The sequence below is a fragment of the Bacillus sp. PAMC28571 genome (genome assembly GCF_014250435.1).
Taxonomy (GTDB): Bacteria; Bacillota; Bacilli; order Bacillales; family Bacillaceae; genus Bacillus; species Bacillus safensis.
The window spans coordinates 3,277,145-3,392,487 of record NZ_CP060191.1; the positions used below are offsets into that span (position 1 = coordinate 3,277,145).

General features: G+C 41.5%; 107 protein-coding genes, 2 pseudogenes and 3 riboswitches (2 of these 112 running past the window's edge). Of the genes and pseudogenes, 38 read left to right on the forward strand and 71 right to left on the reverse strand.

What is annotated here, in order from left to right; all coding sequences use genetic code 11:
* The 6 genes from H7F25_RS16620 to H7F25_RS16645 all read right to left on the reverse strand — a co-directional run.
* Positions 1-154, reverse strand: partial view of a polysaccharide deacetylase family protein gene (locus H7F25_RS16620; protein WP_103131790.1) — the 5' end (the start) only. It extends 695 nt beyond the left edge of the window; the window shows 154 of its 849 coding nt (coding positions 1-154); the start codon lies at positions 152-154; its stop codon lies off the left edge, out of view.
* A gap of 65 nt (positions 155-219) precedes the next feature.
* On the reverse strand, positions 220-549 hold the full coding sequence (locus H7F25_RS16625) for a PTS sugar transporter subunit IIA (protein WP_024423898.1): 330 nt from the start codon (positions 547-549) through the stop codon (positions 220-222).
* A gap of 19 nt (positions 550-568) precedes the next feature.
* A complete protein-coding gene (locus H7F25_RS16630; RefSeq protein ID WP_024427519.1) occupies positions 569-892 on the reverse strand; it encodes a PTS sugar transporter subunit IIB in 324 nt (107 codons plus the stop codon).
* Between the two features lie 12 nt (positions 893-904).
* The gene (locus H7F25_RS16635; RefSeq protein WP_125586890.1) at positions 905-2,338 is read right to left on the reverse strand and encodes a glycoside hydrolase family 1 protein; all 1,434 of its coding nucleotides are present in this window, start codon (positions 2,336-2,338) and stop codon (positions 905-907) included.
* Positions 2,339-2,369: 31 nt separating this feature from the next.
* Entirely contained in the window at positions 2,370-3,680 is a 1,311-nt protein-coding gene (locus tag H7F25_RS16640; protein WP_185853948.1) for a PTS sugar transporter subunit IIC, read from the reverse strand.
* Between the two features lie 89 nt (positions 3,681-3,769).
* Positions 3,770-5,728, reverse strand: a complete 1,959-nt coding sequence (locus tag H7F25_RS16645; protein WP_185853949.1) for a BglG family transcription antiterminator — start codon at positions 5,726-5,728, stop codon at positions 3,770-3,772.
* Between the two features lie 137 nt (positions 5,729-5,865).
* Here H7F25_RS16645 and H7F25_RS16650 point away from each other — a divergent pair, with 137 nt between their 5' ends.
* The gene (locus H7F25_RS16650) at positions 5,866-6,069 is read left to right on the forward strand and encodes a hypothetical protein (RefSeq protein ID WP_024427523.1); all 204 of its coding nucleotides are present in this window, start codon (positions 5,866-5,868) and stop codon (positions 6,067-6,069) included.
* A 47-nt stretch (positions 6,070-6,116) separates the two neighbouring features.
* On the opposite strand, the gene H7F25_RS16655 is transcribed toward H7F25_RS16650, so the two are convergent.
* The 6 genes from H7F25_RS16655 to H7F25_RS16680 all read right to left on the reverse strand — a co-directional run bounded on the left by H7F25_RS16655 (position 6,117) and on the right by H7F25_RS16680 (position 11,841).
* The gene (locus H7F25_RS16655; RefSeq protein WP_024423904.1) at positions 6,117-6,542 is read right to left on the reverse strand and encodes a YwqH-like family protein; all 426 of its coding nucleotides are present in this window, start codon (positions 6,540-6,542) and stop codon (positions 6,117-6,119) included.
* 287 nt (positions 6,543-6,829) lie between these two features.
* Positions 6,830-7,093, reverse strand: a complete 264-nt coding sequence (locus H7F25_RS16660; protein WP_024423905.1) for a YwqI/YxiC family protein — start codon at positions 7,091-7,093, stop codon at positions 6,830-6,832.
* A gap of 37 nt (positions 7,094-7,130) precedes the next feature.
* Positions 7,131-7,556, reverse strand: a complete 426-nt coding sequence (locus tag H7F25_RS16665) for a YwqH-like family protein (RefSeq protein WP_024423906.1) — start codon at positions 7,554-7,556, stop codon at positions 7,131-7,133.
* A 295-nt stretch (positions 7,557-7,851) separates the two neighbouring features.
* Entirely contained in the window at positions 7,852-9,258 is a 1,407-nt protein-coding gene (nhaC, locus tag H7F25_RS16670; protein WP_034281362.1) for a Na+/H+ antiporter NhaC, read from the reverse strand.
* A gap of 143 nt (positions 9,259-9,401) precedes the next feature.
* A complete protein-coding gene (gene aspA, locus H7F25_RS16675) occupies positions 9,402-10,823 on the reverse strand; it encodes an aspartate ammonia-lyase (RefSeq protein WP_024423908.1) in 1,422 nt (473 codons plus the stop codon).
* A 28-nt stretch (positions 10,824-10,851) separates the two neighbouring features.
* Positions 10,852-11,841, reverse strand: a complete 990-nt coding sequence (locus H7F25_RS16680) for an asparaginase (RefSeq protein WP_003215391.1) — start codon at positions 11,839-11,841, stop codon at positions 10,852-10,854.
* A 205-nt stretch (positions 11,842-12,046) separates the two neighbouring features.
* On the opposite strand from H7F25_RS16680, the gene H7F25_RS16685 reads away from it, so the two are divergent.
* On the forward strand, positions 12,047-12,394 hold the full coding sequence (locus tag H7F25_RS16685; protein ID WP_024427528.1) for a helix-turn-helix domain-containing protein: 348 nt from the start codon (positions 12,047-12,049) through the stop codon (positions 12,392-12,394).
* Positions 12,395-12,448: 54 nt separating this feature from the next.
* On the opposite strand, the gene H7F25_RS16690 is transcribed toward H7F25_RS16685, so the two are convergent.
* The 5 genes from H7F25_RS16690 to H7F25_RS16710 form a co-directional block, all read right to left on the reverse strand.
* Entirely contained in the window at positions 12,449-12,913 is a 465-nt protein-coding gene (locus tag H7F25_RS16690) for a helix-turn-helix domain-containing protein (RefSeq protein WP_024423909.1), read from the reverse strand.
* Positions 12,914-13,012: 99 nt separating this feature from the next.
* Entirely contained in the window at positions 13,013-13,540 is a 528-nt protein-coding gene (locus tag H7F25_RS16695; RefSeq protein WP_185853950.1) for a YfjD family protein, read from the reverse strand.
* A gap of 21 nt (positions 13,541-13,561) precedes the next feature.
* Positions 13,562-14,320 (reverse strand): hypothetical protein, encoded by a 759-nt coding sequence (locus H7F25_RS16700; RefSeq protein ID WP_024423911.1) that lies wholly within the window; start codon positions 14,318-14,320, stop codon positions 13,562-13,564.
* 12 nt (positions 14,321-14,332) lie between these two features.
* Positions 14,333-15,529, reverse strand: coding sequence for a DUF6861 domain-containing protein (locus H7F25_RS16705; RefSeq protein ID WP_185854554.1), 1,197 nt, complete (start codon positions 15,527-15,529; stop codon positions 14,333-14,335).
* Positions 15,530-15,533: 4 nt separating this feature from the next.
* Complete coding sequence (locus H7F25_RS16710) at positions 15,534-15,857, reverse strand: WXG100 family type VII secretion target (protein WP_024427532.1); 324 nt, start codon at positions 15,855-15,857, stop codon at positions 15,534-15,536.
* A 226-nt stretch (positions 15,858-16,083) separates the two neighbouring features.
* On the opposite strand from H7F25_RS16710, the gene pepT reads away from it, so the two are divergent.
* Positions 16,084-17,316 carry a peptidase T gene (pepT, locus tag H7F25_RS16715; protein WP_185853951.1) on the forward strand — a complete coding sequence of 411 codons (1,233 nt, stop codon included), beginning with the start codon at positions 16,084-16,086 and terminating at the stop codon, positions 17,314-17,316.
* A 289-nt stretch (positions 17,317-17,605) separates the two neighbouring features.
* Entirely contained in the window at positions 17,606-17,785 is a 180-nt protein-coding gene (locus tag H7F25_RS16720; RefSeq protein WP_008345664.1) for a hypothetical protein, read from the forward strand.
* An 83-nt stretch (positions 17,786-17,868) separates the two neighbouring features.
* Here the strand turns inward: H7F25_RS16720 and H7F25_RS16725 are convergent, their stop codons facing one another.
* Positions 17,869-18,546 carry a DUF3298 and DUF4163 domain-containing protein gene (locus H7F25_RS16725; protein WP_025093777.1) on the reverse strand — a complete coding sequence of 226 codons (678 nt, stop codon included), beginning with the start codon at positions 18,544-18,546 and terminating at the stop codon, positions 17,869-17,871.
* 161 nt (positions 18,547-18,707) lie between these two features.
* On the opposite strand from H7F25_RS16725, the gene H7F25_RS16730 reads away from it, so the two are divergent.
* The 6 genes from H7F25_RS16730 to H7F25_RS16755 all read left to right on the forward strand — a co-directional run bounded on the left by H7F25_RS16730 (position 18,708) and on the right by H7F25_RS16755 (position 26,911).
* A complete protein-coding gene (locus H7F25_RS16730) occupies positions 18,708-19,565 on the forward strand; it encodes a MurR/RpiR family transcriptional regulator (protein WP_024427535.1) in 858 nt (285 codons plus the stop codon).
* A 198-nt stretch (positions 19,566-19,763) separates the two neighbouring features.
* Positions 19,764-20,657 carry a 2-hydroxy-3-oxopropionate reductase gene (gene garR, locus H7F25_RS16735; RefSeq protein WP_185853952.1) on the forward strand — a complete coding sequence of 298 codons (894 nt, stop codon included), beginning with the start codon at positions 19,764-19,766 and terminating at the stop codon, positions 20,655-20,657.
* Positions 20,658-20,664: 7 nt separating this feature from the next.
* Positions 20,665-22,086: a four-carbon acid sugar kinase family protein gene (locus H7F25_RS16740; RefSeq protein ID WP_185853953.1), complete on the forward strand. Its 1,422-nt coding sequence runs from the start codon at positions 20,665-20,667 to the stop codon at positions 22,084-22,086.
* Positions 22,087-22,135: 49 nt separating this feature from the next.
* Complete coding sequence (locus tag H7F25_RS16745; RefSeq protein ID WP_185853954.1) at positions 22,136-23,455, forward strand: gluconate:H+ symporter; 1,320 nt, start codon at positions 22,136-22,138, stop codon at positions 23,453-23,455.
* A gap of 82 nt (positions 23,456-23,537) precedes the next feature.
* Positions 23,538-23,650: riboswitch (SAM riboswitch) on the forward strand.
* A gap of 88 nt (positions 23,651-23,738) precedes the next feature.
* Positions 23,739-24,860, forward strand: coding sequence for a 5-methyltetrahydropteroyltriglutamate--homocysteine S-methyltransferase (locus H7F25_RS16750; protein WP_024423919.1), 1,122 nt, complete (start codon positions 23,739-23,741; stop codon positions 24,858-24,860).
* Between the two features lie 1,061 nt (positions 24,861-25,921).
* Positions 25,922-26,911 (forward strand): GNAT family N-acetyltransferase, encoded by a 990-nt coding sequence (locus H7F25_RS16755; RefSeq protein ID WP_185853955.1) that lies wholly within the window; start codon positions 25,922-25,924, stop codon positions 26,909-26,911.
* A gap of 491 nt (positions 26,912-27,402) precedes the next feature.
* Here the strand turns inward: H7F25_RS16755 and H7F25_RS16760 are convergent, their stop codons facing one another.
* The 11 genes and pseudogenes from H7F25_RS16760 to H7F25_RS16810 all read right to left on the reverse strand — a co-directional run bounded on the left by H7F25_RS16760 (position 27,403) and on the right by H7F25_RS16810 (position 39,824).
* Positions 27,403-28,821: an aryl-phospho-beta-d-glucosidase gene (locus H7F25_RS16760; RefSeq protein WP_185853956.1), complete on the reverse strand. Its 1,419-nt coding sequence runs from the start codon at positions 28,819-28,821 to the stop codon at positions 27,403-27,405.
* Positions 28,793-30,700, reverse strand: a complete 1,908-nt coding sequence (locus tag H7F25_RS16765; RefSeq protein WP_185853957.1) for a beta-glucoside-specific PTS transporter subunit IIABC — start codon at positions 30,698-30,700, stop codon at positions 28,793-28,795. Before H7F25_RS16765 ends, H7F25_RS16760 begins: the two co-directional genes overlap by 29 nt.
* Positions 30,701-31,027: 327 nt before the next feature.
* Positions 31,028-31,861 (reverse strand): BglG family transcription antiterminator LicT, encoded by an 834-nt coding sequence (gene licT, locus H7F25_RS16770; RefSeq protein WP_025093772.1) that lies wholly within the window; start codon positions 31,859-31,861, stop codon positions 31,028-31,030.
* 235 nt (positions 31,862-32,096) lie between these two features.
* The gene (locus tag H7F25_RS16775; protein ID WP_185853958.1) at positions 32,097-32,912 is read right to left on the reverse strand and encodes a YwqG family protein; all 816 of its coding nucleotides are present in this window, start codon (positions 32,910-32,912) and stop codon (positions 32,097-32,099) included.
* Positions 32,913-33,082: 170 nt separating this feature from the next.
* Positions 33,083-33,433: pseudogene (locus H7F25_RS19575) on the reverse strand (methyl-accepting chemotaxis protein); the annotation flags it as partial.
* Between the two features lie 638 nt (positions 33,434-34,071).
* Positions 34,072-34,806, reverse strand: coding sequence for an energy-coupling factor transporter transmembrane component T family protein (locus H7F25_RS16785; RefSeq protein ID WP_185853959.1), 735 nt, complete (start codon positions 34,804-34,806; stop codon positions 34,072-34,074).
* Positions 34,796-36,394: an ABC transporter ATP-binding protein gene (locus H7F25_RS16790; RefSeq protein ID WP_185853960.1), complete on the reverse strand. Its 1,599-nt coding sequence runs from the start codon at positions 36,392-36,394 to the stop codon at positions 34,796-34,798. The genes H7F25_RS16785 and H7F25_RS16790 overlap by 11 nt, the downstream gene beginning before the upstream one ends.
* Complete coding sequence (locus H7F25_RS16795; RefSeq protein ID WP_185853961.1) at positions 36,369-36,968, reverse strand: ECF transporter S component; 600 nt, start codon at positions 36,966-36,968, stop codon at positions 36,369-36,371. Before H7F25_RS16795 ends, H7F25_RS16790 begins: the two co-directional genes overlap by 26 nt.
* Positions 36,965-37,651 (reverse strand): thiaminase II, encoded by a 687-nt coding sequence (gene tenA, locus H7F25_RS16800; RefSeq protein WP_185853962.1) that lies wholly within the window; start codon positions 37,649-37,651, stop codon positions 36,965-36,967. The genes H7F25_RS16795 and tenA overlap by 4 nt, the downstream gene beginning before the upstream one ends.
* An 87-nt stretch (positions 37,652-37,738) precedes the next feature.
* A riboswitch (TPP riboswitch) is annotated at positions 37,739-37,842 on the reverse strand.
* A gap of 56 nt (positions 37,843-37,898) precedes the next feature.
* Positions 37,899-39,026, reverse strand: a complete 1,128-nt coding sequence (locus H7F25_RS16805; protein WP_133744376.1) for a hypothetical protein — start codon at positions 39,024-39,026, stop codon at positions 37,899-37,901.
* A 141-nt stretch (positions 39,027-39,167) separates the two neighbouring features.
* Positions 39,168-39,824, reverse strand: a complete 657-nt coding sequence (locus H7F25_RS16810; protein ID WP_185853963.1) for a type 1 glutamine amidotransferase domain-containing protein — start codon at positions 39,822-39,824, stop codon at positions 39,168-39,170.
* 255 nt (positions 39,825-40,079) lie between these two features.
* Between H7F25_RS16810 and H7F25_RS16815 the strand changes: the two genes are divergently transcribed.
* A complete protein-coding gene (locus tag H7F25_RS16815) occupies positions 40,080-40,244 on the forward strand; it encodes a hypothetical protein (RefSeq protein ID WP_003214630.1) in 165 nt (54 codons plus the stop codon).
* 34 nt (positions 40,245-40,278) lie between these two features.
* Here H7F25_RS16815 and H7F25_RS16820 read toward each other — a convergent pair whose 3' ends face one another.
* The 11 genes and pseudogenes from H7F25_RS16820 to H7F25_RS16870 all read right to left on the reverse strand — a co-directional run bounded on the left by H7F25_RS16820 (position 40,279) and on the right by H7F25_RS16870 (position 50,606).
* Entirely contained in the window at positions 40,279-40,650 is a 372-nt protein-coding gene (locus H7F25_RS16820) for a DUF1304 domain-containing protein (protein WP_024423930.1), read from the reverse strand.
* A 5-nt stretch (positions 40,651-40,655) separates the two neighbouring features.
* Complete coding sequence (locus H7F25_RS16825) at positions 40,656-40,910, reverse strand: ORF6C domain-containing protein (protein WP_024427548.1); 255 nt, start codon at positions 40,908-40,910, stop codon at positions 40,656-40,658.
* Positions 40,911-41,116: 206 nt separating this feature from the next.
* Positions 41,117-43,498 carry an immune inhibitor A domain-containing protein gene (locus tag H7F25_RS16830; protein WP_185853964.1) on the reverse strand — a complete coding sequence of 794 codons (2,382 nt, stop codon included), beginning with the start codon at positions 43,496-43,498 and terminating at the stop codon, positions 41,117-41,119.
* 189 nt (positions 43,499-43,687) lie between these two features.
* Positions 43,688-43,981, reverse strand: coding sequence for a putative quinol monooxygenase (locus tag H7F25_RS16835; RefSeq protein ID WP_024423933.1), 294 nt, complete (start codon positions 43,979-43,981; stop codon positions 43,688-43,690).
* 25 nt (positions 43,982-44,006) lie between these two features.
* Positions 44,007-44,645, reverse strand: a complete 639-nt coding sequence (locus tag H7F25_RS16840; protein ID WP_185853965.1) for a nitroreductase family protein — start codon at positions 44,643-44,645, stop codon at positions 44,007-44,009.
* A 13-nt stretch (positions 44,646-44,658) separates the two neighbouring features.
* A pseudogene (locus H7F25_RS16845) lies at positions 44,659-45,143 on the reverse strand (MarR family winged helix-turn-helix transcriptional regulator).
* 151 nt (positions 45,144-45,294) lie between these two features.
* Complete coding sequence (locus tag H7F25_RS16850; RefSeq protein WP_024427551.1) at positions 45,295-46,596, reverse strand: pyrimidine-nucleoside phosphorylase; 1,302 nt, start codon at positions 46,594-46,596, stop codon at positions 45,295-45,297.
* A 25-nt stretch (positions 46,597-46,621) separates the two neighbouring features.
* Positions 46,622-47,803, reverse strand: coding sequence for a NupC/NupG family nucleoside CNT transporter (locus H7F25_RS16855; RefSeq protein WP_017368363.1), 1,182 nt, complete (start codon positions 47,801-47,803; stop codon positions 46,622-46,624).
* 166 nt (positions 47,804-47,969) lie between these two features.
* Positions 47,970-48,641, reverse strand: coding sequence for a deoxyribose-phosphate aldolase (deoC, locus tag H7F25_RS16860; RefSeq protein WP_024423938.1), 672 nt, complete (start codon positions 48,639-48,641; stop codon positions 47,970-47,972).
* Between the two features lie 84 nt (positions 48,642-48,725).
* A complete protein-coding gene (locus H7F25_RS16865) occupies positions 48,726-49,670 on the reverse strand; it encodes a DNA-binding transcriptional repressor DeoR (protein WP_024427553.1) in 945 nt (314 codons plus the stop codon).
* Positions 49,671-49,730: 60 nt separating this feature from the next.
* Positions 49,731-50,606 carry an aldose 1-epimerase family protein gene (locus tag H7F25_RS16870; protein ID WP_185853967.1) on the reverse strand — a complete coding sequence of 292 codons (876 nt, stop codon included), beginning with the start codon at positions 50,604-50,606 and terminating at the stop codon, positions 49,731-49,733.
* A 225-nt stretch (positions 50,607-50,831) separates the two neighbouring features.
* Between H7F25_RS16870 and H7F25_RS16875 the strand changes: the two genes are divergently transcribed.
* Positions 50,832-52,655, forward strand: a complete 1,824-nt coding sequence (locus tag H7F25_RS16875; protein ID WP_185853968.1) for an acyltransferase family protein — start codon at positions 50,832-50,834, stop codon at positions 52,653-52,655.
* A 152-nt stretch (positions 52,656-52,807) separates the two neighbouring features.
* Here H7F25_RS16875 and H7F25_RS16880 read toward each other — a convergent pair whose 3' ends face one another.
* Together H7F25_RS16880 and H7F25_RS16885 are read right to left on the reverse strand one after the other, a co-directional pair.
* On the reverse strand, positions 52,808-53,905 hold the full coding sequence (locus H7F25_RS16880) for a saccharopine dehydrogenase family protein (protein WP_185853969.1): 1,098 nt from the start codon (positions 53,903-53,905) through the stop codon (positions 52,808-52,810).
* Positions 53,902-54,609 carry a class I SAM-dependent methyltransferase gene (locus H7F25_RS16885; RefSeq protein WP_185853970.1) on the reverse strand — a complete coding sequence of 236 codons (708 nt, stop codon included), beginning with the start codon at positions 54,607-54,609 and terminating at the stop codon, positions 53,902-53,904. The genes H7F25_RS16880 and H7F25_RS16885 overlap by 4 nt, the downstream gene beginning before the upstream one ends.
* Positions 54,610-54,738: 129 nt before the next feature.
* Between H7F25_RS16885 and H7F25_RS16890 the strand changes: the two genes are divergently transcribed.
* A complete protein-coding gene (locus tag H7F25_RS16890) occupies positions 54,739-55,746 on the forward strand; it encodes a helix-turn-helix transcriptional regulator (protein ID WP_185853971.1) in 1,008 nt (335 codons plus the stop codon).
* A 37-nt stretch (positions 55,747-55,783) separates the two neighbouring features.
* Here the strand turns inward: H7F25_RS16890 and yidA are convergent, their stop codons facing one another.
* On the reverse strand, positions 55,784-56,596 hold the full coding sequence (yidA, locus tag H7F25_RS16895; RefSeq protein ID WP_185853972.1) for a sugar-phosphatase: 813 nt from the start codon (positions 56,594-56,596) through the stop codon (positions 55,784-55,786).
* Between the two features lie 301 nt (positions 56,597-56,897).
* Here yidA and H7F25_RS16900 point away from each other — a divergent pair, with 301 nt between their 5' ends.
* Both H7F25_RS16900 and H7F25_RS16905 read left to right on the forward strand, forming a co-directional pair.
* Complete coding sequence (locus H7F25_RS16900) at positions 56,898-57,257, forward strand: MerR family transcriptional regulator (RefSeq protein WP_024423948.1); 360 nt, start codon at positions 56,898-56,900, stop codon at positions 57,255-57,257.
* Between the two features lie 128 nt (positions 57,258-57,385).
* The gene (locus H7F25_RS16905) at positions 57,386-58,369 is read left to right on the forward strand and encodes a Gfo/Idh/MocA family protein (RefSeq protein WP_024423949.1); all 984 of its coding nucleotides are present in this window, start codon (positions 57,386-57,388) and stop codon (positions 58,367-58,369) included.
* A gap of 39 nt (positions 58,370-58,408) precedes the next feature.
* Here H7F25_RS16905 and H7F25_RS16910 read toward each other — a convergent pair whose 3' ends face one another.
* The gene (locus H7F25_RS16910; RefSeq protein WP_185853973.1) at positions 58,409-59,923 is read right to left on the reverse strand and encodes a methyl-accepting chemotaxis protein; all 1,515 of its coding nucleotides are present in this window, start codon (positions 59,921-59,923) and stop codon (positions 58,409-58,411) included.
* A gap of 315 nt (positions 59,924-60,238) precedes the next feature.
* Here H7F25_RS16910 and H7F25_RS16915 point away from each other — a divergent pair, with 315 nt between their 5' ends.
* A complete protein-coding gene (locus H7F25_RS16915; protein WP_044334970.1) occupies positions 60,239-61,576 on the forward strand; it encodes an amino acid permease in 1,338 nt (445 codons plus the stop codon).
* 31 nt (positions 61,577-61,607) lie between these two features.
* Here H7F25_RS16915 and H7F25_RS16920 read toward each other — a convergent pair whose 3' ends face one another.
* From H7F25_RS16920 to H7F25_RS16945, 6 genes are all read right to left on the reverse strand, one after another.
* Complete coding sequence (locus H7F25_RS16920) at positions 61,608-62,696, reverse strand: DNA alkylation repair protein (RefSeq protein ID WP_375850692.1); 1,089 nt, start codon at positions 62,694-62,696, stop codon at positions 61,608-61,610.
* Positions 62,697-62,806: 110 nt separating this feature from the next.
* On the reverse strand, positions 62,807-64,135 hold the full coding sequence (locus tag H7F25_RS16925) for a GntP family permease (RefSeq protein WP_024423953.1): 1,329 nt from the start codon (positions 64,133-64,135) through the stop codon (positions 62,807-62,809).
* A 24-nt stretch (positions 64,136-64,159) separates the two neighbouring features.
* Positions 64,160-65,704 carry a gluconokinase gene (gene gntK / locus H7F25_RS16930; protein ID WP_056765317.1) on the reverse strand — a complete coding sequence of 515 codons (1,545 nt, stop codon included), beginning with the start codon at positions 65,702-65,704 and terminating at the stop codon, positions 64,160-64,162.
* A gap of 185 nt (positions 65,705-65,889) precedes the next feature.
* A complete protein-coding gene (locus tag H7F25_RS16935) occupies positions 65,890-66,747 on the reverse strand; it encodes a MurR/RpiR family transcriptional regulator (protein WP_024423955.1) in 858 nt (285 codons plus the stop codon).
* 93 nt (positions 66,748-66,840) lie between these two features.
* A complete protein-coding gene (locus tag H7F25_RS16940) occupies positions 66,841-67,776 on the reverse strand; it encodes a nucleoside hydrolase (protein ID WP_185853974.1) in 936 nt (311 codons plus the stop codon).
* A 90-nt stretch (positions 67,777-67,866) separates the two neighbouring features.
* Positions 67,867-68,367: a DUF1433 domain-containing protein gene (locus H7F25_RS16945; protein ID WP_135031548.1), complete on the reverse strand. Its 501-nt coding sequence runs from the start codon at positions 68,365-68,367 to the stop codon at positions 67,867-67,869.
* A 127-nt stretch (positions 68,368-68,494) separates the two neighbouring features.
* On the opposite strand from H7F25_RS16945, the gene H7F25_RS16950 reads away from it, so the two are divergent.
* The 3 genes from H7F25_RS16950 (at position 68,495) to H7F25_RS16960 (ending at position 72,161) form a co-directional block, all read left to right on the forward strand.
* On the forward strand, positions 68,495-69,979 hold the full coding sequence (locus tag H7F25_RS16950; protein WP_135031550.1) for a lipase family protein: 1,485 nt from the start codon (positions 68,495-68,497) through the stop codon (positions 69,977-69,979).
* A 12-nt stretch (positions 69,980-69,991) separates the two neighbouring features.
* Positions 69,992-70,402: a hypothetical protein gene (locus H7F25_RS16955; RefSeq protein ID WP_025093748.1), complete on the forward strand. Its 411-nt coding sequence runs from the start codon at positions 69,992-69,994 to the stop codon at positions 70,400-70,402.
* 82 nt (positions 70,403-70,484) lie between these two features.
* Positions 70,485-72,161 (forward strand): hypothetical protein, encoded by a 1,677-nt coding sequence (locus tag H7F25_RS16960; protein WP_024423958.1) that lies wholly within the window; start codon positions 70,485-70,487, stop codon positions 72,159-72,161.
* A 15-nt stretch (positions 72,162-72,176) separates the two neighbouring features.
* Here H7F25_RS16960 and H7F25_RS16965 read toward each other — a convergent pair whose 3' ends face one another.
* On the reverse strand, positions 72,177-73,076 hold the full coding sequence (locus H7F25_RS16965; RefSeq protein WP_024427566.1) for a LysR family transcriptional regulator: 900 nt from the start codon (positions 73,074-73,076) through the stop codon (positions 72,177-72,179).
* Between the two features lie 172 nt (positions 73,077-73,248).
* On the opposite strand from H7F25_RS16965, the gene H7F25_RS16970 reads away from it, so the two are divergent.
* The 7 genes from H7F25_RS16970 to H7F25_RS17000 all read left to right on the forward strand — a co-directional run bounded on the left by H7F25_RS16970 (position 73,249) and on the right by H7F25_RS17000 (position 82,832).
* Positions 73,249-74,244, forward strand: coding sequence for a LacI family DNA-binding transcriptional regulator (locus H7F25_RS16970; RefSeq protein ID WP_024423959.1), 996 nt, complete (start codon positions 73,249-73,251; stop codon positions 74,242-74,244).
* A 172-nt stretch (positions 74,245-74,416) separates the two neighbouring features.
* Positions 74,417-75,682, forward strand: coding sequence for a galactooligosaccharide ABC transporter substrate-binding protein GanS (locus H7F25_RS16975; protein ID WP_024423960.1), 1,266 nt, complete (start codon positions 74,417-74,419; stop codon positions 75,680-75,682).
* A gap of 167 nt (positions 75,683-75,849) precedes the next feature.
* Positions 75,850-77,067, forward strand: a complete 1,218-nt coding sequence (locus H7F25_RS16980) for a carbohydrate ABC transporter permease (RefSeq protein ID WP_282102253.1) — start codon at positions 75,850-75,852, stop codon at positions 77,065-77,067.
* A 1-nt stretch (position 77,068) separates the two neighbouring features.
* On the forward strand, positions 77,069-77,911 hold the full coding sequence (locus H7F25_RS16985) for a sugar ABC transporter permease (RefSeq protein WP_024423962.1): 843 nt from the start codon (positions 77,069-77,071) through the stop codon (positions 77,909-77,911).
* 11 nt (positions 77,912-77,922) lie between these two features.
* Complete coding sequence (locus H7F25_RS16990; RefSeq protein WP_044334884.1) at positions 77,923-79,131, forward strand: glycoside hydrolase family 53 protein; 1,209 nt, start codon at positions 77,923-77,925, stop codon at positions 79,129-79,131.
* A gap of 23 nt (positions 79,132-79,154) precedes the next feature.
* On the forward strand, positions 79,155-81,224 hold the full coding sequence (locus tag H7F25_RS16995) for a beta-galactosidase (protein WP_120207992.1): 2,070 nt from the start codon (positions 79,155-79,157) through the stop codon (positions 81,222-81,224).
* A gap of 279 nt (positions 81,225-81,503) precedes the next feature.
* A complete protein-coding gene (locus tag H7F25_RS17000) occupies positions 81,504-82,832 on the forward strand; it encodes a CitMHS family transporter (RefSeq protein ID WP_185853975.1) in 1,329 nt (442 codons plus the stop codon).
* A 40-nt stretch (positions 82,833-82,872) separates the two neighbouring features.
* On the opposite strand, the gene H7F25_RS17005 is transcribed toward H7F25_RS17000, so the two are convergent.
* From H7F25_RS17005 to H7F25_RS17035, 7 genes are all read right to left on the reverse strand, one after another.
* Complete coding sequence (locus H7F25_RS17005; protein ID WP_024423966.1) at positions 82,873-83,301, reverse strand: DUF4064 domain-containing protein; 429 nt, start codon at positions 83,299-83,301, stop codon at positions 82,873-82,875.
* 24 nt (positions 83,302-83,325) lie between these two features.
* Entirely contained in the window at positions 83,326-84,276 is a 951-nt protein-coding gene (locus H7F25_RS17010; RefSeq protein ID WP_024423967.1) for an ABC transporter permease, read from the reverse strand.
* Positions 84,273-85,202 (reverse strand): ABC transporter ATP-binding protein, encoded by a 930-nt coding sequence (locus H7F25_RS17015; protein ID WP_024423968.1) that lies wholly within the window; start codon positions 85,200-85,202, stop codon positions 84,273-84,275. The genes H7F25_RS17010 and H7F25_RS17015 overlap by 4 nt, the downstream gene beginning before the upstream one ends.
* Before the next feature lie 321 nt (positions 85,203-85,523).
* Positions 85,524-85,862, reverse strand: a complete 339-nt coding sequence (locus tag H7F25_RS17020) for a zinc ribbon domain-containing protein YjdM (RefSeq protein WP_024423969.1) — start codon at positions 85,860-85,862, stop codon at positions 85,524-85,526.
* A 93-nt stretch (positions 85,863-85,955) separates the two neighbouring features.
* Entirely contained in the window at positions 85,956-87,095 is a 1,140-nt protein-coding gene (locus H7F25_RS17025; RefSeq protein ID WP_185853976.1) for a glycerate kinase, read from the reverse strand.
* Positions 87,096-87,124: 29 nt separating this feature from the next.
* Positions 87,125-88,396, reverse strand: coding sequence for a GntP family permease (locus tag H7F25_RS17030; protein ID WP_025093737.1), 1,272 nt, complete (start codon positions 88,394-88,396; stop codon positions 87,125-87,127).
* A gap of 118 nt (positions 88,397-88,514) precedes the next feature.
* Positions 88,515-89,627: a CdaR family transcriptional regulator gene (locus H7F25_RS17035; protein WP_185853977.1), complete on the reverse strand. Its 1,113-nt coding sequence runs from the start codon at positions 89,625-89,627 to the stop codon at positions 88,515-88,517.
* 161 nt (positions 89,628-89,788) lie between these two features.
* Here H7F25_RS17035 and H7F25_RS17040 point away from each other — a divergent pair, with 161 nt between their 5' ends.
* The 4 genes from H7F25_RS17040 to H7F25_RS17055 all read left to right on the forward strand — a co-directional run bounded on the left by H7F25_RS17040 (position 89,789) and on the right by H7F25_RS17055 (position 94,861).
* Positions 89,789-90,439 carry a TetR/AcrR family transcriptional regulator gene (locus H7F25_RS17040; RefSeq protein WP_044334868.1) on the forward strand — a complete coding sequence of 217 codons (651 nt, stop codon included), beginning with the start codon at positions 89,789-89,791 and terminating at the stop codon, positions 90,437-90,439.
* Between the two features lie 69 nt (positions 90,440-90,508).
* Positions 90,509-91,762 (forward strand): MFS transporter, encoded by a 1,254-nt coding sequence (locus H7F25_RS17045; protein WP_185853978.1) that lies wholly within the window; start codon positions 90,509-90,511, stop codon positions 91,760-91,762.
* Positions 91,759-94,086 carry an FtsX-like permease family protein gene (locus H7F25_RS17050; protein ID WP_025093733.1) on the forward strand — a complete coding sequence of 776 codons (2,328 nt, stop codon included), beginning with the start codon at positions 91,759-91,761 and terminating at the stop codon, positions 94,084-94,086. The genes H7F25_RS17045 and H7F25_RS17050 overlap by 4 nt, the downstream gene beginning before the upstream one ends.
* 13 nt (positions 94,087-94,099) lie before the next feature.
* On the forward strand, positions 94,100-94,861 hold the full coding sequence (locus H7F25_RS17055) for an ABC transporter ATP-binding protein (RefSeq protein WP_185853979.1): 762 nt from the start codon (positions 94,100-94,102) through the stop codon (positions 94,859-94,861).
* Positions 94,862-94,893: 32 nt separating this feature from the next.
* On the opposite strand, the gene H7F25_RS17060 is transcribed toward H7F25_RS17055, so the two are convergent.
* Positions 94,894-95,106: a hypothetical protein gene (locus H7F25_RS17060; RefSeq protein WP_185853980.1), complete on the reverse strand. Its 213-nt coding sequence runs from the start codon at positions 95,104-95,106 to the stop codon at positions 94,894-94,896.
* Between the two features lie 411 nt (positions 95,107-95,517).
* On the opposite strand from H7F25_RS17060, the gene H7F25_RS17065 reads away from it, so the two are divergent.
* Positions 95,518-96,696 (forward strand): Rap family tetratricopeptide repeat protein, encoded by a 1,179-nt coding sequence (locus tag H7F25_RS17065; protein WP_044334860.1) that lies wholly within the window; start codon positions 95,518-95,520, stop codon positions 96,694-96,696.
* 96 nt (positions 96,697-96,792) lie between these two features.
* Here the strand turns inward: H7F25_RS17065 and H7F25_RS17070 are convergent, their stop codons facing one another.
* The 4 genes from H7F25_RS17070 to H7F25_RS17085 all read right to left on the reverse strand — a co-directional run bounded on the left by H7F25_RS17070 (position 96,793) and on the right by H7F25_RS17085 (position 102,247).
* The gene (locus H7F25_RS17070) at positions 96,793-97,641 is read right to left on the reverse strand and encodes a PRD domain-containing protein (RefSeq protein ID WP_185853981.1); all 849 of its coding nucleotides are present in this window, start codon (positions 97,639-97,641) and stop codon (positions 96,793-96,795) included.
* A gap of 30 nt (positions 97,642-97,671) precedes the next feature.
* Positions 97,672-99,138 (reverse strand): glycoside hydrolase family 1 protein, encoded by a 1,467-nt coding sequence (locus H7F25_RS17075; protein ID WP_172881571.1) that lies wholly within the window; start codon positions 99,136-99,138, stop codon positions 97,672-97,674.
* A 4-nt stretch (positions 99,139-99,142) separates the two neighbouring features.
* The gene (locus H7F25_RS17080; protein ID WP_103131829.1) at positions 99,143-101,002 is read right to left on the reverse strand and encodes a beta-glucoside-specific PTS transporter subunit IIABC; all 1,860 of its coding nucleotides are present in this window, start codon (positions 101,000-101,002) and stop codon (positions 99,143-99,145) included.
* 351 nt (positions 101,003-101,353) lie between these two features.
* Complete coding sequence (locus H7F25_RS17085) at positions 101,354-102,247, reverse strand: hypothetical protein (RefSeq protein WP_056765255.1); 894 nt, start codon at positions 102,245-102,247, stop codon at positions 101,354-101,356.
* A gap of 180 nt (positions 102,248-102,427) precedes the next feature.
* Here H7F25_RS17085 and H7F25_RS17090 point away from each other — a divergent pair, with 180 nt between their 5' ends.
* Both H7F25_RS17090 and H7F25_RS17095 read left to right on the forward strand, forming a co-directional pair.
* On the forward strand, positions 102,428-102,979 hold the full coding sequence (locus H7F25_RS17090; protein WP_185853982.1) for a PadR family transcriptional regulator: 552 nt from the start codon (positions 102,428-102,430) through the stop codon (positions 102,977-102,979).
* A gap of 4 nt (positions 102,980-102,983) precedes the next feature.
* Positions 102,984-103,466, forward strand: coding sequence for a DUF4188 domain-containing protein (locus H7F25_RS17095; RefSeq protein WP_185853983.1), 483 nt, complete (start codon positions 102,984-102,986; stop codon positions 103,464-103,466).
* An 11-nt stretch (positions 103,467-103,477) separates the two neighbouring features.
* On the opposite strand, the gene H7F25_RS17100 is transcribed toward H7F25_RS17095, so the two are convergent.
* Positions 103,478-104,101, reverse strand: coding sequence for an NUDIX hydrolase (locus H7F25_RS17100; RefSeq protein ID WP_185853984.1), 624 nt, complete (start codon positions 104,099-104,101; stop codon positions 103,478-103,480).
* Positions 104,102-104,271: 170 nt separating this feature from the next.
* Here H7F25_RS17100 and H7F25_RS17105 point away from each other — a divergent pair, with 170 nt between their 5' ends.
* The gene (locus tag H7F25_RS17105; RefSeq protein WP_003215336.1) at positions 104,272-104,478 is read left to right on the forward strand and encodes a helix-turn-helix transcriptional regulator; all 207 of its coding nucleotides are present in this window, start codon (positions 104,272-104,274) and stop codon (positions 104,476-104,478) included.
* Positions 104,475-105,155: a DUF3169 family protein gene (locus H7F25_RS17110; protein ID WP_185853985.1), complete on the forward strand. Its 681-nt coding sequence runs from the start codon at positions 104,475-104,477 to the stop codon at positions 105,153-105,155. The genes H7F25_RS17105 and H7F25_RS17110 overlap by 4 nt, the downstream gene beginning before the upstream one ends.
* A gap of 47 nt (positions 105,156-105,202) precedes the next feature.
* Here the strand turns inward: H7F25_RS17110 and H7F25_RS17115 are convergent, their stop codons facing one another.
* Complete coding sequence (locus H7F25_RS17115; protein WP_185853986.1) at positions 105,203-106,549, reverse strand: amino acid permease; 1,347 nt, start codon at positions 106,547-106,549, stop codon at positions 105,203-105,205.
* Positions 106,550-106,713: 164 nt separating this feature from the next.
* Positions 106,714-106,793, reverse strand: a riboswitch (glycine riboswitch).
* Positions 106,794-107,057: 264 nt separating this feature from the next.
* Here H7F25_RS17115 and H7F25_RS17120 point away from each other — a divergent pair.
* The 3 genes from H7F25_RS17120 to H7F25_RS17130 all read left to right on the forward strand — a co-directional run bounded on the left by H7F25_RS17120 (position 107,058) and on the right by H7F25_RS17130 (position 110,625).
* Positions 107,058-108,077, forward strand: coding sequence for a LacI family DNA-binding transcriptional regulator (locus H7F25_RS17120; RefSeq protein WP_024423987.1), 1,020 nt, complete (start codon positions 107,058-107,060; stop codon positions 108,075-108,077).
* A 445-nt stretch (positions 108,078-108,522) separates the two neighbouring features.
* A complete protein-coding gene (locus tag H7F25_RS17125; protein ID WP_024423989.1) occupies positions 108,523-109,704 on the forward strand; it encodes an MFS transporter in 1,182 nt (393 codons plus the stop codon).
* 18 nt (positions 109,705-109,722) lie between these two features.
* Entirely contained in the window at positions 109,723-110,625 is a 903-nt protein-coding gene (locus tag H7F25_RS17130; RefSeq protein ID WP_024423990.1) for a shikimate dehydrogenase, read from the forward strand.
* A gap of 39 nt (positions 110,626-110,664) precedes the next feature.
* On the opposite strand, the gene H7F25_RS17135 is transcribed toward H7F25_RS17130, so the two are convergent.
* The 6 genes from H7F25_RS17135 to H7F25_RS17155 form a co-directional block, all read right to left on the reverse strand.
* On the reverse strand, positions 110,665-111,858 hold the full coding sequence (locus tag H7F25_RS17135; RefSeq protein ID WP_185853987.1) for an MFS transporter: 1,194 nt from the start codon (positions 111,856-111,858) through the stop codon (positions 110,665-110,667).
* Between the two features lie 703 nt (positions 111,859-112,561).
* Positions 112,562-113,227 (reverse strand): hypothetical protein, encoded by a 666-nt coding sequence (locus H7F25_RS17140; protein ID WP_024423992.1) that lies wholly within the window; start codon positions 113,225-113,227, stop codon positions 112,562-112,564.
* A gap of 21 nt (positions 113,228-113,248) precedes the next feature.
* Positions 113,249-113,491 carry a DUF2247 family protein gene (locus H7F25_RS19400; protein ID WP_234107964.1) on the reverse strand — a complete coding sequence of 81 codons (243 nt, stop codon included), beginning with the start codon at positions 113,489-113,491 and terminating at the stop codon, positions 113,249-113,251.
* Complete coding sequence (locus H7F25_RS19405; protein WP_253207498.1) at positions 113,488-113,787, reverse strand: DUF2247 family protein; 300 nt, start codon at positions 113,785-113,787, stop codon at positions 113,488-113,490. Before H7F25_RS19405 ends, H7F25_RS19400 begins: the two co-directional genes overlap by 4 nt.
* Positions 113,788-114,121: 334 nt before the next feature.
* Positions 114,122-114,451, reverse strand: a complete 330-nt coding sequence (locus H7F25_RS17150) for a hypothetical protein (protein WP_034624055.1) — start codon at positions 114,449-114,451, stop codon at positions 114,122-114,124.
* Between the two features lie 10 nt (positions 114,452-114,461).
* On the reverse strand, positions 114,462-115,343 hold the 3' portion of the coding sequence (locus H7F25_RS17155) for a T7SS effector LXG polymorphic toxin (RefSeq protein WP_185853988.1). Its footprint extends 798 nt past the window's final position; 882 of the gene's 1,680 nt are visible here — the last part of the coding sequence; its start codon lies off the right edge, out of view; it ends in the stop codon at positions 114,462-114,464.

The following is a 115,343-nucleotide window of genomic DNA, read 5'->3' on the forward strand; positions in this document are numbered from 1 at the left end:
TTTCTTTTTTCTGCTGAATCTCTTTTGTTTGTAATGGACCCTTTTCCTCTTTGACGACTTGCTGGCTTCCTTCCGCCTGCTCTTTCATTCCCATACAGCCCGAAATGAGCAGCAGCATAAGACCAATCGTCATCAGCCTACATGTTTTCTTCATTCACCAATCCTGCTTTCTCTTTATCTACCGAATGATTATAACAGAAATTGGTTATTCATTGACAACTATTTTGACAGGGTATTCATTTTTTTACACATTTCGATCATTTCGATGGCGAGCAGATGAATGGTCTCTGTTGTGAGCATTTGATCTTCTGCGTGTATGAGCAGTAAAGAAAACGGAAGCTGTTCACCTGCCGCTTCTTTTTGAATCAGCGACAAGTGCAGATTGTGGATGCTTCGAAAGGCTTCCTCCCCTTTTTCGATCAACTGCTGCGCTTTTTCAAAATCATCAGCTCTTGCTAGACGAATCGCTTCTACATAATGACTTCTTGCCTCGCCTGCATGGGCAATGATTTGAAAGGCTGCTCCCTGCATTTCCTCTAATACCGTCATCTGCTTCTCCTCCAATTATTCAAGATTCATTTGCTAGTGTCAGTGCATGCTCTAGAATTTTTTCTCCGTTTGCTGTTCCGTATAATCTCACATTGACGACATCGACAGGGATTTGATAAGGTGCCGCTGTTTTTTCTGCTGCTTTTTTCATAAAACTAACTTGCGGTCCAAGTAAAATCGCCTGTACATCCTCTCCATGCTCTTCTAGTTCATCCGCAATGGCTCCTTCAGGTATAGCATAAATATAGTAATCCAGCCCTTTAGCTTCTGCGGCAGCCTTCATTTTGGACACCACAATGGACGTTGACATTCCTGCTGCACAAGCGAGAATGATTCGTTTCATTTCTCATCACTCCTATTGATAAATGACTTCTGTTTCAACCTGCAGTTCCCTTGTTTTGATTAATGTCTGGTACCAATACGCAGATGCTTTCAGCTGACGATTTCGTTCATTCTCCAGCTGGATTTCGACTAATCCGTAGCGGTTTTTAAAGGCATTCATCGGTGAGACATTGTCTGTAAATGCCCAAAGCATATAGCCTGTGCAATTTGATCCTTCTGCTTTCGCTTGAAGTGCCCGCTTCAAATGCTGGCTGATAAATGAAATGCGATACTGATCATCAATGATACCGTCTTCTGTTTTAAACCGTTCTTCCTTTTCGACACCCATGCCATTTTCGGCCACAAACCACTCAATATTTCCGTATTCTTCTTTTATTCTCATCCCCATATCATAGACAATCTTCGGGTAGATTTCCCAGCCTCTGAAAGGATTCATTTTTCTCCCTGGAAGCTCAAACATATCGTAATAATAGGATGGATGAAAAGGTGTTCCTTCGTTCCAAGCCTTACTCGGTGCCTTGACACGATGCGGATAGTACAAGTTAAGCCCAACGACATCCACCGTATGATTCTTGATGATCTGAAGCTCTTCCTCTGTAGAATCGAAAAGAATATCATGCTTTTTCAACACATCGATCAGTTCCTCTGGATACTCCCCTTTGATGGAAGGATCTAAGAACATTCGATTAAAAAACAAGTCATACATACGTGCCGCTTCTTGGTCATGCGGGGCAGACGATCTTGCATACGTCACTTCTGGATTGAGAATCACGCCGATTTTGGCTCCTGCCGATTCCTTTAAACCCATCTCCTGAAACAGCTTCACTACTTTTGCTGTCGCTAGTGCTTTATGATAGTTCCACTGCATCCATTTCTTCGTATTTTGCTCAAACGGATATCGGATGGCATCTAGATAAACACGTGTCTGGACAACAATCGGTTCATTAAAACTAAACCAATGCTTGACCCGGTCTCCGTAGCGCTCAAACACCTTTTCTGCATAAAGTACAAACAGCTCGACAACATGCTTTGATGACCATCCGCCGTACTTCTCAAACAAAACGGCAGGAAGCTCATAGTGCTCTAAGCAAAACATTGGTTCTACACCTGCTGCGATTAATTCATTGATCAGATCATCAATGTAACGAGCATAGGCCTCATCCACTATCCCATTCTCGTAATCTATGAGAAACCTCGACCAATTGATCGATGTCCTGTAATGTGTCAGCCCAATCTCTTTCATTAAGGCTACATCTTCAGGGTAGCGCTCGTAAAAGTTTGTCGCACCAGCAGGACCATAGCCTTCGTGCCACACGTGATATCCTTCCTTATACCATAAGTCGATGTACGAGTCCTGATGCGCCCGCTTTCCCTTCCATCCCTCGGTCTGCCAAGCAGAAGCCGCAGCACCTAGGATAAAATCACTTGGAATCTCAATTCTGTTCATGTCGCCGCCTCCCTTTTCTTCGTCTGAATGTTTATTCTGAATCTGGTGCTGCTTCTGGCTTGCGGTTAGACAAGAGAACAAACGGTAAATAGATGAAAACAGCCACCACAATACAGATAAGCTGTGTAATGACAGCGCCCATACTGCCGGCGGTGGACAGCCATGCATTTACAAGCGGCGGTGTCGTCCATGGCACCATCACGACCGCTTTTCCAGCGAATCCTGTAGCCGTCGCAATATACCCAATCGTACCTGTCACAAGCGGCGTGACGATAAATGGAATGGCCATCACAGGGTTTAGCATGACAGGTAATCCAAAAATAACGGGTTCATTGATGTTGAACAGTCCGGGTCCAGATGAGAGCTTGGCAATACTTCGCATCTCTTCCCTTCTCCCAGCAATAAAAATCGCAACCAAAAGACCAATGGTCACACCTGAACCACCGATGCTCATATACACATCCCAAAACGGCATCGTGATGATATTCGGTATCTCTTTTCCCTCTTGAAATGCTGTCATATTCACTGCAATCGATCCTAATAAGAGCGGCTCCCGGATCGGCTTAATCATCTGGTTGCCATGGATGCCGATCACCCAGAAAAATTGCGCCACAAACATCAACGTTAAAATCCCAGGCAGCCCCTGTACAACACTTTCTAACGGACGCTGCACCACGTTATACACTGCTTCATGCAAATAAATGCCTGTCACACGATGAAATGCAAAGCCGAATGAACTAATGATTGTAATTGTAATGATCGATGGGAAAAGTGACGAAAATGATGTTGCCACATTCGACGGAACCGAATCCGGCATCTTGATTTGCAGCCATTTCACCTCGGTCAGCTTACAAAAAATCTCCACAGATACGATCGCAATGATCATCCCTAAAAATAAGCTTTTTGGATCAGAAAATTGTCTTGCCAACACGTCAACAACCTCACGCATCGATCCATCGACTTCAAGAAGAAGTGTCGTTGGAATAACAGATATAAATGAAATCAATGCCATCAATCCTGGGAACAGAGACTTGTGACCGTTGATTTTCCCAAGCTCAATCCCAATGAGGAAAACAGCCCCAATGGTTAAAAAGTTCAGCGTGGCATAATTGATTGCCTTCATAATAGGCTGAAGCTCTGCTAAAAACCTGAATATCTCAAAATGAGCAAGCCCTGTCTCCGGGCCCATGATCATATTCGCCACCAGTACAGCAAAAGCTCCTGTAATGATGATCGGCATCAGTGTGACAAATGCCTGTTTAATCGCCATAATATATTTCTGGTTGGTGATGCGATAAGCCACATGCCCCATGACATCTGCCGCTTTCTCCTTGAAGCTCATGATCCGTCTCCCCCTTTGCAAAAACTCGTGATCATCCTCCTTTTTGATGATATTTTAAAAGCGCTTTCATTAACATCTAATCTTTTTCCTCACAGATGCGGAAATGGGTGCCGCGTTTTTTCATTTGGATGCTCCAATACTTGAAGCGCAGCTGTCAGTTCTTCAAATGAAGCAGCTTTGATGAGTTGTTCCACCACTTCCTTCCGTTCTGTCAGCCGCACAAGAAATTGATAAAGCGACTGTAATTCTTTTTGATACGTCTTCTGGATGCTTAACAAGCATACAACTTGTACTCGATCTTCTCCCCACAGCACCGGTTTTTTCAACGTACAGATCGCACAAAACGTGTCATCTGTTGCCGGTTTAATTGGATGAGGAATCGCAACCAAATGACCGAAAGATGTGGGTGATACTTGCTCTCTTTCAAGCAATAATTGTTCAAACTCGTCTGGGATTCGATGCTGCTCCTTTAGCACGTTCACGAAAAATTGAAGAACCTCTTCCCTTGATTGAAGATCTTGCTGAAAAAATGTCAGCGCCGGACTCACATACCGCAAAACTCCTGTATCCTGTGAATTCTGCACAAAGCGTTTCAGCCGCACAATATCATCGTCACTTAGAATCGTATGTACATCAATGACTGGCACCGGCAATGTATTTTGAAGCGGAATGGTACTAATAATAAAATCAATGCTTCTTAAATCATACAAAGGAAGTTCCCCGACACTTGCAGTTCCAGCGATCTCCAGCCTTCCGTTAAAAGCTGCCGTGAGTTTATAAAGAAGAAGCTGGCTGCTGGCGACACCCGTCGCACACACAATAAGACATGTCTTTCTTACATGCTGTGATTTTGTCCGCTCGATTGCAGCCCCAATATGAAGCGCCAAATATCCGATTTCATCCTCAGGAATTTCAACACCCTCTTTTTCCTTCAGCCATCTGCCCATATAAACACCCGCCTCAAACGCAATGGGATAATGCCTTTTAATGTCTGGTAAATAAGGATTTCGGATGTTCATATCGTATCTAAAGCGATGAATAGCAGAACGCAAATGAAGACTTAAACCAACGATCAGCTCCTTATCAAACTGAATATCAAGTGACATGTGCTCTTCTACATAAGCAAGCAATTGGTGAGTGAAACGAAAATGGTCTTCGTCCAGCAGATGAAATAGCGTATGGCCAGCCTCTCCATATGCCATCATCTTTGCTCCCATTAAGTGAATCGCAATGTACGCCATTTCAGATAACGGAAAATCAATCGCTAATACGCGGCGAATATCTTCTGCCATTTGTTGAGCTACCTGAAAAACTGGCTGCACTTGAATTTCTTTCAATTCCGCTTCTGGCATCTTGACCAGCTTTTTTTCTTCAATTCGTTTGCATGCGATGGCAATGTGGGTCACTAAATTACTTAAACCGATTTCTGATAGATGAAGTCCGGTAGCTTTTGTACGTGAACGCACGATGTCCTGAATCAATTGATACGTTTCTTCAGGTAACAGTGCAGCATTCGCATGCTCCTGCTGAAACACATGCTCTGCCATACAATATCTTAATTTCATTTCATCGCCTGTCAGACGAAGGCCATATTTAGGCCGGTGCGATATAGAAAGTCCATGCAATGAAAACAAGTGCCTGACAGCTTTCAAATCATTTTTCACTGTAGATTCACTCACAAATAATTCCTCTGCCAATCCCTCTAATTTGATATAGTCTTCTGACAGAAGCAGCCTTTTTAATAGATAAGCCACACGGTCCTCAGGCTGATTGGGAATGGACGGTTCCTTTTTCTCATTCCTTTCTCTCAGTGAGGTTTTCAAAAATGTACGAAAGGCTCCATAATCTTCAACGCTCAATGTATACCCTGCCCCGCGTTTAATATGCAGTGCGGCACCATGTTCTTCTAAGATCACTTTAAGCGCTTTCATATCTGTGCGGATGGTTCGTGATGTGACTCCGATCACACGTGCAATTTCTTCACTTGTCAGTTCCTGCTCCGCTTGCATCAATCGTTTCAGAAGCTCCTCCTGACGTAGAGATAGCATGGGCTCTCCTCCCTTGGCATTTACTTTTGCCTATCATCATAAACGAAAATAGAACTCTTTGCCCAGTATTTCTTTCAAATCGGGAACCTAGATATGGCTCATTCGTATGAATATGAAACTAGAGGAGGGATGCTTTTATGTTTGTTGTCATTATCATATTAGCTTTTTTAGGAGCCATCATTGCCAGCTTGTTCGCATCAAATGATAAACGTGCATCTGCTAAGCGTTCTGCACATCATAGCTCAACGACGAGCACTTATACTGATTCGTATACCCATCACGCTTCTGAAGCCTCCTGTGGGAGTGATTCAGGTGACAGCGGCGGTGGTGGATGTGACTAAACAAAAAAACAGCCGCCTTTTAAGAGACGGCTGTTTCGTTTATGGTTTTAAAGAGCTTTCCAGCCCCGTTCAATCAAATGTTTAACATCCTTTGCAAAATCCTCGCCCTTTTCCATCACGTCCTGAGCTCTTCCTGCAAAGTTACTGGCAACAGCCAGCTCCATTTTTTTCAATTCAAAGTGTAAGATTTTTTGATCAATCTCTGTTATATATTTTTCATATTCATTGTTAACGACGTCGTGCATCACACTGTAAGCATCTTTCCGGTGGCGATGAAAGTCGGTTCCTCTCTCGCCTTTCCATGACGAATCTAGTGCAGGCTTCTTAATTTCTTTGATATCTGACTGGGCAAGATCTTGTTCTGTTCGAATATTACTTTTGGCTGTCTTTAACCGAGAGATCATTTCGTCAAATTCTGCACGTTTGTTCTCAATTCCCATATGCAGATGGTGCAGCATCTCGGATAAACTCATGTCATCCACCTCTATCTGACCTCATACGAAAGCACGGCGTGAGCGCCTTTGGAAACCATCGACTCACTTGATTTTTCCAATCCTGACATTTCTATCGTTCTGCTTTCATTAAGTATAGTATAAGGCGAAAAGCCTCAGGCTTAAATAGGGAAAAGGTGTCCTTTTAGCGACGCGTTTGGAAGAAAAACGGAATAATACAAGGTCTTACACCCCTGATTTTATATGAGTCTTTAAGACTAGAATCATATTATGTCAATGGTACCCATAAATAAAAGCGATTGTGCTGATTATTTTGCAGCAATCGCTTCGTCTTGTTCTTTTAATGTTTTCACGTTAGAGCGTGTATCCTGAACATTTTTAATTAAGGCTTCTTTAAAGCTTGAGACCATTTCGCTCACTTCTGCTTCACGTGCCGTCCACTTGGTTACAAATTCAAGGCTGTTTTCACCCGCTTTATCTGCTGCTTTTTTCATCGCTAAAGCTTCGACGGCTTGGGAGACTTCATCTAGTTTATCCATAACTGTTTGGTAGTTTAACTTAATTTGTCCCATTGTGATATCCTCCAGATTTGTTCAGCATGAAACTCGTTTACAAGCTGCTCCATGCTTTTGAGATCAAGCGTTTTGCGTCCTCTACTGCGTCTTCTCCTTTTTCAGCAAGACGTGCGGCGTCTCCAGCTAAGGAACTGGCAAAGGATAACGCAGCTTGTTCTGCTTCTAATGTACTGATTTTGAATTCGATACGGCTCACGTAGCGTGGGTATTGATCGTTCACGATCGTTTGCAGCGCATCATGTGCTTCATTTCGGTCTGTTTTGAAATCCTGGCTTCGCTCACCTTTCCAAGAGGTCCCAAGCTTTGGCTGCTTGATTTGCTTTAAATCTGTTTCTGCCGCATCTTGTTCACGTTCAACCTTGCTTTTCGCCTTTTTGAGCCGAGCGATTTTCTCTTCAATTTCTGCTTTTTTATTTGAAATGCCACCGTTAAGGGCAGACAGCATATCCGATAAGCTCATATGGGTTCCTCCTCCTGTCAAAAAATAAAAACGCTGCTTAGAGTCCCTCTAAACGAGCGTAAGGTGAATAGCGCTTTTTCCAATATTGTTATTATAAGGTTCAAAGACTCATGTTTGAATAGGGATTTGTGCCCTTTTTATGGGATAAATATGCTTTCATTCTGCTTCACACTACCCCTTTCGACCTCATTTATAGGAGGTCTAAACTCCTGTTCGTTTGCTATATGCCACATATAGTCTCACGGTCCTAGGACAAACAAAGCCGCCCCGTTCAGGAGCGGCTTTTGCAAACGGCTTATGAGGCCGATTCTTCTCTTTCTTGTTGATCTTTCACGTACCAAATGAATTTACCTGTATATCCGTAAATGATTGCAAGACCAATGGCAACAAAACTCAACCACATAAATGGTAAATAAGAGAATGTCGATACGCCGAGAATTCCTGCCATGTAAATACCGTTATCTGACCATGGAACCATACCAGACGTAAGCGTACCACCGACCTCAGAGTTTCTGGATAAAACTCGTCTGTCTAACTTTAATTTATCGTAGCTCTTTTCCATAATTTTTGGTGTAAGGATTAACGATACATACATCGCACAGCCAAAGATATTGGCGAAGAACGCAACAACGAGTGTAGACAGCGTTACATTCCCTGCATTATGTAATTTTTTCTCAAATGTCGCGACGATGACTTTTAATACGCCTAAATATTCTAGTACTCCACCGAAACCAAGTCCCAGGATAATCACCACTAGAGACCCTAACATATTAACGATACCACCGCGGTTTAACAATGTATTTAAGAATTCTACATCTGAATTAATAGAGAAACCATTATAAGCTGTACCAAGTGCATCGGCTGGATTCATTCCTTGGAATGCCATTGCCCAAACTGCACCAAGAAGCGCACCAATCGCAATAACAGGCATTGAAGGCTTTTTCAAGACAAGTAATAGCACAACAATAAGCGCCGGAATGATCATCCAAATATTAATCGTGAATGTATCTTGCAGTGCTTGTTTCAAAAACTCTACTTTTCCTTGATCAATATTTTTTCCGCCATACATAAACCCGGTAATTGTAAACATAATAGCAGTTATGACAAATGCAGGTATGGATAAGACCATCATTGCTCTAACATGTGCGAGCACGTCCACTTTTGAAAGTGAGGAAGCAAGCACAGTACTATCAGATAAAGGAGATAACTTATCGCCAAAATAAGCTCCAGATAAAACAGCACCAGCCACGATAGGTAATGGAATTCCCAAACCTTCACCAATCGCAATCATGGCAATACCTGCGGTTCCAACTGTCCCCCATGATGTTCCTGTAGCAACAGACATAATGGAACAGATAATCAGTGTAGCTAGTAAGAAAATATTAGGATGAATAAATTCCAGTCCATAATAAATTAATGTGGGTACCACTCCGCCGGCAATCCATGTTCCAACAAGTGCACCTACAGCAATTAAAATCAAAACAGCCTCTAAACCATTCGATATCCCTTTTGTAATGGCGTTTTGAAGATCTTTGTATGAATGCCCCAATCGAATACCTAAAGCAATAACCATAAACCATGAGATAAACAATGCTAACTGAATATCTAATTTGAAGTAAAGAGTAAATGATAAAACAATCGCTAAAAACAAGCCAAGTACAGCTACGACTTCTAAAATAGATGGTAGACGTGGTGATTTCATTGTGTTTCCTCCCTTTGTGCGTGCGTTAAGCGTTTTCAAAATATTGTGAAAAAAGTGTGTCAATTCGAAAGAAAGTGAATTGCCTGTTTTTCTCTTTTTCACAGGCAATTCCACATATTAATAAAATAAAATTTTTGATATTATTATCGCTCTAGGAGCTCTGCACCCGCAATGCCAGGCTTTGTCATCTCAAATGGATTTAAGATAATATCAAGTTCTTCTTCCGTTAAAACATCGTACTGCAAGCAAAGATCTCTGATCGATTGTCCTGTTAAAATGGCTTCTCTTGCAATTCTAGCGGCTGCTTCATAGCCTAAGTGAGGGTTCACGGCAGTGATCACGCCTGCACTTTTTTCTACATATTCTTTCAAACGTATTTCATTTGCTTCAATGTCCGCTAAGCAATGATCTGTGAATGAGCGGAATCCGTTATTCATTATACTAATAGATTGAAGCAAGTTAAAGACCAGAACAGGCTCCATCACATTTAACTCAAGCTGGCCTGCTTCAGAAGCAAGACAGATCGTGTGGTCGTTCCCAATGACTTGGAATGCGATTTGGTTAATGAGCTCTGCCATGACTGGATTGACTTTCCCAGGCATGATGGATGATCCAGGCTGACGGGCCGGCAATGCGATTTCAGCAAGACCTGCGCGCGGACCAGATGCCATTAAGCGAAGGTCATTGGCAATCTTAGACATGTTCATCATACATACTTTTAAAGCGGCGGATACTTCTGTGTAAGCATCTGTATTTTGCGTTGCATCCACGAGATGCTCTGCGCCTACAAGAGGAAGACCAGATATATCAGCGAGCTTCTTCACCACGATCTCAATATAACGAGGATCTGCGTTTAAGCCTGTCCCAACAGCTGTTGCACCCATATTGACTTCATATAAATGCTGTTTTGATTGGTTGATCCGCTTAATATCACGGCTCAGCACACGGCTGTAAGCTTCAAATTCCTGTCCCAAACGGATTGGAACAGCATCCTGAAGGTGCGTACGTCCCATTTTGATCACATGATCGAATTCTTTCGCTTTCTTTTGAAAGACGTCCTGCATGACTTGCATCGTTTCAAGCAGAATGTCTAACTGCTTGAGCACAGCAATGTGGATTGCCGTTGGGAATGAATCATTCGTTGATTGCGACATGTTCACATGTGTGTTTGGGCTTAAATGAATGTATTCTCCCTTTTGATGTCCCATGATTTCTAGTGCTCTGTTTCCAATCACTTCATTGGCATTCATATTCATGGACGTTCCTGCGCCGCCTTGAATTGGATCGACAATAAAGTACTCGTGCAGCTTGCCTTCAATGACTTCATCAGACGCTTGAACGATGGCATTTCCAATTCCCTCATATAAACGTCCAACTTCCATATTGGCTTGAGCTGCTGCTTTTTTCACGATGGCAAAGGCTCTAATTAGTTCCTCGTGCATCCGATATCCTGTAATCGGGAAATTCTCTTTTGCACGAAGGGTTTGAACCCCATAATACACGTCTGCTGGAATTTCTTTTTCACCAAGAAAATCCTTCTCATAGCGATAAGTTGCTTGAACCATCTCTTATGACCTGCTTTCTATAGAATAGTTAAATCACTAAATCTTCTGCGATTGGCGTTTCCATAATCTTTTTGACTTCTCTTGGATCTGTTGTTTTGCCTAGTGCCCACATCAGTTTCGGCACGATAGCTTCTGTATTCATATTTCTTGAACGTGCCACCAATTCTTGATTGATCTTGCGTCCTACCTCATACACACTCATGTCTTCTCCTTCTTCAAGACACTGAGTGGTGATGACAACAGAAATGCCTTCTTCGAGCAATTCGTTGATCTTTTCTAAAAGGTTTCTTCCTTCGAAAGGAATTCCGCCGCTGCCGTAGCTTTCGATGACGACTCCTTTGTATACACCTTTGATTGCATCTAAGAATTCAGGCTTTAGACCTGGATGCAATTTCAAAAGACAAACGTCGGTGTTTAAGGATGCATCTAATTTAAGCGGTTTCATTGACGATCTTTTTACTTTGCTATTGTATTCAATTTGATGGTTTTCAATCGATGCAATATATGGGTAGTTAATGCTTTCAAATGCATCGTAGCTTTTCGTTCTTAGTTTGATCGCACGTGTTCCTTGGATGACCCTGCCATCAAACACGACATACACGCCGCCAACACCGTCACATGCAAAGCGAATTGCATCTGTGATGTTTTTCTTCGCATCTGTTTTCTTAAAAGTAATCGGAATTTGTGAACCTGTAATCACGATCGGCTTATCAGGATTTTGCAGCATATAAGACAGCGCTGCTGATGTATAGGCCATTGTATCGGTTCCGTGAGTAACGACAAACCCGTCATACTGATCATAATTCTCATAAATGGCTGTTGCGATATCAACCCAGTATTCAGGCTGCATATTTGTACTATCTATACTCATTAGGGACTTTGTGTCCATTGTATATTCTGCATTAATTTCGTTTAAATAGCTCAAAAGATCCTCAGCTTTAACACCTGGAGCTAAACCATTTTCACTCTCTACAGATGCAATCGTCCCACCAGTCGTTAAAAGCAATAATTTCTTCAACAGGTCCACCTCTTTCGTAAAATTACTTCGTTTGTCACACATATTATAAGCTAGCTTGTGCTATTCTATAATATACGCTTTACGCGTACCTTCATTGCCATTATAGTCACATAACGCGAATTAATCAAGAAATTGTTACGCATAACGCGTACATTCTATGTCAAAATATGATATACTGTTGTTGTAAATAAAGGAGCGTTCATGTATGATACTCGATCGTTTAACCACCCTTAGAAAAAAGAAAAAATGGTCTCTCCAGCATACGGCAGATCGCCTAGGTATCGCCAAAAGCACCTATGCCGGTTACGAATCTGGGTACCGACGACCTTCGCTTGAAGCAGTGAAGCTGCTGGCTGATTTGTATGATACGTCCATTGATTTTTTACTTGGTAGAACGGACGAGCCAGAGATACAACGCAAAATCTCTGATATCAAAATTGAACTGACGGAAGCAAAAGAAGGAACCATTTATGTAGACGGCGTTCCCCTAAATGATGAAGAAATCAAACAGCTTGTTGCCTTTATTCGGGCGAAAAACACTCTAAAAGTATAAACACAGAAAAGAGAGGCACCTTATAAACAGGTGCCTCTCTTTCCTTTTCCAATCTCAATATGGAGAAGACAGCTGGCTTAATTCCTCTAGCCGCCGCTTCGCTTCTTCTTTATTAAACGAACTATAATAGCGATAATTCTCCTCATCTAAGATGCGGTAATGCTGACTAAGTACATTTTGCTGAAGGCGAAACGTGCCTTTTTTGACAGACGTCCTCCACCAAACCTTGCCGCCAATCGTACGCTCTACTGATAGATGTAATTCATCATGTGCCACAACTTCCAAAATCTCAAGCGGGTCATCCCCTAGTGTCCCTTTCAGAATGTCACTATCTCTGAATAATGCACATACGGCCGCGGATTGCGTCCAATTGAGACGCAGCCTGTTTTTTTCAACCTGCTGTAAATGCCGTTTCGATAGACCAAGTACCTCCGCCATACGATCCTGCGTATAATCCTTTTCTTTTCGAATCCGTGCCATTTGTTCTGTGACGAGGTCGATTACCATCTCTTTATCCATCTCTCATCGCCTCTTTCGAGTGTTCAGTCTTTACTGACATCATACACGATTTCTTCGAAAAAGTGGCGCCTCATCCTATAGAATTCTGACAAAAACAGCTTAGTCGGTCTTCTCTTCTCCTTGGCCATGCTGCTGTCTCCAATTTTCTTGGGCTGTCTGATGTAAATATGGATAGATCTCCTGTTTGACGGTCTGTTCAAATACTTCTTCATCTAAAATGCTGTACGCTGGAATTTTGATCAATTTCCCATCTACTTTCCGAATGAGCACATCCATGAAAAGAAATCCTTTTATACTGTAACGATGCCTGCGCATGTCAATTGATTGAATATCTTGAAAAGAGATCGTTCGCTCCCGGTGCAGCACAGCGCCATTCTCTCCGCGCTGAATGCGAAAAATCACATTTCCCCTCTTCGTAAAAGCAGGCAAAATCATCAAAAAGGAGATCCAGCCATAGATAATACCTAATAGTCCGCCTAAAAATAAAAACAATGTATAGTTCGATTCAAATGTAAGGGCTTCTGAAAATAACCAAATACCGATGATACCGAAGCCGCCCGTTGCTAAGAATGCCCATACTCTTAAAAAAGGTCTGCTCCTTACTTCTATTACTTCACTTGGATTCAAGCGTCATTCTCCTTTTCTCCATTAGAATATAGAACGTAACCCGTCTTGATGAGCCGTCTCAATGCGAAATTGATTTTCTTTTATTCCTGATACAAGCCACGATTGGTTCTCACCTGGAATCACAAATATCATCGACTCCACATCAGGCGTATTATTTTTGTCATAGACGACCTTCATGAGGGAGTCCATCTTTCCTTTTCTCGTCTGTACATCAGAAACAAATGCCTTCACGAGCTCTTGATTCTCCGCTTTATTCAGGAAGGATGGCCACTCACTTTTCGCTTCGCTTGCCTGTTCTAATAGCATTTCAAATTCCTCTGCCTGCAGGCTGATGACAGGTTCAGGGTGATCATTCATTTGTATATTGAAAAAGGCTGTCACTTGCTCCTCTGCCTGCTGATCGCCGTCCAGTTTGCGAATCTGATGTACTTGTTGATCATAAAGCGTATGATGCGCATATACACCCGCCTGTGTTGTGTGAAAAGAGGTGCTGACTTCTTCATCTGTGTCTCCAAATTTAGATGCCTTGATCGTGTGAGAGGCATCATTCATCGCCTGGATGAAATGACGGTATTCCGCTTTATAACGGTATTGTCTGTTTCGAAATTCCAGTACACCTTTTGCAAGCAAAGAGCGGCACGCAATTTCAAATAAAAACCCAAGGCGCTCGTCCTCTACTTCAGGATAATAGGCCTCCTTTAAGGACATGCCTTGTTCAAAATAGCCTTCACTGTAAAAACTAAAGATGAGTTCCTCAATACTTAGACTTAGCTGATCCAACTTGATCTCTCCTTATCCAAAAGAAAATGCACCCTTAAAGAAATCGCCTGCACCCTTTATGAGCGAATCTGCGGTTTCTTTTGTTTTTTCTATCCCTTTATGTATCGCCTGATTTGCCTGATCAATGGTATCATTCACTGCTTTCACACCTTGACCCGCCAGTTCGAATGCTTTTTTCCCTTTATCCACGACTGCATGAATCGGGTCCTTTAATTTCACTGCCATCTGTTCAGCAAAACCGGATGTCAGCTTGGCGACTTTTTCTCCAATAAATCCACCTACTGCTGAACCAATGGCGCCGCCAACAACGGTTCCAATCGGACCTGCAAAGCTGCCAAGAGCACCGCCGACAACGGCACCTGCGACAGAACCGCCAGCGATAAAGACCGTATTGTTCACTGCATTTCCAACAGCCTTTGCATTTTCACGCTTAAGAACTTCGGGTTGATCTCCGAATTCTGCATAGTTCTCGGCAATTTTCAATCCACAGCCAACCGTTTCTGTTGCACCAGTGACAACTGTTGCAATAATGGCATTTCCTTTCGCAAATCTTGCACCATTTTTCAGAACAGACTTAATCGCAGCCGTGTCCTTCCAATTAATACTTCCTTTTGTAAAATCACGAACACTGTTTGTGAACGAAACTGTATCGTCAGGATAAAATTTTGTGAATTTCTTATGGACCAAGTCAGCCATCGGCCAGTTCGATCGTTTTAATAATTCTTTTTTACTCAGCCAAATCCTTGCTAACCGGTCAAATCTCGTTCCTTCTACCCGGCTGGTCAGATCAAGCAGCAGCTTTGAATGCTGCGCTGCATATCGGCCATTCTCTTTAATGAAAGTCGTCATCCCAAGCCCGTAATATTTCGCCTGCATCATCACGATACCAGCTAAGTTCGTGAGTGTACCATATTGATCATAGATACTGTACAATTTCCGCAATATATCATCTGCTTCGACCATTTTATCGGTTGCATGACGAATGGCAATATCATCACTGCTCAATTTGCTGATTAATGCCTGTCCTGCTCCCCATGCATCCCCGACACCAGAAAAACAGCTTCTATACCGAGGATCGCAGCCTAAAATCAGCCCGTCCAGTTCACTATGTAAATCGCGGTGCTTCGTTTCAATGGCTGACAGCTCGCCTACAAAATCATTCGCCAGCCCTGTCAGCTGATCTGGATCAACCACAATGTCACGTGCCATCACATCATCTCCCTTCTCGGTTTCTTTCTCTCCGTTCTTCTCGTCTCTTTCGCTCAAGCTCTTCCATCCTGGCAATTTCAGCTTTACGCTCCTCAATTTTGACCGCTGCATCCCGCAGTTCCTGACTTGTTTCAAGCAAATCTTTTTCAAATTGATCGTAGCGTGCCGTTGTTTCTTCAAAGCTTTGATCAAATTTATCCCTTGCTTCTCCCTGCCAGCCTGATCCTACTGCCTTCAGCCGATTTTCCAGCAGCTGCTTGGACTGCCGAATCTCATCAGCCGCTTCCTGAAACTTTTGAGCGAGTGCCAGCGTTTGACTAGAATCCAACTTTCGCACCCCTTTCTCCCAATTTAACGTACAAATGGATGATTTTATATGTCCTCATTATAAATAAAAAGACACCCAAAAAAATCACCCTAAAGAACCATTCAGCACATTACCTAATGAAAGTAGGCCTTTTTCCTCTCTAATTGCCAGAGAAAGCCTTTCTTGTTATGAAGCGCATTCAAGACGTGATAAAATGGACGTATTCTACAAAAGGAGTGACGTATAGATGAAAGAGGAAATGATTCAGCGTTTCACAAGTTATGTGAAGGTAGATACGCAGTCAGATGCAGAAAAGGAAAGCTGCCCATCTACTGAAGGACAATTGAACCTGGCGAGACAGCTTGTTGAAGAGATGAAATCCATCGGGATTCAAGAAGTGACTATGGATGAAAACGGCTATGTCATGGGGACAATCCCATCTAACACAGACAAAGACGTGCCGACCATTGGCTTCCTGGCTCATATCGACACAGCCACTGACTTCACCGGCAAAAATGTAAAACCGCAGCTTCATGAGAACTATCAAGGCGGCGACATTACCTTAAATGAAGATCTACATATCGTTTTATCTCCACAACAGTTTCCAAATTTACAAAAGTACCAAGGACATACGCTGATTACAACAGATGGCACAACCCTGCTTGGTGCAGATAACAAAGCTGGTATCGCAGAAATTATGACAGCTATGCAGTACCTCATCGAACACCCAGAAATCAAGCATGGAAAAATCCGCGTCGCTTTTACGCCGGATGAAGAGATTGGCAGAGGGCCGCACAAGTTTGATGTTGATGCCTTTGGCGCTTCCTATGCGTACACAATTGACGGCGGACCGCTTGGCGAGCTGCAATATGAAAGCTTCAACGCAGCGGGCGCGAAAGTATCCATTAAAGGAAACAACGTCCACCCAGGAACAGCAAAGGACAAAATGGTCAGCGCTGCGAAAATTGGGATGCTCTTTCACAATAAACTTCCTTCTGACGAATCTCCAGAATATACAGAAGGCTACGAAGGCTTTTTCCACCTGACGAAATTTGTAGGGGAAGTAGAAGAGGCCGAGCTGCAATATATTATCCGTGATTTTGATAAAGAGAAATTCAACAATCGCAAGGCACTGTTTGAAAAAATAGCAAATGACTTAAAAGCCACGTACGGAGAAAACAGCATCACTCTCAGCATTCAGGATCAATATTATAATATGAGAGAAAAAATTGAGCCGGTGAAACATATTGTGGACATTGCTCATGAAGCCATGGAAAATCGCTCAGTAACACCGGTCATTGAACCAATTCGCGGCGGCACAGACGGCTCCCAGCTTTCATATAAAGGTCTCCCAACGCCAAACATCTTTACTGGCGGGGAAAACTTCCACGGTAAATATGAATTTATTTCCGTTGAAAACATGGTGAAAGCAACCGAAGTTATCGTTGAAATTGCCCGTTTATTTGAGGAAAAAGCATAAACATGTTTACAACCGTTCCTGTTCGGGAACGGTTTTTTAATAAAAGTTTACAATTTTCTGAAACTTTTATGACACTTATTCGTACTAATAGAGACAACCCCAGAAAAAATTCTTCTTGACGAGTGAAATAACTGGAAATATAATAGTTAAAAACAACCAGTATTTTAGACCTAAAATAGCAGATTGAATGAACCTTAAGAACTAAACCAAGTCTGCTGCTTATTTTCAGTTATAAACATCACTCACCCTGTCTACACTTAAAGAATAGGATGAATTGGAGGAATGTCATATGATGATTTTATTGATTATCGCTTCACTTTGCTGCTACTTACTATTCTCTTTCAAAAAAGATAACCGCACTCAAAAAAGAAAAAGCGCAGAGCTTTCGGAGTTTGAAATCTTTCGTATGCGCCGCCACTACAACGGAAAACGCCGTCACCCACTAAATGATGCACCTAAACAAGTATAGATCCAAATAAAAGAGCCTCATGAGGGGGCTCTTTTTGTTGAAAAACAGCAAAAAACGACCACTGAATCTGGTCGTTTTTCTTTTTATTTATATACCTTCGCAGGCACTTGAATCATAGGAATTCCAACATAGTAAGGTGAAATTTCATATGGCTGGAAGACAACAGCAATTCCCTTTTTCGTGAAGTAATACTGCGTGTTGTAGTTGATTTCAATGTCGCTTTTTTTCAGGTTCGCGTAGAATTTGCTTTTATGTTTCTTTGTGTAGTTATAAATATAATCTCTTACTTTCGTACGCTTTTTCTTTGTTTTCACAACGTCTGTCAAGAACAGCTGCTTTGTTTTTTTCTTTGTTAACACATAGTTCATGCTGGAAACCATTGTGTCTCCGTGCGCTCCACCGTTATACATGTAATCATAGTTTAAGATACTCAGTTTCTTACCATTGTTAAATTTCGTTTTATACGTTCTCTCATACGTGACCTTCCCGTAGCCTTCTTTTTTCGCTTCGTCCTTTAAGTACAAGTAAGTAGAATAAGAAAAAGCGATATCTTCTTTTAAATCACGATTGATGGTTTTCATATGCGTCTTGCTTAGATTTTTCACCTGTGCATATTTGAACGTTTTTTTCTTCTTATAATAGTGTGTGCTTACTTTTGCTTTTTTTGCTTGTTTGGCATCAGCAGATCCAACTGGCGCAAACAAGGAAACAATCAGTGAGAAAATGAGCAGGCTGATCGTTAGGCCTTTTTTCATTGTCATAGTAAAAACCCCCATTTTTGTCTATTACCAAATGAGTATACCATGACAAAAGAACCAAAAGAAGTATTTTTTCCATATTATTCTTCATTTTTCCACATCGGGTTTGTTTACCGTTTTCATAAGTTCCTGTATGCTTAATGTAGAATGCTAGATGAAGTGTGGTGTTTATCATAGAAGAGAATATTTTTAGTCACATTCGGACAACGTTTCATAGTTTGTCCCCAACCCAGAAAAAGATTGCCAATTACATTTTACAAAACCCTCAGAAAGTTGTGCTTCATTCTATAAGTGCACTCGCTGCTGAATGCAGCACAAGTGAAACGACGATCTTTCGGTTTCTAAGAAAAATTGGCTATGAATCGTATCAAGTGTTTCGTGTTCATGTCGCACAGGATATCGCGACCAATACACCTCAATCCATATACGGTGAGATCGAGGCAACCGATAGTGTAGCTGACATTAAACATAAGGTCATAGAGTTAACAACAAACTCTATACAAGATATGAAGCATATTTTAGAAGATCATGCCGTCACACAATTCATTGAACACATGAAACAGGCACATAAAACCGTCTTTTTTGGAGCAGGCGCGTCCAGCTTTATTGCTGGGGATGCTTATCATAAGTTCCTGCAGCTTGGTTTTGAAGTGAGCCTATGCAGTGATCCGCATATGATGAATATGATTGCAACACACGCCACGGAACACGATTTTATCGTCGCAATCTCCCATTCTGGAGAGAGCAGAGAAATTCTTGACGCCGTACAGTTTGCAAAAGAAAAAGGGGCAAAGGTTGCTTCTATCACCAGCTATCCGAAATCTGAGCTCGCAAAGCGGTCTGACTTTCATCTGCTTAGCTCTTCAAGAGAGACAACCTATCGATCAGACTCCATGATCTCCCGTATCAACCAGCTTGTGATCATTGATGTACTATACGTCACCGCTGTTTTAGAGCTAGGATCAAATGCCATTGAAAACGTGAAACGATCTCGATTAGCCGTAGCTAAAAATAAAACATAAACACAAAAGACCGGAGCTGATTCCGGTCTTTTTTTGTGACTTTTTTCATATTTTCCGTTGACACGTTCCTATCACGTCATGTACATTAAATGAACAATAGTTTATTTCCTACTATTAAATTTTAAAGATAGTATATATACTAACACAATGAAAAGAAAGCGCTTTTTTTAAGGGTTTTCTATATAGGAGGCGGACAACGTGACAAAGAAGATTGGATTCATTGGACTAGGTATTATGGGAAAACCTATGGCACTCAATCTATTAAAAGCTGGTCATGCTTTGACAGTTTTTGACCTAAATGAGGAAGCGATTCGATCGTTACAAGAAGCCGGAGCAAAAGGTGCTGTTTCAGCAGCTGAGGCAGCTTCTGAAAGCGATATCATCATCACAATGCTTCCTAAAGGAGAGCATGTAGAGGCAGTCGTTTCAGGTGATCAAGGCATTTTAACGACAGCTGCACCTGGCACTGTCATCGTAGATATGAGCTCAATTTCTCCTGTCACCTCCAGGGCTTTAGCTGCTCTTGCCAAACAGCATCAGGTGGAATTTATCGATGCACCTGTCAGCGGCGGAGAACCGAAGGCAATAGACGGAACACTTGCCATCATGGCTGGCGGCGAAGAATCCATCTTTGAGCAAGTGAAGGATGTCCTGCTTGCAATGGGCACTGAAGTCGTATTAGTTGGGGCAAATGGCAGCGGGACAACAGCGAAGCTTGCCAATCAAATCATCGTCAACTTAAATATTGCGGCCATGTCCGAGGCGCTCGTTCTAGCTGCTAAATCAGGCATTGCCATTGATAAGATGTATGAAGCCATCCGCGGCGGACTGGCAGGAAGTGCCGTGCTCGATGCAAAAGTTCCTCTCATCTTAGAACGAAATTTTGAACCTGGCGGACGCATCGACATCAACTTGAAGGATTTAACCAATGTCATGGAAACTGCTCACGATATCGGTGTTCCTCTTCCGCTTTCTAGTCAGCTGCTCGAAATCTTCCACGCCCTCAAAGCGGACGGAAAATCCGGGCTTGATCATGGCGGCATCGTTCAATATTACGAAAAAATGGCTCATGTCGAAGTAAAGAAAGGATGAGATGGTCATGAAACAAAACACTGACATACTGAATGCCATTCCGAAAGCAGATTCAAAGGCCATTCAATCAGCATACGAACAAGCACTGAGCAGCTTTCAGCATAAAGTTATTGTATTAGACGATGATCCAACAGGGATTCAAACCGTACATGGCGTCTCTGTTTTCACCGATTGGTCAGAGGAAAGCATTGAAGCTGGTTTTCTTGAAGACAGCCGCATGTTCTTTATTTTGACCAATTCTCGCAGTATGACAGAGAAAGAAACTGCCGCTGCGCACAAAACAATCGCAGCAACCATTGTAAAGGTGGCTAAACGGCTTAATCAGGACTTCGTCATTGTCAGCAGAGGGGATTCTACTCTTCGCGGGCACTTTCCGCTTGAAACTGAAGTACTCAAAACGACCATTGAACAGCAAAGCTCCCGCCATTTCGATGGTGAAATCCTTCTTCCTTTTTTCCAAGAAGGTGGACGCTTTACGATTGACAATATTCATTACGTACAGGAAGGACATGAATTAATTCCTGCTGGTGACACAGAATTTGCAAGAGACCGTACATTCGGCTTTCAATCATCTCATCTTGGAGAATGGATTGAAGAAAAGTCAGAAGGAATGTTCACAAAAGAGAACACGACCTACATTTCGTTAGCTGATCTGCGGGCTTTACGCATTGATCAAATCAAACATCAGCTCATGAGTGTCAAGGATTTCAAAAAGGTGGTTGTAAACGCGGTGGACTATGACGATGTCAAAGTCTTTGTCACCGCTCTCATTGAAGCCATTCAAGCAGGACAGCAGCTGATGTTCAGAAGTGCGGCGGCGCTCACAAAAGTACTTGGCGGTATAGGGGATCAAGCCTTATTAACAAGAGATGCCTTGATACAAGGAGAAAGCCCGCATGGTGGTCTCATTATGATCGGTTCTCATGTGAAAAAAACAACAGAACAATTAAAAGCGCTGCAACAAAATAAAAAGATGGCTTTTATTGAATTTAATACCCACCTCGTGTTAGAGCCTGATGCCTTTCGCGAAGAAATTGACCGCGTCATTCAGCAAACTGAAACACTGTTGGCAGGTGGTCAATCTGTGGCTGTTTATACAAGAAGAGAACGGCTTGATCTTGGGGATGATCGCCAAGAGGAAGAACTAAAGCTCTCTGTAGAGATTAGTGATGCTGTGACAAGTATTGTCCAGCGTCTCACCATTCGTCCTAAGTATCTTATTGCCAAAGGTGGAATTACCTCCAGCGATATTGGGACAAGAGGACTTAGCGTGAAACGTGCGACCGTGGCAGGTCAAATCAAACCAGGTATCCCCGTTTGGCAAACAGGAGAAGAAAGTAAATTCCCTTTCATGTCTTATGTGATTTTCCCGGGAAATGTTGGGGCAAAGGATACGTTAAAAGAAGCTGTAGACATACTTGAAGGATAAGGCATAGGGGGTGTTTGCGCCCCTTATGCACCACAAAGGAGGAAAGATCATGTCGTTAGTGTTTATTGGGCTTGGCGTTTTGTTATTGCTTTTACTCATGGTTGTCTTTAAGTTAAACGCTTTCATTTCTTTGATTATTGTCTCTTTAATTGTTGCTGTGTTAGAAGGGATGACACCACTAGAAGCGATCGCTTCCGTCGAAAAAGGACTTGGCAGTACGCTCGGACATCTGGCACTCATTCTCGGTTTTGGAGCGATGCTTGGGAAATTGATGGCTGATTCTGGCGGAGCTCAACGGATCGCGATGACACTTATTGACCGATTTGGCATCGGAAAAATCCAATGGGCGACGATGCTGACTGGGTTTGTGATTGGAATTGCTCTATTTTATGAAACCGGATTCATTATCTTAATTCCATTAGTCTTTACGATCGCTCAAGCTGCAAGACTTCCTGTGCTGTATGTGGGTATGCCGCTTGTCGCTGCACTCATCACCACACATGGCTTCCTCCCTCCTCATCCAGGACCGACTGCCATTGCGAATGTCTTTCAGGCAAACTTGGGACAAACCTTATTGGTTGGGATTATTTTAGCGATTCCTGCTGTTTTAGTAGGCGGACTTCTGTTTACGAAACTATTTAAAAAAGATCAGTTGCACGCACATATCCCAAAGAACTTATTTAATCCAAAGGAATTCACAGAAGAAGAAATGCCTAGCTTCGGCATTAGCATTTTCACTGCTGTTTTGCCTGTATTACTTATGACATTCAGAGCATTTCTAGAAATTTTCTTCCCATCCTCCCCATTGCTGCCAACTGCTGAGTTTTTAGGCGAACCGGCGATTGCACTATTAATCTCAGTGCTGCTTGCCATCTACACGTTTGGGCTTGGAAGAGGAAAGAGCATGCAGGATGTGATGAAGTCCATCACGGATTCTATCGGCTCTATTGCTATGATTCTATTAATTATTGCAGGCGGCGGTGCCTTTAAACAAGTGCTCATTGATAGCGGCGTCGATCAATACATTGCAGGGATCATGCAAGGAAGCACACTTTCTCCCCTGCTTCTGACTTGGCTCATTGCTGCTGTCCTTCGTGTCTCTTTAGGATCAGCCACTGTCGCCGGTCTCACGGCGGCTGGCATTTCTGCACCACTGATTGGCCTGACGGGTGTCAGCCCTGAATTAATGGTGATCGCAACAGGTGCGGGAAGTATTACATTCTCTCATGTGAATGATGCGGGTTTCTGGATTTATAAAGAATACTTTAACCTATCAATGGCTCAAACCTTTAAAACGTGGACATTGATGGTCACCGTGCTTTCACTTGTCGGACTTGCTGGTGTTCTTGTCGCTGATTTGTTCATGTAGGAAATTAAATTGTAAAAACCATTGACTTTTCCCTGAAAACGTTGAATAATTGTGTTTATTAAGAAAATTGAATCAAAAGGTAACCTTATTAAGAGTGGTGGAGGGACTGGCCCTGTGAAACCCGGCAACCGCTGTTCCTAGGAACAGAATGGTGCTAATTCCTTAAGCAAGCAAATGCTTGTTTGAAGATAAGGCAGAGTTCTCACAGTATATGATGCTCTTCCTTATCTAAGGAAGAGCTTTTTTATTTGATTTTTTAACCTGAAGAAAGAAGGGATTCAGCATGACACAAGTACAAACCATTGGAAAGAAAACAACGAAACCGCCATTCCGCGCAGATCAAGTAGGAAGTTTACTTCGTTCAGAGCGCATCAAGGAAGCACGCAAGCAAAAAGCAGACGGTACGCTGACAGCAGAGCAGCTCCGACAAATTGAAAACGAAGAAATTACACGTATTGTAGAGAAGCAAAAAGAAATTGGGTTAGAGGTTGTCACAGATGGTGAATTCAGACGTGCATGGTGGCATTTTGACTTTCTTGAAGGACTCGATGGAGTTGAAGGATTTGAAGCAGATCAAGGCATTCAATTCCATAACACAACGACAAAAGCTAGAGGTATCAAGGTAACAGGCAAGATCGATTTTACAGATCATCCAATGCTGGAGGATTATCGTTTCCTTCACAGCATCGCTGGTGATCATACGGCTAAAATGACGATTCCAAGTCCGAATATGCTCTTTTTCCGTGGAAAGCTTGAAGAAGGAGTGTATGACAGCTTAGAGGAATTCCACCATGATGTGGCACAAGCGTATAAGAAAGCCATCCGTGCTTTTTATGATGCAGGCTGCCGCTACTTGCAGCTGGATGATACGGCATGGGCAGTGTTCTTTTCCGAAAAAGGCCACGAACAAATCAAAGCCTTTGGCCGAGAAGAAGATGAACTTCGTGAATCGTTTGCAAAGACAATCAATGAAGCTGTTGCCGACCGCCCAGAGGATTTGGTGATCACGATGCACATTTGCCGAGGTAACTTTAAATCGACATGGGCAGCTGAAGGTGGTTACGAAGCAGCGGCAGAAACAATTTTTGCCGGCTTAGATCTTGATGGTCTCTTTTTAGAGTTTGACGACGATCGTTCTGGCGGATTTGAGCCCCTTCGATATGTGAAGAACCCAAACCTTCAAATCGTACTAGGCCTTGTCACTTCAAAATACGGAGAGCTTGAGCCAGTTGAACAGATTAAAAAACGCATTGAGGAAGCGGCTCAATATGTAGACATTAACCAAATCTGTTTGAGCCCACAATGCGGATTCGCCTCAACAGAGGAAGGCAACCTGTTAACAGAAGAGCAGCAATGGGAAAAGCTGCGTCATGTGATTGAAATTGCTGATCAAGTGTGGAAATAGGCGGAAACTTACAGAAAAACCTGACCTTCATAATAAAGAACCGCTTTTTTAAGCGGTTCTTTATTTTTTGTCATCTCAATCAACTTGATATTAAGTTTAATCGTATTACTTCTATAGTTGAGTTTAAGAAGATATTGAACATACGTTATCTTCTTAAAAACCATTTTTATACTCATAAGTTGTCTAACAAGTTAAGTGGATTGATACATTCAAGTCATCTTCCTAGCCAGAATATCTCCTACTGAAAATCCACCCTAATTATTAGAAATTACAATACTGCTTTTTCCATCGTTCCCTCAAGCAAACCTAAAAGTATGACTATAGTTTATGGGGTCTCGAAGCTTTGGTTTAAATATATCGGTGAAATCAAATGCTAAGGCAACTCTTTTTCATACCAACTCATTGCCCCCTACAGGTGGTACTAAAAATTCGTTAAGATCCCTGCCTCCTCAATGATATTCACTTTATTAGATAGAGAGTATCGATATAAAAACTTGTCAAAAATTTATTGATCTAAATTAAAAAAATAAGAAAAATGTGATATTATGACTTCCGTTAGGGTATTAACTTGAAATTTAATACATAAATAGAAAAATGATTACAAGAATAAAGTTTATAAAACTACTCTTCTTGTTGAGTTTAGTAATGTAGTTATTGCTAATGGACATGTATTATAAACTTGTTTTTTCATACCTTAACACTTTATGAAAGGAGTGTACATTCATGGCTAACTTATGATGAATGTTATTTATATAATGATTTCGCCAAAGAAAATAAACTATCCGTCGATAGGTAATAAAATTATAAACCATACCCCCATTACACCAGCACAGGTATTCAAATTATTCATTCCATCCTTTAGAATTCTCCGTTGAAGAGTTTATGGAAGTTATGATGAAATCGGAGATATTCCAACAAGTATGGATACAAACGAGCCAAAGCCACAATCTTGGTAACTTGTTAGAAATTACTGAAGAATATGATACAGATGTTCAAACTTGTATCGAAGACCTGGAAGCATTGAGTAAACAATTAATTGAAAAGGAAGTTGTATATGTAAAATGAATAAACTTAACAACGATATTTTAGAAAACATCTATAAAAACATTTCAACTAAGAGAAGCAAGACAATCGTTAATTACATTGCAATGCTAATGGCACTAGCGAGAGATAATGAACTAAACGAGATTGATTTAATTAATTGGATTCACAGCAAATTAAGTGAAATAGGATATTTTCAAGAAAAAAACCGTTTATTTACTCAAAACAAATTAGATGAATTTGTCTTAGAGTTTATTGAAGGAAGAGCACTATTATATGATGATATCAGCATAACTGAAACAAAACAAAACGAATATGTCATCAGTAGCAAACTGTGGTACAAAAAGAATCCACCTGAGAGTTTTTTTTATTTTGGTATTGACCCTGAAGATTTTTCGAACTATGCACAAAAACTTGCTCAAATAAACGCCGAAAAACTAGGCATCTCAATCCATTTTTCTGAGGATCAAGCTCATGAAAAAGAAATAGCCCATATCCAGCTGTCAAAAAAATGTTCTCTTTCAGAAGAATTGATAATAACTCAGCCAAGTTCAAAAGACTTTTCGTGGTTAACATGGTTTTTTAATGAACATTGGGGTGGAACGACTATGGTGTCTAAAGGGACAACTTATAATGTTTTAAATGAAAACATTTTGTTGGCTAAACGTGGAGATTATATAGTAGGAATATTAGTTTACAAAATATTCAAAGAAGAGGCAGAAATCCTGACTTTGGAGGCTCTAGAAAAGTACCATGGTGTTGGAAGTAGATTACTTTTTGAGTTAGAACAAAATCTAAAAACACAAAATATACACTCTATTAATTTAATCACTAGTAATGATAACTTAAATGCAATTAGGTTTTATCAAAGAAAGGGATATTCTTTCAAAAACATCTATATTGGTGCAATTGATAAAGCAAGAATGGTTAAACCTACAATTCCCTCTATAGGAAATTACGGAATACATGTCAAAGATGAATTAGAATTTGAAAAAAGGTTGATACAATGACTATAAAAAGCTGACTGACTAGTTCCATGAGTACTACCAAGTTATTAATAGTCTATCCTGGGCTAGTTAAATTTTATAATATTGATCATGAATTCATACAGTGGAGAAAGATTCAGATGTATAATTACTGAATTGAAGACAGAATTGCTGCTGATAACTTTTTGAGAATAGGATTCTTTTCTTAGACCACAATTGGGAAAGGGTTAAGTCTACTAGAATTTAATTTTAAATACCCTAATCATTGAAGATATAAAAGAAATACTTGAAGAATAGGTATTACCGAATTAAAACCATTATATGATTTATATGAACCACGCAACAAATTAAAGTGTGGTTTATTTTTTGTTCGATTTTGTCTTTTTCATAAAAAAGGCATTATCACCCATCATGCCCCTAGAGGAGACCCAATGAATGATAATGCCTGATTCAAATTGTTTTCACCGTTTCAAGACACCATATGTCCTAAAGAAACGAAACAATAGTTTCTCTGTTTAGTAATCCAAATGTTCACCATTTGACGCAATCACTTGTTTATACCAATCGAAGCTTTTCTTTTTCTTTCGATCTAATGTACCGTTTCCTTCATTATCACGGTCAACATAAATGAAGCCGTAGCGTTTTTTCATTTCAGCCGTTGATGCGCTGACAAGGTCAATTGGGCCCCAGCTTGTATAACCGATCAGGTCAACTCCGTCTGCGATGGCTTCTCTCGCCTCTAGCAAATGGCTTCTGAGGTAATCAATTCGGTAATCGTCTTGAATGGATCCGTCTTCTTCTACTTGATCGACAGCACCCAATCCATTTTCTACGATAAACAATGGCTTTTGGTAGCGGTCATACAGCTGATTCAGTGTTGTACGAAGTCCTTTCGGATCAATTTGCCAGCCCCAATCACTTGCTTCTAGATAAGGGTTTTTCACACCTTCAAATAAGTTACCGCCAGTCACTTGTTCAAGGATCTTTGGATCTGTACTTGTCACAAAGCTCATATAATAACTGAAGCCAATATAGTCCACTGTATGGTTTCTTAAGATGTCTTCATCGCCATCTTGGAACTCGATGTTGATGTCATTTTCAAGGAAATAACGTTTCATGTAACCTGGGTAATAACCTCTTGCCTGTACATCTGAGAAGAACAATGTTTTACGGTCTTGCTCAATTGCAGCAAACATATCTTCTGGTCTTGAGCTGTACGGATAAGTTGTCATCGCTGCAATCATACAGCCGATTTTCGCATCAGGAATGATTTCGTGTCCTGCTTTGACAGCCAAAGCACTTGCAACAAATTGGTGATGCGCTGCTTGATATTGAATGCTTTTCTCGTCATCACCCTCTTCAAATACAAGTCCGCCGCCAGTGAAAGGCGCATGTAATACAACGTTGATTTCATTGAATGTCATCCAATATTTCACTTTGTCTTTAAAGCGAGTGAACAATGTTTTCGCGTATGTTTCATAAAGATCGACAAGCTTACGGTTTCTCCATCCGCCGTAGTTTTTCACAAGTGCGAGCGGCATTTCATAGTGAGAGATGGTGACAACTGGCTCAATTCCGTGCTTATGCAGTTCATCAAATACTTTTTCATAAAAAGCAAGGCCTGCTTCATTCGGTTCCGCATCGTCGCCATTTGGGAAGATACGCGGCCAAGAAATGGATAGTCTGAAGCACTTGAATCCCATTTCTGCAAAGAGTGCAATATCTTCTTTATAGCGATGGTAGAAATCGATTGCATCATGATATAAGTTAAGGTCTTTCATTGATTCATCGAATGGGTGCATAATACCATTTGGTGATACATCAGCTGTCGATAAGCCTTTTCCATCTTGATTATATGCGCCTTCAACTTGGTTGGCTGCAACAGCGCCGCCCCATAAGAAACCTTTAGGAAATGTTTTTTCTAACTTGTTCATGTTGAATACCCTCCTCTTTTTCTTCTACACTGACTGTAAGCAGTGTCTCTTTCACTGTAATCGTTCCATCTGTTTTCGCATCAACTTGTGCAAAATCGTTTGTGTTGGTGACAATAACAGGTGTGGTGACATCATAGCCTTCTTGCTGAATGCCCTCGATATCAAAATCAATGAGTACATCTCCTGCTTGAATCAGATCACCTGACTGCACATGACTTGTGAAATACTTTCCGCCAAGTTTTACCGTGTCAATCCCGACATGAATGAGAAGTTCTGTACCTTGTTCACTCTTCAAGCCAATGGCGTGTTTTGTGTGGAAAATGGTTTCAACCTTGCCGTTGAACGGTGCTACAACACGCCCAGCTGTTGGTACAATGGCTGCACCTTTACCCATAATTTCATTAGAAAATGTTGCATCATTTACTTGATTGAGCGGCTTTAGTTGACCTTCAAGCGGGCTTTGTACCACTTCATTTTGAAGTGCTGCTGTGTCTTTCTTTTCTTCTGGTTTGTCTGCTTTTGTATCATCTTTCACTGGTACATCTTTGAATCCTAGAACAAGTGTCATGATTGTTGCTACAACAAATCCGATGACTAAACCGATGATTGAGTAGACAAATGTTGGTCCAATGAATGTTGGGAGACCTGGAAGGCCTGCTGATCCAGATATCACATATGATTTTACTTTAAAGATTGACATGAACACGCCGCCTGCTGCTGCACCAATAAGGGCTGCAAGGAACGGTTTTTTCAATCGCATGTTCACACCATACATAGCAGGTTCAGTAATACCCATTAAGGCTGTGATACTTGTAGACATCGCCAATGATTTGAATGTTTTGTTTTTTGATCTTAAGAAGACACCGAATGCTGCGCCTGCTTGTGCCATATTCGCTACAAACATCATTGGTAGAATGTAGTCAAAACCGTTTAACGTAATGTTGTTGATCATGATTGGAAGCAGTGCATAGTGCATGCCCGTAATGATCAATGGTGACATGAATCCGCCGATCAAGAGTCCGGCCAAAAGACCTGCATGTTTAAACAATAAATCAATTCCACCTGAAAGGCCACTTCCGATAATCCCGCCAAGCGGTCCAACCGCGATGAGCATAACTGGTACAACGACTAGAAGTGTGACTGTTGGAACAAGGATGATCTTTAATGATTTCGGACTATATTTTTCTGCGAATCTTTCAACATATGAACCAAGCCAGATGGTGAGTAGAATTGGAATCACCGATGAAGAGTACACAACGGCCACGACTGGCAAGCCTAGAAATTCTGTATTTCCCGCGCCCAGTAAAGCGGTTAACTGCGGGTGCAGTGCTGCTGCTGCAATGGCAGCCGCGATATACTGATTTGTGCCATTTTTTTTGGCTACGCTTACAGCAAGCAGAATCGGTAAGAAGTAAAAGGCTCCATCTCCGATGGCTGTTAAAATCGCATACGTACTGCTTTTATCTGATATCCACTGGAATGTGAGCATCAGTGCCAAAATCCCTTTGATCATACCGGCCCCAGCGATGGCTGGAAGAATCGGTGTGAAGACACCAGAGATAAAATCGAAAAGCTTTGATATCACATTTTGTTTTGACGCTTCTTCTGTACCGCCTGACTTTACATCAGATGATAGACCTGAATCAGCGACCATCGCTTGATAGACATTTGAGACATCATTGCCGATAATGACATGATATTGGCCTCCGCTTTGATTCACGCCCATGACGCCGTCTGTTGATTGCAGCTTCTCTTTATCTGCCTTGCTTTCATCGTATAAGTTGAAGCGAAGTCTTGTCATACAATGCGTGACGTGTTTAACATTCTTTTCACCGCCGACAAGTTCTAGCACTTCTTTTGCTGTTTGTTTGTGGTTCATTGTGTTACCCTCCAATCGTTGATTTCATCTTGATATAGAAAAAACCTAAACATCCATTAATGTCCGAGAAATAGCGATTCAGACATTAATCGATATTTAGGTTTTGCCTGCTTAACCAGTAACAATCCTTCATAGCGATTGATCGTTATTTAATTTTTATAAGTCTTTAGATATAAAAAAACCTAAATCACGCCTTATCAAAGATAGGGACAATGATTTAGGTTTTGCCTGCTTGACCAGTAACAATCCTAAAAGATTGTGGGTTATTTAGTTTATAGTTATAAATTATCATGTTAATTTTGTGATGTCAACGCTTTCTTTTTGAATTTATTTTCTTTTTATTACTCTGTCTATATGCAAAGTTAAATATAGCATTTCATCTTCTATGAGACTTCGGTTGTATTCTTTTTGAACATACTCGTTAATTTTTTCTGCGCATTGAAAAGCTGCAGTGTTTTTCTCTTTTACCACTTCATACAGAAACTCATTTTGATTTTCCATTTGTGTTTCGTTAAACAGACGCTGTCCGAAAAACTTTAAATGCGTCACAAATCGGAAATAATTTAATGATTCCTCGTCTAAATCAATTTGAAAGTGATATTTAACGATGTTTAAAATGTCTTGAATAAGTTTGGTGATTTGAATCACGTTTGGCATTTCCTCATTGAGCTCTGCATTGACAATATGCATGGCAATAAAGCCGGCTTCATCCTCAGGAAGATGGATGCTCAGCTTGTCCTCAATGATCCGAATAGCTTCTAAACCGCATTTGAACTCATCTTTATACAGCCGTTTGATTTCCCAGAGCAAGGCATTTTTGATGTCCATTCCTTTTTGATGACGTTCAATGGCGAAGGTGATATGATCCGTCAGCGTCACATAGATGCTGTCATTTAAATTTTTGTTAAGGGTTGTTCTCGCATGCTCAATAATCGCCTCACACACTTGCATATACTCGATTGGAATATCATAAAGCAGGGTTTTGAATTTTTCTGATATATCTTTATTTTGAATAGAAAATACTTTTTCGATTCGTTCTTCGTCAATCGGGTCTCCGCTTTTCTTTTGAAACGCGATCCCTCTGCCCATAATGACCAGCTCATGCTGCTCGTCATCATACGCACTGACAACATTATTATTGATTACTTTAGAAATGATCAATTGATACCCCCCAGTACATTCCGCTTTTTCGAGCATTTTATCGTTGATTCATATGTCATGTTATTATTATTTTCAAAAAAGAGGACTTTAAGATGATTTTACATTTTTTTTTGATCCGGTCAACTAGAAAGAATGACATATTACCTCTCAAAAATGACGAAATAGGGGCAAAAAAGTCTAAAAACATACACAAAAACACTCTAAAAAGAGTGTTTATAGTGTGTTTTTTACAAAATCAGGAGCAGTCCCAATTATAGACGACATTCTCGAAATTTTTTCGTTTAAGGTCTTCTGGTTTGATAAAAAAGTTGGCAATACCGCAATCTCCCCACATCAAATCTACTTCATCATCTGAGTCAATTTGCAATAACAGAACGGTATGTTCTTGATCTACATAGGTACGCGGGTCTTCTTGTGTAAACCCTGGGTACCCCCCCAATTTGTGACCAAAGCCACTCGCTGTTTCATAAAATTCATCCAGCAGGGCATCTGCTTCATCGCCATTAACACCTTCTGCATCTTCGAATAGGTCCCAGCTGTTCTTTCCTGTGACTTTTTCAAAGCGGAAATCTCCTACACTGATCGTTTCGCTTGATAATTCACCTGTAATTGCGCCTTCCTTCGTCACAGGAAAATAAAAATCGTCTGGAATTTTCACAAAAGAAAAATCAGTCATTAACTCTTCTTCTGCCAAGAAAGGTTCCTCAATAAATTTGATGCGAAAATCTTTTTGCTCTGTTTTATGGTCAATATTCATCCCATAAAGATCATCATGCACAGAAATAAAAACTTGCAAAAGTCCTGTTTCTGGATAATCCTTCACCTTGGGCAGCTGGCCGAAATTAATTTGTGCCAAAAGTTTCATAGGTTGTCCTTCGCCGTCAACTGGATATTCGTCGTTTTTTGGAAAATAAGGATCACCAGCTATTTTGCTGTCGTATGGTCCTGTTTTTCCTTGTTTCATCTGCAATTGAATCATTGGTTTTTCCGTTTCATCTAACAACGGACGGTAGGGTGCAAGTATTTCTTTCAGCTTCGCTGATTGTGTCACGATGATCTTCCTCCTTATGAATAGGTCTAATGACAAAACTAGTCTCTCTTTTTCTATCATACAGAAGTGTATCCTGCCTGTCAGCGATAAAACGGTCATAATCCTAACAAGTTTCTCACCTTGAAATGATAAAAAAAACCTCCGATTCAGCTGGAGGTTTTGTCGTTCTTTTATTTCACTTGATAGTTTACTAAGTCGTTTGCTAATGCTTTCATCGTTTCGTTTGTTTCGTGAAGACCTTCAATAATTTTCGTAAAAGTGCCTACTAGTTCTGCTTGATGCTCAGAGGAAGCGACAATTTGCGCAATTTCTTCTTCCATTCCTTTGATCGACCCCTGCACATCTTTTAGGGCTGTTTCAATATCAGTCGTCGCCTGTTTCGCATGAGTTGACAGCTTTCTCACTTCTGTTGCGACCACTCCAAAGCCTGCTCCTGCTTCCCCTACTCTTGCAGCTTCTATTGATGCATTGAGTCCAAGTAAGTTCGTTTGATCAGAGATACCTTTGATGAGATTGGACACTTGATTGATTTTAGAGGAATTTTCGACAGTGGTTTTCGTATTTTGTAGAATTTGTTCACTTGTCGCTTGTAGTTCCTCTGAATGTGCGGCAACCTGCTGTACCATTGCGACTAGTTTTTCGGAAGCTTCGTTGCTTTCCGTCATGATGTGATCTAATCGTTGTTGATTCGTTTGGTCATATGCCACACAGAAGGCAGCAACCACTTGACCTGATTCATCATTAATTGGAACGGCTACGATATCCATTGGAATCCCGTATACTTCTTTCGGAATTTGGATAAACGATGGTTCTCTCCCATTTTTCAACATCGCAAAGTTTTGGAATCCAGCATCTAGTGCATCACCAGCTTTAAATCCTAAATCAATATTCCCATGCTGCTGATAGTAAAGAACCTTCTCTTTCCCTAAAACAGAAAAGGTTAGCTGCTCTCTCATAGCGAGTCCAATGATTGGTAAAGCGTCTATTATGTTATCGATTCTCTGTGACATTCGCTTACGTTCATCCTCTCTTTTTCTAGTACACCTTCTTTATCGGTTCGTTATATGATCTATTACAGCCTGTAATGTGTACTAATATCAATCAAATGACCTAAGACATATAAAAAGCCCACATTCTATCAAGAGAATGTGGGTGTTTTTTAAACAAAGTAAATGCACATGAAGACACTGATACCGATGAGAAAAAGATACATATAGTCAATCCATGAGGTGCTGATGATATGATAATATGTTCGCTCTCTCGTCCCTGTGAAGCCCCTGGCTTCCATTGCAATCGCTAAGCGTTCTGATTTTCGTACACCTTGTGTAAAAAGGGGCAATGCATAACGCATAAAGGCTTTCCAGCTGTTTTTTTGCTTGTAGCCTCTGATTTTGTGTGCAGCTTTCATTTGTTTTAATTCACTTTGAAATAACGGAATAAACCGGAAGCCGGCAAGCATGCCATACGCCCATTTTGGGGACATTCGGCATTGATGAATCAGACTCATCATAAATGCCGTCAAATCTGTTGTGGACGTAAAAAGGAGACCAAATGTCACAAATCCCAGCATTCTAAAAGCGATGGTGAGCCCATTTCTTAAACTCTCCTCTGTGATATGAAACCACGCCCACTTCCAAACGGTATGATCCCCCTTGCCGAAGGCCGCCATCATCCAAAAGACGAGAATAAAAAAGAGCAAATAAGGGACAAGCCTTGTAACGAGATACTTCATATTCCATCCACCTAAAACAACTCCAATGCCAAGAGCAAACAGCCAAATGATAAAGGTAGTTTTAGGGTCAGAAATCGCCATGAGACAGCCCATCGCAAGCAGATGAGCGAGTAATTTCATGACTGGATTCACAGTAGAAAGAAAGGAGTGATTACTTTGCAATCGTCAGCACGTCCTTTCTTTCTGCCACATAGCGGTAATGTAAAGGAGCTCTCAGTTGATAAGCATCGACAAGTTCTTGATTTGAAAATAAATCATAAGGGGTGCCTTCATACACATGCTTCCCTTGATGAAACAGAAGCACTTGATCGGCACACTCATCGACAAGCTCCATATCATGTGTGACCATCACAATGGTCGTACCTTGGCGCTGACGCTCTTTTAAACGCCTCATCAATTCCTTCGCCGTTTTTTCATCCTGCCCGAAAGTCGGCTCATCTAACAGCAATACATCTTGATCAAAAAGGAGCATCGTGGCAACACTTAATCTTCTTTTTTGCCCTAAGCTTAAGGTGAAGGGATGTGCTTTTGCATGATTCTCTAAACCGAACTCTTTCAGCAGCTGAACCGTTTTTTCTTGTACGACTGATTCTGGCCAGTTTCGCTGTCTGCCGCCAAAGGCAATTTCATCGAATACTGTGTCTTGTATAAATTGAAGCTCTGGATTTTGAAACACAAAGCCTGCTTTTTCATATAGTTCTCGGTCTGACCACTTTTTTAGGAGTGTATCTTTTAAGAAAATGTGGCCTTTTTTCGTTGGCTCTAAACGAGCCAAATGTTTGAGAAGTGTACTTTTTCCACTTCCATTTTCCCCGATGATCGCCACCCAATCCCCTGATTTGATATCAAGCTGGAGATCACTCATAATCCTTTTTTTCCCGTAGCTTAATTGAAGATTTTCTGTACGAATCATTGTCTTTCGTTCGATTGATGGCACTTTTTTTCGCTGCTCTTTTCGTGTTTTAAAAGTTTGCATAAAGGTTTGACTCAGTGGATGAAATGGATCTTGAATGATCGTGGACCATTTCTCGGGAAATAATTTGGGCCGCCAAATACCAGCCTCTTTCATTTCTTCCTCATATGCCGTGAGCACATCTTTTGGAGCTCCATCTGCTAAAATGCTGCCTTGATCATCTAATAAAATCACCCGGTCCATCCATTCGATGACACCGTCAAGCACATGCTCTACAAAAATCATGGTCTGCTGCTGACCGGCTGCAAGCTGCTGCAGCAGTTGAAATATGTCCATTCTACCTGCCGGATCAAGCTGTGCGGTTGGTTCATCAAAGAATAGAACATCCGGCTGTAATGCGAGTAAACAAGCAAGTGCCAATCGCTGCTTCATGCCGCCAGATAACGTGTGAATCTCTGTATGCGGATCGACATTCAGTTGGACTTTTTGCATGAGCTGCTGAATGGTGTCATCCATCTCTTCACGAGGGACGGAACGGTTCTCTAAGCTAAAGGCAATTTCTTCATTGACGCGGTGCATACAAAACTGAGAGTCTGGATCTTGAAACATCACGCCTGTATGTCTTTGCAGCACCACTTCGCCCTGCATGTCTGCTTCCACATGCTCTGGAATGATTCCAGCCAGAACCGAAATGAGCGTGGATTTCCCGCTTCCGCTCGGTCCTAAAATAAGCACCTTTTCCCCTTTTTGAATCGTAAGGGAGATTTGATGCAAAACGGGCTTAGGCTGTTCATAAAATCGGACAGAGAGTTCATTGCACGCGAGAAATGAATTCATGCTGTTCACCTTTGTTTCGTTCTTCTTTCATGATGGCATATTGATTCAGTACACCTGTTTTGGATAGTGCGTCTACCACCACTTTCGCAAGGCAGCCGCCAAGTATCATTCCACTGATAATTTGAGTCACAAGGGTCATAAGTAAAACTTGAGGCGTGTAATAACCAAAGCCATTTGCCACGAGACTGTACGCCATCGCTCCGATAGCGGCAAAGGCACCAGAGAGCATCAGTGTCCACATGCGATATCGTTTATAACCAAAAAGAGCGAAGGCGATTTCTGCTCCAAGTCCTTGGCATACACCAATTAACAGAGCTGAAAGTCCGAAGTGGCTTCCTGTCAATAATTCCACAGCAGCGGCGGCTGTTTCTGCAATCAGGGCAGCCCCCGGCTTTTGAATGATATAAGCAACGATTGGACTGGCAATGACCCATATTCCAAACATGATGTTGCCTCCTGCTGGGCCAACAAGTGCTGTAATCGGTAAGTATAGCGTGGACCATCCTAAATAGATCACACCACACGCAACGGATAAAATCACCGCAAGGACGACTTCTTTCATCTTCCATGTCATGATGAATGCACCTCCAGTTGAACTGGCCACTCTTCAACAGTAAAGGCCATTTCCCAAAACTTGTACTCGAGCTGGCAGCTTAAGATAAAGTGCTGTTTCATTTTTTCCTTTTCCTTCTCACTTGCTGCTTCCGCCAACTGATCGAGCCGCCTGCAAAGCTCACCTGTAACAGAATCAGTTAATCCTCCATAAAACGTGATCCACTCATAAAACGGATGTGACGGGTCTGGCTGCACATCTGTAAGCATTCGTTTCCCTATTTCCCAATATGTCCAAGGACATGGAAGCAGGACAGAGATGATTTCACCAAGCGTGCCTTCTTGCGCAACTTGCAGCATGTGATGAATATAGTGGTGAGCACTCGGAGCCAAAGAAGCACCTTGGAGCTCATCATATGCGACTCCTGCCACTCGGCAAAGGTTTTGATGAGGGTGCGTCTCACTATCTAGTACAAACGCAATCTGCTGATGAAAAAACGTAATATCCTCTCTGTCTGTACATCTGCTGAACGCTGCTGCATAAATTTTAATGAATGCTTGTAAGTATTCTGCATCTTGTTTGACGTAATGAATGATTTGTTCCTTTTTCAGCTTTCCTGCTGCCAAGCCTCTGACGAACGGATGCTGATAAATGGCTTCAAATAACGGTTCTGCTTCTTTCCTTAATTGCGTAGAAAATGTCATAAAAAAAGCCTCCTCTTCTTCAGTTGAATAAATGAAAAAGCCACCCCAAATGGAGCGGCCTTCTTATCGATTCAATCATGAATAAGACAAGGTCCAGCTCCACTTCCCTCCGCTAGTACGAACTAGATCAGGTTCAAAGGGTCCAAGATTTTCTCTTGTCTCAGTCATACATGACTCCCCTAGTGGACTTTTGTCATTTAATTATCTTTACTCTACACATGTGGCGATTTGATGTCAACCGCCTTTCTTAATTCAACGTTCTGATTGTTGGCAGCTTCTCGATCCCTGCAGCATAGTAGAAATTCAGCACACTGAAGAAATCAATCGGCTTTCCTGTTTTTAAATCTACAGCTAAAATATGATCACCGTAATTTGTCATATCATCAATATCTAAGCGTCTTGGTGTTGTCTTCCCGAGTGTATCAACAAAGCTACTATGGTAGTACTGCCCGCTAGCAAACGATGATTCATGATACATAAATAAAGTCTCCACATCTAAGTAGACGAGAATGGCCTCAGAGGAACTTGCATATGGAGCGGAGTACGACACTGGTGCCGAAATACTTTTCACTTTCACACTGTCAACAGAATGAGTTCTTTGTTCATATTTTCCATCATATGAGAAGTAAAACACACGCTCCCATTTATAATCGGCGGTCTTTGTTTGCTTATTGTATACTTTTGTACCATTTGCGAAAACATCACCGTTTGCATACTCAGCTACAAAATATTGCAAGGTGGACGAAAGGGATACAGCCCCCGTGAAATTGGGCGGGTTTTTTGCATTCACTTGTATCGTGTAGGAGTCTCCAAATTCTCCGCCGCTTGTAATACCGAATGCATAATCACCTGCTGGTAAATTGGTCAATCCAAGCAGGCTGCCTGCCGGTTGAATTAAATCTGTCGGGTAGGCTTGTCCTGTTTCATAATCAACAACAAATAATTGAACAAAATAATCAGGGTTTGAAGAGGTAATCCGGCTGATGAGTGCCTGAGGTGAAGATGTGCTTAAAAACCATAAATCAACTGGGTCGTCCTCTGTTAAGACAGCCGATTGATTAATAGCTAGTCCATCAATGGAGCGAACGGCAGACGTGCGCATTTTGCCTTCTTTAGCAGCTTTTCGTTTGATACTGATTCCTTTCTTCTTATTCACTTTAAATGATTTTTTCACTTGCTTTTGTTGAATAGCGATTCCTTCATCCTGCTTCAAAAACGATTCTTGCACTTGCTGAATCGCTTTTTCCGTCAGTGGTGATATTTTCCCTTCTGATTTCGGTGCTTCTTCTGCTTTTAATGCTGGTGAAAACAAACCTGTTGCGACGAGTAAAACAGACAGTAAAGCTGCGGTGATTTTGACATAAAATGCTCTCACAGGAACATCCCCTCTTTCCTCATTTGGGTTTTTTACCCTGTGATTATTTTACCATTATTCTAATTATTGTTTTGGTCTTTTTTGGGACATTTTTATAACAAAAAAACCAGCCGCATGAGTTACGACTGGTTTTTGATCGTTTTATGCAATGGTTTTGACAAACAAGCGTGCTGTTTCTGCACTTGATCCCGGGTTTTGTCCAGTGATGATTTGTCCGTCAACGACAGCAAATGGCGCAAAGGCATCTCCTTTTTCAAACGCTGCCCCCTGCTCACGAAGTTTTGTTTCCAATAAAAATGGAACTTTTGATGTCAGCTGCACGGCTTCCTCTTCTTCGTTTGTGAAGCCTGTGATTTTTTTGCCTTTGATAAATGATTTGCCATTTTGGTCCTTCACATCAACGAATGCTGAAACACCATGACAAACGGCTCCGATCGCACCATTTTTATCTGAAACTGCTAAGATCGCATCCGCTACCAGTTGATTAGACGCAAAGTCGATCATAGGGCCGTGCCCTCCAGCAAAGAAAATTCCGTCATAATCTGCGGGATTCACATCTGTAAGCGCCTTTGTGTCTTGAAGTAATTCATATACATCTTGATATTGCGCTGGGACACCTTCAGGAATTGAATTTTTGTCAATTGGTACAGTGCCACCTTGAATAGAGACAATTTGTACTTCTAGTTCATTTTCTTTAAAAATATGAAATGGCTCTGCTAACTCTTCTAGCCATAAGCCTGTTGGATGTCCATTCATTTCCGGGCTGCTTGTTGATACTAATAACACTTTCTTACTCATCTTGATCATCCTTTCGATTTATCCTGTGGCTATTTTATATTTTGCACAATTAAATATCAAGCAATATGATTTTAGGCCAGCTCATTATGTTATACCCGATTTTCTAAAAAATATGGTATGACTCCAAATCTAATCAATATGTCACATTCTATTGGTAGGGAATTTCATGTAAAATTGTCATTGAGTGATATAATATGAGGAAAGATTGACAGTTCTCTCGTCACATGAGGGAATTTTTAAAGGAGTGGAAAAGAGATGAAAACCTATTCGATTGTGATGATCATCATCACGCTCTGTATTATATTGGCCGTCTTTTTGATGAACCTAACGGGGGTCATGTACGGAAAAATCATTTTGGCCGTTGCCGTAGCCCTTTGTCTAACATCCATTATTCGTTTGATGGGTCTTCGAAAAAGATAAAAGCCGCCCTCACTAGGGGCGGCTTTATTTAAGATTAGATCGCCAGCATCAGTGCAATGAGTGCAAGCAGTGCTGGTACTCCTTGTTTGATGATAATTGATTTATTGGATGTTACACCGCCAAATACTGCGGCGATGAGCACACAAAGAATGAAAAACAGCTGAATCATATATCCAACGGTATTCGATCCAAGAATGAGCCCCCAAATGAGTCCTGCAGCTAAAAACCCGTTATAAAGCCCCTGATTGGCAAACATTACTTTGACATTTGGATCTTTTTGCAAGTGTTCTGGCAGTTTAAAAGACCGCTTCGCCATCTTTGATTCCATAAAAAACATTTCTAATAACATGATGACAATGTGTTCTAATGCGACAATTCCTACTAAAATCATTGCTAAAATATTCAATTTAGTTAATTCCTTTCTGATAGACGTTCACGAATCTCTATTTTGTCCGTGTATAAATCAAAGTCTTGTATCAATTCTAGCGCTTCTGTAAAGCGACTTTGTGGAATGTCTTTCATTTTTCTCACGCCGAATTCCTTTTTAATAAAAGCCATGATGGTATTGATATGAAGCTTACCGTGGCCAGCATACTCCAAATGGCTGCAAAAAGTCTGCATCGTCCCTCGAATCACCTTTAATTGCTTGGCAGTGACACAACTCATTGGTAACGCTCATCCTTTCCTTTGTTTTAACAGCTAAAAAGAATCATGGTTGAAAGAAAAACCTTCCAGTGTCTATTATATAATGGTTTCATTCGGATATCAAAATAAAAAAGAACAGACATTCGATTTAAAAACCAATCGTGCCCTCATAATCCTTTTCTCACATATCAAAAAGCCGGATTCAATGGTAGAATCCGGCTTTCTATTTAGTTACTTTTCGAAATTAACACCTTTCCAACAGAACGATCCTTACTTTGTCCAACGACTTTAAAGGATAACCCATATGTCGGTACATCGCGTCCTGCATCTGGGTTGTTTGGATTCACATAGTTCTTTTTATCACTAAATGTACGAGCCGGGCGAATGTAGCGATCTTGCAAAGTTAAGCCCGTTGTTGCTGTATAATCTATATTCAGCTTCGTACTTGGATTCAAAGAGAATGCTGCATCATGTACTTGGAACCCTGTTGCGGCAATGGAACCGTCACTCCATTTTAATACTTGCTGATCTGCATCTACTACGCCAAGGAAGCCGTTCCCCGGATGTTTTCCTACCCAGTTATCACTGTATGATTGATCGACATACCAAACGACCAACCCGTTATTATAGCTCATCAGACTTGCCCCGCGTTTAATATGCTTTAAGCCTTTATCGACATCAGCATAAGAGCGCCACTCTAGTAAATAGTATTGTGCTGCATATTGTTTTCCATTAGATTTTGAGAATCCATTAAAGGTAAAAGTAGACGTGCCCTCGGCATCATCTGACCATACTTTCGTTCCATCTGCCGTGATGTTCAGGTCATCTACGAATAAGCCTGGAAGTGCATAGCCTGCATCAGTTGTGTAACGGAATTGCAGGTCGATTTTCTTCCCTGCATAAGCAGACAGGTCAAAGGCTGCATCTACCCAGCCGTCTGATTTTCCGTCGATGCCATTGCCTTCGTTTGCACCTGCTTCATTTCGATCATTCGTGATGTTACCTGCGATGGTCTTCCATTGATCAGTCCCTGTTTCACGCACTTCGACATACGCATAATCATAATCTTCTTCAATATCGTACCATGCTTTAAATGTCAGCTCTGCTTTGCTTCCTTTTGACAAATCAATACCTGTTGTTGTCATGGTTGCATTCAAATTGTCACCCGTTCCGCTGAAGTACGAATATTTCCCTTGAGCAGGTGTCGTGACGACAATCTCTTTATCTGGTAAATCGACTCGAACGGCATCATGGTTCGTTCCTTTTGTTGCTGCTTCATCAATTAATACTGTTTTGCTTTTCTTTAATGTTTTACCATCGATGGTTTGTCCAGAAAGCCAGTTGCCTCCATGCAGATTTTGAAGCATTTCTTTCGCATATGGGCTAAAGCCTGTTGGTTCCGTACCAGGAACTTTACCTGCCCAGCTTCCGCTTGACATGATCGACCAGTAAGAAACGGGCTCTCCTCTGCCTGTGTACTGTGTATCGTACTCGTCAGGAAGACCAAGATCATGTCCGAATTCATGTGTGAACACACCGGCTGCGCCATCTTCAGGCTCGATGGTGTAATCCAACGCGCCTAATTTCCCGCCTTGACCAACTTCAGATTCAGTATTCGGAATTTCAAATACATCACCAAGTGACCAGCGGTGTGACCAAATCGCATCAGCACCAAGTTGTCCGCCGCCTGCTTCTTCACCTACGCCGGCGTGAACGACCATTAGATGGTCAATGATACCGTCTGGCTCGTTATAAACACCGTCGCCATCAATATCATAGCGGTCCCATTGATCATACTCGCTTAGATCAATATTCGGATCTTTTGCTGCTGCTTCGAGTGCTTCTTTCACCAATTCGCGCGGTCTGCCGTCACTGCCTGAATCGTCAGGTACGTTCCCGCCGTAATAAGCTGCTTCATGCTTCGCTGTATACCATCCTGCAACTGTTCCACTAACTGTGTAACTCCCGCCGGACTGCTTTTCATAGTATTGCTTCATGGATACTTTCCGTTTCCCATCAGGACCGATGTAGCCATTTTTTCCGAAAAGCATATCTTGATAGTGCTGTTGATCGTACTTGTCATAGTACATATCAGTCTCTTCTTTTTTAATACTATTATGCTTATAATCTTTAAAATCTACTAATAAAACCAATACTTTATCATTGCGGACGTCACCTTTATACTTTTCCTTTTTGACCGGTTTTACTTGATTGCTTTCTTTTCCTTTATGCTTCTTTAATTTTTTCTTTTTGGCAAGTTTGTTATGTACCTCTTGTTTGTATTCTTTCAGGAATTCAGGCTCTTCTGTTAAGGTGCTGGCACTTTGTTTCATTGCTGATTCTTCTTTTTTCTTTAGATAGTTCTTTAATGCTTTTTGGGTTTCTGCCTCATTGGCATTCTTTTTGATCTTTCCTTGTTTTTTCAAGGCTTTGACAAGACGGTCTTCATTCACGACACTTGAGTCAAATGGAATACCTGAATAATGACCGCCATCAGAGGATGTTGATTTTTCTGTGGTGTGGGCAGATAGAGGGGTGCTGAAAGCTGTCAATGTGCCTAAACTTAGGACAGCGGTTAGTGCAATTTTCGTCCATTTCCCTTTTTTCATATTGGTTCCTCCCTATTTTGGTAATAAATAATATCTAATTCTAGCATATTCCAATATAGTTAAGTCGAAAAACATTTTATTTTCAGAAATTTTGTGGAAAATGCACAATACGTGAATGAAATGGGTGGAACCATATGTCGAAAATAAAAGAACCCTAGGCGATAACCGCCTAGGGTGTTTGTTGTTTTTCTATGAAAGCTGCTGGCCTTGAAAGGCAACCACGTCAAGTGGAGCGGCTAAGAATTCTTTTGCCTTCGCTACGAAAGCCTGGAAATGAGCACTTGCATTATGGCTCTGAACCGCAGCGTCATCTTTCCACACTTCTACCATTAAAAAGGTATTTTCCTTTTCTGTATCCTTGAACAGCTTGTAGGAAACATTGCCTTCTTCAGCCTGTGAAGCTTTCATTAACTCATTGATTTCTTCTAAAAATACGTTTTCTTTTTCTGGATGAATGGTCATCCCTGCATGAATAATAATCATTTGATCGTCTCCTTTTGAAAAGATATTATTTCCACTCAGCAATACGATCAACTGGTAAGCGGTAAGATGCATAGCCTTCGTCGGCTGCTTTCCCAATTGATAGCAGCATGACTGGTACATAACGTTCTTTATCCCATCCAAATGTTTCAGCGATGACTTCTTTATCATATCCGCCAATTGGATTTGTATCATAACCGTGTGCACGTGCAGCAAGCATAAGCTGCATAGACACAATCCCACCGTCAATTAAGATGGTTTCGCGGTTCACTTGCTCTGGAAGAACCTCAAAGTGTGCAGTTAATGCAGCAATTTGTCTTTCTTTCACTTCTTGCGGCATGTAGCCATGCTCTACTGCTTTTGAATAAATTTCTTCTAAGTATTCATTGCTTTTCATATCTGCAAATACTGCAATGACAGCTGCTGATGTTGACACTTGAGTTTGGTTGAATTTTGCAAGTGGTGCAAGCTTTTCTTTTCCTTCTGGGCTGTCAATAACCATGAAGCGCCAAGGCTGTGCATTTACTGATGATGGTGCAGTTGTTGCTTCTTCTAAAATCTCTGTCATTTCTTCTTTGCTGATTTTCACAGCTGGATCATAGTTACGAATAGAGCGGCGCCCTTTCATAATTTCCATAAAATCGTTTGTTTTTAATGTTATAGCCATGTGTAACACTCCTTTAGGTTGTTTGAATCTTTTCGATGTTTTGTTGTATACGGATGAGCACATTAGTGAGAAGCCTTCGTTCTTCTTCACTTACGTTTTCAAGCATTTCTGAGATAAATCGTTCTTTTTCTATTTTAGAAGCTTCGATTCTCGTTCTGCCTTCTTCTGTTAAGCGGACAAGTGTGACTCGATTATCTTCTGGTTTTCTTCTGCGTGTGACCATTCCTTTTGTTTCTAGCTGTTTTAAATGACGCGTCACAGCTGCACTATCAATATTTACTTTTTTCTGCAAATCTGATTGGCTGATTTCATCGGCTTGGAATAACAGCGATAGCAACTCAAGTCTTGATTGGCTGATGCCCGTGCATGCTTCGAACTTCACGCCCATCATACGGTTCACGCACTGCAAACGATATAATACCTCTGCCTCTTCAGAGCAAAATGCAGTCAATGCCATCCCCTCTTTTCTATTCAGAAATCAATTACTTGATATATCAATCATTGACTCGTCAATTAATATACACCCATTGTTTGATGATTGCAAGAGGTTTGTTTCATAAAGTGAATTTTTTTATTTCAATAGAAAAAGACGAGCCTAAAATGACCATAAAAAAAGACAAAAGCGACGAATCACTTTTGTCCTTTTTCTTTATTCAGTAATGACTGTGTGAATCAATGTTGGTGCATCGGCATGATCAGCAATGCGGATGTTGTCATAAATTTTCTCCATGACATTTGCAACATCTTCACGATTCGCATGGAGAGTCACAAGTGAATCTCCTTTTTCAACACGATCGCCCACTTTTTTGTTCAGCATGATGCCGACAGATAGGTCGATATCGTCCTCTTTTGTTGCGCGGCCTGCTCCAAGGATCATCGCTGCAACACCGATTTCGTCCGCGACGATTTCAGCTACGACACCGGATTCTTTTGCAGGTACTTCGATTTTGTAAGGTGCTTGCGGCAATTTTTCAGGCTGATCCACAATTGAGCTGTCTCCACCTTGGTTTTCTAAGAATTCCTTGAATTTCTCAAGTGCTTTGCCGTTTTTCATCACTTCAATCAGCTTTTCTCTTGCTTCATCAAGTGTGTCTGCTTTTTTCGCAAGAACGACCATTTGACTTCCTAATGTGAGCACAAGCTCGTTTAAGTCTTCAGGACCTTCGCCTCGGAGTGTGTCAATCGCTTCTTTCACTTCAAGGGAATTTCCAATCGCTAATCCTAGCGGCTGAGACATGTCAGAGATAACCGCCATTGTTTGTCTGCCTACGTTGTTTCCGATGCGTACCATGGCTTTTGCAAGCTTTTCTGAGTCTTCTGGTGTTTTCATGAAAGCACCTGCGCCTGTTTTCACATCAAGTACAATCGCATCTGCACCAGCAGCAATTTTCTTACTCATAATGGAGCTTGCAATAAGCGGAATTGAGTTAACAGTTCCTGTCACATCACGAAGAGCATACAGCTTTTTATCAGCTGGTGTCAGGTTACCTGATTGGCCAATAACTGCTACTTTATGACGGTTCACGAGCTCGATGAATTCGTCTTTTGTAATTTCTACGTGAAAGCCTTTGACCGCTTCAAGCTTGTCCACTGTACCGCCTGTATGCCCAAGACCGCGCCCAGACATTTTCGCAACAGGTACATCTAGTGCCGCAACAAGAGGAGCGAGTACAAGCGTTGTTGTATCGCCTACACCGCCTGTTGAGTGCTTGTCTACTTTAATACCGTCAATGGCAGACAGGTCAATTGTATCTCCTGAGTTCGCCATAGCGAGTGTTAAGTCTGCACGTTCTTGATCCGTCATATCTTGGAAGAAAATCGCCATAGCCAAGGCACTTGCTTGGTAGTCAGGAATTGTTCCGTCCGTATAACCTTTGACAAAGAAAGAAATTTCCTCTGAAGTTAATTCTTTTCCGTCACGTTTTTTCGCAATGATATCTACCATTCTCATTGTTTTCACCATTCCTTTTTTTAAATTAGTAAATCAAACCGACAACGCCTGCTGTTAAGAAACTGACAAGAGTTGCACCGAATAACAGCTTTAATCCAAAGCGTGCGACAACGTTCCCTTGCTTTTCGTTTAAGCCTTTGACTGCTCCAGCAATGATACCGATAGAAGAGAAGTTCGCAAATGATACAAGGAATACAGAAATAATCGCTTCTGTACGAGCAGTGAAATGCAGGCCGTCTCCAGATAGAGCAAGCATCGCAACAAATTCGTTCGATACCATTTTGGTTGCCATAATGCTTCCTGCTTGTACTGCTTCGCTCCAAGGTACACCGACAAGGAACGCAAATGGAGCAAAGACATATCCAAGTACATCTTGGAAAGAAACACCGATGACTGCTGTAAAGATACCATTAATCATCGCAATTAATGCAACGAATCCAATCAACATTGCAGCAACAACAATTGCTACTTTGAAACCATCCATAATGTATTCGCCAAGCATTTCGAAGAAGGATTGTCTTTCTTCCTCAACGACTTCAAGCATGTCTTCATCCTTAGACACTTCATATGGATTGATGATTGATGCGATAATAAATCCACCAAATAGGTTCAGCACAAGTGCTGTAACCACGTACTCTGGTTTAATCATTTGCATGTACGCACCAACAATCGACATCGATACCGTCGACATTGCAGATGCACATAATGTATAAAGACGCTGCTGAGGTAATAATCCAAGCTGTTTCTTAATAGAAATAAAGACTTCTGATTGACCTAAAATCGCAGACGCTACTGCATTGTAAGATTCTAGTTTCCCCATACCGTTCACTTTACTAAGCAAATATCCGATTCCGCGTACGATAAGCGGAAGAATACGCCAATGCTGCAGAATACCGATTAACGCCGAGATAAAGACGATCGGCAGTAAAACATTGATGAAGAAAGTGGACGCATTATCATTCATTAACCCGCCAAATACAAAGTTGATTCCTTCGCCGGCATAGCCTAGAAGCATTTGGAATCCTTTTGCAAAGCCTCCGACTAGAAAGTTTCCAACACCTGTATTGAGCAGAATATAACCTAAAATAAATTGCAGTACAATCATGACAATTACTGGACGGAATTTCACTCGTTTTTTTCCATTACTAGCCAGCCATGCAATGGCGAGAATCACTAGCAAACCGATGATACCAATCACGTATTTCATGTTTTTCCTCCTTGAATGAATTCGTTTACATTAATGCGCTTGTATGGAACAAACCCTATTTCGCAAACAAAACGCGGAAGAAATTCCCAGAAGTGAGTTCCTTCCGCATATGACTTTTTCATCATTTATGAGTCATGAATGTTATCCTACCATAGGATCGTATGAATTAATAGTCTTTCGAAGGAGCTGATTGATCCCCTTTGATAATGGAAACGCCTGCACTTGCGCCAATACGGGTAGCACCTGCAGCTGTCATTGCCTCAACGTCTTCTTTTGTTCTCACGCCGCCTGATGCTTTCACACCGATGTCAGGTCCTACTGTTTTACGCATTAATGCAATGTCCTCAGCCGTTGCACCGCCCGTACTAAATCCAGTCGATGTTTTCACAAAATCTGCGCCCGCTTTCACTGAAAGCTCACAAGCTTTGACTTTTTCTTCATCAGTAAGTAAACATGTTTCAATAATGACTTTCACTAATGCTTTGCCTTTTGCTGCGTCTACAACTGCACGAATATCTTGTTCAACCACATCATATTCGCCGTCTTTCAATGCCGCAACATTGATGACCATGTCCACTTCTGTTGCACCGTTTTCAATGGCATCCTTTGTTTCGAATGCTTTCACTGCTGTTGTGTTTGCGCCTAACGGGAAACCGATGACTGTACATACATCAACACCTGTTCCGGCTAGTTCTTTCGACGCTAGAGATACCCAAGTTGGGTTTACGCAAACAGATGCAAATTGATGAGTCTTTGCTTCTTCAAGTAACTGCATAATTGCAGCTCTAGTTGTATCTGGTTTTAGTGCTGTATGATCAATGAGCTTTGCTATCGTCATGCTTCACACTTCCTTTTAATTATGATACTTTCATCATATATGACGAATGAACAATTGTAAACATGGTTATGAAATTTTGTTCATCTATTTTGTGACATTTAAAAGAGCCCTCGCTGTGTGCTGATCGATGATCAATACATTGGCATATTTCCCTCTTAGTGCACCGTGTATAGAAGCCACCTTTCGATGACCGCCAGCGACAAGAATGGATCGTTCTTTTGTCCTTAAATCATCTAGCTCTACGCCAATTGTGCGATTGTTAATGGCTTCACTGCAAATGCGTCCATCTTGATCATAAAAACGCGAGCAAATGTCTCCAACACTGGATTCCTTGAGGAGCGCTTTTTCTTCTTCACGGAAATAACCTAGTCTAAACAAAAGTGCTTCATCTCTAACCGTTCCAACAGTAAACACAGCGATATTCGCCTGCTTGCCCATTTCAATAATTCGCTGAATATGTCTGTCCTGCTCAACCATCTCCTTGACGGCAGCACTATCAAATACAACAGGAAGCGGCAAATAGCGCGGTGCTGTTTGAAAGGCCTCAGCAAACAGCTGGATGGTTTCCGCCGAATATGTATTCACATGAGAATGGCTGATTCCGCCCTTGAGTTGGACAACCTCTACACCTTTTACCTGTTTAGGTTGCATCTTTTGTGCAATTTGATACATAGTCGTTCCCCAGCTCACGCCAACGATATCGCCGTCTTTCACCGTTTCTTGCAAGTAATCTGCACCAAATCGGCTCAAATAATCGGTGATGGTTGGATAGTCGTCCTTTGGCGAAAACACCACATGAGCTTCGAGCAGGTCATATTTTTCCTTGAGCAGTGAAGAAAGCTCGTTTAAATCCTCAAACGGATCCATCACCGTAATCTGGACGTATCCCTTCTCTTTCGCATATTGAAGCAGCCGAGATACGGTCGGTCTCGACAGGTCGAGCTGCTTGGCAATTTCCTGCTGGCTGTAATCAGACAAATAGTAAAGCCTTGCCGCTTCAATACTCAGCTGTTGTTTCTCTCGATCCATTCATACGCCCCCTTTTTTCTTCTATCATAACAAATTGTTCACCTCATCATGCACAAATGTTCATTTAAAGAAAATTGTATAAGCGGCATGAAAGGTCTCATTCTTTTCTAATGTTTGAATGCCAAACTTCTCTTTATACTGTCCATTCGTCCCTTCCCTATCGGCGATGCCATACCACGGCTCAATACAAACAAAAGGAGCCATCGTTCCTTTTTCTTGATCATAAGGCGACCAAATGCCAACGAAAGGAAAGCCAGTGAGATCGACCTCAACTCCGTGACCTGCCCCTGAAGTCAATGACACTCGATTGATATGGCTAAAGATCATCGCATCATGCTGAAAAAGCTCTGGGCGAAGCTGGATCGGCTCAAGCTGAATGCCTTTTTCTTTCTCCCTGATAAGTGAATTCCGCAGTTCATATTGCACAGGGAGATGTTCAGTGGAAGGTGTCAATGTGAGTGAATAATCTGATGTTTGCTCGCCTTCAACAAGCGGAATACGAAATGCTGGGTGTCCTCCAATGGAGAAATACATCGTATCCTCTCCGTCATGATCAATTTCCCAGGAAATCTCCAGTCCATTTTCCAATAGTTCATAACGAATTCGCGCTGTAAATTCATACGGGTATTGCTTCACGTGCCGGCCTCTTGATTCATATTGAAAGGTCACCGTATGCTTCGTTTCTTCATATAAATCAAAATTGACATCACGTAAAAACCCATGCTGTGTGAGCTCAAAGGTTTGATCGTCAATCTTGTATTGATCATTCATTAATCGCCCAACAATCGGAAACAAGACAGGCGACACCCTACCCCAATAAGCTGGATCACCAGACCACATATAGTGACGCCCGCTTTCCTTGTCAAGCACCTCCCTGACTTCCGCTCCTTTTTCATGAATCTGAACCAATAACTGATCATTTTCAATCGTTTTCATTCAATACATCCCCTTTCCTTCTCCTTTTATTATGACAGGGATTTTGGTTTTGAGTATCAAATTCGACATCTCTTACTCACCAATTAAAAAAATTTTAAAAAAGACAGAAATTCGCCAACAAAATGTAATGCTGATTCGTCTAATCTTATATAAAATAAAAGAATCGTTGCTCTTTTGAATGAACAACAAAAAGAAGCGTTTGACATTGATGGGGGATTCATTTTCATGAACAGCAAGGAAAATCGTTTTCGTTATATTTTAGGATTAGATGGACTAAGAGCCGTTGCTGTATTGGCAGTCATTGCTTATCACTTACATATCGGACCCGCAAGCGGCGGGTTTCTTGGCGTTGATTTATTTTTTGTCATTTCTGGTTACTTGATTACAACGATCTTGTTACATAAGCAGGATTTAGGCTATCAAGAGCTTTTGCCATTTTGGATGGGACGGATCAGGAGGCTTCTTCCAGCCGCTTACATCATGATTTTTATAACCGTCAGCTGGTGCGCGATTGCTGGATCAAACGCATTATTGTCCATTCGTGGCGATGCCATATCGTCCTTTTTTTATGTCAGTAATTGGTGGTACATTTTTCACCAGCTTTCATATTTTGATAGCTTCAATGCCCTATCTCCACTGAAAAATTTGTGGTCTCTGGCGATAGAAGAGCAATTTTATATCATTTGGCCGGTACTGTTGATTGCAGGGCTGAAATGGGTAAAAAACAGATCCCATCTGCCTATGATCACCTTTGGACTTGCACTTGTCTCTGCCTTATGGATGGCGATACTTTATTCACCAGATACCGATCCAAGCAGGGTTTATTATGGAACAGATACTCGTGCATTTGCGCTCCTGATTGGATGTAGCCTAGCATTTGTGTGGCCTATGCAAAGACTGTCCAGCAAAAAATTACTTCCTGTTGGCAGACGTATTTTACATATTGCCGGGTTCGGTTCGTTTGCGATTTTCCTTCTTTGTGTTTATGCAGTGGACGATTTCGATGCCTTTCTCTATCAGGGCGGCATGCTTTTATTCTGTCTGAATGCGGCCATCTTAATTGCGTGCGTCTGCCACCCTGCAAGTCTTATAGGGAAATGGCTGTCCTTTCAGCCGCTCGTCTGGCTAGGTAAGCGGTCTTATGGTATTTACCTGTGGCATTATCCCATTATCGTACTGACCACACCGGTCATTGAAATTGGACAGCCTTCCATAGCGCGTGTCACAATGCAGCTCATCGCCATTTTACTAGTTGCTGAAGCTTCCTATCGCTTCATCGAACAACCGATCCGCCAGAATGGCTTCAGACAATATTTTTCCTCTTGGTCTATTTGGAAAAAAGGAATCAAACAGTGGTCTACATCTAATAAGGTGTTTCTTGGAATCACCGCAGCTCTTTTGATCTTATTTATCATTGGCATGTCTAACTCGTCCACTTCCTCCCCATATGTGAAGGAAGTGACGCAAATTAAGACAGCACCGAAAAAAACAGCCGAACCATCGGAATCAAAAGCGAAGAAAAAGAAAGAAAAGCACGAGAAAAAAGCGGTTTATCAAAAACAATTTCACCAAATTCTTGCCATTGGTGATTCTGTCATGCTAGACATTGCGCCGAATCTTGAAAAAGCATATAAACAGATCACCATCGATGGGAAGGTTGGCAGACAGATGAACGAAGCCATCAGTATCGCCCCTCAATACAAATCATTTAATCAATCTGATGCCGCTGTTATCATTGAACTTGGCACAAATGGTTATTTTACTGAGGACACGCTGAAAGCATTCATTCAAAACTTTTCAAAGGCACATATTTTCCTAGTGAATACGAGGGTTCCAAGGTCATGGGAAAATGATGTGAATGCGGTCATTCAGCGAGTGGCTGATCAAGATCAAAATGTCACCTTAGTCGATTGGCATTCAGCCGCTACTGGACAGCCATCCTATTTTCAGTCTGATGGTGTCCACCTTTCAAAAAAAGGTTCCGACACATTGACACAGCTCATCACTGCAAGCATCAAGAAAAAAGGGGATGTGTCGACGTCATCATAAAAAGACTAGCATTCTGCTAGTCTTTTTTTCAGCGTGATAGAAAACCTTTGCAGTCGAGGAAGGGCGAGTACCGGCGCGGAGCGAATTTGACATTCGTGAGCACCGGCACGCAGACCTGACACCGAATGCGAGGGTTTGTCTGCACGCTGCTTTTATGCCGTCAAAAGGCTGGCCCTTATCGCTAATGTCTGCTCTTCCTTTGTTTTTTGATCCACCAAAGCAAAAAGCCCGTTCTCATATGCTAGTGAAAATAATTGTTCAATATGAAAAACTCCTGACTGAAACCGCCTGTTCAATAAATGCAGGGCCGCAGCACAGGCGACTTGAGCTGTTGCTTGAGACTCGTCGTGTCCTTTTATACCAAGCGCTGCATGATGAACCTTTTTCCCATCCGTCCCTGCCGCTTCCACTTTGACTGCATATTGATCTGTACCCGCTTGAGAAGATTGAATCATTGAAATGGCTCTGTCCTTCATCTTCGGCAGTGTAAGAAACGACGTCAGTCCAAGGCTCCTTGTGAAGGCCAATGCACCCGTCGCGAGACGTGAATCAAAACAAAGCCTTGTCGTCACAGATGGCACATGAAGTGTGGAAGGCAATGTCTGTTGATCAGAGAAGGGGAATCGATAGGCATACCGCTTTCCAAGCTGTTCACCAAAGTTGACCTGTCTGCCTCCAGTAAAGCTTTTCACTCTTTTCCGCTGATCATGCTCAGTGAGTTCATATTCAGTATGGACATGATCAATGGTCCATTCAATCGCGGCTTTTCCATGCTGATCCCCCAACCCAAGCATAATCCCAATATCTATTTGATCCACTGATGAAAGCATAGATGCCGTTTTTGCAGCTAATAAATTTGTAAGACCGGGCGCGAGACCTACACTGAGCAAAGCCGTTGCACTGATTTTCTGCTGATCCAGCTGTGCCATTTGCTCCATATACGCCCCCTTTGCAGAAATATCGATATAATCAATGCCTGCCCGCAGAACGGTTTCAGCAAATGACGTGTCATCTTGGTCGAGACACATGATCACCAGCTTTGTTTCATCCATCCAGTCAGAATGTAATGGCTGACTAACATCTAGTTTGTAAGGACGGACTCTTCTTTTTGTCTGCTGTGAAAATTGTTCGGCCTTCTCATAGCTCCTGCCCGCCGAAACAATTTGCCCTGGATACACTTCACTTAACTGAAGACATATTTGCTGTCCGACATGTCCATAGCCGCCAATTACCATCACCTGTGATCTCATCTCTCATCCGCCTCTCTACGACCTCGTTTGCAAACAAGCCCTTTGATCATTCCTGCCTGAAAATAAGGTCTGATGTCTCGAAACCCCGCCTCAATTAAATGTCCTCTCATCTCCTCCTCAGGCACAGGATATGTTGCACGTCCCACCCTGTCATTAAAGGACGAAAACACTTCTTTTCCTAGACCTTGCCGCTTCATGAAAAGAGACAGCATATGAAGCTCTTGCTGAAATGCGCTGGAATTCATCTCTCCTTGTATAAATGCGAGTACAAACGGGGCCCCTGGTTGAAGCCTTCGGGCAATCTCCTGTAAAAATGGCAGCCGATTTTCTACAAAATGAATCACGAGCAGGCTCACTGCGGCATCGTAAACAGCTTTAGCAGACACCTTGTTTAATGTGGTCTCATACCAGGTGACACGCGCCTCCATATGGAGCTGTGAAACCCGCTGTTTCGCCATATCCAGCATAGATGCAGACGGATCGACTCCTGTGATGAGCCAGTCTTCTTTTCTCTGAAGCATGTTGATGATCTCTTCGCCCCCACCCGCTCCGACAGTTAGAATACGAGAGGCCGCTCCCTTTATTTCAGTTTCTAATACATCTACTGATAACTCATGCAAAAGGTGATAGCCGGGTACTTTATGTGAAATCGTTGCTGCGTATGATTCAGCAACAGGGTCGTGCCAATGCTGGTTTCCTTTCATATGATTCTCCTCCAGTTCCTTTCCGCTTTCCATCGTTTCCTGTACACTAACGATATGACATCTTTATTGTAAAAAGAGGCACCAGAAAAAACGATCCCTAAAAGTGGGGGTTTTTGAGGAGGAGATCATGTGGTCAATCCAGCCACTCATTTTCAGCAGATAAGGCAGCACATTCGGGACGAGCTTGCTGCTGTCATTGATTTTGATGCCGTCTGTATCACAACCATCGATCCAGCCACTCTCCTCTCGACAGGTTCCTACACTGATGAACCGATTGAAGAAATTCATGACCAGCTCTTTCAAAATGAATTTTTAAAAAGGGACGTGCATCAGCATGAGTTTCTAGCCACAGGCCCTATTCATGCTGCGAGTCTCATCCAAAGCGGGGCATATTTGAACAGCGAGCGCTATCAGCATATTTTGTTACCTAACGGTTGGTCTGATGAATTGCGGGCAGCCCTTGTGATTCAAGGAGAATGCTGGGGTATCGCCAGCCTTTATCGTCAAAAGGGCAAGGAATCTTTTCAGAAGCGAGATATACAAGCAGTCATCGATCTAACACCGGCACTTGCAGCCAAGCTGAGAGATGAGCTTTTCAAAAAAAGAGACATTGAAGATGATGATGCGGCGGAGCAGCAAGGATTTCTCATTCTTTCAACTCATTACAAGCTTCTTTATGGAAATGAGACAGGGCTCCATTGGCTTCGTACATTTCAAGCCTTTGAACAAATCCATGACCAAGCCGTCATGCCCCGCCCGTTCAGAGCATTAGGCGCTAAACTTTTATACGGCGGCACCGATCAAACAGCAGCAAGCATCACAAGAATGCCTACGGGGGCCTTTCTTTCCCTTCAAGCCTTTCGATTGGCGCAGGCTGACAGGCAGGAGGAGGCTGTCATGATTCACATCAAACGAGCCCAAACAAATGATATTCTTCCTTATGCAGCGAAAACGTACAGGCTGACAGAAAGAGAGATGAACGTCCTCGACTGCTTATTAAAGGGCCAGTCGACAAAGGAAATTGCGAGTACGTTATATATTTCACCCCATACCGTTCATGATCATGTGAAAGCGATGCTGCAAAAGACGAATTTAAGCAGCAGACGTATGCTTGTTTACTTTTTCTCCAATATATAAAAAAGCGGCTACCGCACTGGTAGACCGCTCTCTCTTTTTATTTTCCTAAAACCAGCTCATGCAGGACATGTGCTACTCCGGCTTCATTATTAGATTTTGTTACAACATCTGCTACAGCTTTGACATCATCAATGGCATTTCCCATAGCGACGCCGCAGCCTGCAAACTCTAGCATTGAGACGTCGTTCCCGTTATCCCCAATAGCCATGACTTCTTCACGAGGAATTCCCAGCTCCTTCGCTAGAAGCTTCACGGCATTTCCCTTACTCACATCAGGATGCAGGATTTCAAGGAAGAAATCTGTACTTTTTACCATCATATACTTTTCCTTCACTTCAGATGGAATGGCTTGTATCGTTTTTTCCAAACGTTCTGGCTGATCAATATACATCATTTTTGGAAGTCTCATCGATGAATTTGCCTCTTCAACAGGCATATATTTCAGCGGCAGTTTTGTTAAGTAGGATTCAAGCACTGTGTATTCACTAATATCGCGATTCGGTGTGTATAAATTGGCTGAATCGAAATAATGCATCGGCGTGTCCAGCTGACGGCTCAATTCATATAACGAAGTTAAGTCATCATAGGATAATGTCAGCTCTGACACCACTTCATTTGTATGGCTGTTTTGAACAAGCGCTCCATTATAGGCGATCACATAATCTCCCTCTTGATCAAGCTGAAGATCAGCTAAATAGCGATTTACCCCGCCAATTGGCCGGCCTGTACATAAAACAATTTTAATTCCTTCTGCCTTAGCCTGTTGAATGGCTTCAAACACTTCATCCGGCACCATATGTTGATCATTTAATAACGTACCATCCATATCAATTGCGACTAATTTATACATTCACTGGTCCCCTTTTCTCAGCAAAAACGTGCTGTCACTATTTTGAGCCACCATTACGATGATGACAGGTTATTTCATTACTATTTACCTATTTTAGCCTATCGTTTTTTCTTCACGCTGTCTACTTGTTCTTATCTGTAACAAATATCACAAGAGTCTACTCTATTATAACGCATTCTATTCATCGTGCTGATTACCCATTTGAAACAAGTAAAACAGAACAATTGTCCACCACTATAGAATGTTTTGAAACGAGCAAATCTAATTGTATGATGAATAGCAAAGAAAGGAGGTGCAGGGAATGATTACGTTTACGAGAGGTAAATTGTCAAAAATGTCTGGAGTACATATTGAAACCATTCGTTTTTACGAAAATGAAGGGGTGCTCCCAGAGCCCAAAAGAGCGCATAACGGCTATCGTCTATATGATAAAAAATATGTACTCATGCTGTCATTTATCACCGAAGCGAGAAAGCTAGATTTCTCACTTAAAGAAATTCGTGAAATTATCAAATCACTTTTCGAAAAAAAGTCAAAAACAGAAGCTGAACAGCTGCTCGAGCAAAAAGTCGAAGATATCCAGCACTCTATTCAAGAGTTAAAAAAAAGGAAGGCAGCTATTCAATTGTTAACAAAGCAAACATTAGCAAATATCAGCTGATTGTAAGGGCTGCCAAAGGTGTGCCGGTGTTGATCACTGGCACACCTTCGCTCAGGTATCTCAGTACACGTTCAATGAAAACATCGGTTATACTAGAGTCAGCTTAACGAGTGGAAGGGGTTTTGAGAATGAACATCGCAACCATCGGAACAGGTATCATTGTGGAAGGCTTCCTGCAAGCGATTGAACAGCTCGACGGTGCTTCTTGTCACGCTGTCTATTCAAGAAAGGAAGCAACGGCAAAGAAGCTCGCAGACAAATTTGGGGTGCAGACAACTTATACGGATCTAACTGCTATGCTAGAAGATCCTCACGTAGAAGCCGTTTACATCGCATCACCGAATCGTTTACATAGCGAGCATGCAACGAAAGCATTGAAACACGGAAAACATGTGATATGCGAAAAGCCTTTCACCTCTAATGTGAAAGAGCTGGAAGCCTTAATCGCTCTCGCAAAGGAAAAGCAGCTTCTCCTATTTGAAGCCATTACGACCGTTCATATGCCAAACTATCATTTGATCAAAAAGCACCTTCATCAATTAGGTAAAATCAAACTGGTTCAATGCAACTATAGTCAATATTCAAGCAAATATAATCAGCTGCTAGCCGGCGAAACGCCAAATGTCTTTAACCCTGAGTTCTCTGGGGGAGCGCTGATGGATATTAATATCTATAATGTCCATTTCATCATGAACCTCTTTGGATCACCAGAGCAAGTCCGATATCAGGCAAACCGCCATCCAAACGGTATTGACACATCTGGTGTTTTGACGTTCACTTACAATGATTTTATTGCGACAAGTGTCGGCAGTAAGGATACAAGCAGCATGAACTTTGCATTGATTCAAGGAGAAAAAGGCTTCATTCATGTGAAAAATGGGGCGAATGGCTGCGAGGAAGTGCTGCTGCATGTTGATGACAGGGTCATCTCACTCAATGCACAAACGAACCCAAATCGGCTGTTTTATGAAGCAGAAGCTTTCCAGCAGATCATTGAAACAAAAAATCATGAACAGTGTTATGCATGGCTTGATGAAAGTCTCTCCGTGATGAAAGTTCTTGATGCCGCAAGAAAAGATGCAGGTATTGTTTTCCCAGCAGATCAAATTTAATGAAAAAAACCGCCTTCTATGAGAGGGCGGTTTTTTTCATTAAATACTCTTTGAATACGCCACAAGACGCTGAGACATGTGATTCACTTCATCGACTGCAGCATTCACTTGCTCTGTTAAAGCAGCCTGAGTTTGCGTAAGAGCTGTCATATTCGAGATATTTTCAAGAATTTCATCAATTTGTGTTTTCATATCCGTTAAACTAGATTCAATATTTTCCGTTGCATTGGCACTATGCAGCGCCAGCTTTCGTACTTCATCTGCAACGACAGAGAATCCGCGGCCTTGTTCACCAGCTCTAGCTGCTTCAATCGCAGCATTTAGACCAAGCAGGTTCGTTTGGTTTGCCACTTCTTTGATTAAGTCAGAAATATTTTTTGTCTCATCTGCACTATTTTTTGCTAAGTGTGCGGCAGACGTTGACTGCTCTTGAGCGACAGCCAGCTCCTGTGCTTGATTTGTCACAGAGCTAATGCCCGAAACCATCTCACTAATAGAACTTGAAAGCTGTTCTACTTGTGAAGCCATTTCATCTGCTGTTTTCTCTTTGTTTTTTTCTAACGTGATGTCACGAATGGTTCCTGCCACACGAAGAGGCACACCTTTTTCATCACGGATGGTTTCACCACCTGCATGATACCAGCGGTACTCACCATTTTTGCGTTGCAATCTGTAATCAATATCAAACGGTGTGCGTCCAGAGTGGTCATTTAAATGATCTGCAAAGGCTTGTAAAGCCATTTCTTGATCCTCAGGATGCAGACGGTCGCTCCAGCTGCTCAGAACATTCGGGAAATCTTTTTCGTCTGTAAAGCCAAGAGTTGTTCTGAACTGCGGAGACCACCAGAATTCGTTATTTGGATTGACTGGATCGCCGGCCTCTACCACCATGTCCCAAGGAGCTTCGACAAGCGCACGGTTGATTAAGTCATATCTTGTGACAAATGCTTGCAGCTCTTCTTCTTTCAATTTCTGATCATGAATATCAAAAAGTGCTCCCGCCACACGAAGAGGGACACCATTCCGATCGCGAACAGTCGTTCCAGTTGCTTTGAACCAGCGATAATCTCCGTTTTTTAACTTTAAGCGATATTCAATATCATACGGCGTACGCCCTGAATGATCCAATAAATGCGAAGAGAATGCATTTAGAGTATATTCTTGTTCATCCGGATGAATTCGAGACGCCCAGCTGTCTAATAGATTCGGAAAATCGTGTTCATTTTGAAAGCCGATCATTCTGCGGAATTCATCCGTCCATGTGAATTCATTTTTTGGATTGACCGGGTCTCCAGCGATAACGACCATATCCCATAAGCCAACTTGAATGGCTTTTGTCACTAAATCCATCCGCATTTGAATATTTTCATTGGCATCCTGCATCTTTTGCAAAGCTTCATTCATTTGCGCCACTGCTTCTATTGTTTGGCTAGAAGAAAATGCAGCAGTATCTAATCTTGCTGAAAGGTCTCCTTTTTCGATTCTTTCTATTAATTGGCTGCTTTCACTCAGAAGGATTCCAGCCGATGAATCATTTGCTTTTCTCTTAAACATCTTTCATAACTCCTTTCAACTCTAACATTCTTGAAATATTTTACAGTTATAAACAATTCTTTATTAGGACTTTAGTAATACAAATGATATATCGACAAAAACTGAAAATTGTTTATGTCATAAATAAGGCAAATGTTCATTTATTTGAAGTTTCATTTTTAGAATATGGATGAAATAAGGTAATTATGGATATAAATATATGTTTTGATAGAATCAACCTCTATTTTTGTCTGAAAAATCTCTTTTTTTATATTGACACTGACGTCTTGAAAAAAGAAAATGGAACATAAGCATTTTTTAAAAAAGGAGAACGTCATGAGCGCGAATCAGGAGCAACAAGAATTAAAAAAGCTTTTATCACCGCGTCACATTCGCATGATTGCGATGGGCGGGGTCATTGGTACAGGAATCTTTAAAGGAAGTGCCGATACAATTGGTTTAGCAGGCCCTGGGGTCATTTTTTCCTATGTATTTGCCGGATTGCTGCTCCTCATTGTAATGGCAGCATTAGCCGAAATGGCCATTGTGTATCCGGGAAATAATCTTCGCGACCTTATACAAATTGCGCTTGGTCAACGTTTTTCATTTGTTGTCGGCTGGGTTTACTGTTTTATGTGGCTCACTGTATGTGTCATTGAGATTATTGCAGCTGGCAGTCTGCTTCAATACTGGCTGCCGAACGTGCCGTTATGGTCACTATGTTTACTTTGCTCACTCTTAGTCATCGGAATTAACTTAAATAATGTAAAATACTTTGGTGAAATTGAGTTTTGGTTCGCTGGAATGAAGATTTTCGTTATTATTGTCTTTATTATTCTCGGTGCAGCATTATTATTTGGGATCATTCCAAACGAACAAAGCACACCAGCGCTTACCAACTATCAAAACTTCGTCCCGAATGGATGGGGTGCGATCTTTGCATCACTTTTAGTGGTTATTTTCTCTTACGGAGGCTCTGAATTGATTGGGCTGACCATTACTGAAACAAAGGATGCGGAGAAGGTTCTGCCTGGAGTAGTCAAAAGTATGATGTGGCGGATTATCTTATTTTACACATTGCCGATTTTGATCATCTGCGGCCTTATTCCTTGGAATCAAATTGACCCAAATAACAGTCCTTTTGTCCAAGTCTTTTCTGCTGCTGGTATGCAAGGTGCCTCTCACTTCATTAATTTCGTCTTAATTACAGCCGTTCTATCTGCCGCGAATTCCGGAATTTATGGAACGACGAGAATGATTCATTCTCTTTCTAAATCAGACGGCGGTCCGAAAAAACTGGCACGGGTCAACAAAAGAGGCGTACCCATTTTAAGTTTATGGGTTACCGTTCTATTTCTTCTCATCGGAACATTTTTTGCTTACTTATATCCAGACCAAATTTTCAGCTACATGCTGGCTATTCCTGGTTTTGCTGTTTCACTCATTTGGATCAGTATTTGTATGGCACATCTGAAGCTGCGTCCAAAATATCCACAGGAGCCGTATTTCAAAGTGTGGCTGTTTCCGTATCTAACTTTATTTGCAGGTCTTGTACTCAGTTTGAGCTTTGTTTTGTTCCTATTCAGACAAGAAAACCTGCCTAGCTCCATTATCAGTATCGGCTTCTTAGTCGCTGCCATCATCGCTTCATTCTTAATGAAAAAGAAGGCTTAAACGCCAAAACCCGCCGAAATGGCGGGTTTTTTTATGAGCTGCTATCTTCTGTTACCTCAAAATCAATCGACGCTTTTGGAATGCCGTTGATGATAATCGTTAAAGTATGGGTTCCCTCATAGTGCTTTCTCGTCGTCATATTTTGAAAGGACTGAGACCTGATAAATTCTCTATGTAACGCTGAACTTGTTTCAAACTCTGTGATTTTAAATACCTTTTGATTGCGGGTACCCCGAGCTTTGACATAGTCTATGGCATACTCTACACGCAGCTTTAGTGGCTTAGCAGCCTGAAGTGTAAATTGAAAGGTCATTTTCTCTCCAATACGAATAGGGTCTTGCACTACCTTCAAATCTGTTACTTGAACAGATGGATCATCCCCATAGCCAAACAAAGCCATGATATCTGGATCGCCTTTTTTTAGTAAGGTACGAGATGCATGTTTGATGATCCAGTTCGTATGTTCATTCGTTTCATACCAGCTTTTAGCCGTCTTCTTCATCAGATCAGGCCGAATCGCTGAAATGTCATTTAAGTGGTTTGCTACACTTTTTTGCACATAGCGCGCTGGGTCTGACTTCAAGTTTTCTAAAATAGGCAGCGTAACCGAAGGGTCCTTTTTAAGCGCAGGAACAGTTAATCCCCATGGCAAACGTGGTCTGCAACCTTCACTCGCCAGCCGCCGAATATGCTCATTTTGATTCTGTGACCATACAAGCATTTGCGCCAGCATTTTGTCTTGATCCTGTATCAAAAAAGGCCGAACGGCAAATTCAGAAGTGGAAAAAGGCGTAAAGAATTCAAGCGCCTTGATCGAGATATCCCAATGTGCTAGGCCATATGTTTCGACGTAGTCTGGAAATACAAGCGCACTAAGTCCTGAAAAATGAGGGGCTGTCTGACGCAGCACCTCAATTGCCTGCTCATAATCCTTAGGCAGACAGGCATGCATCGATTCAGTGACTCTTCTCATTCTGCCTTTTAACTCAAGCTGCTGCCAATCCTTTTGAAACACAAGCCGCTGGAATTCTCCAGCATCAAACCCAGTCGACGCTTGTGCAAGTTTCTCCGCTAATTCTTCAATAAATAATTCATGATAAACGTGTTTTAATGGTTCGATCGTGTCCGCCTCCCGCTTCTCAATATCTTTATTTTACCCCAATCTGAAAGAGGTGGTATTGCCAAAAGCAAAAACAGCCCAATTCCGAAGAATCAGGCTGTTGCGTTTCACTAAATAAACATATTAATGATCATAATAAATGCAATGGCACTAACAGAAATGATCGTCTCCATAGCCGTCCATGTCAAAAACGTTTCTTTAATGGTCATACCAAAATACTCTTTGATCAGCCAAAAACCAGAGTCATTGACGTGAGACAAAATCAATGAACCCGCCCCTGTAGCTAACACTAGAAGCTCTCTGCTCACATCCGGCATAGATGCAGCAATCGGTGCGACAATACCAGCTGCGGTCATCATGGAGACCGTAGCAGATCCTGTTGCCACACGAATAACCGCAGCAATCAGCCAGCTAAGCAAAATTGGCGAGATCGGCGAGTGTTTGGCTAAATCTGCAATATAATCACCAACACCCGAATCGATGAGCACATTATTGAAAGCCCCGCCTGCTCCAATGACAAGCAGAATAGAAGCAATCGGTCCTAAGCACTCATTACTAAAGGAAAGCACCCGGTCACGGCTCATCCCTTGCACAAAGCCAAGACTGAAGAAAGAATACACCGTTGCAATCAGCAGTGCTGTAATTGGATCTCCAATGTACTTAAATACCTGATACCAAATATTGTCCTCTGGTAAAATAATATCCGCCAGTGTGGCAAGAAGCATTAGAATCACTGGCACCAAAATCGTAAACATCGTATTTGCAAAGCCGGGAAGTTTTCGATCTTCATTGCGTTCAGTAAATTGCTTTCTCAGCAGCTCTGGAACTGGTTTATGAATCCGCTTTCCAATCCACTTTCCATACAGCGGCCCAGCAATAATAGCTGTCGGCAAACCGACAATAATGGAAAAGAAAATGGTTTTCCCCACGTTGGCATGATAGATGCCGACAGCTGCCATAGCAGCTGGATGAGGCGGCACAAGACCGTGAACGACAGACAAGCCAGCAATGAGCGAAATCCCAATTGTCACGAGCGAGATGCCCGTTTCAATCGCAATCGTAAACAATAAAGGAATGAGAAGAACGAATCCGACCTGGAAAAAGACAGGTATTCCTACAATAAAGGCAACAAACATCATCGCCCAATGCACATTTTTTGTCCCAAACCGGCCGATTAATGTGTGAGCGATCCGCTCAGCTCCACCTGATTCAGCCATCATTTTCCCAAGCATGGTTCCAAGCGCTAGAACTATGGCCAGCAATGATAACGTATTGCCTAACCCCGTTTTGATGGATTGAATGATTTCCTGCAGGTCCATCCCTGTGGCAAAGCCGACTAACATAGAGGTAATAATTAAACTCACAAACGGATTCAACTTAGCAACTGTTATGAGGATGAGTAAAAGGACAATTGCGGCAATCACGATGAATAAAAGCATGCTCTCCCACCTTTTCCCTGATGTTTAATGATTTTGTTTTAATTGAAGCGCACTAATGACATCAAATTCATCCTTGAGTTTGTCATAGAGACGCTCATATAAGTAAAACAGTTCTATGTATGTTTCATTGTTCTCCATATTTGGTTCATGACGGGCAGAGATTCGAATCCAATCTTGAACCTCTTCTATCTCTTCCATATAACCTAAACTATGAAGTGCGAGCACAGCCGCCCCAAGTGCTGATGCTTCGTAGCTTTCTGGGACAAGTACTTCCCTGCCCATCGTATCCGCTAAAATTTGCCGCCACAACGGAGATCGCGCAAATCCGCCCGACGCCCTGACATCCTTTGCTGAACCGGTTAAATCCCTTAAGGCAACACCGATTGAGAACACACTCATAATGACGCCTTCTAACACAGCTCTTATAAAATGCTCCCGCTTATGCTGAAGACCGATCCCAAAGAAAGTGCCTCTCGCATTTGGATTCCAATAAGGTGCACGCTCACCTGTTAAAAATGGCAGAAACAGCAGTCCCTCTGAGCCGGCTGGAACTTTTTTCGCAATATCAATCATCAGGTCGTAAGGGTCCACTCCAAGACGCTTTGCTACCTCTACCTCCGAGGATCCAAATTCATCCTTCAGCCATCTCAGCATGATCCCGCCATTATTCGTCGGTCCTCCAACCACCCAATGCTTATCAGTCAACGCATAGCAGAACGTTCTTGACTGTTCATCTGTTATTGGTTTGTCCACGACCGTACGGACTGCACCGCTTGTCCCAATCGTGACAGCCACCTCACCTTTTCCAATCGCTCCCACACCTAAGTTCGCTAGAACCCCATCATTCGCACCAACAACAAATGGTGTATCTTCCGCAATGCCCATTCGCAGGGCGATCTCTGGCTGAAGCCCTCTCAGCTGATACGTCGTGGGAACAAGTTCAGACAATTGATCAGCCTCAATTCCAGCAATACGCAGCGCCTGCTCATCCCATTGAAGCGTTTCCAAACGGAACAGTCCCGTTGCTGAAGCGATTGAATAATCGACGACATACTGACCGAAGAAATGATAAAGAATATATTCTTTGATGGAAATGAATTTCGCTGCCTTCTTGAAGACATCAGGTGCCATTTCCTTGATCCACCGTATTTTTGAAAGCGGTGACATTGGATGGATCGGTGTACCGGTTCTTTTATACACTTGGAAGCCGTCCATGTCTGAAGTGATTCGCTTCGCTTGTTCTGCACTTCTGTTATCTGCCCAAATGATACTGTTCGTTAACGCCTTGCCATGCTTATCCATCACAATCAAGGAATGCATCGCTGTACTAATCCCGACGCCTATGAGATGTTTTGCATCAAATGCAGCTTTCGTCAACGCACCTCTTACACTTGCAATGACGGCTTCTAATATATGTTCAGGGTCCTGTTCAACCCATGCTGGCTGGGGCTGAATGAGATCATAAGGAACCGAATGCTTTGCTATCACTTTCCCCTGTGGTCCAAACAGAACCGCCTTTGTACTTGTTGTTCCAATATCCAAACCAATTACCGCCTGGTTTCCCTTCATCTGTATCACGCCCAATCATTGATTTGAAATCATATTTTATTGTTTTGATATACCTGTTAAATCCCATTATAGGAATAATTTTTTCGACATTCAACGACTAAAAAGAAAATTATTTTCACTTAAAAGCTCAAAATCGTTACCACAACGGCATTTTTCACTAATAGAAAAATTTATTTTTGAAACCATTACACCCTTTTTTGTGAAATGGTTTCTCTCATTTGTTTTAAATTTGTTAAAGTTTCCTGCTGTCTTAAGTGAGCAAGTGCAAAGTATAGTACGTCAATGACAGTGAGCTGAGCAAGTCTTGCAGACATCGCTTCTGTTCGAAAAGCCGTTTCTTGTGTCGAAGTATACAATGTGACATCGGCAAGCTGGCTCAATGGAGAGCGCTGATAACTTGTAATACCGATGGTTTTCGCTCCTTTTTCCTTTGCTGTTTTCATTGCATCGAGTAAATCTTTATTACGGCCAGAATGAGATATACCAATCACTGTACTGTGCTGGTCGAGAAGACCGGCAGACATCGCTTGAAAATGGGAATCGGTGTGAACAATACAGTTGATACCTGTCCTCATAAATTTATGAAAAGCGTCTGTTGCAATGAGGCCGGACCCGCCACTCCCATAAAACTCTAAGCGCTTTGCTTCATGAATGATTTGAATGGCTTTTTCTACATCCTCTGGATTTAGTAATTGAAAGCTATCCTTTAATGCAGATATATTCGCTTGAAAAACCTTTTGCATAAAAACGGCCGTATCATCATCAAGACTCATTTCTTCATCTACATAATCAGGCTTTGTTTGATCTATTTCCTGGGCAATTGCAATCTTCAAATCTTGAAAGCCCTCAAATCCAAGCCTTTTACAAAGACGAAAAATCGTTGCCTCTGAGCTCGCTGTCTTTTTAGCAAGCTCGACAATTGATAAATGAATAATGTCGCCAGGTTCACTCGTAATATGTTCTGCAATTCCTTTCAACTTTGGCGGTAATCCTCTGCTTGCTGCTCGTATTTTTTCAATACTACTTAAACTGACAGAAGCCAATTGACTTCACTCCTTCCTTATTCATGTGAGCGCATACATTTCCTCATGTTCCCATCTTATAAAAAAGAAGCCTGTTTGCACAGACTTCTTTTTTTATGAATTCATCGTTTTGATCAATAAATCGAAAAAAGCTTCAGCATCTACATCTGTACACACTTGGACATTACGCTCTTTCTCCCACTGATGCGGAAAATCACAGATCATTTGACCGTCACAAAACTCACTCTTCGTCTCCACTTCTACATGAAAAGCCTGTGTGCTTACAAGCTTCTTGTCAATGGCAAGACTGACAGCAAGCGGATCATGCATAGCACACGCCCACACACCATTGCGCTCAAAATAGCGCTGGCGGTAAATGCTTGTACTCTCTCTGATATAAGCTGCCAACGTTTCATTTTGAATGGCATCGATTCTCTCATCCGTTAACAAGACCTGTCTCGTGACATCTAACCCCACTTGAGTCAACGAAGGGAACCCAGCATCCAGCACCAATTTCGCTGCTTCTGGGTCTGCATATGTATTGAATTCCGCAACTGGTGAGACGTTCCCCTGCCCCTTCACGACACCACCCATAAAAATGACCTCTTTCACATGATGAATCAGCTCAGGGCATTTTTTTACCGCAAGGGCTAAATTCGTTAAAGGCCCTGTCAACACAAGCGTGACCTGATTCGAATACTGCAGCACTTGTTCAATGATAAAATCAGGCGCAAAACCAGCATCTGCTGTTTTCTTTGGCCGGGCATCCTTTAAAGCCCCGCCAATTCCATCCTCTCCGTGTACCCGATGTTCATAGTGAGGCGCTCTTAAAAGAGGAGTTGCTGAACCTTTGATGACAAGAATGTTATCTGCCTCAACCAGCTCAAGCACTTTACACGTATTCAATGTAGCCGCATCGACAGACACATTCCCGCATACCGTCGTAATCCCCAAAATATCAAACTGCTTACTTTTCACTGCCAGCAAAATCCCAATCGCATCATCTATTCCAGTATCTACATCTAAGATCAATTTCTTTGTATTTGCCATGGGTGAAATCTCCCCCTTAAAAGTGTTGTTAGGTGAATGATTGCATATGCCTGTTTCAACTATTTGGGGAATATTAGCAGGTTGATCTTATTACTCTTTTTCTCCAATGTCTTTCAGATACTGTTCCCGTTCTTTTTCTGAAAGACTATTTAGAAAATCTTCTTTTACTTGAGGATCAAAGTCATCCCAATTCTCAAAGCGGTCTGATAAATCCGGATCATAACTCATTGAACCTATTTTTTTAGCTCTATATTGTAAAGAAGCTGAAAATCCGTACTTTTCCGGTTCATTATTTACATACCCATCTATGATAATATCTCCCATAGGGTTGATGGTCACATCTTTTTCAAACGTTATGGTTTTAATAAAGTGATGAATGTCTCTTTTATGTAAATGCTCTTCAATCTTAGGTTTCATCTCCTCTGCAAGCTCTTCTGCTTTTTCTTGGTCGCTTTTTTCTCTTTCTTCCACTATATTTCTTCCTCCCGCATCGTTTGATTCTCTTTTCTTATCAAATTGTAAAATAAGTAAAATCACTGAGATGGCTATGACGAGAACTAGAACACATATGATTTTAATTGTATTTTTCATTTATACAACATCCACCTTTTAATGATATAACACAGTTTTTTTGTATAACAAGCAATGTATTTACAATAGCTATTTATACCACTCTATAATATAATTGTTAAAGATAAATATAACAGGAGTGTTAATATTGACCAATAAGTCAGATATATTTAAGCTTACTGACGAAGACTATAAGGAAATATCATCGAAATCCTATGCTATAAAAAACTTTAAGGATTTTAAAGAGATTGAAATTAGTAATGGTAGAAATATGTATGTCGTTGACTATAAAGAAACAAAAAAAGGTCTAAATGCACTAACCCTTGTCTCGAGAGAAGATTATCGTATTTCAAACAAAGGCAAAGACCTCACCAAAATCAAAAACGCCGTCATCGCATACCGTGGTTCTGAACCGATTGGTGCAGGCCAATATAAAGATACCATTAAAAAACATGGAAAAAAAGAGTCAGATGATCTTCTTTCTACCATTTTGACGAAGCTGCCTCCTTTTAGTAGATCGAAGGGTTCACAGGAAGTGACGACTAAGCTGACAACAGGCACAACCGCCTATACAAATGAAATTGTTCAAGATTGGGTGGTTTCGGATACAAAGTATCTGATTAAAAATATTCCATTTGAGCATGGTGCAGAGAATCAAATGGTTCAAGCGGATCGATATGCGAAAGAAATACATAAGAAAATGCCGAATGCCAAAATGTATGTGACAGGTCATTCACTCGGCGGGTCAAATGCTTCCTATGTTCTTGTCAAAAACGACTTTATTCAAGGCGGGGTCACATTTGAGAATCCAAATATTTATCCAAATCTATCAGATGGTCTACAAGCTAAAGCATTAAAAGGCGATTACCGCAGCAGATTAACAGAATATATCAATCTCAATGACGGGCTTTCTCTTTTAAATCGCCATACGACAGAAATCGGCCGAGTGAAAGTGATGTATGATGCCGCTCTCCCCGAAGGTGTCGATTACTCCGAGGACTCCTCAAAAGCCGTCCAATTCATGAAAGACCTCCTCAATCGGGCAATGAGTGTGAATCCTTCACTGGATGCGAATTTATTCCTTGAAGCAATCGCTGGCAGCCATGGCTTAGATCGTTATACCTTTTCGGCAGACGGCTCCGTTCAAACCATTGATGATATGTTGAGAAAAAACCCTTCACTTACCACGGCCATGTTACATCAGTTGAGCCAATCAAATGTTGATCCTCATAGTGTGGTGGCGATTTTAATTAAATCCCACGTTCTCATGAACACAGGGCGTAAATTCTCGACATATGCCGATCACCATATGCAGCAAATCATTCGCAAAATCGAGAAACTCGATGACAAAGTCGATCAATCTGTGGAACGGGTACGCTCAAGGTATAAACAAATTGTTGGCTTTGGTTCATATGATCAGCTGACGGCTTCAGATGTGGATACTGTGATTCGCCACTTAAAAACAGAGGGTCTTGAGAATGAGTTCTATTCGGTCAAAAAGTATGATACAGCGATTGATAACGCTATGAATTTAAAAAGATGGCTGGACTCAATATCAGATGATATGAGCGAGCTAGGAAAACAATACCACGATGCAGATACAGCCCTGGCGAAGAACATGGGTATTTCTTAAGGAGAACGACAAATGGAATTTTCAAAGAAACAACCAACAGATGCAGATCGTTTTTTGCAAAGAATGACAGATACGCATACATCAAGCTCCATCTTCTCAAAAGCAAACTTTGACACGGAAGACATGACACCAGCAGAGCTGGCAGCTTTGAAAGCAAAGATCAAAGAAGAACAGAAAACAGCACTTATCAGAGCTATCCGGCATCAGCTTCAAAATGAATTTGCAGAAGACCGCCAAGAAGCGGAAAAAATTTTAGATCTAATTGACGACCTTCTGGTCAAAGTGTATAAACAGCAACAGCGCATCCATACGCACATGTCAGGTGAAGCCATAGACGCCTTAATAGAAAAAATTGAACAAAGACTCAAATTTTACGAACTGAAAGAAGATGTTCAATCTGCCATCAACTCGATTGGCATTTAGATGAACCTTCCATCCGATGAATCTTTTCCCCGCCTCACTCGTATATACTAAAAGAGTGATTGATTTGAAAGGAGATCTGTTTGTGGGATATATTTTGTTATTTTCGGTTGTGATCGGTCTTGTCTTGACCCTTTTGCTCACACCGCTCAGGTTGATCGTTAGAAAGAAAGGAACAGAACAGCAGGTGCCGCTCATGTGGATTGCAGGCCTTGCTTTGCTGTTCATGATCGGTATTTTTGTTTTCTATTACATTACCAATTTAGACCGTAACCCTTCATCTCTATGGCTGATTGGACTTGTTGTGACAGCAGCAGGCGCCTTTTTGTCGGTTGGATTGGAGCGTAAAATCAAAGGCGTGCTGTTTCTTATTCTATTGCTGCTCGGTGTTTACATGGCGACAGCTTTTCTATTCAATGCGAATGAGAAATTCGATGTCTCCAAAATGGAGCAAAAAGTAGAAATCAAAGCATTTGATGAAAAAGAAACACCTGCGAGTGTGCCGCCTCAATTTGCCCGGAACAAAATGAAGAAATCGTTCGGACAGGTGCCAAACACAAGCTACTATGAGCTTGGCAGCTTGCAAATTCAGAAGGTCAACGGTGAGTATGTATACATCGCTCCAGTGGAGTTCTCGGACTTCTTTAAATGGATTCGTGCAGGCAGCACGCCGGGTTACTTCACATTAAGTGCGACCGACTCCTCTGCTAATCCAAAATTCGTGAAAACGGAGATGGTCTATACGCCTTCCTCCTATTTCAACAAAGAAATTGAGCGGCATATCCGTCTCCAGTACCCAGATTTGATTTTCTACGGCGGTACACAGCTGGAAATCAATGATGACGGCAAGCCTTATTACATTCAAACGTATGGCGATTTCATCTCTGCCCGAAACGGCTTTAAAGCTTCCGGTGTCGTCGTTGTTGATGCCAAAACAGGTGCGACGAAGAAATATGCTCTAGATCAAGTACCTGCCTTTATCGACGGTGCTGTTTCACCAGAGGCGGTCAGTCTGCAAAACAGCTATTTCGGAAACTATATTCACGGGTTCTGGAACAGTATGTTTGGAAAGTCAGATGTCAAGCTGCCTTCCGATGAAGGAACGGAAGCCAATGTGAGCCCTGTATTTGATTCAAAAGGAGATATGTATTACTTCACAGATTTCACAAGTCCGAAAGAGGGCGTTGATTCCATGCTCGGATATGCCCTGACCAATGCCCGGACAGGAAAAGCGACTTATTATACTGGAAATCTTGAAGAATCCTACATGGATTCTCAGGGCGCTCTACAAATTATTGAGAAACGATTCATCGAGAAGAAATGGAAAGGCCGCATGCCAATTCTCTATAATTTCTATGGGGAAGCCAGCTGGCTCACACCGGTTCTCGATTCAAATGGATTCCTGCAAAACTACTTTATCGTTTCTGCAGCCAATCCAGAAATTGCTGCGTATGCTTCTACACCAAACGAAGCACTGAGAGCCTATAAGACAGCTCTTCAAAAAGGCGGCGGTACCGTTAACAGTTCCTCTAAGCAGGAAAAGAAAGAAGCAGCAGGGAAGGTCAAACGTGTCTACAAAGAAAAGACCGGTGATTATACAACCGTCACCTTCCTGCTAGACGATGGAAAAAGCTACACTATGTCATCTGAAAAAGAACCTCTCGTCATTTATTTAAAAGAAGGCGATCAGGTCACGATGAAATATACAGATACAGGTGAGATTTTCCTTCCAGTCGATGAAATCAAAATTAAAGGGTTATAAAAAAAGACGTTTCTCCTACTGAGGAGAAGCGTCCTTTTTCTCTTTCCTTAACAATTCAACGAGCAATTCCTTATTTTTATTTCCCCCGGTCATCGGTGACTCGACATAGGAGAACTTTCGTTTGAAATCCATGCCTCTCACAGAAATAACAGCCAATTCACCGCCAATGCTGCCTCGCTGGAGGACATATTTAGATAAAACAGAAAGACCCATTCCATGGATCACCGCTTCTTTAATCGCTTGATTGCTGCTAAAAGTCACAAAGGTTCGTGCTTTCAGTCCATTTGATTTCAGGACATGCTGTAAATATTCTCCTGTACCTGATCCCTCTTCTCTCGTGATCCATGTTTCGTTCTGTAATTGATCAATGGTGACATCTTTTCTCTTGGCAAAAGGATGATCTAATGGCGCCACAATATAAAGCTCGTCCTCTAGAAAAGTTTCTACAGAAAGCTCTTTGTCATTGGTCTGTCCCTCGATCAAACCGATGTCGACATGGAATAAACGGACATGTCTGGCGATAGCCTCTGTATTATCAATGACCACCTCAATATCAACATGCGGATAGAGCTGATGAAACTCCGCCAATATTTGCGGCAGCACATACTCACCAATGGTGAAGCTCGCCCCGATGGTCAGCTTTCCTCTTGCCAGGTGGTGATGCTCATAAATGTCCTGCTTCGCCTGTTCATAGAGACGAATGATTTGTTTTGATCGATGGTACAGCATATCTCCTGTTGGTGTAACGGTTAATTGCTTTGGCGAACGATTCAGCAGAACGGTCTGGAATTCCTGCTCCAAGTTCTTAATATGAAGACTGACACTTGGCTGAGAAATCCGCAGCTTTTGGGCTGCTTTTGTAAAGTTCTTCTCCTCCACCACTGTCACAAATGTCTTCAGTGCATCGTAATACATCGGTCCCTCTCCTATCAGAAATCTTAATCCAACACCTTACCTATATATATCTTACTAATTCCTTTCCAGCACGTAAAGAACCGCCTAAACGAAAACAATTTAATAAAAATATTTACTAATTTTTTTAAAGACTCTATACTAAGAGGAGATATTTTCTATAGGAGGTGCTGATTTGGCAGCTAAAATAAAGGACATTGCAGAAAAAGCAGGCTTATCCATTGCAACGGTATCTCGCGTACTGAACCAAGATCCCAACCTATCTGTCACCGATCAAACACGCGAAAAAGTATATGCCGCCGCAGAAGCTTTGTCCTACCAAAAGAAGACATTCAAACATTCATTAAAAAAAATCGCCTTTCTCTATTGGATGACCGAAAAGGAAGAGCTTGAAGATATTTATTTTAAATCCATTCGACTCGGCATTGAGGAACTCACCAATACTCGGAGCTTAAATGTCACCGCTTACAATCCGTCTGATGGGCTACATTCCATTGATTCTGCTACAGAAGGAATCATCGCCATCGGCCGCTTTAAAACGTCAGAACTTGACCAATTATATGCGATCACTCCGCATATTGTCTTTATTGATACGACGCCAGATGAAGACCGTTTTGATTCTGTAAAGCCGAACCTGAAACGAATTGTTGAAAAGATCATCGATTCTTTTATCGAAAAAGAGCACACATCTATTGGATTCATTGGCGGCACAGACCTTGATCTGAATACGAATGTGCACATTCCAGATATTCGTGAAACGACTTTCCGTGAATACATGCTGGCCCGCCATATGCTTGATGAGCGATTGGTCTATATCGGCCACCATTTCTCAGTAGATGAAGGATATTCGCTGATGATGAAGGCGATCGACGAGCTTGGTGATGATCTGCCCACCGCTTTTTGTGTCGCTAGTGACCCTCTTGCCATCGGCTGCTTACAAGCATTAAATGAGCGAGGATTTTCTCTGCCGAACCGCGTCAGCGTCTTTAGTATCAACGATATTCATGTGTCTCAATATGTATCGCCGCCGCTCACCACGTATCACATCCATACGTCATTACTTTGTGAGACAGCGATCGATTTACTTTTAGAAAGACTTGTGGACGGCAGAACATTGCCTAAGACTGTTCTGATTGCGTCAGAACCTGTTTTTCGGAAAAGTACCATATAATCAACTGGAAGTCCCTCCTAATGTGGAGGGCTTCTTTTCTCTCTATACGAGTAAAAAATTTTACTTAATAAATTTAATAAAATATGTTTACTTTTTTTACTTAAGTTGATATTCTCACATTAAGAAAGCGTTTTCTTATCATCTGTGAAAAAAGAACGAGAGGGGATTACCAATGAAAAAGGGAAAATGGGCGACATTATCAGCAGTTGTTGGTACTGCTGTGCTTCTGCTTTCAGCATGCGGGCCAGGAGATGACAATTCAAGCGGGACTCAGCCAGCATCTACAGGTACAAAGACCTTGCTAGTATGGGAGGATGTCAAAAAGTCTGATGGGATTCAAGACGCTGTAAAAGAATTCGAAAAACAAAACGATGTGAAAATCAAAGTGGTCGAAAAAGCGTATGCCGACCAAATCGAAGCTCTCCGCCTTGATGGAGCAGCCGGGACAGGCCCAGACGTCATTACGATGCCTCACGATCAAATTGGATCAGCCGTTACTGAGGGGCTGTTACAGGAAATCAAGCCTGATCAAAAAGTGATCGATTCCTTTACAGACGAATCCATTCAATCACAAACGATAGACGGCAAGCTGTATGGCCTTCCTAAATCCGTTGAAACGACAGTGCTTTTCTATAACAAAGACCTTGTCAAAAAGGCACCAACTACACTTGATGGCTGGTATGACCTTTCGAAAAAGCTGACAAAAGACGGGAAATACGGTTTTGTAGCGAAATGGGATGAAATTTACTATGCACAAAGTGTGTTAGGCGGATCAGGAGGCTATATTTTCAAACAGAAAAGTGATGGCTCCTATGATGTCAATGATATTGGCCTGAACAACGATGGCGCTGTTGAAGGCGGAAAATACATTCAAACATTCTTTAGCGAAGGACTTTTCCCGAAAGGCATCATTGGTGAACAAGGAATCAATGTCCTCAACTCCTTATTCACAGAGAAAAAGGCCGCAGCTGTCATTTCTGGTCCATGGTCATTTGGTCCATATAAAGAAGCTGGTATTGACTATGGCGTAACAGAGCTGCCAACACTCCCGAACGGAAAGCATATGAGCTCATTCTTAGGTGTAAAGAGCTACAACGTCTCCTCTTATTCTAAAAATAAAGACCTAGCTGAGAAATTTGTTGAGTTTATCACGAATGAAAAAAATTCGAAGAAGCGATTCGAAGTAACAGAGGAAATTCCACCAGTGAAAAAGCTGATGAAGGATCCAATCATCACAGGAAACGCCAATGCGGATGCTGTTTCAAAACAAACGAAATATGCCACGCTGACACCGAATACCCCTGAAATGGCAGAGGTGTGGAAGCCGATTGACAGCGCGTTAGGTCTCATTGCAACAGGCCGGACAGATGTGAAAAAGGCATTTGATGATGCGGTCAATCAAATCGACTCTCAAATTAAAGCAAATCACTCTAAGTAATCATCAAACACGGGTAGCCTTTAAGTCTATCAAGCTGCCCGTATTTGATCTAATTTCATATGAAGTAGGTGTTAGACGTGACGGGTAACCTTGAACTAGACCGCACACACATAGTGGAATCAAAGACACACCGGAGACGGGCGCTAATGTTCTCCTTAATACCCGGGATGGGGCAGATGTACAACAAACAGTACGGCAAAGGGGCACTTTTTTTCCTGTTCGGCGTCTCTTTTTTCATCGTATTTTATGATTTATTCAATATTGGCTTTTGGGGGCTGTTCACACTTGGTACGATGCTGCCTCGTGACAACTCTGTTTTTCTTTTAGCAAAAGGGATTATTGCGCTGTTAACAGCTTGTTTTGGTATCGGCTTTTACGTACTCATGATGCGTGATGCTTTTATGAACGGAAAGAAACGTGATCAAGGGATTCCGCTTCATTCCATCCGAGCTCAATATCATCAGCTGATCGACCAAGGCTTTCCTTACTTAATGAGCACTCCTGCTTTCTTTTTACTTCTATTCTCTGTTGTCTTTCCTATAATGTTCAGCTTTGCGCTTGCCTTTACGAACTACGATTTATACCACTCGCCTCCTGCCAATCTGATCGATTGGGTAGGGATCAAGAACTTTCAAAATATCTTTTCAATTGATATTTGGAGAGACACTTTCATTGATGTACTTGGCTGGACCGTCGTATGGACGCTGGCTGCTTCGACCCTTCAATGTGCTGTCGGCATCTTTCTAGCGGTTCTGCTCAATCAGAAGGATTTAAAAGGAAAACGTTTTTTTAGAACCATTTTGATTCTCCCTTGGGCTGTTCCGGGTTTTGTGACCATTTTGGTGTTTGCCGGACTGTTCAACGATACATTTGGAGCCATTAACAACACACTTTTTGCATCGATTGGAATTGATCCAAAACCATGGCTGACAGATCCATTTTGGAGCAAAATTGCCCTCATTGCGATGCAGACTTGGCTTGGATTTCCTTTTGTTTTCATTATGACAACCGGTGTTTTGCAAGCAATTCCAGAGGATCTATACGAAGCTGCGACCATTGATGGGGCAAACTTCTTTCAGAAATTCCGGTCCATCACGTTACCGCTTGTCCTTTATTCCATTGCGCCTATATTAATCACGCAATATACGTTTAACTTTAACAACTTTAATATCATCTACTTATTTAATGGCGGAGGACCGCCTGTCGCTGGCTCAACTGCTGGGGGAACGGACATCTTGGTTTCTTGGATTTACAAACTCACGATGCAGTCTTCTCAATATGCACTTGCTGCCGCTGTCACGATCTTACTTTCAATCTTTGTCATCGCCATTGCACTCTGGCAGTTTAAGAGAACGAATTCATTCAAAGAGGAGGACATGATGTGATATGGGATCAAAACAAAACAAGCTCATTCGCCTGAGCATCACTTATTTTATCCTTTTCATTGCCTCCATTTGTATTCTATATCCACTGCTTTGGACGATCGGTGCTTCCTTTAACCCTGGGAACAGCCTCATGAGTACAAGCATGTTTCCGAAGAATCCAACGTTCAGCCACTTCACCGAGCTGTTCTTCGGTCAGGGGGCACTTTATGCAAAATGGTATTGGAACTCAATGAAGATCAGTATTGCCACAATGGTTTTAACGCTCGTTCTTGTCAGTTTTACAGGCTATGCCTTTTCCAGATTCCGCTTCAAAGGACGGAAAAATGGGCTGATGCTCTTTTTGCTGCTGCAAATGATTCCTCAATTTTCAGCGCTGATAGCGATTTTTGTTCTTGCTCAAATGCTTGGACTCATTAACAGCCACCTTGCCCTGATTTTGATTTATGCAGGTGGACAAATTCCGATGAATACGTATTTAATGAAAGGCTATCTTGATGCGATTCCAAAGGATCTCGATGAATCAGCCAGAATGGACGGCGCAGGGCATTTCCGGATTTTCATCCAAATTATTATGCCGCTCGCTAAGCCCATCTTAGCTGTTGTCGCAATCAACTCATTTACAGGTCCACTGGGTGATTTCATCATTTCCAGTGTCATTGTCCGCTCACCCGAAATGTATACGCTCCCAATCGGTCTGTACAATCTTGTGTCAGACAAAATGGGTGCAAGCTACACGACCTTTGCAGCCGGGGCTTTACTCATTGCGATTCCAGTCGCTTTATTGTTCCTTGTTTTACAAAAACAATTTGTGTCCGGTCTCACACAAGGCGGGACAAAAGGATAAGGGGAGATTTGATGAAGAAATGGTTGCTTGTCACTGTTGTCGTTTTCTTTCTGATGGGATTAGGTATTCTGCCTGAAGCAAGGGCCGATACGATTTCTGTGAAACCGATCAATGGACTGCAAGGTGATTTCATCAAGGGAGCCGATATCTCGATGCTTGCAGAAGTGGAGAAAAGCGGCGGCAAATACTACAACCAGAACGGACAGCAGGTTGATCCGCTTAAGCTATTAAAGGATAAAGGTGTCAACTATGTGCGTATCAGACTGTGGAACCATCCATATGACAATCAAGGCCGTGCCTATAACGGCGGCACAAATGATCTCAATACAGCCATCGCTTTATCGAAACGTGCAAAAGCACAAAACATGAAAGTGCTGCTTGATTTTCACTACAGTGATTTCTGGACTGACCCCGGTAAACAATTCAAACCGAAAGCGTGGGCATCCCTCTCACAAAGCGATTTAGAAAAAGCGGTCGGCACTTACACAGGTGATGTGCTCAAAGCGATGAGAGCGCAAAATGCCTTGCCGAATATGGTTCAGGTCGGGAATGAGTTGAACTCAGGTATGCTGTGGCCAAACGGAAAAAGCTGGGGTGAAGGCGGTGGTGAATTTGACCGGCTCGCTGCTCTGCTAAAAGCTGGTACAAATGCCGTCCGCTCTGTCGATTCAAACATCAAAATCATGCTTCACCTTGCACATGGCGGAGACAATGGTGCATCCCGCTGGTGGTTTGATGAAATCACAAAACGAGGCGTCTCCTTCGATACGATCGGTTTATCTTATTACCCGTATTGGGACGGCGGCTTTAGCGGGCTTACGTCCAATATGAATGATATTAGTGCCCGCTATAACAAAGACGTCATCGTGGTAGAAACTGCTTACGGCTTTACGACAGCAAACGGTGACAACCTAGATAACTCATTTAACCAAGACTCTGTCAATACAGCCGGTTATCCAGCCTCACCTCAAGGCCAGGCATCTTTTATACGAGATCTATCCGAAAAAATTTCACAAGTAAACAACAACCGCGGGAAGGGGTTCTTTTATTGGGAGCCGCTTTGGATTCCAGCGAAAGGCGCTCCGTGGTCTAGTCAATACGGACTCGCTTATATCCAAACAACCGGGACTGTCGGAAATGCGTGGGAAAATCAAGCGATGTTTGATTTCAACGGAAAAGCACTGCCTTCTCTTGATGTATTTAAACAAATGACACCGTAACTAAAAGGATAGGACGTGACAAAATGGGAAAGCGTTACCCACTCGTTCACCCAAATGTGAAAGGCTTTTTGCATGGTGGCGATTACAATCCAGATCAATGGCTCCATATGCCAGAGATCATAGACGAAGATTTTCGATTAATGAAGCTTGCACACTGTCAAACATTCTCCATCAACATTTTCGCATGGAGTAAGTTAGAGCCAGCAGAGGGTCAGTATGACTTTGCATGGCTGGATGACATCATGGACCGCTTGGCAGCACAGGGGGCACACGCCATTCTCGCAACGCCAAGCGGAGCAAGACCTGCTTGGCTGTCACAAACATATCCAGAAGTATTGCGCGTCGAAGCGAATCGTCAGCGTAACTTACATGGACTGCGCCATAATCATTGCTTCACCTCTCCGGTTTATCGAGAAAAAACGAATACACTCAACCGGCTGCTTGCGGAACGCTACAAGGATCATCCAGCACTGATCATGTGGCACATTTCGAATGAGTACGGCGGCGAGTGTCATTGCGAGCTGTGCCAGGAAGCATTTCGAGACTATTTGAAGGACAAATACAACCACGATCTTGAGGCTTTGAATCAAGCATGGTGGACGGGATTTTGGAGCCACACGTATAGTGATTGGTCACAAATCGAGTCACCCGCACCACACGGGGAGCACATGATTCACGGCATGAACCTGGATTGGAAGCGCTTTGTCACAGCACAAACGATCAATTTTTATCAAAATGAAATTAAGCCGCTGCGGGAATTGACGCCTCATATCCCAGTAACCACGAACTTTATGGGCGACTATCCGCATATGCGTCCATTTCTTGGGCTGGATTATCATCAATTTGCAAAAGAGGTCGATGTGATCTCATGGGATAGCTATCCTGCTTGGCACAGCGGCAGAGAAACAACGGCCGAATTAGCATCGAACGTTGCCTTTGTACATGATTTGTACCGTTCCTTAAAGGACGGACAGCCGTTTCTCGTTATGGAGAGTACGCCGAGCCTTGTAAACTGGCATGAAGTGAACAAGGTCAAACATAAAGGCATGGCACACCTTTCTGCCATGCAGGCAATTGCCCACGGATCAGACTCCGTGCTTTATTTCCAGTGGCGGCAAGGCCGAGGCGCCTCTGAGAAATTCCACGGTGCCGTTGTCGATCATTCTGGTCATGAACATACGCGCGTGTTTCAAGAGGTAGCTGATCTAGGGAAACAACTGGAGCAGCTGCACCCAATTGCGGGCACATCCGTTCAGCCAGAGGTTGCCATCATTTATGATTGGGAAAATCACTGGGCCATTGATGATGCGCAAGGCTTAAATAATACAAACAAACGCTATGTAGAGGCTTGTCAAACTCACTATCGAAGCTTTTGGAAAAAAGGTATCTCTGTTGACATAGTCGGAATGGAAAAGGATTTCTCATCCTATCGTGTGCTCATTGGGCCAATGCTCTACATGATCAAACCAGGCGTTGCAGAAAAAATTGAAGCCTTTGTCAAAGCGGGCGGCATTTTTATCGCGACTTACTGGAGCGGCATAGTCGACGAAAATGATCTCTGTTTCCTCGGCGGTTTTCCTGGCCCTCTCCGCCATGTACTTGGCATTTGGGCAGAGGAAATCAACACATTGATGCCTGATGAACATGTGTTAATGACCACAGGGAATGGACGCACCTATCATGTCGGACAATATTGCGAATCTATACATCCTGAAACGGCCTCTGTGTTAGGGCATTTTGAAAATGGCTGCTACGAAGGACAGCCAGCCCTGACTGTCCGTTCATTAGAAAAAGGGAAAGCATACTATATGGCCTCAGAAAATGAGCAGTCTTTTTATGATGAGTTTTACGAAGACCTTATCGCAGGTATTGGCATACAGCCCGTCCTATCCACTGCAATTCCAGAAGGAGTCAGTGTACAAAAACGAACAGACGGGTCGCAGGACTATGTGTTTTTGATGAATTTTACAGAAGAGCAGCAGAACATGTCACTAGATTCAGAGGCAAGCTATGAGAATATGCTGACTGGACAGCAAGTGCCTGAGCAGCTTCAACTTGATCCTTACGAGTATGTCATCTTGAAAAATCGTTGAAAGAAGCGTCCATTTATTGGGCGCTTTTTAATTTAATAAGTCTAAATACCCATATTAATTGTTGTGAACTTTAATCGTTATTTTTATCTAAATTTTTTTACAATATTTGATGCCGCGCCACGACTGGTCCCTCCATCCTTTTTTACCATTGTATAGGTATGAAAGCGGTTGCTTAATACTCATAAATTTGATACCCTTTTTTTTCAATGCACCTGTGGGAATGCATTGGATGAAAAGTATAGACAAATGTAAACGTTTTATTTGTAGGGGGAGGGGCTTATGTTAACGTTTGTTGGATTGATGATTATTTTAACGATTGTTGTGCTGCTGATTTGGGGGAAAGCAAGTCCAATTGTTGCCATGGTCATGGTGCCTTTAATTGGGGCATTCATCGCAGGCTTTGGGATTAATGACATTCAATCATTCTTTGAAGAAGGGATTATCAAAGTACTGCCGGTGGCGACCATGTTTATCTTCGCCATTTTATTTTTTGGCATTTTACAAGATACAGGGTTCTTTGAACCTGTAATAAAAACGCTGATTAAACTGACAAAGGGAAATGTTGTCACGGTTGCGATGGGGACAGCTCTAATAGGAGTCATCGCTCATTTAGACGGAGCAGGAGCGACTACATTTTTATTAACTGTACCTGCACTACTTCCACTTTACAAAAAATTACATATGAGTCCGTACTTATTGCTGTTATTGATCGGGACAAGTGCTGGCTTAACGAATATGGTGCCGTGGGCTGGCCCCACAGGACGGGCAGCGAGTGTCCTTAATATGGACCCATCTGAACTTTGGGTGCCGCTCATTCCCATTCAGCTCATTGGGGTCGTTCTCGTATTAGGAATGGCATTTATTTTAGGAAAAAGAGAAGAAAAACGCATTCGGGTCAAAATCGCCGCAAATGAAATCGCTGCTGTTCAATTAGAAGGCGCAGATTGGGACCGGGCTATTCAATCCATTAGCGAGACAGGTGATGCCGCTTTAAAACGCTATCACTTGATTTGGGTGAATTTCATTCTGTTTATAGCTGTTGTTGTCCTTCTTGTGCTCAACGTGATTCCGGCTAGTTATATGTTTATGATTGGTCTTTCTCTCGCACTATTAATTAACTATCCGAAAGTGGATGTACAAATGGAGAGAATCAAGGCGCATGCACCTAGTGCACTCATGATGGCCGCTGTTATTTTCTCCGCAGGTTCATTTCTAGGAATTCTCGAAGGAACGGGAATGCTAAAAGCTATTGCTGTGGACAGCATTCAGATTCTACCTGCTTTCCTGCTTCCATTTTTACATATCATTGTCGGGCTGTTTGGGGTACCACTGGATATGCTGACAAGTACAGACGCTTATTATTATGCACTTCTGCCAATTGTCGAATCAATCACATCTGAGGTCGGCGTGACGGGCACTTCTGCGGCGTATGCCATGATGATCGGAAACATCATAGGAACCTTTGTCAGTCCTCTCGCTCCAGCCGTATGGCTTGCGATCGGTCTTGCAGGAGTCGATATGGGGAAACATATTCGCTACTCTTTCTTCTGGATGTGGGGATTCAGTATTGTTTTATTGATCGCTGCCAAACTGATAGGCATTATTTAAATAAAAAAGACATGCGCACAGCGACGCATGTCTTTTTTCATTATGAAGGATATTCACTTGTGTGAATGTCTGCATTCGGCTTTCTAATAAGAGACATTAATCCAATGATAAACAATAGAACCATTGGAGCGAATGCAAGGCCAACTGTTCCAATTAAAAGAGTCACAGCAGAAACCAAGAAAAGAATACCTGAAAGCACGGCACGACGGTCGGTTTTCAAGAAAATCACACCTACAATCGACAGCACAGCCGCAATGGCGGAAACGACCATGAACTGAGTACCAAATGCATGAACCGAAGCCTGAAGCGTTTCAATCGGCAATGTCTCCCCTTCCTCTTTTAACACTTCATTGATTTCATCATAAAATGATGGACCCACAGAAAGGATTAATGCCCCAAACCCGACACCAATGGCATTGAGGACAATACTAATAATCCCCATAATTTTTTCACCTTTACGTTTAATCATGTGTAAACCTCCTAAAAAGTTAAATTAACCTGTTTTCACTTCTCGCTTTTGGAAGACGATTAAGGCAATAGCTAAGAAAATAGCCCAATAGATGACTAGGACGGTTAGTGAGAATCCTAGAGACATACCTTCGATAAGAGTAACCTGTTCCATAAAGTATTGGGATGGATCGTTTGCAAATAACAGATATTTTGACCAATCAAAGAAGAGCATTAAAATACCTGTGACTGATCCACCCACAATATACGCTAACACACTAATGGCAATGGAGATAGCTTCACTTCTAAACACTGTAGAAATGGCGAACGAAAGGGTTCCCAAAACGACAAACATTGCACAATGAGCAAGATAATAATAGACCATATTTGCAAACTGCGAACGTTCAATCACTTCACCATTTTGATACACCAAATTCACATAATCAGTGTTAAGTCCAAAGAAAATAGCACCCAATATGAATGACAAAATAAATAGCACCACAACAAGTAAAAGAGCATACAGCTGCACCGTAATATATTTAGATATTAGGATCTTTAGCCTTGATGGTGGACGAATCAATAATAATTTAATTGTACCATGCTTGTATTCAGCCGACACAATGGTGGAAGCAATAATGATCACAAACACACCGACTAGTTGAAGTAAATTGGCGTTTGTTTTCACATAATCCCATACACTGTGGCTAAACTGATCAGCCGGCGGCAAGTTATGCTTGATTCGATAATCATTAATAGCGATCTCTTTTTCAAGCTCTCTTTTAAAGAAACCATTCTCTGTCTCTTTGAGCTCCTTCTTGTTTTCCTTATTCATCATTTCTAGCTGGGTTTTCCAATCACCTGAAGCATGATCTTTGTCATTTGTTTTCACTACAAAGATCAGCGTGGCAACCATACCTAACACAAGAAGCCCAACCATAATCCAAGTTCCAACACGATAACTGATTTTCATCCACTCGTTTTGAATGAGGCGAATCATACGTCTGCCTCCTTTTTACCTGTTAAGCTTAAGAACTTATCTTCTAAGGTTTGTTTTTCAATTTTGATCTCGTACAAATGAATAGACGCGCTGCTCAAATGACGGATTAATTCTGGCATTTTTTGTTCTGGCATAGAGAAAAATAAGTACTGCTCCTCTTCTCTTACAGTGACGCCTTCCTCAAATGCATCAATGAGCTTCTGTGCTCCTTCAAGCTCCCCGGCTGCTACCTTCATTCGATAATTAACCAAATCATCCTGCTTCGTCTCAGCACGCTGATCCTCAATCGCAATCAGCTTTCCGGTTTGGATAATTGCAAAGCGATCACACATCAATTCCATCTCTGACATGAGGTGACTTGAAACAATTACAGCCAGCCCTTCTTCCTTCGCAAGCCTTCTCAAGTAATCTCGTATCATTCGAATCCCCTCAGGATCAAGTCCATTGGTCGGCTCATCTAAGATTAGCAGTTTCGGTCTATGTATGAGTGCCTGCGCAATGCCCAATCGCTGTTTCATTCCTAATGAAAATGTACGCACACGCTTATGTTTCACATGCTGTAAGCTGACTAGCTCTAACAGCTCATCAATTCGCGCTTCATCCACTTTCCCATTCATTCTGGCAAAGTGAACAAGATTTTGTCTTGCCGTTAAATGATTATACATTTCTGGATTTTCAATAATCGCACCGACATGTTGGATGGCATGCTGATAGGATGTTTGAATACTATGACCATTAATCAGAATGTCACCAGATGTAATGGGAGAAAGACCGACCATCATACGAATGGTTGTTGTTTTCCCTGCACCATTTGGTCCTAAGAAGCCAAAGACTTCGCCCGCTTGGACAGAAAAGCTCAAGTCTTGAACAATCTTTTTCCCGCTAATATGTCTAGATACATTATGCAGTTCTAAAACGTTCGTCACGTTACCTCTCCTTCTTTGTCTAAGTATCATCTATCATTCTATTTCCTGATAAACACCATGATCCGTCAAAAATAGAAGAACACTTCCATATGGTACAGCAATGCCCAAAAGTTGTGAAGGGGATTAGCCAAAATTTAGCGAATCATCTGCCTTTTTTAAGGTAGGGTTAAGAAAACTGCGGATTTTTATGTGAAAAGAGGCTTGATTTTTTTAAAAAATGAACCTTTTTCAACAGGTATATATGTATGGAATTTTGTTTGAGATTATTCCTTTCACCTATAAATAAAGAAAAGAGGCCCTCTTACAGCCTCTTTTCATACATTATATCTTTTTCACAAACTCTGATTTTAATTTCATTGCGCCGAAGCTAGGAATTTTACAATCAATGTTATGGTCGCCTTCAACTAAACGAATGCCTTTGACCTTCGTTCCTATTTTCAAAACGGATGATGAACCTTTTACTTTTAGGTCTTTAATGACAGAGACCGTGTCCCCATCACTTAACAGGTTACCATTCGCATCTTTGACCACAAGCTGTTCCTCTGCCGCTTGTTCTTGTTCAAGTGACCATTCATGCGCACACTCAGGACAAACCAGCAGACTGCCGTCCTCGTAAGTATAAGGTGAGCTGCACGAAGGACAATTCGGTAGATTAGACATTTTTGTTTCCTCCAACTTTCTACATCGTTTATAACAATTTTACCACATTTCGATAGAAAGGAATGTGATAGAAAAGGAAACATTTTTCATCGTTTACTTTTTTATTCCAATTTCTAACACAGCCGCGATATTCCGGGCTGTTCTTTCTACATGAAGAGCCGCATCTCGTATCGCCTCAGACAGAGAGGTAATACCTGGAACGATACTAAACAGTGCATCAATTCCATGATCGTGTACGACTCCACTGTCGTTTGCAAGAGAGCCTGCAATACCAATCACAGGCAGATTATACTGCTTTGCTGCTTTGGCTACGCCGATTGGGGTTTTTCCGTAAATGGTCTGCCGGTCAATTCGGCCTTCTCCCGTAATGACAAGGTCTGCCTCCTTGATGACGTCATCAAAATGAACAGCCTTCAGCACAATATCGATTCCTCTTTGCAAATCAGCTTTTAAAAAGCCTAATAAACTCGCACCAAGTCCTCCTGCCGCTCCTGCCCCTGGTGCATCTCCAAAGGAGACATTGAACTGCTTTTCAGCTACTTGTGCAAAATGAGCCAGATTCTTGTCTAACACTTGAACCATTTCTTCATCTGCTCCCTTTTGAGGTCCGAAAACAGCAGACGCTCCTCTCTCACCCGTTAAAGGATTATCCACATCACAAGCCGCCTCCAGACGGACGGATTGCAGTCTTGGATCGAGTCCAGATAAATTAATTGAAGCTAATTGATGAAGTGCCCCGCCGCCTGTCGTCAGGGAATGTCCTGTGTTATCAAGGAAATCTGCACCTAATCCTTGCATCATTCCAGCGCCGCCATCATTTGTTGCACTTCCGCCAAGGCCAATGATCACGTGCTTCGCTCCTTTATCCAGCGCTGCAAGTATTAATTCACCAGTTCCTCTTGATGTCGTCCATAATGGATTACGTTTTTCTCGCGGTACAAGATGTAAACCAGAGGCTGCAGCCATCTCTATGACAGCAGTCTGACCGTCTCCTAACATGCCAAAAAAGGCAGTCACTGGCTCACCAAGCGGGCCCGTGACCACTTGATGAACAATGTGTCCGCCAGTCGCATCAACCAACGATTGAACGGTCCCCTCTCCTCCATCTGCCATCGGCAGTTTGATATACTCTGCGTTTGGCAAAATAGAACGAAATCCTCGTTCAATGGCACATGCTGTCTCATAAGCAGATAAACTTTCTTTAAATGAATCTGGTGCGATCACAATTTTCATCCTAAAGCCCCTCTTTTCTTATCATGTCCTCAGCCAAACAGCTGGAAAACGCCAAAAATAATGGTCGATACAACGGTTAACGTCAAACCGATTAACGATTCAAAAGGCATGAGCTTCAAACGCTCTTTAATATCCATTTGAACACTTCCTGCTGTTGCATGGAAAAAGCTCCCATGCGGCATATGGTCAAGCACTGTTGCGCCAGCATGAATCATGGCTGCCCCTGAAAGAGCAGATACACCAAGCCCAATCAGTGTTCCGCTAAACACACCGCTCGCTACCGCCGTTCCTGCTGTTGTCGAAGCGGTCGCGGCTGACATAAATATCCCGGAAGTAGGCGCAAGTAAATATGGAGGTAAACCCGATGCATCCAGTGCCTGAATAAACACATCTTTTAAGGAAGAATTCGATACGATTCCTGCTAATGTACCTGTCCCTAATAACATGATCGCTACACCTGACATTTTATGAAGACCCGACATCGCATAATCATTGAGAAATTTCCCTTTTTTCATGAAAAGAGCACCTACAATCCCTCCAATCGGTAAAGCGATCATTGGGTCTATATTGATTTGAAAAAGCGGCCTTAAAGCCAACAATAAAATGGTAACCAGCGGACCAGCCAGTGCTTGAAAAAAAGAAGGTATTTGAACTTTACTTTGCCCAGTTTCCTCTTCAAGAACGGGTGTCCCTTTGTTTGCAAGCTTTTTAGCTAATACATATGTAACAGCCAACCCGAACACAGCTGGAATGATTCCTGCAGCCATCATTGAAGTCAGAGGTACACCAAAAGCGTCTGAAGCGGCAATGGCATTCGGATTCGGTGACATGATATTCCCTGCCTTCCCGCCTCCAATCATAGCAAGGAGAATTCCCGTTTTTGAGAGCTTTGCGCGTTTGGCAATGGCAAGTGCGATGGGCGCTACTGTGATAACCGCAACATCTACAAAAACGCCCACTGTTGTTAAAATCATCGTTGCAAGAGCGAGTGCTAATAGTGCCCTCGCCTCACCAAGCCTTCTCACGATGGCCTCAGCGATAGATAACGCTGCACCTGATTCAATGAGAACACCAGCCAGTACACCTGCGGCCATAATTCTAAGGACAGCCGGAATCATGTCCTTAGCACCTTCCATCATAACGTTGACGGTCTGAACAATGTCTACCCCGCCAACCAATCCGCCTATGAATGCACCAGCCAGCATGCCATAAGCAGGTGATACTTTTTTTAGAATGAGAACAATCGCGATCACAAGCGCCGCCATGGCTCCCAGAGTACTTACCGTCACATCTCCACCCATTCTCAATCCCCCTAAAAATATCTTTCTCCAATTGTAAGCGTTTACCCTAAGGGATTGTGTTGTGAATCTGGATGAACTTTTTTAACTGACCACTCTTCCAAATTGTGCATTTGCACAATCAATATAGTTGAGTCATTAGCTGCGCCATATAAAGCTCGATTAACTGTTTTACATGACGAGGGTCTTTTCCGGTCAATCCTTGAATTTTGTCTAAACGATAACGCAATGTATTCCGATGAATAAATAAACGATCAACAATTCTTTGCAAATCACCGCCCTCTTCAATGTAAACCCTTAATGTATGGGCGAGCTCTGCTTCTTGTGTCAAAGGCTTGTAAAAGTCAGTCCATCGACTGTTCTTTTCAGCAATTCTCACCTTCATGAATAAGCTTTCCAGCTGATACGATTCAAAGAAATACATACTTTCTTCCGGATCAAGAGCCTTCCCTAACCTCAGGGCTTCTCTCGCATGCTGAAAAGAAATTGGCAGCTGGCTGATGTCTTCAGCGACAGTCCCTATCCCCACTAACACTTGGCTTCCTACTGCTCTTTGCATTGTTTTCTGCAGATGACCTGCCGCCTGCTTTACTCGATGTTCAGGTATGGGCTGACTTAAAAGAATCAATTCATGACAAAAGGTCATGCCAAGTAAATCATCCGCATTCTTATCATATTGAATCGCATGCATCAATTTATGAACAGCATCCTCTGAGGATGGAACTGGCTGAAAAACAATAGCCATTCGGTGCTTGTCTAAATCCATCCCCAGCCAAGCAGCTCGATTTTTCAGCTGATGATCCCCAACATCAGAATATGAAATCAACTGATTGACAATTTCACTCTCTATTCGATGACGCCATTGAACCCGCTCAAGCAGAAAAGATTGCTCTAACACCAGTTCAGCTGCCATCTTCACCAGCTCGGCATGATGCCGAATGTCCTCTGGTTCACCAGTAATTCCAATCACACCAACTACTTGTTCATGGAAGCAGATAGGCAAGTTAATCCCAGGTTTCACCCCTTCTAAGCGCAAAGAGGTCTCCTGGTCAATTTCCACACTGTTCCCGCTTGTCAGTACAAGCCGTGCACCATCATGTTTCTGGCCAATCCTGTTTCGCTCACCAGAACCAATAATGACACCATCTGCATTCATCACATTGATGTTTTTATGTAAAATATGCATCGTACGTTCAACCATTTCTTGAGCCAATTCACTGGTCAAAAATTGCATTTGTCATCTCCCCTGAAGGTTTTTTTCATTCAATGTATCATAGTGTCTTTGAACAATAAATGCAAAGTGTTTAAAAACCAGCCATTGACAAAGACACCCTGAAAAGTGTTTAATCAAATCAAGAACCGACCGACAGTCTAGTTAAAAGAAAGGATGGCTTTATGAGAACCGTTAAACATCCTGAGGAACGTAAAAATGACATATTAAACGCAGCCGAAGCGCTTTTTTCAACCAAAGGCTATCAGAAAACAACGATTATTGACATATTAAAAGCCGTTGGCATCGCAAAAGGCACCTTTTACTACTACTTTGCATCAAAAGAAGAAGTAATGGATGCCATTATTGACAGGATCATCAAAGAAGATATCATCGTGGCAAAGCGTATTGCAGCTGAGCCAGACCTTCCAGTCGTTGACAAACTATTTCGTATCATCATGGCGCAATCACCTCAGCAAGGAAGCCATAAACAGGGCATGATCGATCAGTTCCATCAGCCTTCTAATGCAGAAATGCATCAAAAAAGCTTAATCAAAGCCATTAAAGAACTATCACCCGTGTTGGCAGATGTCATTCAGCAAGGTGTAGAGGAAGGGACATTCAAAACGAAGTATCCGCAAGAGACGGTTGAATTTCTCCTTGCTTCTGCACAGGTCATATTTGATGAAGGCCTTTTTCAATGGACAGCCGAAGAAAGTATACAACGCGCTTTAGCTTTTATTGATATACTCGAATCCTCATTGCATGCAGAAAAGGGGAGCTTTTCATTCCTGCTGAAGCGATTATCTGGAGAGCTGGATGAAAATAATCAGTGATTGGTCACTTCAATACCAATCCTGCATACATTATAGACTGACGGTCGGTCTAAAAGGAGAGTGATATTCATGTCTTTGTTATCCAAAAGAGGGTCATCCCACTTTATCTACCTCGTTCTCGGACAGATTATTTCCGTTTTCGGATCTTCTCTCATTCGGTTTGTTCTATCTTTACACGTACTTGATATGACGCATCGAGTTGATTTATATGCCTTACTTTTCGCTTTATCCAATATCCCGCTCCTTCTCTCACCGTTAGCTGGTGCGATCGCTGACCGATTTAACAGAAGGAATTTAATGATTTTATTTGATGTCCTCACCGGCATGATGATTCTTGCCTTCTATTTTTGGTTATTTTCGGGAAATGATTCACTCTATATGATCGGAGCTGTCATGATACTGCTTGGCGTGATGAGTACGTTCTATGCTCCCGCTGTCATGTCCAGCATTCCACAGCTAGTGAAACAAGAGCAATTAGAACAAGCAAACGGCATTGTCAATGGTGTTCAGGCACTTTCAGGTGTTCTCGCACCTATTATCGGAGGAGTTCTATACGGAATGATTGGAAGCCAATCCATCATCGGTGCGAGTGCAATCGTATTTTTTCTATCAGCCTGCATGCTTTTACGGCTAAACATTTCCTTCTCCCCTAGTCCGCTGACAGAGTCCATGGGCAAAGTGCTCATAAAAGATATGAAACAAGGATTTTCTTATATTGGCAGCCAGCCATTTTTAAAAAGAGCCATGCTGCTTGCTGCAATGTTAAATTTCATCCTTACACCATTTTTTATTGTTGGGGGCCCAATCATTTTAAGGGTCACAATGAAGAGCAGTGACATCATGTATGGAATAGGCATGGGCTTGATTGAGTTCGCTGTCATCGCAGGAGCTCTGCTAGTTGGACTTGTAGCGAAGCATTGGCGCATTCCTACTTTATATCGCTGGCTTCTTGTCATCGCAGTCATCTTGCTGCCTGTGGCGCTCTCAACATCCAAAACAGCTCTTCAATTTGGTACTTATCCAGCTTATTTTCTCTTTTTAGCAGGATGTCTTCCAATTGCTATGCTGCTAACTATGATCTCAATCGTTGTGATTTCACATGTTCAAAAGAAAACACCAAATCATCAATTAGGAAAAGTAATGGCCAATCTGACAATGGTTTCTCAATGTGCTGCTCCGCTTGGCCAAATGATGTATGGATTCTTGTTCAATACGTTTTCAGCCACCATGTATGTGACGGTGCTCATCGTCAGTACTTTCATGTTTGCACTAGCCTGCTTAACAAAAAATATGCTTCAGCATGAAGGAGAAGCAGCCTCATGAGATTAGCGTTTATAAAGAAAGACTTAACCCGACACCGTCTCATTTCAATCGGCTTAACCATTTGCATCATGATGACTTCATTTCTCGCAGCAAGTGCAGCTCAAATGATCGTACAGCTGAATGGTTCCATTTCTAACCTGCTCCATTCTGCCAAAGCACCAGACTTTGTCCAAATGCATGACGGCGACCTAAATGAAAAAGACATTGAAGTATTTTCAAGCAAGCAATCCATGGTAAAAGCCCATCAAATCGTCCCAATGATACCAATTGAACATGCAAACATCAGGTTCGGACATGAGCCTGCCAAAGCAGGTGTGATGGATCATTTATTTGTGAAGCAAAATTACAACTTTGATTTTCTTCTAGATGAACAAAACGAAAAGCTTACTGTCAATAAAGGTGAAGTGGCTGTCCCAATTTATTTTCAACAAAAGTATCGGCTTAACATAGGTGAAACATTACTGATTGAGAAAGGAGCTAATCAATTCATCTTTCGCATCAAAGCGTTCTTGCGAGATGCACAAATGAACCCCAGTCTTGTCAGTTCAAAAAGATTTCTTCTTCATAACGAGGATTGGGATGCAATAAATCAAGTGTTTCAACAAAAAGAGTACTTAATCGAATTTTTACTACATGATGCCTCGCAGACAGATGCTTTTCAAGCAATCTATCAATCATCACAGCTGCCACAACAAGGTCCATCTGTCACACTACCTTTACTGCGTATGCTGAATGCATTGACAGATGGAATGGTCATTGCCATTCTCCTGCTTGTTTGCCTGCTGCTCATCAGTATAGCCCTTCTCTCTCTCCATCTTGCTATGACGGCTTCTATAGAAGAGGATGAACGTGAAATTGGCATACTGAAGGTGCTTGGGATCCCTTTAACAAGAATCAAGCAATTATACGTTGGTAAATATGCCGCGCTTGCTTGTGCAGGGTGTATAGCAGGATATGTGTTAACGCTTATATTTGGTGATATGTTTACAACCAATATTCACCGTTACATGGGGAATCAGCCTTCTTTTGCTCATTGGTTAATCCCGCTTTTTGTTTCTATTGCGACGGCAATGATCGTCATCTCTTGCAGCTATGCTGTCCTAAGAAAGTTTGGTCAAATATCAGCTGCTCAAGCACTTCAAGGCGTTATCAATTCACCGAATCATAAGAAAAAAATACCTATGCACCTCAAGAAAAGCAGGTTCATACCAATCAATATTTGGCTTGGTTTAAAAGATCTGATATCACGAAAGAAGTTGTACACAACGATTTCTTGTATTATTGCACTCTGTACATTTTTAATGCTCATGCCTATTCAGCTATGGCATACCTTACAATCACCGGATTTCATCACATACCTTGGCTCTGGTAAAAGTGACCTTCGAATGGATATACGCCAAGGAAATCATCTAGCGAAAAATACAAACGAAATAGAATCAATGATTCGTCAAGATCAGAGCATACAAACAGCAGCCATCTATAAAACTACTTCTCTTCAGGTGAAATCAAAGGAGAACACATTAGAAACGCTCTACTTAGAAACAGGTGAGCTCTCAGCATTTCCCCTAAACTATTTAAAAGGGCGGCAGCCTTTAAAGAATGAAGAAATTGCCTTATCCGTATTAAATGCAGATTCACTTCAGAAAAAGATAGGAGAAAAAATCACTCTCGTAAATAATAGGCATGAAATCCAAAGAACGGTGACAGGTATTTATCAGGACGTGACCAATGGAGGCAAAACAGCAAAAGCTATATCACAGCCATTTCCTCAACCAGTTCTTTGGCAAACCCTTCAAATCCAACTAAAGCCAGGAGTAAATATTGCAGAGAAAAAGGCAATATTTGAAAAAAAGGTATCTCCTGCAAAAGTGACAGATATGAAAGAGTACGTTCATCAAACGATCGGCAGCACAGCAGCTATTGTAAAAGTCATTGCATTTTTTGCTGCATTAGCTGCCTTTGGAACCGCCAGCTTAATGCTATTCATGTTTCTGCACATGTTAAAGGCGAAAGATTCGAGCCGAAATCACATGTTAAGAACAATTGGTTTTTCTATAACAGATATAACATCACAATATATATCGAGTTTTATCGTTGTTCTGTGTTTTGGCGCCTTTATTGGAACAATCGCGGTGAGTACCATTGGTCCTGCTTTGATGAGTATAGGTGGAGCAACATTAGGGGCGTCGAGCCTCCAGTGGCTGTCACCGCAATGGGTGTCAGTTGTGTACCCCGTTACACTAGTTATTGTCAATTTAGCTTTGACCACCTGGTTATTGAAGACGTTTTTTTCCAGTCCAACGACAAGGCAAACACTTTTATAAGGAGATGTTTCACATGGAACACTTGATTGAAACGCAGCGATTGTCTTTGCATATCAATTCATTAAAAGGACAAAAACAAACCATTCTTAAGGATATTCATTTATCGATAAAGCGTGGGGAATTCGTGACCATTATGGGACCTTCTGGATGTGGGAAAACATCCTTACTTTATCAGCTTAGCGGCATAGAAAAAGCTTCAACAGGAGAGATCAAATATAAAGGCCGATCACTATCAGAAATGACAGACAAACAGTTAAGTGCTCTGCGCTTAACAGAGATGGGGTTTGTCTTTCAGCACAGTCATTTATTAAAAAATCTTAATCTATTTGACAACATCATTACTGCAGCTTATTTAGCAAAGAAAAAGCCAAGACAAGAATTGAATGAACGAGCTCAATATTTAATGGAAAAACTTGATATTGATCATTTGGCAAATAGATATTTGACAGAAGTATCGGGAGGACAGCTTCAAAGAACCGCTATCTGCCGAGCGCTCATGAATGAACCAGACATACTTTTTGCTGATGAACCAACAGGGGCTCTTAATTCCAGTACAACGAAGGAAGTGATGAATATATTTTCAAGAGTACACGCTGAAGGAGCAACACTGCTGCTTGTCACACATGACCCTAAGGTGGCTCTTCGTTCTGAAAAAATCATGTTTATGAATGACGGAGAAATTGCAGACAGTTTACAATTAGGTAGATATGACCTTTCAACTGCCGAGAAACGAGAAATGAGATTAAATCAATGGCTGCAAGATTTAGGTTTTTAATTTGAGTAAAAACAGGCAGGAAACTGCCTGTTCTACTTTTTCTGGCACTCAAACGAGTAATCCATAGACAAACTATTTGTTTCTAAAATGATTTTGCCGCCAGCTTGTTGACAAGATTCTGTCAGCAGCTCAATTTCTTTGCTATAAAAGTATCTCTTTGACATATAAACAGTCACTAAAACAAGGAACAGAGTCGCGATAATGACTGTGATTTGTCTATTTAAACTTTGAAATCTTTTTTTCATTTCAACATCCTTTCTAAAAGGTCGGAGTTTGTGTTTAATACTTACTTTTGTCGTCATCTACCAGTTTCTTATCTCATGATCTAGCAACATCATACATGATTTTCTTTCCTAGATCGACCTTCCATTTTTCCTCTGAAATAGTTAAAACTGCTTTATTCCAAATATACGAGTGATATTTTCGTTCATTATCATAAAATCCATTGTATATATCCCTTTTTTAGATTTCCAAAAAGAGATTTTATTCATTTGTGCTAACAAGCAATCACCCTTACAATATCGTACATCACATGACCTTAGGTCCTTTTTATTACCTCTTGTCAATCACTTCGCAGAAACGATTATATTTTACCAAAAATTGTGATATCGTTTTTTATGAAACAGGTGAAAGGATCTTAAAGAGGTGAAATTTCCATGGCTATCATTTCTGCTGAACAGGTGGGGAATCGTTTAAATGATTGGAGAATTGCAATTCGCAAGCATGATGTACACAGTGCAAAAGCAATGTATACAGAATTAAAAGAATTACTTCAAAAAATGGAAGAAAATCAGGAAGTTTTGACCTATTACTCATTGCTAGAAGGCAAGTATAAACTCATGTTATATGAACGGAGAGGTACAAAACTGAAGGAACAGCCAGAGCCAGATTGCCCCTCTAAAACAAACGACTTAATTGAATACTACTTTTACCTATACAAAGCCCTTTACGCTTCATATAAAAGAGACTATGCATCAGCCATTGGACTGTTTAAAATTGCCGAGAAAAAACTACAACACATTCCTGATGAAATAGAAGTAGCAGAATTTCATACGAAAATCGCTAACTTATATATGCTGCTTCGTCAAAGCCTGATTTCTCTACACTATATTCAGAATGCTATTGATATTTTCAAAAGTCATGAAGGATATGAGAGAAGACTAGCTGCAGCCTTTGTCATCGCCGCTGCTAATTATATGGACATTGGTGACTTTATAAGAGCAGAAGACTACTACAAAAAAGCATTACACATCGCAGACAGTCTCAACGATCATTTTCTAACATCACAGCTTTATCATAATATCAGCATTTTGTACGCCGAAGCTGGCGAATCCAAAAAATGTATTGATGCCCTAGAAAAGGCTCTTAGTGATGAAGACTACCTCTCTTCGTGTTACTTTCATCACTCCATGTACATGTTAATGAAAGAGCTGCTTTCTATCGATGAAAGGACACAAGCTCTCTATTACTTCGAATTGGTGAACCAAAAACATGAATCAGAGAAATGCCCCATCTATACAGCAAAAATGAATTTGCTTTACCATCTATACTTCACTGAAGATATGGCTCAAAAAGCTCAAGCCTGTTTCGATGAAATCAGCATTCTTAAAAAATTAAAAGATGCTGAAGGAGTCTGTGAATTAAGTGCATTAGCTGCAAAACACTTTGAAGAGCTGGGAGCAATTCATCAAGCCTATCTCTTTTTAAAGGAAGCTGATCGCATGAAACATCCTATTATTGACTGGGGGAATTCTAATGAAAAAAATGAGTTTATTGATCATCACTTTGACCATCGTTGTTTTAGGACAAACAGGGGCTTTCAATCCATTAAATGATGGCAATCCTGGTACAACAGAACGCCCTATCGGAACTTAATATAACATTGGTCATACAAAGAACCACTCGCCTCATCAAGGCAAGTGGTTCCACATTTATTTTAGTTGCTGATAAGAAATGAGGCGGTGTATATGTACCGCAAGATAAGTCAGCTCATCATTAGGAATGATGATACTATGCACCTGTTTAATATAGTCTTTGATCTTAAAAGCAACATCCATCGCTTGAGGATATAAATGTGCAATTTGTTCAAATAACTCATTTTCTTGATCTGATAATAATTTATCAGCATAAAATCTTTCTACAAAGAATTTCACATGTGTAATGAACCGACTGTAATGAATATTCTCTTGATCCATTTCCATATTCAACGTATAGCGCACAAGATTGACAATACTTCCGATCATCTTGGCGTATTTCATACCATCTTTCGACTCGGACTCTTCACCTAATGCATTAATTAAGTGAAAGGCGATATTGGCAGCTTCTTCTTTTGGTAATTGTATGCCCAATGTGTCATTGACTAACTCAAGTGCGTAATTTCCTACTTCAAATTCTTCTGTATAGTAATTTTTGATTTCCCAATACACGCGATTCGTAATATTAATATTCTTTTTATGACGTTCCACTGCAAAATTCAAATGATCCATTAAGGTAAAATAAACACCTGAATTTAAATTTGAGTTTAAACGTTTTTCTGCATATTTGACGATGTGCTGAGTTAAATCGATAAATTCCTGCGGCATTGAATCTAACAGTTGAAGAAATTCTTTTGCTCTCATGTTATCGACTGACATAAAGACTTGGTCCGCTTTTTTCTCTTCTATCATTTGACCTGGTTTCTGTCCATAGCCAATTCCTCGGCCGAACAAAACCATCTCCTGTTGGTTCTGATCTTCAGCCAGGACCACACTCGAGTTTAAAACTTTTTTGATTTTAAACATCGTCATCACCTGTTTTCATGATTGTGGTGTTCAATCAAGCGATTCTCCATTCGTCTCAATGACTTTTTGGTACCAATAAAATGAGTCTTTTCGAGATCGTTTTAATGTCCCGTTCCCGTCATCATCTTGATCTACGTGAATGAAGCCATAACGTTTTGACATTTGTGATGTACCTGCACTAATAATATCAATCGAGCCCCAGCTCGTATATCCAAAGAGATCGACGCCTTCTTCAATGGCTTCTCTCATTTGACGGAAATGTTCCTTAAAATAGTTAATACGATAGTCGTCATGAATTGAGCCATCACTTTCAACTACATCCTTTGCACCCATGCCGTTCTCGACAATGATAAGAGGTTTTTGATAGCGATCATACAATTCGATCAAAGAAATTTTCAGACCAACCGGATCAATTTGCCAGCCCCAGTCAGTTGAAGGAAGATAAGGGTTTTTGACTCCACGAATGGTATTTCCTTCTGTCTCTTCTAATCCTTCTTGGGCTGATTCCGTTAAAGACATATAGTAGCTGAATGAGATAAAATCTACTGTGTTTTCCTTTAAAATGTTAAGATCATCTGCTTCCATTTGAATATGAATATCTTTTCTCTCAAGCATGCGCTTGATCAGCGGTGGATACTCGCCAAATACCTGAACATCTGCATAGAAATAGTTTTCTAAGTTTTGTTTCAAAGCTTGTTCCACATCATTCGGGTGGCACGTATGCGGATACGTTGTCAATTTTGTCAGCATACATCCTACCTGGCTGCCTGGGATGATACGATGGCAATCTGCTGTTACAAGAGCAGATGCGACAAATTGATGATGAAGTGCTTGGTACACCGTCTCTTCTACTTTTCCTTCTGGGCAGCGATCAGGAATAATTCCCGCTGTAATGAAAGAGTGGCGGTGAATACTATCAATTTCATTAAAAGTGAGCCAATATTTCACATCATCTTTATAACGTTCGAAACAAACATTGGCGAACTTCACAAAGAGGTCGATTACTTTTCTTTCAACCCAGCCATTATATTTCACACTAAGGGCTAAAGGCATTTCATAATGAGAGAGTGTCACGATCGGTTCTATGTTGTGTTTTTTCATTTCTGCAAATACACGATCATAAAATTGCAGCCCTTTTTCATTCGGTTCCGCTTCTTCTCCAGTAGGGAAGATACGACTCCATGCAATAGAAATGCGAAGTGTTTGAAATCCCATTTCAGCAAAGAGAGCCAAATCCTCTTTATAGTGATGATAGAAATCAACACCTCTGCGCTTTGGGTATTTTTTATCGTCTGGATCTTTCATCGCACGATCTATATTTTCAGTGGTAACAGCAAGATGACCTTCATAATCTTCTACACTCAAGTTGGAACGGTACATTGCAATATCTGCAACAGACGGTCCCTTTCCATCTATATTCCAGGCGCCTTCTGCCTGGTTAGCAGCAATGGCACCGCCCCATAAAAATCCTTTTGGAAAACCTTTGATTTTTTTCATATGATTAGCCTCCTAATTGTGTAACAACCATCAATGTATCTTGACGATTGACCTCTTGTAATGGCTGTACCTTAATATCATATTGATCTGTATTTGTGACTACAGCAAGAGTTACTGGATCATACCCTGCTTCCATGATTTTTTCTAGGTCAAATTCAATCAATAAATCACCCGCTTGAACACGATCTCCAGCCTGCACCTTTGGATGGAAATACTGTCCTTCCAACTGAACGGTGTCAATGCCGATGTGGAATAATACTTCAACTCCATGGTCCGTCTTCATACCAAGTGCATGGTTTGTTTCGAACAGTAAGGTTACCTCTCCATCTACTGGTGCATAAAGTGCTCCCTTTGAAGGTACAATGGCAATTCCTTCTCCCATGACCTTTGAAGAGAAAATATCATCTTTCACTTCAGATAGAGAGATCATTTGACCAATCACAGGGCTTTTGAATGTTTCTCCTGCTCCAATTTTTTCAGCAAACCCAGCTTGGTCCTTTGTCTTTTCTTCTACAGTTCGATCTTTACCTAATACAAAAGCAGCGATAAAGGCGACAATAAACGAAATGACCGCTCCAATGATAGCAAACATCAAATTTCGCGGGAGCTCATCTGATATAAACATCGACATGCTTGCTAACCCAGGGCCAACAAGCACAAAGGCTTGTATACCAACTAAACCAATGAAAATCCCGCCAACAAACGAACCCATCATAACACTTCCAAGGACTCGCTTATTTTGCAGTGTCACACCATACAGCGCCGGCTCTGTGATGCCAAAAAAGGCTGATATTCCTGCCGAAATGGCTGTTGATCTGAGTACCTTGTCTTTTGTTCGAAGTGCCACAGCAAAACACGCTCCACTTTCCGCGATATTATGCGCAAGTGATGCCGGTAAATAAAGTGCTTCTTTCCCAAGGGTTCCCATCGTTGTGACTGCATAAGGGACCATTGCTTTGTGCATGCCTGAAGCAACCATGAATGGGAGGACCGCTGCTAAAATTGCGACAGCTACCCAGCCTACCGTATTAAACATCGCAAGAATAATAGATGAAAAGCCTTGCCCCGCTGTAAAACCAATCGGTCCTAACAGAAGTAGCGTAACTGGTACAGTAATGACCAATGACATCATCGGAACGAAGAAAATCCGAATTGGTTTTGGTGAAAACCGTGTAAAGAATTTTTCCATTTTCGCGTAAAGCAATACAGAAAGGATTGCCGGAAACACTTGATATGCATAAGCTATATTTTTTACATCGAATGAAAGTAATTGCGCACCTTCTGTAAGCATCGCCGTCATGTTCGGCAGAAGGAGCGCACCGACTGCTGATAGAGCGACCAGTGGATTTACTTTTAGTTTATTCGCCGTCGTTACAGCAACTAGTAAAGGCAGAAAGTAAAGTGGTGCATCACCTACCATGTTCAGTATTTGATAGGTTTGTCCCTTTGCATCCATCCAGCCTAATAAAGAGAAAAGGAGAAGAAATGATTTTAAAATTCCTCCGCCTGCGATAGCTGGTACAAGCGGTTGGAAGACACCGACAATGAAATCTAACAGAACTGTGCCTGCTTTTCTTTTTTCTTTTGGCTGGTTGGATGGCACGTCTTGGCTTGATGAGGTGCTGCCTATTAAACTAGTTACCTTTTGATACACTTCAATGACATCATTCCCAATGACTACTTGGCATTGTCCTGACATTCTGACAGCTATAACACCTGGTGTTTTTTCTAGTGCTGGTACATCTGCTTTTTTCTGATCGATTAGTGTGAAGCGAAGCCTTGTTGAACAGTGTTCAAGGTGCGCAATGTTTTCTTTGCCGCCTACATGCTGTAAAACGTCTTTGGCAACTTGTGTGTAATTCATTTTTTCTTCTCCCCCTTTTCTCATACACGAGACCTATATTTTAGCAACAAAAAAAGGATCTAAAACGACAAATAAAAGAAATTCATCGTTTTTAGATCCTGCCTGCATGACCAGTCACATGTCTAATTTATTCATATTGGATTTGTTTTTAGTATATATTGATTATATGAAAGCGTCAACATTTATTTTTCTAAAAATTATTAAGGTCTTTATACCCAAATTACTCTTCTTTCATTGTTGAAGTAACCTTCCTGTTTTTTTATACAATAAATATCCTTTTATCACTCACCAAAAACTACTTCCATCTAAAAACCAGATAAGTTTAAAATGACCCATCTGGTTTATCATCATCTATTTTTTCTTTTCTTCAGCCTGCTTTTTGAATGCTTCCGTTTGTTCTTGATATTCCTCTTTCGTGACAGCTTTAAATTCTATTGTACCGCCTGCCATTTTAAAAGGAAATTTAATTGATGTTGCATCTCGATCAGTTTCCCCTAAAATAAACCCCTTTTCAATTGCAGGATAAGTACTCAAATCAAACATTATCCCATCTGAAACACCACCGGCTGTATGTTTCGTTTCTTTATATGGTTCACCACCATCTCCTGGAACCGTTCTCATCAAAAAAGAACCTGCCCATTCAGACTGCATATACATCCGTTTTACTTTTAGAAATAGCTGGTATGAACCATCCTCCGCTGTATACAGATAACCATAAGCGCCTGTTACTTTCTTAATAAAGTTTCTTACATAATCATGGAATCTATTCTCAGAGTCCTCCATCAATTCATCATATCGGTCATGAATATCCTTTTGAACAGCACGTAGTTTTGTTTGATCAACTGCTTTATAGGTGATGCTTTGCTTTTCACCTTGTTTTTTCACAGAAAGATCTTTTTCATCAAGGTGAACTTTATATGTGATCGTCTCTTTCCCTTGCTTCACTTGAAATTCGTAACCGTTTTCAACAGTTTTACCAGTTAATTTATATTTGTTGATAAATAGGTTGGGATCAAAATGTCTTTTTGGGTTTTCCTCCAAAATGGTTTCATTCAGATAACCAGTGACTTTCCCTTTTCTCTCTGTTACCTTGAACCAGTTCACTTGATCCTTTGTCTTATATACAAAGGCGTAATAGTTGTTCAATACACTCTTTTTTGCATTTGCTTGGTATGCTATCCAGCTGACAGCAACGATGACTAGTACCGCTAAAATTGCTACGATCCAGATTTTTGATCTATTCATACATACCTCCTCTGATCATTGATCTGACGGATTTTTATTTTTTCTATCAATATATTGTGATGCATCTCCTAGCGATCTCTTCACCTCCTTCATTGGATTTTTTCTAAAACCTCTTGTATCACCAATGGATATCGCATATTATATATCTAAATGATATATCTTTTAGATAGGTGTGCTGATATGAAAAAATACAATGATACGACGTATGCGATTTTAGGTATTTTAACGACTGATTGTAAGTCAGGGTACGAAGTGAAGCAATTAATTGATAGAAGCCTGCATCATTTTTGGAAAATCAGTTATGGACAAATTTATCCAGCTTTAAAGTTAATAGTCGAGGAAGGCCTTGCGGAAGTTTCACCTGCTGCTACTTCTGGCCGATCAGACAAGCGGGAATATCATTTGACTGAAAAAGGACTGGATACGTTAAGAGAGTGGCTGGCGCAGCCGCTCGATCAATTACCAACAGAGCGTAATGAGGTGTTATTAAAGTTATTCTTCGGTCAATATCTTTCGTTTGAGAAAAAATTGGTGCTTTTACAGGATTATGAGCGGCAGCTCCGTATTCGTTATGAAACTTATGTATCAATTGAACAAAACATTCAAGAGCTTTATCCTGATGAAGCGGATGCGAAGTATTGGCTGTTTACTTTAAATTATGGGAAAAGAGTGGCTCAAGCAGGCATTGATTGGTGCGTGGACACATTCCATTCGATGAAGAAGGAAGGGTAAATAAATGAAAAAAGACATACGTGCTGGCAGATTTACAACGGACAATTCTGAATCGATTGTTGTGTTCATTATCGGAATGAGAATCAACAAACGCTGGGCCATTCATCAATGGCTGCCTGTGTTCATGGCAATGCCTAGCATGATCAAGGAGCTGTATACCCATCAAGATGAGCTTGGGTTTCTTGGAACAGAGAATTACTTCGGATTACGCACGACAGCGATGATTCAATATTGGAAATCAACCGATGACCTCCTTGCCTATGCCAAGATGGAGAAGCATTTGGCTGCTTGGAAAGAATTTAACCAAAGAGCACGAAATAATGACGCGGTCGGAATTTATCATGAAACGTACCAAATACAAGCCGGGTCGTATGAATCCATCTACGTGAACATGCCTTCCTACGGACTGAGCCAAGCGAAATCCCCTATTTCAATAAGTAAAGGACAACAAACAGCGAAGGAACGTCTGAATACAACAAATTCCTAGAGAGCGATTCTCTAGGAATTTCTTTTTGCAACGGTCACAAAATGCTTTAATATGCGGGCTGTTAATCCCCATATGGTGTAGTTTTCGTAATCATAAAACCATTCCTCAATCGAACGGCTTCCCCAGCTGTATTTTTCACCATTCATGATTTTTTCATAAGGGAAGTCCTCGCCTGGTGTTGGCTGAACGGATACATGATGTAAGTATGGCTCATATTGGCTGAGCCATGATAGAGGCACGGTAAAAGTCTCCTCTACTTCTTCTTGATTAAAGGAGTGTTTCACTTTTTGCTTATCAATGATACCAACATATGGGTATACCACGAAGGATGGAGAAGCGATATAAGGACTAAGCTGTCCAAGGATCTCGACCGATTCTGGCGGAATGCCAAGCTCTTCATGTGTTTCTCGCAGTGCAGCTTCCTGTGCAGTTTCGCTGCCGTCAAGCTTGCCCCCAGGAAAGCTAATATCCCCCGGCTGTTTTCTCATGGTGAGCGATCGTACCTCAAATAATATATGCCATTCTCCATTTACTTGCACCAAAGGGATAAGGACTGCTGCTTTGAACGCTGTCTCTTCTCCAATGAACAACGGCTGTGATTGATGTAAGTCATTTTTTAATTGATCAATGAACACGGACATCACCTGTTTTCTGTTTCTCTTTCCTTTAGCGTATCATGGTTCTCCTTTTGAATAAAGATGATCCTTCTGACAATTATTTTTATCATTTTGACAACTTTACTTGTCAAAATGAATATAATGCTTTACAATCAAGGAAAGATTTCAAGCAAAATTGAGGTGACAGAATGAAAAATCGGTTAAAAGAGCTTCGTGCGCGTGATGGTTTAAACCAAACTGAGCTGGCAAAGCGTGCAAAGGTCTCTCGTCAGACCATCAGCTTAATGGAACGAGATGAGTTAATGCCGTCTCTCTTGCTCGCGGTTAAGCTTTCACGAATTTTTCAGGAACCCATTGAACGTATTTTTCTATTCGAGGAGGATGAACTCTCATGAAAACTGTATACAAAATGCTCTTAGGTGCTCTCCTTGGCTTTCTCGGCGCTTACTGTCTGCTGGCAGCTGAATTTGAGATGACACTTCTTGATGTTGCATTTGAAGCGACTCTTGTCATCAGTGGATTGACGATTTTATTGATTATTTATTGTTTTTCAGGGATTTCACGTATGAAAAAAAGGGTATCTCTTTCGGTTTCTGGAGATGAGGAGGATGAACTGGAAGCAAAACAATATCGGACCTTTACTGATTTGACTTTAGCCAATACTGTAAGTACCATTTTTTCCATTGTTGCCATCGGTATCGCGATCGTCACCGAGCAGCCACTCTGGCTGATTCTCGTCAATGCTGCTTTATTTATCGTCACCGTTATCAGTTCATATATATCGATATCTGTTCTAAAGCTTGTCTACCCTAATCGGAACCTGCCAAGTCTATCTGACAAAGACTACAGTAAAAAGCTGCTCGCCATTTCGGACGAAGGCGAAAAGCATGTGATGCTTGGCGGACTGTTTCATACGTATCAAATGATGAATATCCTATTGACCAGCGCCATGTTTATTTTGATTGTGTATTCCCTTGGAACCAATCACTCTCAGCTGTTCTCAATCATGGTCATTGGGGTTGTTTTGATCATTTTGAATGCAAATTATGTGCTAAAGATTAGAAATCGTTAAATGAACAAAAGCACAGCCTCATGCAAAGGCTGTGCTTTTTCCGTTCATTATGACGCGCGGCGTTTCTTTCGTGCATAGATCAATAGTATGAAACCAAACCAGACCGGCGTTAATAAGAGCGCGGGGCGTGTTGCATCTGCAAACAGCATGATCACTAGAATCGCAGCGAAGAGAACCAAAACACATATATTCACAAAAGGTGTGAACGGTGCTTTAAAGGTAGATGCTGCATGCAGTTCAGGCTTTGTTTTTTTATATTTCAAATGACAAATTAAAATAATACTCCATACCCAAATGAAACAAATGGCACTGATCGTTGTCACAATACCAAAGGCTTGTTCGGGAATCAGCTTGCTTAAAAGAGCTCCAACCGATACCACAATCGTCGAAACAAACAGGGCATTGCTTGGGACAGCGTGCTTGTTCAAACGTCCGAAGGAAGCTGGACCCTGCTTTTGATGACTGAGATTATACAGAATGCGGCTTGTCGAGAACATGCCGCTATTACAAGCTGATGCCGCAGATGTCAGGACGACAAAGTTGATGAGCCCTGCTGCTACTGGTATCCCAATGAGTCCAAAGGTTTTCACAAAAGGACTTTCTGATGCACTGAGCTCAGTCCATGGGTTGATACATAGTAAAACAAAGATCGCACCCACATAGAAAAATAGGATTCTTAATGGAATCTTATTAATCGCAGAAGGGATGTTTTTTTGCGGATTGGCTGTTTCTGCTGCGGACACACCGACCAGTTCAACTCCCACATACGCAAAAATCACCATCTGGAATGACAATAAGAAACCTGTGACACCATTCGGGAATAACCCGCCATGAGACCATAAATTCGTTACTGTCACCGGTCCAGCATCTGTTTGAAAACCAATGATTAAAAGAACCATTCCAACCCCGATCAATAATAGAATCGTAATTACTTTAATGAGTGCAAACCAAAATTCCATTTCTCCGAAAAGCTTTACCGTTAACAAATTCAACCCTAGTAAAATCAACAAACAAATGATGGCAGGAATCCACTGCGGGATGTCAAACCAATACTGTACGTACACCCCGACCGCAATGACATCCGCCATCGCTGTCATAATCCAGCAAAACCAATACGTCCACCCTGTTACAAAGGATGCCCACGGGCCGAGATAGTCCTCCGCAATATCGGTTAATGACTGATAGCCCGCCTTCGATAAAAGCAATTCTCCGAGTGCCCTCATGACAAAAAAGATAGCCATCCCGACAATTAAATAAGCAAAAATGATTGAAGGACCTGCCAATTGAATAGCTTTTCCAGATCCTAAAAACAACCCTGTTCCAATGGTTCCGCCAATGGCAATCAATTGCACATGACGGTTTGATAAATCTCGTTTTAATTCTTGTTGTGCCAATGCTAACACCCTCCTACGACACGATCTTATACTGAAATAATGAACCCTTTAAAAAAGTCCATAAAAAAAGAGATTGGATGCGCTCCAATCTCACGGTCATAAAAGAATAGCAAAATAGAGAAAAGTCATACACGGCATCATCCATGCACCACAAATACAATATTTCGTACTCTTCTGTCCTTTTGCCTGAGATTGTGAACCCTTCGGCGCCGCACACACATGCGGTCTCTCCAGAAGCTGCTCCTGCTATAGTGTGACCCACAGCATTCATAGCCTTCGTTATTTAATTAAAATGTTGCTATTTCTGAATAATTTCATATTTTACGCCTCATTCAGAAAGCTGTCAATGGTAATCTTTTATGATTTACGGCGGTACGCATATGTCTTCACTTCATCAATCCCCCCTGATTCATGTATAATAAATCAAAAGATGTTCGGCTCGTTTGATGGAGAAATTCCTCTTGATCATGAACAAAGTTAAGCAATCCATGGAAGTTGGTGAAGATAAATGAAAAAAATGAACAAACAGCGTGTTACATTACAGGAAGTCGCCAAGCATGCCGGTGTCTCGACTTCAACGGCATCACTCGTTGTTCGAAATAATCCTAGAATCTCTGAAGCCACTCGAAACAAAGTACTGCAATCCATGGAGGACTTAGGATACGTATACGACCGCGTTGCTGCTAACATGCGGTCAAAAAGCTCAAATATCGTTGGTGTGATTGTGACGGATATTTCTAACACCTTTATTTCGGAGTTTTTAATTGGCGTACAGACCACACTTGAATCACTGGGCTATACTGTTTTACTTGGTACAACCTTTGACAGTGTTGATAAACAGGAGCGGCTCATTTCCACTATGGTAGAGCATCGTGTAGGCGGGATTATTTTAAACCCAGCTTCGAAAAGTTCTGCTCGAACGGTCAAACAATTAAATCAAATTCGCACCCCAAAAGTACTGGCAAATCGTGAATTATCAGACGTGCAATGTGATTATGTCGGTGTTGATTATGAACAAGGTACTTGGATGGCAGTTCATCATCTTCTTCAAAAGGGACATCGCCGCATCGCTTTTTTAGGCGGCATTAAGACCTCTTCGACTTGGATTGAGCGGATGAAAGGTTTCAAAAGAGCTCATGACGAAGAAAATGTGACGATTGATGAATCGCTTATTATTGATATAGTACCTACTCGCGAAGGCGGGAAAGAAGCACTCGCCCAAGTGATGGATCAGCCTGAGCCCCCTACTGCTATTTTTTGTTTCAGTGACTTAGTCGCATTTGGGGTCATTCAAGCACTGTCAGCACGGGGCATTCAGCCTGGTGAAGATATCGATGTCGTTGGATTCGATAATGTTCCTGAAGCGGAAATGTACCATCCGCCGCTCACCACTGTTTCCTCCTTCCCCCGATCCATCGGGGTAAAAGCAGCGAACCTTTTATATCATAAAATGAACGAACAGGATGAAGAGCTGCAGCGATTGATTTTAAAGCCCCAACTTCATATTAGAGAAACCTCTCCATCATGATGAAAAAGAGAATTGTGTGCAGCAATTCTCTTTTTTTATTGATCAAGTCAACTATTTCTTTGTTTCATTTTTCTTTTTTTAAATCACAAAGTCATAAACTTGACACATTTAAAATGCAGGAGTATATTTATCTCGTTGCTTCTTTTAGTATATCGTTATACCTATTTCGTCATATTATTATTTCTATCAAAAAACAGTTAAAAGTGATTTTTTATGATTCTGATCAAATCATGAAGTTTCACTTCCTAACCAAGGCTGTTATTATTTTTTGCATTTTAGTAGAACGATATACTTGATTGAAGAACAGATGAATATTCATTATTTTTTCATCAATCACATAAGGGGTGTTGTGATGGGCTTCATATTATTCATTTTGAAGGAAACAATAACAAAGGGTATACAAAGAATTTGACCTTAAAGGGGTTTCAAATATAGGAGTGGGAACATGAAAAATCCTTATATAAAATCGTCACTTGGCATGTATTTAAATTACTTCATGCTTGGCATGATCAACATTATTGTAGCTTCCAACATGGACAGCTTATCTGAACGCTACCATGTAGATATTCCGAAAATCAGCTTGCTTGTATCTGCGATCGGAATTGGTAAACTCATTGCGCTCTTTTTCTCAGGCCGGTTAGCCGACAGCTGGGGACGTAAGCCTGTCATTATTACAGGAAATTTTCTTTACTTATTATTCTTAATCGGTATTCCAACGACCACAAGTTATACACTGGCATTTATCTTTGCGATTTCAGCAGGTATTGCCAACTCACTGCTTGATTCAGGAACCTATCCTGCTTTGTCAGAGTCATTTCCTAAAAAAGCAAGTTCGGCTTCTGTTTTAGTAAAAGCATCTGTATCCATTGGGGCGACTGTTCTTCCATTTATCTTGGCATTCCTAGTGGCACATGACATCTTCTGGGGCTGGGCGTTCTTTGGACTAGGGCTTCTTTATTTACTCGTAGGGATTTACTTAATCTTTATGCCATTCCCGAACCATAAGCAAGTTTCTTCACAAGACGCTCTTCCCGTACAGGATCAGCTGAAGAAAGAACCAAAAATGCTTGGCGAAGGCTTAGCTGTTGTACTGATGGGATTCACATCGACTGCATTGTTTGTCGTATGGCAGACATGGCTTCCGCAGCTGGGGTTGAAATTAATCGGACTTGGCACAGAACAAGCCACACAGCTTCTTTCTTATTTTAGTATTGGTGCACTGGTATCTGTTCTATTGCTTTCGATCGTCTTAGATAAATTCATTTCACCGATTATGGTGGCGATCATTTATCCAATTGGGGCGTTCCTTGCAATGCTTTCACTTTTCCAAATCGAAACGTACAGCATTGTCATTGTCAGCACCTTCTTCTTAGGACTATTTACAGCGGGAATCTTCCAGCTGGCGATGAGTATTATGATGAAATTGTTCCCGACAAACAAAGCAACAGCTTCATCCTACGTCAACATTGCGGCAAGCTCAGCGTTTATTCTCGTGCCGCTCATTACAAGTGGATTGGTCAGCTCGTACGATATTAAAATGACGTTATTTTTCGATATGATCATTGCGGTTATTAGCGTATTACTAGCGGTCTTTGTTCTTGGACGCATGAAAAAATTATTTAGATAATTAAAGGAGATGTCAATCATGACAAACATACATGAACGAAATATTGATGGAAAAACAAAATTAGTCGGTCTTCTTGCTACACCAATCGGGCACAGCCTTTCACCACGTATGCATAACCTTGGCTATACACTAACAGGTATCAACTATGCTTACCTTGCATTTGAAGTAGGGAATGATGAACTAGAAGCAGCTGTAAACGGTATGAAAGCAATGGGTGCAGCTGGATTTAACGTCTCTATGCCGAACAAAATGAAAGTACTGGATTACTTAGACGAACTAGATGATTCTGCAAGATATACACGTGCTAGTAACACTGTAGTAAACAAGGATGGTAAGCTCATCGGCTACAACACAGATGGTCTTGGATATGTGAGAAACTTGATTGAACACGGCGTTGAATTAGCCGGCAAGAAAGTCACACTTGTTGGTTCTGGCGGCGCTGCAACTCCGATTGCGATTCAGCTTGCACAGTCCGGCATTCGTGAAATTAGCATTTTCGCTCGTAATGATCAATACTTTGTACAAGCAGAAGAAAATGTAAATTACATCAACAACGAAATGAAATCCTTCGGTGTCAAAGCAAACATTTTCCCACTTGAAGACAAAGACGCATTCCGCCGTGAAGTAGCAGAAAGTGCGATCCTGGCAAATGGGACAAGCCTTGGCATGAAACCACTAGATCAGCTCAGTATTATCGATGATACACTTGATGTACTTCGTGAAGATTTGATCGTGACAGATGTTGTGTACAACCCGCAAAAAACAAAGCTTCTTGCACAAGCACAGGAAGCTGGCGCCAAAACCATTAACGGTCTTGGAATGATGCTGTGGCAAGGTGCACTTGCTTACAAACTCTTTACTGGTGAAGATATGCCAGTTGATCAAGTAAAACAAATTCTTTTTGAAAATGACCGTTTCTAAAACAAAAGAAAGACGACTTCCTGCGGAGGTCGTCTTTTTTTAATCATGTGCCATGACTTGGCGGTATCGATACAGGATATACAGTGCGCCGATAATGGCCGCAACAGCCACCACTGCATCGAACATAAAGATTTGTAAAATGGACGCGTGACTCTGAATTAAACCTGTTACGACCGGGATGACGATAGCCGACACGCCGCCCGCTGTAGAGATAATCCCAGTCATCGTCCCTTTGTTTTTCCAGAAGAATTCAGCCATCACAGTTAACGTCAGCTGAAAAACTCCTGCCGTTGAAAATCCCAATACAAAAGCATTGACGGTTCCTATAACTGGTGATTTCACGACCAAGAGCACACAAATGGAAACAAGTGTAATGATTGGATAGATCAGCAGTACAGTGACCGGACGGACAAAACGGCGCAGCAGAAACGCGAGCATCACGACAGACAGCAGCCCGCCCATGCTATAGTAACTGAGCAGTTTTACAGCACTGCCCGATGTCATCCCCAAGATGGCCTCACCGTACGTAGGCAGCCAAATTTGCGGCAGCGCATACAGTCCATTTGACGTAAAACTGATCACAATGAGTGCGATCCCTTCTCTCCAAAATGTAGGCTCTGTCGAGAAGCGCGGAAGTCCGTCATGCTCCGTTACTTGGACTTGCTCCACCTTGCGATGATTCGGAAATGGCAAGGTCCACAGCATCAAGACATTCACAAGATAGATCAGAGCAGGAACAAAAAATGAAATTCCATAAAACAAATCATGCTCTGCTAAAAAGAAAATCGCCAGTGGCAAAATGGTTGCCCCAATGGAGATAAAGGCCTTCACCATCACATTCGCAGATCCCGAGTTTTGCGGAAAAGCCTCCATTAACGCAGGATACGTTCCTGCATCCATTGCCGAATTCGCGACCCCTGCCAAAATCGCAAACGCAAACGCGATTTGATAATTCGGAGACAATGGGATTCCGATGAGGAACACCGCCATCAGCACACCAGAAACCAAAATGACCGGCTTCCGCCCAAAACGATCTGACAGTACGCCTGATAACCCATACGTGAGTACCCTGCCAATGCCAAGCGCCGAAATCATATAACTAATTCCCGCACTATTGGTATCTAATTGTTTGATTAAAAATGGCATATTTGAAGCCAAAATAATATTGACCATACCTAATAAAAAATAATTAATATACAGACTAGAAGCCGTTCTCACATACGGATTCCTCATCCTGACACACCCCTTAACACCATCGCAATGAAGTGACAAATAAAGGTTACGCTTACAAGATCTCATATGTGAGGAAGAACAGCTTTGCAGCCTTCACGTTCATACATCTCATCATGTCATGCAGCTCACAGCTTACACGCCCTTCATGTATCAAGCATTTCTTCAATTTTTCACTGCTCTTATTTTATACGAATGCGAAAGGTAAAGATAGTGAATTGCTTAAATTTGAAGGGAATTCATTGATCAAGCGTATGACACCATCGATAGAAAAAAGGAGTGGTTAACTGCCACTCCTTAAATGATGTCTCAATTCTGTTCATCGCAGCCCCCAAATACTTAGCTCATAAAAATATTCCGTTCTCTCGATGCATAATCCAAAACGGAAATATTCTGCCAAAAATAAAATTCATTCACATTCACTTCAAGTGCTTCAAATTCATGCTCTCGATAGTGTTCTCCATGTATTTGGATTTTATGTTCTCTCAATTGAAGGAAAGCAAACACCTTCTGACAAACACTACTCAGCGATTTTATAAAATCCATATACCACTATTCGAATTCTATAGAAATTAAACAACCAGTCCCCCGAAAGAGTTTCGACAACTGGCTGTTTCATACGGTGTTTTGATCCCAGTCTCTCAAAAATGGGGGATCAGTCCCGATGTGGGGATTGTTTAAAATATTACGGATCATTTTGAAGATACTATGAATGGCTTTGTATTCGCTCCCGTATTTTCTGGGTATGATCTTGATTTAAAATCATTGCCAATTCGGCCTCATTTAGAACAGATCCCCATCTAAAGATAATTTCACTATTCAAACCATACTTCAAAAAAAGCGCTTGATAATCTATTTCATGACTATTCTTATCCAATCCTGAGTAAAACAAATCTTTTATAGATTCTTCTGAGAGCATAGAATCCCTTCTACTGGCAATCATGAAACTAGATTGATACTGATCCATTATTCGCAATGCTTTATCTAAATCATGTTGAGGAACCTTGGCCATACTGACATAAAACTGTTTTTCATGTTCATCTAAAAGTAATTCTGGCCCCTTTTCAAAACCTGAAGTATTTATGTCTGAATCAATAGATTTCCATACTTTTCGGAATCCCTCTATTCGCGAATGCACATCACTTACTTTCTTACTCAGAAAGATATAAAAATGGTAATTAGTCAATTGATCGCTAAAAATTTCGATTAGTTCATTTTGACAATAACTTTGAAAAGTCTTGATCCCATCATCATCTAAAAAGTAATATCCATTAATACTATATACACTTAACTGTTTAAGTTCATTTATTTTTTGATCTAACCACTTATAGTAGTTTGTCACTTCTTGTTCGAATTCAAGTTCTATTTTCATTAGGCACCTTTTAATCAGTCATTAAAATTGCTCGAATTGAACAACTGCTTTTTCTTTTTGTAAAAACTCCTCAAAAAGAGAGACTAATCTAGTTATATTCTCTTCTTTTGAATACAGTAACGGATTATAGCCATCTGAAGAAGGCATATAATGAATAAACGGTTCCATATCCTCAGGATAGTCAAAATCTGCGTATACTTCAGAAAGCTCACCCAACAACTCTTCAGGTGAATTCTTATTTTTTTCTTTTAAGTGAGACGTTATACCATATCTCCATTTCCTTTTTCAACGTCCCATTGACTAGATTCTTCTTCTACCAAATCATTATATAATTCTACCAAAACCATTTGAAGTTTTCTATAATCCTCATCTGGGTCGCCATCTCCCCAAGCTAATTCTAGGATTAAAGAATTTTCACATTCAGTATGATTAGATAAATATTCCACAGCATACTTGCTTATTTCTTTGTATGAAATCAAATCTAGCCTAATTCCTACATATATAGTTTTCCAATTAACTTTTATTTTGTGATGTTTTAAATGCTCTAATGAAAAATTCATAATTTAATACACCTTTTGTGATTTGACAAACTCTATTGTCTCCTCCAAGCTTTACCCAATTAACATTACACATTATGATTTTATTAATTGATTTTAAAGGTTTTCATCTCTCCCCCTCAACTTCCTGTGTTTCTGGTAAATGTCAAAGGTTTCATATACTTTATCTTATATACTCATCTACTTCTTCTATTGATGAAATATCTTGTATAAAAAATACTTATTTCTTCTGGTAGTATTATTGCTAAATCATCAATTGGATCTTCCTTAAATTCAATGAATACCTCATATAAGTAATCACCTTCGTATTAAAGGTTTACTCAGTTAGGTTTAATTTTCACAAATTTAAAGTAGTCTTTACCTTGTCCAAAAGTAAATAAACTTGTGCCTTCTGTTCTGGAGTTTCAGCAACATACTCCATACAAATTTCTTCCAAGCAACTATAGAAATCTAGATTATCCATCACAATTTCATGATAAGATGCTGTGTCCATAAATATCATTACTCCATTATTAAATTCAACATTCTCTGAATGCTCTGGAAGTTCATATCCCATCATATGATCTTGCCAAGGTTCTCTGTGAGACAAACACTCTAACACCTCAACTAAATCATTCTTCAAAAAAGAAAAAAAGTCTTGAACAATCGGCTGCATTTTTTTTAACATCAAGATCCTCCTAATTACTATATTTCTTCCATTCTAATACTGGGTACAAGCTTTCAATTTCCCCTGTTTTTGGATTTTTCCACCCCTCAAATTTTATACCATTTGATGTACCTTGTATTACATGTTGACCGCCTCTAGTTACATACTCAGTACCATTTTCCATTGCCTCTTGGCCATATTTATAAATTTGTTCATCAGTAAATACATTATCATCATAAACAGTCTTCTTATGAGTAGATGCTTTAAATTCTTTTGTATACATACCACGTTCTTGTTTTGCTATTTTATAGTACACATCATTTATTCCATGTACCGAAGGATGGCTTTCTTTTCTCTCCAATTTATAGGGAATTTCCTTTTCATTTAAATAATTAAAAAATTCCTTTTCATTATGACCACCACTTACACCTGTTTTACTAACACCTTCTGGCCGTATTAGATGATTTTTGCTATTGTCAGAATACTTATGTTTAAATCCACCTTTACCAGCACTATCCTTCACCCCCATCTTCCCATGAAACCCTTTCGCCCCAAACGGCAAAAGCATACCAAGCGCCGCGTTCATACTCGCTTCCTGCTGTTCTTTTGAGATCTTGTTTCCAAACATGTCTCGGCCTGTGATCGCTTCGCTGAAGCCGTTGGTGGCGGTGAGGCCATATAAACCTTTTTGAGATGTTTTCAGGGCGTCAAAGGATTTTTGGGATGTCTTGTAGATATCGACTGTCCTGACTGCGGCTGATGTGGCTTGGGTCGTTTTATAGACAGCCTTTCCTCCTTTGAAAATGCGGCCTGCCCAGCCGACGATAGGAATGTAACCGGCTGCTGCCATGCCGCCTGCCGCGACTCGCTGTCCTGCGGTGAGTTCCTCGCCTGTGATTGGATCAACGCCCGT

Excerpts from the sequence above, each read along its gene's own strand:
- H7F25_RS16625 (WP_024423898.1), bottom strand. The coding sequence starts at position 549 with ATGACGGTATTAGAGGAAATGCAGGGAGCAGCCTTTCAAATCATTGCC.
- H7F25_RS16630 (WP_024427519.1), bottom strand. The coding sequence starts at position 892 with ATGAAACGAATCATTCTCGCTTGTGCAGCAGGAATGTCAACGTCCATT.
- H7F25_RS16635 (WP_125586890.1), bottom strand. The coding sequence starts at position 2,338 with ATGAACAGAATTGAGATTCCAAGTGATTTTATCCTAGGTGCTGCGGCT.
- H7F25_RS16640 (WP_185853948.1), bottom strand. The coding sequence starts at position 3,680 with ATGAGCTTCAAGGAGAAAGCGGCAGATGTCATGGGGCATGTGGCTTAT.
- H7F25_RS16645 (WP_185853949.1), bottom strand. The coding sequence starts at position 5,728 with ATGCTATCTCTACGTCAGGAGGAGCTTCTGAAACGATTGATGCAAGCG.
- H7F25_RS16650 (WP_024427523.1), top strand. The coding sequence starts at position 5,866 with ATGTTTGTTGTCATTATCATATTAGCTTTTTTAGGAGCCATCATTGCC.
- H7F25_RS16655 (WP_024423904.1), bottom strand. The coding sequence starts at position 6,542 with ATGAGTTTATCCGAGATGCTGCACCATCTGCATATGGGAATTGAGAAC.
- H7F25_RS16660 (WP_024423905.1), bottom strand. The coding sequence starts at position 7,093 with ATGGGACAAATTAAGTTAAACTACCAAACAGTTATGGATAAACTAGAT.
- H7F25_RS16665 (WP_024423906.1), bottom strand. The coding sequence starts at position 7,556 with ATGAGCTTATCGGATATGCTGTCTGCCCTTAACGGTGGCATTTCAAAT.
- nhaC (WP_034281362.1), bottom strand. The coding sequence starts at position 9,258 with ATGAAATCACCACGTCTACCATCTATTTTAGAAGTCGTAGCTGTACTT.
- aspA (WP_024423908.1), bottom strand. The coding sequence starts at position 10,823 with ATGGTTCAAGCAACTTATCGCTATGAGAAGGATTTTCTTGGTGAAAAA.
- H7F25_RS16685 (WP_024427528.1), top strand. The coding sequence starts at position 12,047 with ATGATACTCGATCGTTTAACCACCCTTAGAAAAAAGAAAAAATGGTCT.
- H7F25_RS16690 (WP_024423909.1), bottom strand. The coding sequence starts at position 12,913 with ATGGATAAAGAGATGGTAATCGACCTCGTCACAGAACAAATGGCACGG.
- H7F25_RS16705 (WP_185854554.1), bottom strand. The coding sequence starts at position 15,529 with ATGGCACGTGACATTGTGGTTGATCCAGATCAGCTGACAGGGCTGGCG.
- pepT (WP_185853951.1), top strand. The coding sequence starts at position 16,084 with ATGAAAGAGGAAATGATTCAGCGTTTCACAAGTTATGTGAAGGTAGAT.
- H7F25_RS16720 (WP_008345664.1), top strand. The coding sequence starts at position 17,606 with ATGATGATTTTATTGATTATCGCTTCACTTTGCTGCTACTTACTATTC.
- H7F25_RS16725 (WP_025093777.1), bottom strand. The coding sequence starts at position 18,546 with ATGACAATGAAAAAAGGCCTAACGATCAGCCTGCTCATTTTCTCACTG.
- H7F25_RS16740 (WP_185853953.1), top strand. The coding sequence starts at position 20,665 with ATGAAACAAAACACTGACATACTGAATGCCATTCCGAAAGCAGATTCA.
- H7F25_RS16745 (WP_185853954.1), top strand. The coding sequence starts at position 22,136 with ATGTCGTTAGTGTTTATTGGGCTTGGCGTTTTGTTATTGCTTTTACTC.
- H7F25_RS16750 (WP_024423919.1), top strand. The coding sequence starts at position 23,739 with ATGACACAAGTACAAACCATTGGAAAGAAAACAACGAAACCGCCATTC.
- H7F25_RS16755 (WP_185853955.1), top strand. The coding sequence starts at position 25,922 with ATGAATAAACTTAACAACGATATTTTAGAAAACATCTATAAAAACATT.
- H7F25_RS16760 (WP_185853956.1), bottom strand. The coding sequence starts at position 28,821 with ATGAACAAGTTAGAAAAAACATTTCCTAAAGGTTTCTTATGGGGCGGC.
- H7F25_RS16765 (WP_185853957.1), bottom strand. The coding sequence starts at position 30,700 with ATGAACCACAAACAAACAGCAAAAGAAGTGCTAGAACTTGTCGGCGGT.
- H7F25_RS16790 (WP_185853960.1), bottom strand. The coding sequence starts at position 36,394 with ATGAATTCATTTCTCGCGTGCAATGAACTCTCTGTCCGATTTTATGAA.
- H7F25_RS16795 (WP_185853961.1), bottom strand. The coding sequence starts at position 36,968 with ATGACATGGAAGATGAAAGAAGTCGTCCTTGCGGTGATTTTATCCGTT.
- tenA (WP_185853962.1), bottom strand. The coding sequence starts at position 37,651 with ATGACATTTTCTACGCAATTAAGGAAAGAAGCAGAACCGTTATTTGAA.
- H7F25_RS16810 (WP_185853963.1), bottom strand. The coding sequence starts at position 39,824 with ATGAGTAAGAAAGTGTTATTAGTATCAACAAGCAGCCCGGAAATGAAT.
- H7F25_RS16815 (WP_003214630.1), top strand. The coding sequence starts at position 40,080 with ATGAAAACCTATTCGATTGTGATGATCATCATCACGCTCTGTATTATA.
- H7F25_RS16825 (WP_024427548.1), bottom strand. The coding sequence starts at position 40,910 with ATGAGTTGTGTCACTGCCAAGCAATTAAAGGTGATTCGAGGGACGATG.
- H7F25_RS16830 (WP_185853964.1), bottom strand. The coding sequence starts at position 43,498 with ATGAAAAAAGGGAAATGGACGAAAATTGCACTAACCGCTGTCCTAAGT.
- H7F25_RS16835 (WP_024423933.1), bottom strand. The coding sequence starts at position 43,981 with ATGATTATTATTCATGCAGGGATGACCATTCATCCAGAAAAAGAAAAC.
- H7F25_RS16840 (WP_185853965.1), bottom strand. The coding sequence starts at position 44,645 with ATGGCTATAACATTAAAAACAAACGATTTTATGGAAATTATGAAAGGG.
- H7F25_RS16850 (WP_024427551.1), bottom strand. The coding sequence starts at position 46,596 with ATGAGAATGGTAGATATCATTGCGAAAAAACGTGACGGAAAAGAATTA.
- H7F25_RS16855 (WP_017368363.1), bottom strand. The coding sequence starts at position 47,803 with ATGAAATACGTGATTGGTATCATCGGTTTGCTAGTGATTCTCGCCATT.
- deoC (WP_024423938.1), bottom strand. The coding sequence starts at position 48,641 with ATGACGATAGCAAAGCTCATTGATCATACAGCACTAAAACCAGATACA.
- H7F25_RS16865 (WP_024427553.1), bottom strand. The coding sequence starts at position 49,670 with ATGGATCGAGAGAAACAACAGCTGAGTATTGAAGCGGCAAGGCTTTAC.
- H7F25_RS16870 (WP_185853967.1), bottom strand. The coding sequence starts at position 50,606 with ATGAAAACGATTGAAAATGATCAGTTATTGGTTCAGATTCATGAAAAA.
- H7F25_RS16875 (WP_185853968.1), top strand. The coding sequence starts at position 50,832 with ATGAACAGCAAGGAAAATCGTTTTCGTTATATTTTAGGATTAGATGGA.
- H7F25_RS16880 (WP_185853969.1), bottom strand. The coding sequence starts at position 53,905 with ATGAGATCACAGGTGATGGTAATTGGCGGCTATGGACATGTCGGACAG.
- H7F25_RS16885 (WP_185853970.1), bottom strand. The coding sequence starts at position 54,609 with ATGAAAGGAAACCAGCATTGGCACGACCCTGTTGCTGAATCATACGCA.
- yidA (WP_185853972.1), bottom strand. The coding sequence starts at position 56,596 with ATGTATAAATTAGTCGCAATTGATATGGATGGTACGTTATTAAATGAT.
- H7F25_RS16900 (WP_024423948.1), top strand. The coding sequence starts at position 56,898 with ATGATTACGTTTACGAGAGGTAAATTGTCAAAAATGTCTGGAGTACAT.
- H7F25_RS16905 (WP_024423949.1), top strand. The coding sequence starts at position 57,386 with ATGAACATCGCAACCATCGGAACAGGTATCATTGTGGAAGGCTTCCTG.
- H7F25_RS16910 (WP_185853973.1), bottom strand. The coding sequence starts at position 59,923 with ATGTTTAAGAGAAAAGCAAATGATTCATCGGCTGGAATCCTTCTGAGT.
- H7F25_RS16915 (WP_044334970.1), top strand. The coding sequence starts at position 60,239 with ATGAGCGCGAATCAGGAGCAACAAGAATTAAAAAAGCTTTTATCACCG.
- H7F25_RS16925 (WP_024423953.1), bottom strand. The coding sequence starts at position 64,135 with ATGCTTTTATTCATCGTGATTGCCGCAATTGTCCTTTTACTCATCCTC.
- gntK (WP_056765317.1), bottom strand. The coding sequence starts at position 65,704 with ATGAAGGGAAACCAGGCGGTAATTGGTTTGGATATTGGAACAACAAGT.
- H7F25_RS16940 (WP_185853974.1), bottom strand. The coding sequence starts at position 67,776 with ATGGCAAATACAAAGAAATTGATCTTAGATGTAGATACTGGAATAGAT.
- H7F25_RS16945 (WP_135031548.1), bottom strand. The coding sequence starts at position 68,367 with ATGAAAAATACAATTAAAATCATATGTGTTCTAGTTCTCGTCATAGCC.
- H7F25_RS16955 (WP_025093748.1), top strand. The coding sequence starts at position 69,992 with ATGGAATTTTCAAAGAAACAACCAACAGATGCAGATCGTTTTTTGCAA.
- H7F25_RS16965 (WP_024427566.1), bottom strand. The coding sequence starts at position 73,076 with ATGTATTACGATGCACTGAAGACATTTGTGACAGTGGTGGAGGAGAAG.
- H7F25_RS16975 (WP_024423960.1), top strand. The coding sequence starts at position 74,417 with ATGAAAAAGGGAAAATGGGCGACATTATCAGCAGTTGTTGGTACTGCT.
- H7F25_RS16980 (WP_282102253.1), top strand. The coding sequence starts at position 75,850 with ATGGGGCAGATGTACAACAAACAGTACGGCAAAGGGGCACTTTTTTTC.
- H7F25_RS16985 (WP_024423962.1), top strand. The coding sequence starts at position 77,069 with ATGGGATCAAAACAAAACAAGCTCATTCGCCTGAGCATCACTTATTTT.
- H7F25_RS16990 (WP_044334884.1), top strand. The coding sequence starts at position 77,923 with ATGAAGAAATGGTTGCTTGTCACTGTTGTCGTTTTCTTTCTGATGGGA.
- H7F25_RS16995 (WP_120207992.1), top strand. The coding sequence starts at position 79,155 with ATGGGAAAGCGTTACCCACTCGTTCACCCAAATGTGAAAGGCTTTTTG.
- H7F25_RS17000 (WP_185853975.1), top strand. The coding sequence starts at position 81,504 with ATGTTAACGTTTGTTGGATTGATGATTATTTTAACGATTGTTGTGCTG.
- H7F25_RS17005 (WP_024423966.1), bottom strand. The coding sequence starts at position 83,301 with ATGATTAAACGTAAAGGTGAAAAAATTATGGGGATTATTAGTATTGTC.
- H7F25_RS17010 (WP_024423967.1), bottom strand. The coding sequence starts at position 84,276 with ATGATTCGCCTCATTCAAAACGAGTGGATGAAAATCAGTTATCGTGTT.
- H7F25_RS17020 (WP_024423969.1), bottom strand. The coding sequence starts at position 85,862 with ATGTCTAATCTACCGAATTGTCCTTCGTGCAGCTCACCTTATACTTAC.
- H7F25_RS17025 (WP_185853976.1), bottom strand. The coding sequence starts at position 87,095 with ATGAAAATTGTGATCGCACCAGATTCATTTAAAGAAAGTTTATCTGCT.
- H7F25_RS17030 (WP_025093737.1), bottom strand. The coding sequence starts at position 88,396 with ATGGGTGGAGATGTGACGGTAAGTACTCTGGGAGCCATGGCGGCGCTT.
- H7F25_RS17035 (WP_185853977.1), bottom strand. The coding sequence starts at position 89,627 with ATGCAATTTTTGACCAGTGAATTGGCTCAAGAAATGGTTGAACGTACG.
- H7F25_RS17040 (WP_044334868.1), top strand. The coding sequence starts at position 89,789 with ATGAGAACCGTTAAACATCCTGAGGAACGTAAAAATGACATATTAAAC.
- H7F25_RS17045 (WP_185853978.1), top strand. The coding sequence starts at position 90,509 with ATGTCTTTGTTATCCAAAAGAGGGTCATCCCACTTTATCTACCTCGTT.
- H7F25_RS17050 (WP_025093733.1), top strand. The coding sequence starts at position 91,759 with ATGAGATTAGCGTTTATAAAGAAAGACTTAACCCGACACCGTCTCATT.
- H7F25_RS17055 (WP_185853979.1), top strand. The coding sequence starts at position 94,100 with ATGGAACACTTGATTGAAACGCAGCGATTGTCTTTGCATATCAATTCA.
- H7F25_RS17060 (WP_185853980.1), bottom strand. The coding sequence starts at position 95,106 with ATGAAAAAAAGATTTCAAAGTTTAAATAGACAAATCACAGTCATTATC.
- H7F25_RS17065 (WP_044334860.1), top strand. The coding sequence starts at position 95,518 with ATGGCTATCATTTCTGCTGAACAGGTGGGGAATCGTTTAAATGATTGG.
- H7F25_RS17070 (WP_185853981.1), bottom strand. The coding sequence starts at position 97,641 with ATGTTTAAAATCAAAAAAGTTTTAAACTCGAGTGTGGTCCTGGCTGAA.
- H7F25_RS17075 (WP_172881571.1), bottom strand. The coding sequence starts at position 99,138 with ATGAAAAAAATCAAAGGTTTTCCAAAAGGATTTTTATGGGGCGGTGCC.
- H7F25_RS17080 (WP_103131829.1), bottom strand. The coding sequence starts at position 101,002 with ATGAATTACACACAAGTTGCCAAAGACGTTTTACAGCATGTAGGCGGC.
- H7F25_RS17085 (WP_056765255.1), bottom strand. The coding sequence starts at position 102,247 with ATGAATAGATCAAAAATCTGGATCGTAGCAATTTTAGCGGTACTAGTC.
- H7F25_RS17090 (WP_185853982.1), top strand. The coding sequence starts at position 102,428 with ATGAAAAAATACAATGATACGACGTATGCGATTTTAGGTATTTTAACG.
- H7F25_RS17095 (WP_185853983.1), top strand. The coding sequence starts at position 102,984 with ATGAAAAAAGACATACGTGCTGGCAGATTTACAACGGACAATTCTGAA.
- H7F25_RS17105 (WP_003215336.1), top strand. The coding sequence starts at position 104,272 with ATGAAAAATCGGTTAAAAGAGCTTCGTGCGCGTGATGGTTTAAACCAA.
- H7F25_RS17110 (WP_185853985.1), top strand. The coding sequence starts at position 104,475 with ATGAAAACTGTATACAAAATGCTCTTAGGTGCTCTCCTTGGCTTTCTC.
- H7F25_RS17120 (WP_024423987.1), top strand. The coding sequence starts at position 107,058 with ATGAAAAAAATGAACAAACAGCGTGTTACATTACAGGAAGTCGCCAAG.
- H7F25_RS17125 (WP_024423989.1), top strand. The coding sequence starts at position 108,523 with ATGAAAAATCCTTATATAAAATCGTCACTTGGCATGTATTTAAATTAC.
- H7F25_RS17130 (WP_024423990.1), top strand. The coding sequence starts at position 109,723 with ATGACAAACATACATGAACGAAATATTGATGGAAAAACAAAATTAGTC.
- H7F25_RS17135 (WP_185853987.1), bottom strand. The coding sequence starts at position 111,858 with ATGAGGAATCCGTATGTGAGAACGGCTTCTAGTCTGTATATTAATTAT.
- H7F25_RS17140 (WP_024423992.1), bottom strand. The coding sequence starts at position 113,227 with ATGAAAATAGAACTTGAATTCGAACAAGAAGTGACAAACTACTATAAG.
- H7F25_RS19405 (WP_253207498.1), bottom strand. The coding sequence starts at position 113,787 with ATGAATTTTTCATTAGAGCATTTAAAACATCACAAAATAAAAGTTAAT.
- H7F25_RS17150 (WP_034624055.1), bottom strand. The coding sequence starts at position 114,451 with ATGTTAAAAAAAATGCAGCCGATTGTTCAAGACTTTTTTTCTTTTTTG.